Annotated in this window: 101 protein-coding genes (2 of these 101 only partly in view); 46 read left to right on the forward strand and 55 right to left on the reverse strand. The window is 70.6% G+C overall.

The features are described from left to right. The 6 genes from yidC to AC0KTA_RS18755 all read left to right on the forward strand — a co-directional run. Positions 1 to 1,157, forward strand: the 3' portion of a protein-coding gene (gene yidC / locus AC0KTA_RS18730; protein ID WP_481056259.1) for a membrane protein insertase YidC. Its footprint begins 169 nt before the window's first position; the window shows 1,157 of its 1,326 coding nt (coding positions 170-1,326); its start codon lies off the left edge, out of view; its stop codon occupies positions 1,155 to 1,157. Positions 1,158 to 1,171: 14 nt separating this feature from the next. After that, a complete protein-coding gene (locus tag AC0KTA_RS18735) occupies positions 1,172 to 1,687 on the forward strand; it encodes a Jag family protein (RefSeq protein ID WP_189731184.1) in 516 nt (171 codons plus the stop codon). Positions 1,688 to 1,784: 97 nt separating this feature from the next. Continuing rightward, complete coding sequence (rsmG, locus tag AC0KTA_RS18740; protein ID WP_481056260.1) at positions 1,785 to 2,501, forward strand: 16S rRNA (guanine(527)-N(7))-methyltransferase RsmG; 717 nt, start codon at positions 1,785 to 1,787, stop codon at positions 2,499 to 2,501. A gap of 296 nt (positions 2,502 to 2,797) precedes the next feature. Beyond that, positions 2,798 to 3,874, forward strand: a complete 1,077-nt coding sequence (locus tag AC0KTA_RS18745; RefSeq protein WP_481056471.1) for a ParA family protein — start codon at positions 2,798 to 2,800, stop codon at positions 3,872 to 3,874. Continuing rightward, a complete protein-coding gene (locus tag AC0KTA_RS18750) occupies positions 3,871 to 4,992 on the forward strand; it encodes a ParB/RepB/Spo0J family partition protein (protein ID WP_481056261.1) in 1,122 nt (373 codons plus the stop codon). The genes AC0KTA_RS18745 and AC0KTA_RS18750 overlap by 4 nt, the downstream gene beginning before the upstream one ends. 374 nt (positions 4,993 to 5,366) lie before the next feature. Next, positions 5,367 to 5,984 (forward strand): GNAT family N-acetyltransferase, encoded by a 618-nt coding sequence (locus AC0KTA_RS18755; RefSeq protein ID WP_481056262.1) that lies wholly within the window; start codon positions 5,367 to 5,369, stop codon positions 5,982 to 5,984. Between the two features lie 153 nt (positions 5,985 to 6,137). Here the strand turns inward: AC0KTA_RS18755 and trxA are convergent, their stop codons facing one another. From trxA to AC0KTA_RS18790, 7 genes are all read right to left on the reverse strand, one after another. Then, positions 6,138 to 6,470, reverse strand: a complete 333-nt coding sequence (trxA, locus tag AC0KTA_RS18760; RefSeq protein WP_481056263.1) for a thioredoxin — start codon at positions 6,468 to 6,470, stop codon at positions 6,138 to 6,140. Positions 6,471 to 6,518: 48 nt separating this feature from the next. Then, entirely contained in the window at positions 6,519 to 7,484 is a 966-nt protein-coding gene (trxB, locus tag AC0KTA_RS18765) for a thioredoxin-disulfide reductase (RefSeq protein ID WP_481056264.1), read from the reverse strand. A gap of 173 nt (positions 7,485 to 7,657) precedes the next feature. After that, complete coding sequence (locus tag AC0KTA_RS18770; RefSeq protein WP_481056265.1) at positions 7,658 to 8,719, reverse strand: anti-sigma factor family protein; 1,062 nt, start codon at positions 8,717 to 8,719, stop codon at positions 7,658 to 7,660. Further along, the gene (gene sigM / locus AC0KTA_RS18775; RefSeq protein WP_481056266.1) at positions 8,716 to 9,480 is read right to left on the reverse strand and encodes an RNA polymerase sigma factor SigM; all 765 of its coding nucleotides are present in this window, start codon (positions 9,478 to 9,480) and stop codon (positions 8,716 to 8,718) included. The genes AC0KTA_RS18770 and sigM overlap by 4 nt, the downstream gene beginning before the upstream one ends. Positions 9,481 to 9,523: 43 nt before the next feature. Continuing rightward, positions 9,524 to 11,236 (reverse strand): protein kinase family protein, encoded by a 1,713-nt coding sequence (locus AC0KTA_RS18780; RefSeq protein WP_481056267.1) that lies wholly within the window; start codon positions 11,234 to 11,236, stop codon positions 9,524 to 9,526. A gap of 118 nt (positions 11,237 to 11,354) precedes the next feature. After that, positions 11,355 to 14,192 carry a murein biosynthesis integral membrane protein MurJ gene (gene murJ / locus AC0KTA_RS18785; protein WP_481056268.1) on the reverse strand — a complete coding sequence of 946 codons (2,838 nt, stop codon included), beginning with the start codon at positions 14,190 to 14,192 and terminating at the stop codon, positions 11,355 to 11,357. Positions 14,193 to 14,239: 47 nt separating this feature from the next. Next, the gene (locus AC0KTA_RS18790; RefSeq protein WP_481056269.1) at positions 14,240 to 16,705 is read right to left on the reverse strand and encodes a DUF6049 family protein; all 2,466 of its coding nucleotides are present in this window, start codon (positions 16,703 to 16,705) and stop codon (positions 14,240 to 14,242) included. A gap of 226 nt (positions 16,706 to 16,931) precedes the next feature. Between AC0KTA_RS18790 and AC0KTA_RS18795 the strand changes: the two genes are divergently transcribed. Further along, complete coding sequence (locus AC0KTA_RS18795; protein ID WP_481056270.1) at positions 16,932 to 18,407, forward strand: CCA tRNA nucleotidyltransferase; 1,476 nt, start codon at positions 16,932 to 16,934, stop codon at positions 18,405 to 18,407. Positions 18,408 to 18,533: 126 nt separating this feature from the next. On the opposite strand, the gene AC0KTA_RS18800 is transcribed toward AC0KTA_RS18795, so the two are convergent. From AC0KTA_RS18800 to AC0KTA_RS18815, 4 genes are all read right to left on the reverse strand, one after another. Continuing rightward, complete coding sequence (locus AC0KTA_RS18800) at positions 18,534 to 19,031, reverse strand: LppU/SCO3897 family protein (RefSeq protein ID WP_481056271.1); 498 nt, start codon at positions 19,029 to 19,031, stop codon at positions 18,534 to 18,536. A gap of 131 nt (positions 19,032 to 19,162) precedes the next feature. Continuing rightward, on the reverse strand, positions 19,163 to 20,419 hold the full coding sequence (locus AC0KTA_RS18805) for an MFS transporter (RefSeq protein ID WP_481049394.1): 1,257 nt from the start codon (positions 20,417 to 20,419) through the stop codon (positions 19,163 to 19,165). 124 nt (positions 20,420 to 20,543) lie between these two features. Next, positions 20,544 to 21,626: an inositol-3-phosphate synthase gene (locus tag AC0KTA_RS18810; RefSeq protein WP_481049395.1), complete on the reverse strand. Its 1,083-nt coding sequence runs from the start codon at positions 21,624 to 21,626 to the stop codon at positions 20,544 to 20,546. A 59-nt stretch (positions 21,627 to 21,685) separates the two neighbouring features. Beyond that, the gene (locus tag AC0KTA_RS18815) at positions 21,686 to 22,372 is read right to left on the reverse strand and encodes a PadR family transcriptional regulator (RefSeq protein ID WP_481049396.1); all 687 of its coding nucleotides are present in this window, start codon (positions 22,370 to 22,372) and stop codon (positions 21,686 to 21,688) included. A gap of 375 nt (positions 22,373 to 22,747) precedes the next feature. Here AC0KTA_RS18815 and AC0KTA_RS18820 point away from each other — a divergent pair, with 375 nt between their 5' ends. Then, the gene (locus AC0KTA_RS18820) at positions 22,748 to 25,456 is read left to right on the forward strand and encodes a transglycosylase domain-containing protein (protein ID WP_481049397.1); all 2,709 of its coding nucleotides are present in this window, start codon (positions 22,748 to 22,750) and stop codon (positions 25,454 to 25,456) included. Between the two features lie 159 nt (positions 25,457 to 25,615). Next, on the forward strand, positions 25,616 to 27,193 hold the full coding sequence (locus tag AC0KTA_RS18825) for a glycosyltransferase family 87 protein (protein ID WP_481049398.1): 1,578 nt from the start codon (positions 25,616 to 25,618) through the stop codon (positions 27,191 to 27,193). Positions 27,194 to 27,339: 146 nt separating this feature from the next. Here the strand turns inward: AC0KTA_RS18825 and AC0KTA_RS18830 are convergent, their stop codons facing one another. The 3 genes from AC0KTA_RS18830 to AC0KTA_RS18840 form a co-directional block, all read right to left on the reverse strand. After that, positions 27,340 to 28,371 carry an alanine racemase gene (locus AC0KTA_RS18830; protein ID WP_481049399.1) on the reverse strand — a complete coding sequence of 344 codons (1,032 nt, stop codon included), beginning with the start codon at positions 28,369 to 28,371 and terminating at the stop codon, positions 27,340 to 27,342. Between the two features lie 78 nt (positions 28,372 to 28,449). Then, positions 28,450 to 29,571 carry a lipid II:glycine glycyltransferase FemX gene (locus AC0KTA_RS18835; protein ID WP_481049400.1) on the reverse strand — a complete coding sequence of 374 codons (1,122 nt, stop codon included), beginning with the start codon at positions 29,569 to 29,571 and terminating at the stop codon, positions 28,450 to 28,452. Positions 29,572 to 29,761: 190 nt separating this feature from the next. Next, positions 29,762 to 30,073: a hypothetical protein gene (locus AC0KTA_RS18840; protein ID WP_481049401.1), complete on the reverse strand. Its 312-nt coding sequence runs from the start codon at positions 30,071 to 30,073 to the stop codon at positions 29,762 to 29,764. A 265-nt stretch (positions 30,074 to 30,338) separates the two neighbouring features. On the opposite strand from AC0KTA_RS18840, the gene rpsF reads away from it, so the two are divergent. The 4 genes from rpsF to rplI all read left to right on the forward strand — a co-directional run bounded on the left by rpsF (position 30,339) and on the right by rplI (position 32,112). Continuing rightward, entirely contained in the window at positions 30,339 to 30,629 is a 291-nt protein-coding gene (gene rpsF / locus AC0KTA_RS18845) for a 30S ribosomal protein S6 (protein ID WP_016644628.1), read from the forward strand. A gap of 103 nt (positions 30,630 to 30,732) precedes the next feature. Further along, positions 30,733 to 31,338, forward strand: coding sequence for a single-stranded DNA-binding protein (locus AC0KTA_RS18850; RefSeq protein ID WP_481049402.1), 606 nt, complete (start codon positions 30,733 to 30,735; stop codon positions 31,336 to 31,338). A gap of 72 nt (positions 31,339 to 31,410) precedes the next feature. Continuing rightward, positions 31,411 to 31,647, forward strand: coding sequence for a 30S ribosomal protein S18 (gene rpsR, locus AC0KTA_RS18855; protein ID WP_003949403.1), 237 nt, complete (start codon positions 31,411 to 31,413; stop codon positions 31,645 to 31,647). 18 nt (positions 31,648 to 31,665) lie between these two features. Then, on the forward strand, positions 31,666 to 32,112 hold the full coding sequence (gene rplI / locus AC0KTA_RS18860; protein WP_481049403.1) for a 50S ribosomal protein L9: 447 nt from the start codon (positions 31,666 to 31,668) through the stop codon (positions 32,110 to 32,112). A 206-nt stretch (positions 32,113 to 32,318) separates the two neighbouring features. Here the strand turns inward: rplI and AC0KTA_RS18865 are convergent, their stop codons facing one another. After that, complete coding sequence (locus tag AC0KTA_RS18865; protein WP_481049404.1) at positions 32,319 to 33,656, reverse strand: MATE family efflux transporter; 1,338 nt, start codon at positions 33,654 to 33,656, stop codon at positions 32,319 to 32,321. Positions 33,657 to 34,116: 460 nt separating this feature from the next. Between AC0KTA_RS18865 and dnaB the strand changes: the two genes are divergently transcribed. From dnaB to AC0KTA_RS18895, 6 genes are all read left to right on the forward strand, one after another. Next, positions 34,117 to 35,592 carry a replicative DNA helicase gene (gene dnaB / locus AC0KTA_RS18870; protein WP_037663332.1) on the forward strand — a complete coding sequence of 492 codons (1,476 nt, stop codon included), beginning with the start codon at positions 34,117 to 34,119 and terminating at the stop codon, positions 35,590 to 35,592. A 181-nt stretch (positions 35,593 to 35,773) separates the two neighbouring features. After that, a complete protein-coding gene (locus AC0KTA_RS18875) occupies positions 35,774 to 36,130 on the forward strand; it encodes a hypothetical protein (RefSeq protein WP_481049405.1) in 357 nt (118 codons plus the stop codon). A gap of 159 nt (positions 36,131 to 36,289) precedes the next feature. Next, entirely contained in the window at positions 36,290 to 37,483 is a 1,194-nt protein-coding gene (locus tag AC0KTA_RS18880) for an alginate lyase family protein (RefSeq protein WP_481049406.1), read from the forward strand. A gap of 92 nt (positions 37,484 to 37,575) precedes the next feature. Then, on the forward strand, positions 37,576 to 38,115 hold the full coding sequence (locus AC0KTA_RS18885) for an RNA polymerase sigma factor (RefSeq protein WP_481056472.1): 540 nt from the start codon (positions 37,576 to 37,578) through the stop codon (positions 38,113 to 38,115). After that, positions 38,019 to 38,501 (forward strand): hypothetical protein, encoded by a 483-nt coding sequence (locus AC0KTA_RS18890; protein WP_481056736.1) that lies wholly within the window; start codon positions 38,019 to 38,021, stop codon positions 38,499 to 38,501. Before AC0KTA_RS18885 ends, AC0KTA_RS18890 begins: the two co-directional genes overlap by 97 nt. An 86-nt stretch (positions 38,502 to 38,587) precedes the next feature. Then, positions 38,588 to 38,995, forward strand: a complete 408-nt coding sequence (locus tag AC0KTA_RS18895; RefSeq protein ID WP_481049407.1) for a hypothetical protein — start codon at positions 38,588 to 38,590, stop codon at positions 38,993 to 38,995. Positions 38,996 to 39,066: 71 nt separating this feature from the next. On the opposite strand, the gene AC0KTA_RS18900 is transcribed toward AC0KTA_RS18895, so the two are convergent. Both AC0KTA_RS18900 and AC0KTA_RS18905 read right to left on the reverse strand, forming a co-directional pair. Beyond that, positions 39,067 to 40,026: an arabinan endo-1,5-alpha-L-arabinosidase gene (locus AC0KTA_RS18900; protein ID WP_481056473.1), complete on the reverse strand. Its 960-nt coding sequence runs from the start codon at positions 40,024 to 40,026 to the stop codon at positions 39,067 to 39,069. A 455-nt stretch (positions 40,027 to 40,481) separates the two neighbouring features. Beyond that, positions 40,482 to 40,877, reverse strand: coding sequence for a RidA family protein (locus AC0KTA_RS18905; RefSeq protein WP_481056474.1), 396 nt, complete (start codon positions 40,875 to 40,877; stop codon positions 40,482 to 40,484). Positions 40,878 to 41,026: 149 nt separating this feature from the next. Here AC0KTA_RS18905 and AC0KTA_RS18910 point away from each other — a divergent pair, with 149 nt between their 5' ends. Beyond that, the gene (locus tag AC0KTA_RS18910; protein ID WP_481049408.1) at positions 41,027 to 42,001 is read left to right on the forward strand and encodes a helix-turn-helix transcriptional regulator; all 975 of its coding nucleotides are present in this window, start codon (positions 41,027 to 41,029) and stop codon (positions 41,999 to 42,001) included. A 109-nt stretch (positions 42,002 to 42,110) separates the two neighbouring features. Continuing rightward, positions 42,111 to 43,484, forward strand: coding sequence for a serine hydrolase domain-containing protein (locus tag AC0KTA_RS18915; RefSeq protein WP_481049409.1), 1,374 nt, complete (start codon positions 42,111 to 42,113; stop codon positions 43,482 to 43,484). Between the two features lie 89 nt (positions 43,485 to 43,573). On the opposite strand, the gene AC0KTA_RS18920 is transcribed toward AC0KTA_RS18915, so the two are convergent. Both AC0KTA_RS18920 and AC0KTA_RS18925 read right to left on the reverse strand, forming a co-directional pair. Beyond that, positions 43,574 to 44,026 carry an N-acetyltransferase family protein gene (locus tag AC0KTA_RS18920; RefSeq protein ID WP_481049410.1) on the reverse strand — a complete coding sequence of 151 codons (453 nt, stop codon included), beginning with the start codon at positions 44,024 to 44,026 and terminating at the stop codon, positions 43,574 to 43,576. Positions 44,027 to 44,089: 63 nt separating this feature from the next. Beyond that, positions 44,090 to 44,548, reverse strand: a complete 459-nt coding sequence (locus AC0KTA_RS18925; protein ID WP_481049411.1) for a MarR family winged helix-turn-helix transcriptional regulator — start codon at positions 44,546 to 44,548, stop codon at positions 44,090 to 44,092. A 200-nt stretch (positions 44,549 to 44,748) separates the two neighbouring features. Here AC0KTA_RS18925 and AC0KTA_RS18930 point away from each other — a divergent pair, with 200 nt between their 5' ends. Further along, the gene (locus AC0KTA_RS18930; RefSeq protein WP_481049412.1) at positions 44,749 to 45,960 is read left to right on the forward strand and encodes an MFS transporter; all 1,212 of its coding nucleotides are present in this window, start codon (positions 44,749 to 44,751) and stop codon (positions 45,958 to 45,960) included. A 64-nt stretch (positions 45,961 to 46,024) separates the two neighbouring features. Beyond that, a complete protein-coding gene (locus tag AC0KTA_RS18935) occupies positions 46,025 to 46,453 on the forward strand; it encodes a GlcG/HbpS family heme-binding protein (protein ID WP_481049413.1) in 429 nt (142 codons plus the stop codon). A gap of 115 nt (positions 46,454 to 46,568) precedes the next feature. Here AC0KTA_RS18935 and AC0KTA_RS18940 read toward each other — a convergent pair whose 3' ends face one another. Continuing rightward, the gene (locus AC0KTA_RS18940; protein WP_481049414.1) at positions 46,569 to 47,447 is read right to left on the reverse strand and encodes a GNAT family N-acetyltransferase; all 879 of its coding nucleotides are present in this window, start codon (positions 47,445 to 47,447) and stop codon (positions 46,569 to 46,571) included. A 5-nt stretch (positions 47,448 to 47,452) separates the two neighbouring features. Next, positions 47,453 to 48,034, reverse strand: coding sequence for a DUF2269 domain-containing protein (locus AC0KTA_RS18945; protein ID WP_481049415.1), 582 nt, complete (start codon positions 48,032 to 48,034; stop codon positions 47,453 to 47,455). Positions 48,035 to 48,110: 76 nt separating this feature from the next. Between AC0KTA_RS18945 and AC0KTA_RS18950 the strand changes: the two genes are divergently transcribed. Further along, positions 48,111 to 48,782 carry an HAD family hydrolase gene (locus AC0KTA_RS18950; RefSeq protein WP_481049416.1) on the forward strand — a complete coding sequence of 224 codons (672 nt, stop codon included), beginning with the start codon at positions 48,111 to 48,113 and terminating at the stop codon, positions 48,780 to 48,782. A 408-nt stretch (positions 48,783 to 49,190) separates the two neighbouring features. Further along, positions 49,191 to 50,966, forward strand: a complete 1,776-nt coding sequence (locus AC0KTA_RS18955) for a globin domain-containing protein (protein ID WP_481049417.1) — start codon at positions 49,191 to 49,193, stop codon at positions 50,964 to 50,966. Between the two features lie 45 nt (positions 50,967 to 51,011). On the opposite strand, the gene AC0KTA_RS18960 is transcribed toward AC0KTA_RS18955, so the two are convergent. The 5 genes from AC0KTA_RS18960 to AC0KTA_RS18980 all read right to left on the reverse strand — a co-directional run bounded on the left by AC0KTA_RS18960 (position 51,012) and on the right by AC0KTA_RS18980 (position 54,916). Then, the gene (locus AC0KTA_RS18960; RefSeq protein ID WP_481049418.1) at positions 51,012 to 51,494 is read right to left on the reverse strand and encodes an NUDIX domain-containing protein; all 483 of its coding nucleotides are present in this window, start codon (positions 51,492 to 51,494) and stop codon (positions 51,012 to 51,014) included. Between the two features lie 59 nt (positions 51,495 to 51,553). Beyond that, complete coding sequence (locus AC0KTA_RS18965) at positions 51,554 to 52,459, reverse strand: LysR family transcriptional regulator (RefSeq protein ID WP_481049419.1); 906 nt, start codon at positions 52,457 to 52,459, stop codon at positions 51,554 to 51,556. 222 nt (positions 52,460 to 52,681) lie between these two features. Next, entirely contained in the window at positions 52,682 to 53,995 is a 1,314-nt protein-coding gene (locus AC0KTA_RS18970) for a cystathionine gamma-lyase (RefSeq protein WP_481049420.1), read from the reverse strand. After that, a complete protein-coding gene (locus AC0KTA_RS18975; protein ID WP_481049421.1) occupies positions 53,992 to 54,528 on the reverse strand; it encodes a low molecular weight protein-tyrosine-phosphatase in 537 nt (178 codons plus the stop codon). Before AC0KTA_RS18975 ends, AC0KTA_RS18970 begins: the two co-directional genes overlap by 4 nt. A gap of 7 nt (positions 54,529 to 54,535) precedes the next feature. Continuing rightward, a complete protein-coding gene (locus AC0KTA_RS18980; RefSeq protein WP_481049422.1) occupies positions 54,536 to 54,916 on the reverse strand; it encodes a phage holin family protein in 381 nt (126 codons plus the stop codon). A 71-nt stretch (positions 54,917 to 54,987) separates the two neighbouring features. Here AC0KTA_RS18980 and AC0KTA_RS18985 point away from each other — a divergent pair, with 71 nt between their 5' ends. From AC0KTA_RS18985 to AC0KTA_RS19000, 4 genes are all read left to right on the forward strand, one after another. After that, a complete protein-coding gene (locus AC0KTA_RS18985; protein ID WP_189731108.1) occupies positions 54,988 to 55,305 on the forward strand; it encodes a cupin domain-containing protein in 318 nt (105 codons plus the stop codon). A 210-nt stretch (positions 55,306 to 55,515) separates the two neighbouring features. Beyond that, positions 55,516 to 55,731 (forward strand): DUF5326 family protein, encoded by a 216-nt coding sequence (locus tag AC0KTA_RS18990; RefSeq protein ID WP_481049423.1) that lies wholly within the window; start codon positions 55,516 to 55,518, stop codon positions 55,729 to 55,731. Between the two features lie 196 nt (positions 55,732 to 55,927). Continuing rightward, positions 55,928 to 56,794 (forward strand): IclR family transcriptional regulator, encoded by an 867-nt coding sequence (locus AC0KTA_RS18995; RefSeq protein WP_481049424.1) that lies wholly within the window; start codon positions 55,928 to 55,930, stop codon positions 56,792 to 56,794. A 101-nt stretch (positions 56,795 to 56,895) separates the two neighbouring features. Next, positions 56,896 to 57,330 carry an SsgA family sporulation/cell division regulator gene (locus tag AC0KTA_RS19000; RefSeq protein WP_481049425.1) on the forward strand — a complete coding sequence of 145 codons (435 nt, stop codon included), beginning with the start codon at positions 56,896 to 56,898 and terminating at the stop codon, positions 57,328 to 57,330. A gap of 66 nt (positions 57,331 to 57,396) precedes the next feature. Here AC0KTA_RS19000 and AC0KTA_RS19005 read toward each other — a convergent pair whose 3' ends face one another. Further along, positions 57,397 to 58,788, reverse strand: a complete 1,392-nt coding sequence (locus tag AC0KTA_RS19005; RefSeq protein WP_481049426.1) for a YibE/F family protein — start codon at positions 58,786 to 58,788, stop codon at positions 57,397 to 57,399. 218 nt (positions 58,789 to 59,006) lie between these two features. On the opposite strand from AC0KTA_RS19005, the gene thiC reads away from it, so the two are divergent. Together thiC and AC0KTA_RS19015 are read left to right on the forward strand one after the other, a co-directional pair. Continuing rightward, a complete protein-coding gene (thiC, locus tag AC0KTA_RS19010; RefSeq protein ID WP_481049427.1) occupies positions 59,007 to 60,794 on the forward strand; it encodes a phosphomethylpyrimidine synthase ThiC in 1,788 nt (595 codons plus the stop codon). 120 nt (positions 60,795 to 60,914) lie between these two features. Then, positions 60,915 to 62,333: a VWA domain-containing protein gene (locus AC0KTA_RS19015; RefSeq protein ID WP_481049428.1), complete on the forward strand. Its 1,419-nt coding sequence runs from the start codon at positions 60,915 to 60,917 to the stop codon at positions 62,331 to 62,333. A 173-nt stretch (positions 62,334 to 62,506) separates the two neighbouring features. Here AC0KTA_RS19015 and AC0KTA_RS19020 read toward each other — a convergent pair whose 3' ends face one another. The 3 genes from AC0KTA_RS19020 to AC0KTA_RS19030 form a co-directional block, all read right to left on the reverse strand. Next, a complete protein-coding gene (locus AC0KTA_RS19020; protein ID WP_481049429.1) occupies positions 62,507 to 63,394 on the reverse strand; it encodes a hypothetical protein in 888 nt (295 codons plus the stop codon). A 193-nt stretch (positions 63,395 to 63,587) separates the two neighbouring features. Continuing rightward, positions 63,588 to 64,673, reverse strand: coding sequence for a metallophosphoesterase family protein (locus AC0KTA_RS19025; RefSeq protein WP_481056475.1), 1,086 nt, complete (start codon positions 64,671 to 64,673; stop codon positions 63,588 to 63,590). Between the two features lie 640 nt (positions 64,674 to 65,313). Continuing rightward, positions 65,314 to 66,435 (reverse strand): LacI family DNA-binding transcriptional regulator, encoded by a 1,122-nt coding sequence (locus AC0KTA_RS19030; RefSeq protein WP_481049430.1) that lies wholly within the window; start codon positions 66,433 to 66,435, stop codon positions 65,314 to 65,316. 485 nt (positions 66,436 to 66,920) lie between these two features. Between AC0KTA_RS19030 and hisC the strand changes: the two genes are divergently transcribed. Beyond that, a complete protein-coding gene (hisC, locus tag AC0KTA_RS19035) occupies positions 66,921 to 68,000 on the forward strand; it encodes a histidinol-phosphate transaminase (protein ID WP_481049431.1) in 1,080 nt (359 codons plus the stop codon). 115 nt (positions 68,001 to 68,115) lie between these two features. On the opposite strand, the gene AC0KTA_RS19040 is transcribed toward hisC, so the two are convergent. After that, a complete protein-coding gene (locus AC0KTA_RS19040; protein WP_481049432.1) occupies positions 68,116 to 68,529 on the reverse strand; it encodes a cyclophilin-like fold protein in 414 nt (137 codons plus the stop codon). Positions 68,530 to 68,856: 327 nt separating this feature from the next. On the opposite strand from AC0KTA_RS19040, the gene AC0KTA_RS19045 reads away from it, so the two are divergent. From AC0KTA_RS19045 to AC0KTA_RS19065, 5 genes are all read left to right on the forward strand, one after another. After that, positions 68,857 to 70,401: a cytochrome ubiquinol oxidase subunit I gene (locus AC0KTA_RS19045; RefSeq protein ID WP_481049433.1), complete on the forward strand. Its 1,545-nt coding sequence runs from the start codon at positions 68,857 to 68,859 to the stop codon at positions 70,399 to 70,401. A gap of 15 nt (positions 70,402 to 70,416) precedes the next feature. Continuing rightward, positions 70,417 to 71,436 carry a cytochrome d ubiquinol oxidase subunit II gene (gene cydB / locus AC0KTA_RS19050; RefSeq protein WP_481049434.1) on the forward strand — a complete coding sequence of 340 codons (1,020 nt, stop codon included), beginning with the start codon at positions 70,417 to 70,419 and terminating at the stop codon, positions 71,434 to 71,436. A 45-nt stretch (positions 71,437 to 71,481) separates the two neighbouring features. Continuing rightward, positions 71,482 to 75,105 carry a thiol reductant ABC exporter subunit CydD gene (gene cydD, locus AC0KTA_RS19055; RefSeq protein WP_481049435.1) on the forward strand — a complete coding sequence of 1,208 codons (3,624 nt, stop codon included), beginning with the start codon at positions 71,482 to 71,484 and terminating at the stop codon, positions 75,103 to 75,105. 171 nt (positions 75,106 to 75,276) lie between these two features. Beyond that, positions 75,277 to 77,097, forward strand: a complete 1,821-nt coding sequence (locus tag AC0KTA_RS19060; RefSeq protein ID WP_481049436.1) for a GAF domain-containing sensor histidine kinase — start codon at positions 75,277 to 75,279, stop codon at positions 77,095 to 77,097. 131 nt (positions 77,098 to 77,228) lie between these two features. After that, complete coding sequence (locus AC0KTA_RS19065; RefSeq protein WP_481049437.1) at positions 77,229 to 78,296, forward strand: M23 family metallopeptidase; 1,068 nt, start codon at positions 77,229 to 77,231, stop codon at positions 78,294 to 78,296. Positions 78,297 to 78,687: 391 nt separating this feature from the next. Here the strand turns inward: AC0KTA_RS19065 and AC0KTA_RS19070 are convergent, their stop codons facing one another. The 8 genes from AC0KTA_RS19070 to AC0KTA_RS19105 all read right to left on the reverse strand — a co-directional run bounded on the left by AC0KTA_RS19070 (position 78,688) and on the right by AC0KTA_RS19105 (position 86,850). Beyond that, entirely contained in the window at positions 78,688 to 79,554 is an 867-nt protein-coding gene (locus tag AC0KTA_RS19070) for an HAD hydrolase family protein (protein ID WP_481049438.1), read from the reverse strand. Positions 79,555 to 79,730: 176 nt separating this feature from the next. Next, complete coding sequence (locus tag AC0KTA_RS19075; RefSeq protein ID WP_481049439.1) at positions 79,731 to 80,633, reverse strand: LLM class flavin-dependent oxidoreductase; 903 nt, start codon at positions 80,631 to 80,633, stop codon at positions 79,731 to 79,733. 61 nt (positions 80,634 to 80,694) lie between these two features. Then, positions 80,695 to 81,141: a hypothetical protein gene (locus AC0KTA_RS19080; RefSeq protein WP_481049440.1), complete on the reverse strand. Its 447-nt coding sequence runs from the start codon at positions 81,139 to 81,141 to the stop codon at positions 80,695 to 80,697. A gap of 84 nt (positions 81,142 to 81,225) precedes the next feature. Further along, on the reverse strand, positions 81,226 to 81,774 hold the full coding sequence (locus tag AC0KTA_RS19085) for an RNA 2'-phosphotransferase (RefSeq protein WP_481056476.1): 549 nt from the start codon (positions 81,772 to 81,774) through the stop codon (positions 81,226 to 81,228). A gap of 168 nt (positions 81,775 to 81,942) precedes the next feature. Then, positions 81,943 to 82,914 carry a MerR family transcriptional regulator gene (locus AC0KTA_RS19090; RefSeq protein WP_481056477.1) on the reverse strand — a complete coding sequence of 324 codons (972 nt, stop codon included), beginning with the start codon at positions 82,912 to 82,914 and terminating at the stop codon, positions 81,943 to 81,945. A gap of 317 nt (positions 82,915 to 83,231) precedes the next feature. Beyond that, positions 83,232 to 84,116, reverse strand: a complete 885-nt coding sequence (locus AC0KTA_RS19095; RefSeq protein WP_481056478.1) for a metal-dependent hydrolase — start codon at positions 84,114 to 84,116, stop codon at positions 83,232 to 83,234. Between the two features lie 104 nt (positions 84,117 to 84,220). Further along, positions 84,221 to 86,002, reverse strand: a complete 1,782-nt coding sequence (locus AC0KTA_RS19100) for an SDR family oxidoreductase (RefSeq protein ID WP_481049441.1) — start codon at positions 86,000 to 86,002, stop codon at positions 84,221 to 84,223. Further along, positions 85,999 to 86,850 carry a M24 family metallopeptidase gene (locus AC0KTA_RS19105; RefSeq protein WP_481049442.1) on the reverse strand — a complete coding sequence of 284 codons (852 nt, stop codon included), beginning with the start codon at positions 86,848 to 86,850 and terminating at the stop codon, positions 85,999 to 86,001. The genes AC0KTA_RS19100 and AC0KTA_RS19105 overlap by 4 nt, the downstream gene beginning before the upstream one ends. A 305-nt stretch (positions 86,851 to 87,155) precedes the next feature. Here AC0KTA_RS19105 and AC0KTA_RS19110 point away from each other — a divergent pair, with 305 nt between their 5' ends. The 5 genes from AC0KTA_RS19110 to AC0KTA_RS19130 all read left to right on the forward strand — a co-directional run bounded on the left by AC0KTA_RS19110 (position 87,156) and on the right by AC0KTA_RS19130 (position 91,122). After that, positions 87,156 to 88,223: an ABC transporter ATP-binding protein gene (locus tag AC0KTA_RS19110; RefSeq protein WP_481056479.1), complete on the forward strand. Its 1,068-nt coding sequence runs from the start codon at positions 87,156 to 87,158 to the stop codon at positions 88,221 to 88,223. Continuing rightward, a complete protein-coding gene (locus AC0KTA_RS19115) occupies positions 88,213 to 89,094 on the forward strand; it encodes an ABC transporter permease (RefSeq protein ID WP_481049443.1) in 882 nt (293 codons plus the stop codon). The genes AC0KTA_RS19110 and AC0KTA_RS19115 overlap by 11 nt, the downstream gene beginning before the upstream one ends. Before the next feature lie 2 nt (positions 89,095 to 89,096). Beyond that, complete coding sequence (locus AC0KTA_RS19120; protein ID WP_481049444.1) at positions 89,097 to 90,008, forward strand: ABC transporter ATP-binding protein; 912 nt, start codon at positions 89,097 to 89,099, stop codon at positions 90,006 to 90,008. 11 nt (positions 90,009 to 90,019) lie between these two features. After that, positions 90,020 to 90,742 carry an ABC transporter permease gene (locus AC0KTA_RS19125; protein WP_481049445.1) on the forward strand — a complete coding sequence of 241 codons (723 nt, stop codon included), beginning with the start codon at positions 90,020 to 90,022 and terminating at the stop codon, positions 90,740 to 90,742. Positions 90,743 to 90,822: 80 nt separating this feature from the next. Beyond that, positions 90,823 to 91,122 (forward strand): SGM_3592 family protein, encoded by a 300-nt coding sequence (locus tag AC0KTA_RS19130; protein ID WP_481049446.1) that lies wholly within the window; start codon positions 90,823 to 90,825, stop codon positions 91,120 to 91,122. A 428-nt stretch (positions 91,123 to 91,550) separates the two neighbouring features. Here the strand turns inward: AC0KTA_RS19130 and AC0KTA_RS19135 are convergent, their stop codons facing one another. The 9 genes from AC0KTA_RS19135 to AC0KTA_RS19175 all read right to left on the reverse strand — a co-directional run bounded on the left by AC0KTA_RS19135 (position 91,551) and on the right by AC0KTA_RS19175 (position 102,072). Then, a complete protein-coding gene (locus tag AC0KTA_RS19135) occupies positions 91,551 to 92,408 on the reverse strand; it encodes an HAD family hydrolase (RefSeq protein ID WP_481049447.1) in 858 nt (285 codons plus the stop codon). Continuing rightward, positions 92,405 to 93,694 carry a serine--tRNA ligase gene (gene serS / locus AC0KTA_RS19140; protein ID WP_481049448.1) on the reverse strand — a complete coding sequence of 430 codons (1,290 nt, stop codon included), beginning with the start codon at positions 93,692 to 93,694 and terminating at the stop codon, positions 92,405 to 92,407. The genes AC0KTA_RS19135 and serS overlap by 4 nt, the downstream gene beginning before the upstream one ends. Before the next feature lie 698 nt (positions 93,695 to 94,392). Next, positions 94,393 to 95,328, reverse strand: a complete 936-nt coding sequence (pheA, locus tag AC0KTA_RS19145; RefSeq protein ID WP_481049449.1) for a prephenate dehydratase — start codon at positions 95,326 to 95,328, stop codon at positions 94,393 to 94,395. Between the two features lie 191 nt (positions 95,329 to 95,519). Beyond that, positions 95,520 to 96,779 carry an iron uptake transporter deferrochelatase/peroxidase subunit gene (efeB, locus tag AC0KTA_RS19150; RefSeq protein WP_481049450.1) on the reverse strand — a complete coding sequence of 420 codons (1,260 nt, stop codon included), beginning with the start codon at positions 96,777 to 96,779 and terminating at the stop codon, positions 95,520 to 95,522. Positions 96,780 to 96,784: 5 nt separating this feature from the next. Further along, on the reverse strand, positions 96,785 to 98,902 hold the full coding sequence (locus tag AC0KTA_RS19155; RefSeq protein ID WP_481049451.1) for a copper resistance CopC/CopD family protein: 2,118 nt from the start codon (positions 98,900 to 98,902) through the stop codon (positions 96,785 to 96,787). A 16-nt stretch (positions 98,903 to 98,918) separates the two neighbouring features. After that, positions 98,919 to 99,470 (reverse strand): copper chaperone PCu(A)C, encoded by a 552-nt coding sequence (locus tag AC0KTA_RS19160; protein ID WP_481056480.1) that lies wholly within the window; start codon positions 99,468 to 99,470, stop codon positions 98,919 to 98,921. 56 nt (positions 99,471 to 99,526) lie between these two features. Then, entirely contained in the window at positions 99,527 to 100,222 is a 696-nt protein-coding gene (locus AC0KTA_RS19165; RefSeq protein ID WP_481049452.1) for an SCO family protein, read from the reverse strand. Between the two features lie 72 nt (positions 100,223 to 100,294). Then, entirely contained in the window at positions 100,295 to 101,035 is a 741-nt protein-coding gene (locus tag AC0KTA_RS19170) for a YcnI family copper-binding membrane protein (protein WP_481049453.1), read from the reverse strand. A gap of 182 nt (positions 101,036 to 101,217) precedes the next feature. After that, the gene (locus AC0KTA_RS19175) at positions 101,218 to 102,072 is read right to left on the reverse strand and encodes a hypothetical protein (RefSeq protein ID WP_481049454.1); all 855 of its coding nucleotides are present in this window, start codon (positions 102,070 to 102,072) and stop codon (positions 101,218 to 101,220) included. Positions 102,073 to 102,311: 239 nt separating this feature from the next. On the opposite strand from AC0KTA_RS19175, the gene AC0KTA_RS19180 reads away from it, so the two are divergent. Next, positions 102,312 to 102,836: an ATP-binding protein gene (locus tag AC0KTA_RS19180; protein WP_481049455.1), complete on the forward strand. Its 525-nt coding sequence runs from the start codon at positions 102,312 to 102,314 to the stop codon at positions 102,834 to 102,836. A gap of 43 nt (positions 102,837 to 102,879) precedes the next feature. Here AC0KTA_RS19180 and AC0KTA_RS19185 read toward each other — a convergent pair whose 3' ends face one another. Continuing rightward, on the reverse strand, positions 102,880 to 103,248 hold the full coding sequence (locus AC0KTA_RS19185) for a hypothetical protein (RefSeq protein WP_481049456.1): 369 nt from the start codon (positions 103,246 to 103,248) through the stop codon (positions 102,880 to 102,882). 264 nt (positions 103,249 to 103,512) lie between these two features. Here AC0KTA_RS19185 and AC0KTA_RS19190 point away from each other — a divergent pair, with 264 nt between their 5' ends. Further along, positions 103,513 to 103,803: a winged helix-turn-helix transcriptional regulator gene (locus tag AC0KTA_RS19190; protein WP_481056481.1), complete on the forward strand. Its 291-nt coding sequence runs from the start codon at positions 103,513 to 103,515 to the stop codon at positions 103,801 to 103,803. Positions 103,804 to 103,828: 25 nt separating this feature from the next. Here AC0KTA_RS19190 and pdxR read toward each other — a convergent pair whose 3' ends face one another. The 3 genes from pdxR to AC0KTA_RS19205 form a co-directional block, all read right to left on the reverse strand. Continuing rightward, positions 103,829 to 105,283 carry a MocR-like pyridoxine biosynthesis transcription factor PdxR gene (gene pdxR / locus AC0KTA_RS19195; protein WP_481049457.1) on the reverse strand — a complete coding sequence of 485 codons (1,455 nt, stop codon included), beginning with the start codon at positions 105,281 to 105,283 and terminating at the stop codon, positions 103,829 to 103,831. Positions 105,284 to 105,355: 72 nt separating this feature from the next. Beyond that, positions 105,356 to 106,825 carry an aminopeptidase P family protein gene (locus tag AC0KTA_RS19200; RefSeq protein ID WP_481049458.1) on the reverse strand — a complete coding sequence of 490 codons (1,470 nt, stop codon included), beginning with the start codon at positions 106,823 to 106,825 and terminating at the stop codon, positions 105,356 to 105,358. Positions 106,826 to 106,933: 108 nt separating this feature from the next. After that, positions 106,934 to 108,427: a PP2C family protein-serine/threonine phosphatase gene (locus AC0KTA_RS19205; RefSeq protein ID WP_481049459.1), complete on the reverse strand. Its 1,494-nt coding sequence runs from the start codon at positions 108,425 to 108,427 to the stop codon at positions 106,934 to 106,936. 638 nt (positions 108,428 to 109,065) lie between these two features. Between AC0KTA_RS19205 and AC0KTA_RS19210 the strand changes: the two genes are divergently transcribed. Next, a complete protein-coding gene (locus AC0KTA_RS19210) occupies positions 109,066 to 109,857 on the forward strand; it encodes a bifunctional DNA primase/polymerase (protein WP_481049460.1) in 792 nt (263 codons plus the stop codon). A gap of 55 nt (positions 109,858 to 109,912) precedes the next feature. Then, positions 109,913 to 110,518 (forward strand): hypothetical protein, encoded by a 606-nt coding sequence (locus tag AC0KTA_RS19215; RefSeq protein ID WP_481049461.1) that lies wholly within the window; start codon positions 109,913 to 109,915, stop codon positions 110,516 to 110,518. Between the two features lie 319 nt (positions 110,519 to 110,837). On the opposite strand, the gene AC0KTA_RS19220 is transcribed toward AC0KTA_RS19215, so the two are convergent. The 3 genes from AC0KTA_RS19220 to AC0KTA_RS19230 all read right to left on the reverse strand — a co-directional run. After that, positions 110,838 to 111,821: a DUF5926 family protein gene (locus AC0KTA_RS19220; protein ID WP_481049462.1), complete on the reverse strand. Its 984-nt coding sequence runs from the start codon at positions 111,819 to 111,821 to the stop codon at positions 110,838 to 110,840. A 97-nt stretch (positions 111,822 to 111,918) separates the two neighbouring features. After that, complete coding sequence (locus AC0KTA_RS19225) at positions 111,919 to 112,551, reverse strand: ATP-binding protein (RefSeq protein WP_481049463.1); 633 nt, start codon at positions 112,549 to 112,551, stop codon at positions 111,919 to 111,921. Positions 112,552 to 112,604: 53 nt separating this feature from the next. Next, positions 112,605 to 113,411 carry the 3' portion of a glycerophosphodiester phosphodiesterase gene (locus AC0KTA_RS19230; RefSeq protein ID WP_481049464.1) on the reverse strand. The gene runs 39 nt beyond the window's last position, so 807 of the gene's 846 nt are visible here — the last part of the coding sequence; its start codon lies off the right edge, out of view — the gene reads right to left on this strand; it ends in the stop codon at positions 112,605 to 112,607.

The following is a 113,411-nucleotide window of genomic DNA, read 5'->3' on the forward strand; positions in this document are numbered from 1 at the left end:
TCGTGAAGCAGATCAAGGCGACCCGGGCCATGCAGACGCTGCAGCCCGAGATGAAGAAGATCCAGGAGCGCTACAAGAGCGACAAGCAGCGCCAGTCCGAAGAGATGATGAAGCTGTACAAGGAGACGGGCACCAACCCGCTCTCCTCGTGCCTTCCCATCCTGGCGCAGTCGCCGTTCTTCTTCGCGCTGTACCACGTGCTCAACGGCATCGCGTCCAACAAGAAGGTCGGCGTCATCGACCAGCAGCTGCTCGACAGCGCTCGTGACGCCCACATTTTCGGTGCCCCGCTCGCGGTGAAGTTCACGGACAGCGCCGACAAGGTCGCCTCGCTGGGCGCCACGCTGACGGACGTGCGCGTCGTGACCGCGCTCATGATCATCCTCATGTCGGCGTCGCAGTTCTTCACGCAGCGCCAGCTGATGACGAAGAACGTCGACACGACCGTGAAGACGCCGTTCATGCAGCAGCAGAAGATGCTGATGTACGTCTTCCCCGTCATGTTCGCCGTCTTCGGCATCAACTTCCCCGTCGGTGTCCTCGTCTACTGGCTGACCACCAACGTGTGGACCATGGGCCAGCAGATGTACGTGATCCGGCAGAACCCGACCCCCGGCTCCAAGGCCCAGGCCGCGTTCCTGGAGCGCCTGCTGAAGCACGCCACGCACGCCCAGAAGACCCGCAACCGCCGCGAGACCAACGTGGTCAAGGCCATCGTCGCCAAGGGCCGCGACCGCAACGAGTACGAGCGCAAGTTCATCAACGGCCTGCACAAGGCCGGCCTCGCGGCCCAGGCCGACGGCACGATCGTGGTCAGCGAGACCGCGGCCACCACCACCGAGGACGGCGAACCGGCCGCCGGTGGCGCGCCCAAGCGGCAGCAGCCCAAGCGGCAGAGCAAGTCCAAGCGCCAGTCCGGCTCCGCCACGGCGCCCGCCAAGACGGACGCCGACGCGAAGACGTCGCTGACCAAGTCCGAGGACGGTCCCGCGGACAAGTCCCCGGGCAAGGCCGAGCCCAAGGGCGCCGCGAAGAAGGACACCGAGAACAAGGGCAAGTCCGGAGCCTCCGGCGGCCAGCCCGGCCAGGGCACCCGCAGCAAAGCCAAGTCCGGACGCAAGGGCCAGCAGCGGCCCAAGCACCCGTCGAAGAAGTAGAAGGAGTCCATCCCGTGACGGAAGGCACCACCACCTCTGCCGCTGCTGAGGCCGGCGACACCCTGACCCGCCTCGAGCAGGAGGGCGAGATCGCGGCGGACTACCTCGAGGGTCTGCTGGACATCGCCGACCTCGACGGCGACATCGACATGGACGTCGAGGCCGACCGCGCCGCGGTGTCGATCATCAGCGACGCGGGCAGCCGCGATCTGCAGAAGCTGGTCGGCCGCGACGGCGAGGTCCTGGAGGCGCTCCAGGAGCTCACCCGCCTCGCGGTGCACCGCGAAACCGGCGACCGCAGCCGCCTGATGCTGGACATCGGGGGCTACCGCGCGAAGAAGCGTGAGGAGCTGTCCGAGCTCGGCGCCAAGGCCGCGGCCGACGCGAAGAGCTCCGGCGAGCCGGTCAAGCTCAAGCCGATGACGCCCTTCGAGCGCAAGGTCGTGCATGATGCGGTGAAGGCCGCCGGCTTGCGCAGCGAGTCCGAGGGCGAGGAGCCGCAGCGCTTCGTCGTGGTACTCCCCGCCTGATCACACGCGTTTTCCCGGCCCCGTCTGTTCGCAGACGGGGCCGGTCTTTGTCAGCCTGATAGTCAGCGACCCAGTGCGGTACGGAAGGACGGTCCCCGTGACGGAGGCAGCGGAGCTCCCCCCGGCGCCGGAGCAGGCGCGGACAGTGTTCGGTGAGCGGTTCCCGGATGCTGTCCGGTACGCGGAGCTGCTGGCCGAGACGGGAGTGCAGCGCGGCCTGATCGGCCCCCGTGAGGTGCCCCGCCTGTGGGAGCGGCACCTGCTGAACTGCGCGGTGCTGTCCGAGGTGGTGCCCGAGGGCGTGACGGTGTGCGACGTCGGCTCCGGCGCCGGACTGCCCGGCATCCCGCTCGCCCTCGTCCGCGACGACCTGAAGATCACGCTCCTCGAGCCGCTGCTGCGGCGTACGAACTTCCTGACCGAGGTCGTCGAGCTGCTCGGGCTCGACCATGTCACGGTCGTCCGTGGCCGCGCCGAGGAAGTCCTGGGCAAGCTGCCGCCCGTCCATGTCGTGACGGCACGGGCCGTGGCCCCGCTGGACCGGCTCGCGGGCTGGGGCGTGCCGCTCCTGCGTCCGTACGGAGAGATGCTGGCCCTCAAGGGCGACACCGCCGAGGAAGAGGTCAAGGCGGCGCGAGCGGCCCTGAACAAGCTCGGCGCGGAGTCCGTCTCCGTCGTGCACGTGGGCGAGGGCGTGGTGGACCCCCTGTCCACCGTGGTGCGGGTCGAGGTCGGCGAGAGCCCGGGCGGCGTGCGGTTCGCGGCCAAGCGAGCCAAGGCCGCCCGCACGGGACGGACTCGACGCCGTCGCTGATCGGCGCAGAAGGGTCGAGTTGACCCGTCGCTGATCCGTCCTGACGACGAGCCGTACTCCACAAAAGCTGTCAAACGTACGCATACCGGGGTGTCGCACCAGCGGCACCCCGGTCGCCGTGCATCGTGTTTCACGTGAAACGTCGCTCACTGCTGCATGGCATCATCAGTCGCGGCCGCGCTGCGGAACCTCGCGAACGTCGGCCGCTCGGCTCCCTCGACAAGGGCACGGAGTTGTCCACAGAGGGGGATTCGTCCACAGAAGACCGGGCCTCGCTGGTTCACGACCCCGAAAGCATGGGAGGCTCTGTTCATTGCGAGCCTGAAGTCGAGGAGAGTGAATCCTTGCGGTCCGACGCCAACATCGCGGGACCGATGACCGATCCGGTCCCCGGTCCCCGTACCGAGTCGGCGGGGGAGGATGTTTCACGTGAAACACCGAGCCCGATGGACGACACCCCCATCGGTCGCGCCGCCCAGTTGGCGGTGGAAGCCCTTGGCCGTGCCGGCGAAGGGCTGCCGCGACCGGAACAGACCCGAGTCATGGTGGTCGCCAACCAGAAGGGCGGAGTGGGCAAGACGACGACAACCGTCAACCTTGCCGCCTCGCTCGCTCTGCACGGCGCGCGCGTCCTGGTGGTCGATCTCGATCCGCAGGGCAACGCCTCCACGGCCCTCGGCATCGACCATCACGCCGAAGTCCCTTCCATCTACGACGTGTTGGTCGAGAGCAAGCCTCTCTCCGAGGTCGTCCAGCCGGTCCCGGATGTCGAAGGCCTCTTCTGCGCCCCGGCGACCATCGACCTCGCCGGCGCGGAGATCGAGCTGGTCTCCCTGGTGGCGCGGGAGAGCCGGCTGCAGCGGGCGATCCAAGCGTATGAACAGCCTTTGGACTACATCCTCATCGACTGCCCGCCGTCGCTGGGGCTGCTGACGGTCAACGCCCTGGTGGCCGGTGCGGAGGTACTGATCCCGATCCAGTGCGAGTACTACGCACTGGAGGGCCTCGGGCAGCTCCTGCGCAACGTCGACCTGGTCCGGGGACACCTCAACCCGCTCCTGCACGTGTCGACCATCCTGCTCACCATGTACGACGGCCGGACAAGGCTGGCGTCACAGGTGGCGGACGAGGTGCGCAACCACTTCGGCGACGAGGTGCTGCGCACGAGCATCCCGCGCTCGGTGCGCATCTCGGAGGCGCCGAGCTACGGCCAGACCGTGCTGACCTATGATCCGGGCTCCAGCGGTGCCCTGTCGTACTTCGAGGCGGCACGGGAGATTGCGCTCCGCGGTGTCGGCGTGCGCTACGACGTGCAGCACGCCCACGTGGGCAACCAGAACGAACAGCAGAACCTGACGGAGGGGATCCAGTGAGCGAGCGACGGAGAGGGCTGGGCCGTGGGCTCGGCGCTCTGATCCCTGCGGCTCCTACGGAGAAGTCGGCTGCCCAGGCCGCGGGCGGAGCCTCCACCTCGCCCTCGTCCGTGCCGCTGCTCACCGCGGAGCGGGGCGTGGCGGCCGCAAAGGTGGCCTCGCTTCCGCAGAGCCCCGTTTCACATGAAACGGAGGAGCCGGTAAACGGCGTCGCCGTGGAGGGACCGACGAGTCCGGCCGGCGCGCACTTCGCGGAGCTCCCCCTCGACTCCATCACGCCCAACCCGCGTCAGCCGCGCGAGGTGTTCGACGAGGACGCCCTCGCGGAGCTGGTGACCTCCATCAAGGAGGTCGGTCTCCTCCAGCCCGTCGTCGTACGGCAGTTGGGGCCCGCGCGCTACGAGCTCATCATGGGCGAGCGGCGCTGGCGTGCCTGCCGTGAGGCCGGCCTGGAGCGCATCCCGGCGATCGTGCGGGCCACGGAGGACGACAAGCTCCTCCTGGACGCGCTCCTGGAGAACCTGCACCGCGCCCAGCTGAACCCGCTGGAAGAAGCCGCGGCGTACGACCAGTTGCTCAAGGACTTCAACTGCACGCACGACCAGTTGGCTGACCGCATCGGGCGTTCGCGTCCCCAGGTCTCCAACACGCTGCGGCTGCTGAAGCTCTCGGCGACGGTGCAGAGGAGGGTCGCCGCCGGTGTCCTCTCCGCGGGCCACGCCCGTGCGCTGCTGTCCGTGGAGGACGCGGAGGAGCAGGACCGGCTCGCCCACCGCATCGTGGCCGAGGGCCTCTCGGTGCGTGCCGTGGAGGAGATCGTGACCCTCATGGGTTCACGGCCGCAGAGCAAGCCGAAGGCCAAGGGCCCCCGCGCCGGCACGATCGTCTCCCCGGCGCTGACCGGTCTCGCCACGCGTCTCTCCGACCGGTTCGAGACCCGAGTGCGGGTCGACCTGGGCCAGAAGAAGGGCAAGATCGTCGTCGACTTCGCCTCGCTGGAGGACCTGGAGCGCATCCTCGCCACGCTGGCCCCGGAGGAAGGCCCCGTCCTCAGGAACGGGCTCGCCGAAGCGGAGGCCGAGGCCGAGGGTGGCACGACGGAGGATGAGCGGGACTGAGGCCCGAGTTCTACGGGAGCGACCTCCCGAGTTCTACGGGACTGAACCCCGGAGCTCTGCGGGGCTGATTCCCGCGAGAGCCCCAGTGAGAGCAGGCCGTGTCCGGTGTATGCCGGAACACGGCCTGCTCTTTCCTTTCTTACGGTATCGATGCAATCGCATCGTGGATACGATGCGATCAGGTACGGCGCATCCACCTGACAGCACCTCTTAGGGGAGGCGGGGGCCATGCGATCGGTGAGCCGCACAGGACTGGTGACCGCGGGGCTCGGCCTCGGAGCGGTCGGCGGGTTCGTCGGCAGCCTGCTCAGGGAACGGAGCGCACTGACAGCCGCCCGTGGCGCCGCGGGCGAAGAAAGTGAGGAACCGCCTTCATGGGGCGACGGCTCGTACCGCTCACGCTGGACAACCTTCCGGACCTTCCCAAGCGTTGCCGCACGTGTGTCTTCTGGGAGCTGGACCCGGTCAGCGGCCAAGCCGCGGTAAAGGCCGGCACCCCGGAGCTGGAGAAGGAAGCGTGGATCTCCGCGGTCCTGCTGGAGTGGGGATCCTGCGGACGCGTGGTCTACGTCGACGATGTGCCGGTGGGCTTCGTTCTCTACGCCCCGCCCGCGTACGTACCGCGCTCCACCGCCTTCCCCACCAGTCCCGTCTCACCGGACGCCGTCCAGCTCATGACCGCCTGGATCATGCCGGGCTATCAGGGGCAGGGCCTGGGCCGCGTCATCGTGCAGACCGTCGCGAAGGACCTGCTGCGCCGAGGCTTCAAGGCCATCGAGGCGTTCGGCGATGCCCGCTGGGAGCAGCCCGCCTGCGTCCTGCCGGCCGACCATCTGCTGGCGGTGGGATTCAAGACGGTCCGCCCGCACCCCGCCTATCCCCGGCTGCGGCTGGAGCTGCGGACGACGCTCTCCTGGAAGGAGGACGTCGAGCTGGCCCTCGACCGGCTCCTGGGCGCGGTCCAGAAGGAACCGGCGCTGCGACCGCTGTAATCAGGCGCGGTAGCCACCGCTGAGAGCGCCGCGGAGAATGCTCCGGACAAGCGCGCGGGGAAGCTCCGGACAAGCGAATGGGCCAACCCCACGGGGTTGGCCCATTCGTGTTTCACGTGAAACATCGCTCGCCGCCACAGCGGCGTGCGTCGACTACTCGGTGATGAAGTCCGCGAGGTCGCGCTCGAGGGCGGCCTTCGGCTTGGCACCGACGATGGTCTTGGCGACCTCACCGTTCTGGTACACGTTCAGCGTCGGGATCGACATGACGCCGTACTTGGCGGCAGTGGTGGGGTTCTGGTCGATGTTGAGCTTGACGATCTGGATCTTGTCACCGTGCTCGGCGGCGATGGCCTCGAGGGACGGCGCGATCTGGCGGCACGGGCCGCACCATTCGGCCCAGAAGTCGACCAGTACGGGCTTGTCGCTCTTGAGGACGTCCTGCTCGAAGGAGTCGTCAGTAACGTGCTTCACGGTTCCGGCCACGAGGGGCTCCTAACTTGGTGGTGCGGTGAGGCTGGTGGGGTCGGTGGTTCAGACGGCGGCGGCAGCGGCAGCGGTCTCGCTGTCCACGGCGGCCGAGAGGAAACGCTCGGCGTCGAGAGCGGCGGAGCAGCCCGTGCCCGCCGCCGTGATCGCCTGGCGGTACGTGTGGTCGACGACGTCACCGGCAGCGAAGACGCCCGGCACGTTCGTGCGCGTCGACGGCGCGTCGACCTTCAGGTAGCCCTCGTCGTCCAGCACCAACTGGCCCTTGAAGAGCTCGGTGCGCGGGTCGTGGCCGATCGCGATGAACAGGCCCGTCACCGGCAGCTCCGAGGTCTCACCCGTCTTGATGTTGCGCAGGGTGAGGCCGGAGAGCTTCTGGTCGCCATGGATCTCGGCGACCTCGCTGTCCCAGATGAACTTGATCTTCGGGTCGGCGAAGGCGCGCTCCTGCATGGCCTTGGAGGCGCGCAGGCTGTCGCGACGGTGGACCACGGTCACGGACTTGGCGAACCGGGAGAGGAAGGTGGCCTCCTCCATCGCCGTGTCACCGCCGCCGATCACCGCGATGTCCTGGTCCTTGAAGAAGAATCCGTCGCACGTCGCGCACCAGGAGACGCCGCGTCCGGAGAGGGCGTCTTCCCGCGGCAGGCCCAGCTTGCGGTGCTGCGAGCCCGTCGTGACGATGACCGTCTTCGCGCGGTGCACCGTGCCCGCCGTGTCCGTGACCGTCTTGATCTCGCCGGTGAGGTCGACGGCGACCACGTCGTCGGGGACGAGCTCGGCGCCGAAGCGCTCGGCCTGGGCGCGCATGTTGTCCATGAGATCGGGACCCATGATGCCGTCGCGGAAGCCCGGGAAGTTCTCCACATCGGTGGTGTTCATCAGCGCGCCGCCCGCGGTGACGGCTCCCTCGAACACCAGGGGCTTCAGCGAGGCGCGCGCGGTGTAGAGCGCCGCCGTGTAGCCGGCGGGCCCGGAGCCGATGATGATCACGTTACGGACGTCGGTCACGGCTTGATTCCTCGTCTCTGGGGACTGCTGCGTACTGCCGGTGGGTGCCTGTCTCAGGACTCTCACCCCACCCAACGGATCCTACGGGGCGAGCATTCCCAACGTGTCCGAGCACACGGAAGCAGGGCGTGCCCAGGTGCGGGAGACGAGGGGGCTCGAGAGGGCTCAGGACCTCATGGCCGGACGTAGGACTCGGTGAGAAGCACCTTGCCGGTGGCGTCGGGCGCCGCGGAGGCGTGCACGCACGCGGCGTCCACGATGTACGCGGAGACCTTCGCGCTGTCGGAGTCGTGCGGCACGACCACCAGGTAAGCGGTCTTCCCCTCGTAGGTGCCCTTGTCGGCGGCCAGCGGTGTACGACCGCCGAGGCCCTTCTCGACGCAGGCGGGCACCTCGACGTAGTTCTCGCGCATCTTGGAGTTCTTCGAGGGTCCTTCCTCCGGGCTGGACCGCACGTCGTAGGACGGCTGTGAGGCCCCACCGTCCGTTCCGGCGGCCGCTTGCTCCCCGGCGAGAAGGTCGGAGACCTGGGTTCCGAGTTTGCCCTTGGAGAACGTGTCCTTCTCCGCTGACGCGGAGTTAGGCTCCTTCGAGTCATTGCTCCACGGCTGGATGAGCAACGTGCCCAGGCCGAAGGCGGCCGCGGTGAAGACGGCGCCGAGTACGGCCGTACGCCGACGGCTGCCGCGCAGTCGGCTGCTGCGGCCAGGGCCGGTGGCCGCTCGCGGGTGTCCGGCGGGGCCACGGGTGTCGGGGCCGTGTGTGGCCGCTGCTGGTGAGGCCCCCGTCGCGGAGGTCGCGGAGGTCGCAGGGGTCGGCTTGGTCGATCCCGGGGTCGATGTTTCACGTGAAACATGCGCGGCGGGGTCGGTCACGGTTTCACGGCTGGAGGCAGCAGTGGCGTTGGCTGCGTCATCGGCTGCGGATTCACTTGCGGCTGTGACGAGGTCTGAGGATTCGGCCTCGGCGACTGCGGCCGTGGCGTCGAGCAGCGCCTCGGCCGCCAGGGCCGCGTCGATGCGCTCCGCGACATCGGTGGGCATCCGCGGCGGCCCCGGCAGCGTGCCGAGCATGCCGCGGATCTCTTCGAGGGACTCATAGACGTCGGTACAGAGAGGGCAGTCGTCCAGGTGCCGGCGCACATCGAGCGTGCGGGACGGGGAGAGCAGGCCCTCGGTGAGGTCGGAGATCTCGGCGACGTCCGGGTGCCCAGCCGAGTCTGTCGTCGTGGTCACGCTCGCCCACCTCCGCCCTTCACTGCCGCTGAGTCGCTGGGTCCCGCATCCGGAGGAGGCCCCGCGTCCTGTGGTTCCGCTGCCGGTGGGACGGTTGTCCCCTGCGTCCGGTTCCGTCCCGGAGCAGAGTTTCTGGTGTCGTCCCCGCCACTTCCACTGCCGCCGCCGCCCTCGCGTCGGGGCGGCGCCTCCGTCCGCAGGTGCGTCAGGAGGGGCAGGAGTCTGGCTCTGCCGCGCGCGCAGCGGCTCTTCACCGTCCCGGTCGGGATGTCGAGCACGCGGGCCGCCTCGGCCACGGGATAGCCCTGCATGTCCACCAGGACGAGGCAGGCCCGCTGGTCGGGCGGCAGGGTGCCGAGCGCCGCCAGGAGCTCCCGGTGCAGATCCCCGCGCTCGACGGGCGCCGCGGCGGACTCGTGCGGCTCGAGGAGCTGCTCCAGGCGTTCGGTGTCGTCGACGGGAGAGGTCTTCCGGGACGCGACCTTGCGCGCCCGGTCGAGGCAGGCGTTCACGGTGATGCGGTGCAGCCAGGTCGTCACGGCGGACTGGCCGCGGAAAGTGTGGGCGGCGCGGTAGGCGGACACGAGGGCGTCCTGGACGGCGTCCGCCGCCTCCTCGCGGTCCCCCAGCGTGCGCAGCGCCACCGCCCACAGCCGGTCGCGGTGGCGGCGGACGATCTCACCGAAGGCGTCCTTGTCGCCGTCGACATGGCGGGCCAGAAGGTCCTGATCGCTCAGCTCACCGAGCTCGGTGCTGTCCACCGTGGAACCCCCTCCCCTCGCCCCTCAGCGTCCGCCGGACCGGTCAGCCCTTGAACTTCACGTCCGTGATGCCCTGCTTGTAGCCCGCGCTGTAGTAGCCGTCCGTGCCGGACTCCGGCACGTGTGTCATCCAGAGAAGCACGTACTGCGTCTTGACCGGCTTGCCGGCCTTGATCTTCAAGCTGGCGCTCGTGGTCGTGGCGTCACCGATCTTCTTCATCGAGTCGACCGGTCCGGACGGCGACATCGAGTCGGCGGCGTACAGCGCGACCGTCGTGTCGGCGCCCGGGTACCTGAGGCCTATCGACGCGACCGAGACGTTCTTCGCGGAGCCGAGGTCGTAGACGATGCCGACGCCTTGGCGGTACGGGGCCAGTCGCGGCCCGTCCACGTACGACCTGGTGCGCCAGAGCGTGGAGGTGTCGCCGTCGTACGTCTTCGGGACGTTCTCCGGGTCCTGCGCCTTCCCGCCGATCAGGGACTCCTGGGCACCCTGGATGGCGATCGGCTTCGGCGGCTTCGGCTGGTTCTTGTCGTCGCCGTCCGTCGTCTTCGACGTACCCGAGTCACCATTCTTGTTCTGGTCCATCAGCGCGTCCGCGAGCTGCCAGCTGCCCAGACCGAGCGCGGCGATGAGGAGCGCGGAGACCGCCCATTTGAGGGCCCTGCCGGTGCGGCTCTGCAGCGGGGGCGGCGGCGCCGGGACGGGCTGCGTGGCCCCGGGGGGCTGCGAGCCGCGGCCGTAGTTGCCCTGCTGGTAGGTCGTGCGCTGGTACTCCGGCGGCGCCGTGAAGGCGGGCTCCGGCGGGCGGATGCGGGGCAGCTCGGCGATGGCCTTCACCAGGTCGTCCGGCGTGGTGCACGCGGGCTCCTGGCGGGACGCCGTGGCGCCGTCGTTGACGAGCGCGCGCATGGCGAGCTCGGACAGGCCGCGGTGCACGCCGGCCCGGACCTGGTCCGGCGGGAGCAGGCCGACGCCCTTGGGCAGCCCGGACAGGCCGTAGGCGTCGTTGTCGTACGGCCAGCGCTTGGTCAGCGAGGCGTACAGGAGGGCGCCGATCGCTTCGGTGTCGGCGCGCTGCGGGGTCTCGGAGCTGATGCCGCGCAGCGCGGCGTTCACGGCGAGGCCGCGGATGCGGTACTGGCCCGACGAGGTGCGCAGGACGGCGCTCGGGGTGAGCCGCAGATGCGCGAGGCCCTCGCGGTGGGCGGCGGCCATGGCCTGACTGACCTGGCTGACGAGCTGGTAGGCGTCGTGGGCCTCGAGCGGCCCCGCCGCGAGCAGCGCGGTCAGCTCCGTGGCGTCCGGAAGCCACTCGTGCACGACGTAGACGAGGTCGTTCTCCTCGACCGCGTCCAGGACCTGGACGAAGCGGGGGTCGCCGAGCAGCGCCGCGGAGCGGGCCGCGGCGAGCACCGAGCGGGCACGGGGGTGGTCGGCGGGCAGCAGGTGCACACCCACTGCCCGGCGGAGTTTCTCGTCCACCGCACGCCAGCTACTGAAACCGTCCAGACGGGTGACGCACTCCTCGAGGCGATAGCGTCTGGCGAGTTTGTGGCCGCTGTGCAGTTCCGGGGGCGTCGTCGCCCCGGGCGGACTGGTGGGCTCATTCGTCTTGGCTGTGCCGTCGTCCGCCGTGTCCCGCTCCCGGGTCTGGGCCACCCCGTCGGCCGTGGACTGCTCCGCCTGCGCGGTCAGCGGCTTGTCGCCGCTGTTGTCTGCCACGTCGACGGCAGCCGTGCTCCGTTCCGCCACCGTCGTTCCTGCCTCCCCATCCGTTGCGCTTCGTCAGACGCCAAAGCCAATTGTGCCCACAGTCCGGCGCTATGCACGACACGCGGTGGCCGACGATGGTTGTGCGGACTCCTTCACATCAGCGCCCCAGCCGCCCGCGCACCATACCGACCAGCGAGTTCAGCTCCTGGATCCGCATGCGCCGTGCGGCCACGAAGAAGACCCCGAAGAGCACCGCGCAGCCGACGACCAGCGCCGCCAGCGAGCCGATGACCCCCTGACCGAGTGCCTTCGTGATCGCGTACCCGGTCCCGGCGCCGAGAATCGCCCCCGGCACGGACGCGAGCGCGAGGCGGGCGTACGTACGGATCACGTTCGCGCCGTCCAGGTCGCCCCCCAGCCGCTTGCGCAGCCGGTTCCAGGCGACGCCCACGCCGATCGCGTAGGCGGCGCCGTACGAGAGGGCCATGCCCGCCACGGCCCAGCGGGCGGGCAGCACCAGGTAGCAGACCCCGGAGGCGGCGGCGTTGAAGGCGGCCACGATGACCGTGTTGTAGAAGGGGGTGCGGGTGTCCTCGTACGCGTAGAAGGCGCGCAGGACGACGTACTGCACCGAGTACGGGATCAGGCCGAGGCCGAAGGCCATCAGCATGTAGCCCATGCGCGTCGCGCCGTTGACGCCGGACGAGCCGAAGATCATCGTGCACATCGGGATGCCGAGCGCGAGGAAGCTGAAGGCGATCGGCACGATCGCGACGGCCGAGGTGCGCAGGCCCTGGGAGATGTCGTCGCGGACGGCCCCGGTGTCGCCCTCGTGGGCCGAGCGGGACAGCCTTGGCAGCAGGGCGGCCATCAGGGAGACCGTGATGATGGCCTGCGGGAGCATCCAGATGAGCTGGGCGTTGGAGTAGGCGGCGAAGCCGGTGCCGTCCATGCCGGAGTGCTTGACCGCCGCGGTGCCGAGCTGGATCACGACGATCGCGCCCGCCTGGTTGGCGAGGACGAAGAGCATCGTCCACTTGGCCAGCTTGGCGGCCTTGCCGAGGCCCTGGCCCTTCCAGTCGAAGCGCAGGCGCAGTTTGAAGCCGGTCTCGCGCAGGTACGGGATCATCGCGAGCGACTGGACGACGAGCCCGAGCAGGACGCCGACGCCGAGCAGGCGCACGCCGTCGTCGGGGATCGAGGTGACGCGCATCCCCGACTTCTCGGAGGTGCCGTACACCCACAGGAACATGCCGAGCGTCGCGATGATGACGATGTTGTTGAGGACGGGGGTCCACATCATCGCGCCGAACTTCCCGCGCGCGTTGAGGATCTGCCCCATCACGACGTGGACGCCCATGAAGAAGATCGAGGGCAGGAAGTAGCGGACGAAGGTGATGGCGACTTCGTTCGCGGCCGGGTCGCTGGCCACCGGCGTGGAGAGCGCGTGGACCAGCAGTGGCGCCGCGAACCAGCCGAGCACGGTGAGCGCGCCCAGCACCACCATGACCAGCGTCAGGAGCCGGTTGGCGTACGCCTGGCCGCCGTCCGCGTCGTTCTTCTGGGCGCGCACGAGCTGCGGCACGAAGACCGAGTTGAGCCCGCCGCCGACAGTGAGGATGTAGATCATCGTCGGCAGTTGGTAGGCCACCTGGAAGGTGTCGCCGAGGAGGCCGATGCCGAGGGCCGAGACGATCATCGCCGAGCGGACGAAGCCGGTGAGGCGGGACACCATCGTGCCCGCGGCCATCACCGCGCTCGACTTCAGCAGGCCGGACGCGCGGCCGCCGGACTTCCCCGCGGGCGTCGCCGGGGCGGGCGTGGGGGGCTTGGCGGGCGCCGGGACGGCCGGGGCCGCCTCCGGCTGCGCGGGCGGGCGCGCACCGCCGTACTGCGGGTCCTGGTAGTAGCCGCCCTGGTTCGGGTCCGGGTACTGGTTCGGGTCCTGGTAGTAGCCGCCGGCCTGCTGCGCGGCGTACGGGGTGCCCTGCTGCGCGTACTGGGCGTTCTGCTGGTCGCCGTAGGCGGCTTCGCTCTGCGGGTACGCGTACGGCGTGCCGTGCTGCTGGTCGGGGTACGCGGCGCCGGGCTGCTGCTGGGCGGCGTATCCGGCGCCGGGCTGCTGGCCGTGCTGACCGTGGCCGTGCTGGTCGGCGTACCCGGCACCCGGGTGCTGCGGGTCCGAGTAGGTCGCCTGGCCGGGCTGCTGCTGGTAGGGGTACGCGCCGCCGCCTTGCTGGTCCTGGTATCCGCTGCCCTGCTGGTCCTGATACCCGCCACGCTGCTGGTCCTGGTACCCGGCGGCGGGCTGTCCCTGGTAGCCGGCGGCCTGCTGGCCCTGGTAGCCGGCGGCCTGCTGGCCCTGGTGCCCGGCGCCCTGGGCGGGCTGCTGACCCTGATACCCCGAGGGCTGCTGCCCCTGGTATCCACCGTCCTGGCCCTCGTACCCGGACGCCTGCTGCGCGCGCGGGTCGCCGGCCCGGGGGTCGCCGTAGCCGCCCGCACGCGGGTCCTGGTAGCCGCTGCCCTGCTGGTCCCGGAAGAGGTGCGCGAAGGCGTCCGGCTGGTGCCGCTCCTCGCCGGCCTGGGTGACGAGGTCGTCCACGCCCACGTACTGCGTCGTGCGCGGGTCATCGCCGTACGGGAGGTGCCGGGTCGGGCCCTCCGGCTCCGGGGGCGGGGTCTGGGCCCAGACTCGGGGGTCCGGCTGGTACTGCGACGAAGGCGGCTGGGCGTAGAGCTGCTGCGGGTCCGGATAGCTGCCGGGGGGCGGCGGGGGGTGCGCCGCGCGGTCGTAGAGCGCCTCGGCCACCGGGTCCTGGGCCGAGAGGTCCTGAGCCCGGTAGGGGTCCTGGGCGTACGCGTCCTGGAGGTAGGCGTCCGGCGCGTGCTGCGGCGGCACCTGACCGTCCTCAGGCGTGCCGGGAGGCGGGCCTCCGGCCGCGCCGGAGCTGCCCGTGCCCTCGCCGCGCTCACCGTCGTACGGCGCGTTCATGGTTTACCCCACCTCATGGTCCCCGGGCCCACCGGCCACGACATCGCTCAACGGTCCACTCTCTCACCCGGGTGCGACGGCTCGGTGCTTTCGGGAGCGGTGTCCGGTGTCGGGTCACTCGGCTGCTCGGGATCGTCCGCGCCGGGGTCGGTGTCGGGAGCGGGGCCGGGGGTGGCGTCGGAGTCCCCGTCGGGGCCGCCGTCCGGGCCTGCCTCCGCCCGCTGCCGTGCCGCGCGCTTGCGCTGGGTGTACATGCGGAACCCGGCGAGGACGAGGAGCAGGACGCCGCCGCCGATGACCAGCATCACCGTGGCGGTGAACTCGGTGACGTTGACGTCGAAGCGGACGGGGGCGCCGTAGGGCTGTCCGTCCTCGGTGTAGAGCTGGGCTGAGACCGTGACCGGGCCGTTGGCGTTGGCCGTGGTGGTGAACTTCACCGACTGGGTGTGACCGCCGCCCGTGATCTTGACCGGCTGTTCCTCGTAGAGCCCGTCGCCGACCTTCAGGCGGGTGGGGTTGGTCGACGTCAGGCGCAGGACGAGGTGGTCGACGCCCTGGACGAGGTTGTTCTGCACCGTGACCGGGATGGTCGCGCTGCGGCCCGAAAGTTTCACGTCGGACTTGTTGATCAGCTTCACCTGTTCGGTGAGGCTGGTCAGATATCCCTGCACGCCCTTGCGGAAGGTCCCTGCCTCCCTCGGGCGGCCGCGCCACGACGTGGACATCTCGCGGTCCATCGCGCGGCCGAAGGGGGTGATGACGCGCTCCGGCGCGGAGAGGATCTCCTGGAAGCGGTCGAGCTTGCCCTGGGTGTCCTGGACCTCCTTGAACGCCGAGCGGGGCAGCTCCTGCTTGCGCAGGGACGCCGGGTAGGCGCCTGCCGACGGGACCTGGGTGGTGGCGGCCGGGTCCGGCTTGGCCTTCGCGGCGGACGCCAGGTCCTGCGGCTGCGACCAGCGCTTGTCGTCGAGGGCGGCCAGCGCCCTGGCCATCGACTGGGCCTGGCTGGCGGACGGCATGCGCTGCGGCGCGACCACGATGCTGCGCTGCTTGGCGGGATCCTGCAGCGTGATCATGAGGCTCTGGGCCAGGAACTCCTGGACGGCGAGCGTGGAGTCCTCGGCCCCCGTCATGTCGCCGCGGAAGGCGGTGGACAGGCGGGCGTCGGCGACCACGGCGGTCGTGCCGCCGCCGATGGGACGCGCCGCGCTGGGCGTGTACGGCAGCCCGTTCGTCTCGCGCAGGCTGTCGCTGCGGGCGATCACCGAGTGGGCGCCCGCCGAGGTGGCGACGTCGACGACCGACGGGTCGATCGCCCCCTCCGCGGGCCAGGCGAAGTCCGAGGTCGGCTTGACCGTGAGGATGTCGTGCACCGCCTTGGCGCCGACATCGGTGGCTTCCTTGAGGTGGCCGAGCGAGCCGGTGACGGACTTGCCGGTGTGGGCGAGCGAGGCGAGGTCGGGGTCAGCGAAGGGCAGGGCGACGACCTTCTTGCCCTTCACGGCCTTCTGGAGCTGGTTGAGCCACTGCTTCGCGACGGCCTGGTGCCTGCCCGCGACGGGCGTGCCGTCGGGGCCCTCGACGTCGTAGCTCGTCGTCATCGCCTCGACCGAGACCAGCAGGTCCGGATCCATGACCCAGGTGACGTCGAGCTGGCTGCCGAGCGTCAGGAGCTGCTGCAGGCGGCCGCCCGGCTGGAGCTCCTTGGCCAGGCTCTCGTCCTTGAAGAGCGGCGTCTGCTGCTCGTCCGAGCGCGTCCTCGCGGTGAGGTGCGTGGACGAGATGAGCGGCCACAGGTAGGTCGTCTTGGTCTTCGTCTCGGCGGCCCCGTCCTGCCACGGCAGGAAGGTCCGCTCGATGCCGAGCACCTGAGGGAAGGGCTGGGCCGCGGTCTGGCCGGTGAGCGTGACGCCGAGCTGATAGACCCCGTCGATACCGAGGTTCAGGGCGCTCACGGGCACGGAGATGCTGAAGTCGTGCCGGACGCCCGGAGCGAGCCGGGAGATCTTCTGGGCGTACTTTGCGCCGACCTCGTTTCCGTCGGCTCCCGGCTGGTACGTGGTGCGCTTCGCGGCGCTGTCGATCTCCGTGCGGCCGCCGAGGGGGACGGGGCCCACGCGCAGTCCCACCGTGGCGTCGGTGACCGTCTGGCTGCCGTCGTTGGTGACCGTGCCCGAGACGGTGACGGTGTCGCCCTCGCGCGGCGCGCTGGGCGTCAGTGAGTTCAGGGAGACGTTCACGGTGCGGGAGCCGGTGGGAGCTGCCTTCGGGCGCGAGGCGGCCGTCCGAGCGCTCGTGGCGCCGGTGTCCGTCCGCGAGGCACTCGACGTGTCCGCCGTCACCGCTGATGTGTTCGCCGTCACCTCTGGGGAGGCTGCGTACGCGGACGAGCTCGCGGGCACGTGCAGCAGACCGGCCAGCAGGGGCGCCCCGGCCAGCAGTGTCGCTGTGCGCCGGAGCCACCGGCGGGCAGGTGAGGGGCTGGTCCCCGGGAAGTCTGCCGCCTCGGCCACGCGTTGCCCGTCCTCGTCGTCGTCAGGTGTGTCGGTGGTTGTCGTTCGCTGCGTCCACGCATGGTAACGAGGTGCGCGGGGGCTAAGTGCCGCGGACCGCTCCACAAGATCGCAACAACTGGTCGCCGCGGGCACGAGGACCGTGGTGAGGGCCGTGAACGGCCCTGACGCGCGCAGCGGAAATCCGTGCGGTCGCCCGCGGCCGGGGCACGTACCCTTTTCTGTTGTGCCGAACGCCAACGAAGACAATCCCCGCGCCCTGAGCCAGGCGCAGCACCGCGCCGTGAGCGAGCTGCTGCGTGTCTCCCCTGTCGCGGACGACCTCGCCCGTCGATTCCAGGAGGCCGGGTTCTCGCTCGCCCTGGTCGGCGGCTCGGTCCGGGACGCGCTCCTGGGCCGGCTCGGCAACGACCTGGACTTCACGACGGACGCCCGCCCCGAGGACGTACTGAAGATCGTCCGACCGTGGGCGGACGCGGTGTGGGAGGTCGGGATCGCCTTCGGCACGGTGGGCTGCCAGAAGAACGCCCGCGTGGGCGGCGCCGAGCAGTGCTTCCAGGTCGAGGTGACGACATATCGATCGGAGGCGTACGACAGGACCTCGCGCAAGCCCGAGGTGTCCTACGGCGACTCGATCGAGGAGGACCTGGTCCGCCGCGACTTCACCGTGAACGCGATGGCCGTGGCGCTCCCGGAGAAGGAGTTCATCGACCCGCACGGCGGCCTCGACGACCTCGCGGAGCGTGTCCTGCGGACGCCCGGCACCCCCGAGGAGTCCTTCTCGGACGATCCGCTGCGGATGATGCGTGCCGCGCGTTTCGCCGCGCAGCTCGACTTCCAGGTGGCACCGGAGGTCGTCGCCGCGATGAAGGCGATGGCCGGGCGCATCGAGATCGTCTCCGCCGAGCGCGTCCGGGACGAGCTCAACAAGCTGATCCTGTCCCCGAACCCGGCCAAGGGCCTCGCGCTGCTCGTCGACACGGGCCTGGCCGACTACGTCCTGCCCGAGCTCCCGGCACTGCGGCTGGAGCGCGACGAGCACCACCGGCACAAGGACGTCTACGACCACACCCTGATCGTCCTCGAGCAGGCGATGGCCCTGGAGACGGACGGCCCGGACCTGACGCTGCGGCTCGCCGCGCTGCTGCACGACATCGGCAAGCCGAAGACGCGCCGCTTCGAGAAGGACGGGCGGGTCTCCTTCCACCACCACGAAGTGGTCGGCGCGAAGATGACCAAGAAGCGCATGACGGCCCTTAAGTACTCGAATGACCTCATCAAGGACGTCTCGCGCCTGGTCGAGCTGCACCTGCGCTTCCACGGGTACGGCACGGGCGAGTGGACGGATTCGGCGGTACGCCGCTATGTACGCGACGCCGGCCCCCTGCTCGACCGCCTGCACAAGCTGACCCGCTCCGACTGCACGACCCGCAACAAGCGCAAGGCTGCCGCGCTCTCACGCGCGTACGACGGCCTAGAGGAGCGCATCGCCCGCCTCCAGGAGCAGGAGGAGCTGGACTCCATCCGCCCCGACCTCGACGGCAACGAGATCATGGAGATTCTGGACGTGGGTCCGGGGCCGGTGATCGGCAAGGCGTACAAGTTCCTGCTTGAGCTGCGCCTGGAGAACGGGCCGATGGAGCGGGATGCGGCGGTGGCGGCGCTCAAGGAGTGGTGGGCCGCGGAGCAGCCGGAGGGCTGACGGGCAGGGTTCGCCTTACTGGCAACGCGATGGGGGTGTGTTTCACGTGAAACACAGCCCCCATCGACGTACGCGGAGGGGCGATGTTTCACGTGAAACATCGCCCCTCGGTGCATCCGGGCTTGCCTACTTCTTCAGCTTCTCCAAGCAGAGCGTGAAGTCGTCGCCGCTACCTGTCTCCCGGTACTGGGCGTACTTCGTCAGGTTGCAGGTTCCGCTGTCCTTCTTCTCCGCGACCTTGTACGCCGCCTTTGAGTCGCCGCAGTCCACGATCTTCAGGTCCGGGTCGGTGGAGCTTGTCGGGTTGCCGACACTCATGCAGTCACCGACCTCAGCGGCGGCCGCCTCGTCCTGGCCCGCAAACACCGCCGCACCGATCGCGACGGCGATCGCGACGGCCGCACCGATGAATATGAACTTCTTCTTGCTCTTCTTGGGCGGGGTCATCGAGTCCGGGCCGCCCTGATAGAAGGGCACGCCCGGCTGCTGCGGAGCACCCGGCTGGGGCGGGTACGGGGCGCCGGGGGCTTGGCCGTACGGCGCACCGTCCTGAGGCTGCTGGCCGTAGGGCTGCTGGCCCTGGGCGAACGGGTTCTGGCCCTGGGGCGGCGGCGGAGTGGACACGAGGATCCCCCTAGAAGAGAGCACAAGGCATGTGGGTTGGTTGCGCGATGGCGCGAAACGACCCCCGTAAGTTATCGGGCTCCCGTGCGTGGAATGAAGCCAGGAAGGGCTCTGTGGCATTGATGTGACACTTATTGGTCGTCAAACCTGGCCATAGCTACAGCAATCGCCGCGTAGATCAAGGCCACCGTGACAACCAACGAGACCGATTTGCCGTCAGGGGGCAGCATCAGGGCCGCCACCCCTGCCGCGCCGACAAAGGCGACATTGAACAACACGTCGTACAGAGAGAAGATTCGGCCGCGGAAGCCGTCGTCCACGGCCGCCTGGACGACCGTGTCCGTGGCGATCTTCGCGCCCTGGGTGACCAGCCCCAGGACGAAGGCGGCGATGAGCATCGGCGCCGGCGCGAACGGCAGCCCCAGCGCGGGTTCGAGGACGGCCGCGGCCCCCGCGCAGACGATGAGCCAGCCGTGCGGCCCGAATCGCCCGGCCGCCCATGGCGTCACCACGGCGGCCGCGAAGAACCCGGCGCCGGAGATCCCCACGGCGACCCCGAGCAGGGCGAGCCCGTCGTCCTCCGTCGACGCCCATGCGTACCGGCACAGCATCAGGACCATGACCGTTAGCGCGCCGAAGCAGAACCGCATCAACGTCATCGAGATCAGCGCGTGCGCGGCCGGGCGGCGCTCGGAGAGATGCCGTACGCCCGCGAGGAGACCGCGTGCGGTCCCCGCGAGCGCCGCTCCCAGGCGCGGCTGCACCAACTCCGGCTCGGGCCCGAGCAGTTCGCGTGACATGCGCAGGGAGGCGAGCGCCGAGCACAGGTAGAGCGCGGCCCCCAGGAGGACGACCGCCGCGTCCGAGCCCGCCGCCACGATGCGTACCACGAAGGCGAGCCCGCCGCCCGCGGTGGCCGCGAGCGTCCCGGCGGTCGGGGAGAGGGAGTTGGCGATGACCAGCCGGTCGGCGTCCACGACGCGCGGCAGCGCGGCCGAGAGCCCGGCCAGGACGAAGCGGTTGACGGCGGTGACGCACAGCGCGGAGGCGTAGAAGAGCCAGTCCGGTGTCCCGCTGAGCATCAGGACGGCCGTGACGGAGGCGAGCGCGGCCCGCAGCACATTGCCGTAGAGGAGGACCTGGCGGCGTCGCCAGCGGTCGAGCAGCACGCCCGCGAACGGACCGACGAGGGAGTACGGAAGGAGCAGCACCGCCATCGCCGAGGCGATCGCGGCGGCGGAGGTCTCCTTCTCCGGTGAGAAGACGACGTACGCGGCGAGCGCCACCTGGTAGACGCCGTCCGCGCCCTGGGACACGACCCGCACGGCGAGCAGGCGCCGGAAGTCCCGCAGCCGCAGCAGAACGCGCAGGTCACCGACGACAGCCATGGGGCACAGCCTCACATACGAGCAGGGTCCCCGGGCGCGTACGACCCGGGGACCCTCAACTGCCGAACGAAGCGGCCGACTCAACGACCGACTCAGCCGTCGGCTTGGCGGCCGAGCGGGCGAATCAGCGCTCGACCTCGCCCTTGATGAACTTCTCGACGTTCTCGTAGGCCTCGTCGTCGAAGTACTGCACCGGCGGGGACTTCATGAAGTACGAGGACGCCGACAGGATCGGGCCGCCGATGCCGCGGTCCTTGGCGATCTTCGCGGCACGCAGGGCGTCGATGATGACACCCGCGGAGTTCGGGGAGTCCCAGACCTCGAGCTTGTACTCCAGGTTCAGCGGGACGTCACCGAAGGCGCGGCCCTCGAGGCGGACGTACGCCCACTTGCGGTCGTCGAGCCACTGCACGTAGTCCGACGGGCCGATGTGGACGTTCTTCTCGCCCAGCTCGCGGTCCGGGATCTGCGAGGTGACGGCCTGCGTCTTCGAGATCTTCTTGGACTCGAGGCGGTCGCGCTCCAGCATGTTCTTGAAGTCCATGTTGCCGCCGACGTTGAGCTGCATGGTGCGCTCAAGACGGACACCGCGGTCCTCGAACAGCTTCGCCATGACGCGGTGCGTGATGGTGGCGCCGACCTGGGACTTGATGTCGTCACCGACGATCGGGACGCCCGCCTCGGTGAACTTGTCCGCCCACTCCTTGGTGCCGGCGATGAAGACCGGCAGCGCGTTGACGAAGGCGACCTTGGCGTCGATGGCGCACTGCGCGTAGAACTTCGCGGCGTCCTCGGAACCGACCGGCAGGTAGCAGATGAGGACGTCGACCTGCTTGTCCTTGAGGACCTGGACGACGTCGACCGGGGCCTCGGCGGACTCCTCGATGGTCTGGCGGTAGTACTTGCCCAGGCCGTCGAGGGTGTGGCCGCGCTGGACCTGGACGCCCGTGTTCGGCACGTCGCAGATCTTGATGGTGTTGTTCTCGCTGGCGCCGATGGCGTCCGCGAGGTCGAGGCCGACCTTCTTCGCGTCGACGTCGAAGGCGGCGACGAACTCGACGTCACCGACGTGGTAGTCGCCGAACTGGACGTGCATCAGGCCCGGGACCTTGGTGTCCGGGTCGGCATCCTTGTAGTACTCGACGCCCTGGACCAGCGAGGCGGCGCAGTTGCCCACGCCGACAATGGCTACGCGAACCGAACCCATTCCGGTTGCTCCCTGTGTGATCTCGGTATTCCGGATGAGACCCCGCGGAATGCGGGGCCTCACTTGGTGGTGTCGTCGGACGCATCCGGCGGCGGGGTGCTGCCCCGCCGCCGGGGCAGGACGCCCGACTCCCCAGATGTGCTGTTCTGCTGAGCGGAGCTTTCGGGGGCGGACCGTTGCTGGTCACGACCCACGCGCTCGCTCTCGATGAGCTCGTTCAGCCAGCGCACTTCGCGCTCCACGGACTCCATCCCGTGCCGCTGCAGCTCAAGCGTGTAGTCGTCGAGGCGCTCCCGGGTGCGGGCCAGGGAGGCGCGCATCTTCTCGAGGCGCTCCTCCAGGCGGCTGCGGCGGCCCTCGAGCACCCGCATCCGCACGTCCCGCGAGGTCTGCCCGAAGAAGGCGAAGCGGGCGGCGAAGTGCTCGTCCTCGTACGCATCGGGGCCGGTCTGCGAGAGCAGTTCCTCGAAGTGTTCCTTACCTTCCGCCGTCAACCGATAGACGATCTTGGCGCGGCGTCCCGCCAGGGGAGCCGCCACGGTCTCTCCGGTGGCGGTGCCCGACTCCTCGATCAACCAGCCGTTCGCGACCAGCGTCTTGAGGCACGGGTAGAGCGACCCGTAGCTGAAGGCGCGGAACACACCCAGTGAGGTGTTGAGCCGCTTGCGCAGCTCGTAGCCGTGCATCGGGGACTCGCGGAGCAGACCGAGCACGGCGAACTCGAGGATGCCGGAGCGTCTGCTCATCGCCGCCTCCTGTCCGTCCTGGTCTGCCGCGTACGGCTCTTTATACCGAGCTGATGTATCGGCTCGATACATCTCGACGATAGAACGACGTTGCTCCTGCGACAAGAGGGGGCGCGGTGAACGGGATCACATCACCGATTCGTAGGAAGTAACTTGCCTGTTTTGGGGTGAACTTCAGCCCTAAGAGGGTTTTGACGGTGCGTAGTCTGTGCGCCATGCATACCGCCGGGAACCAAGTGACGCGAGGTGGCGTCGTCGTCCCCGGTGCAGTGCGGATGAGTGCCGGAACGGACGCATCCGTACATCGGGGGGACCGGAAACCAGCCGCCGTTTCCAGGCGCGGAGATCCGCGCCTGCCCGAGGAGTAGTCGTTCGATGAGCGAGCACCGTCGCAAACCGCCGCAGCCGCAGGGCGGCGGACGCGCCGCGGCCAGGCGTGGCGCATCCGGCGCGCCGTCGGGCCGTCGCGCAGCACCGCGTGGCGCCGCCGGATCGCCGCCGGCGCCTCCGTCGCACGCGCCCGGCGCTGCCGAGGGCGCGGAGCGATCCTACGGCGGCCGCGCCGAGGCCCGGCGCGCCGCCCGCAACGGCTCCGTCGGGGCCGGCGGTGGTGGCCGCCGCCGGGCGATGGAGAGCGGCGCACGAGGACGCGGCAGAGGGCGTGGCCCCGAGCCCGCCAAGAAGCGCTTCATCGACTACCCGCGGGCGGGCAAGCACGGGCCGAAGCGGTGGATCCCGTCGTGGCGCCTCGTCACCGGCCTGTTCATCGGGTTCCTCGGCAGCCTGATGGCGGTCGCGGGCATCGCGTACGCCCTGGTCGAGGTGCCGAAGGTCGCCGAGGCGGCCAAGGCCCAGAACAACGTCTACTACTGGGCCGACGGCTCGCAGATGGTCGCGACCGGTGGTGAGACCAACCGCCAGATCATCAAGTACGCGGACATCCCGAAGGCCATGCGCAACGCCGTCATCTCGGCGGAGAACAAGTCCTTCAACAAGGACAAGGGCGTCGACCCCATGGGCATCGCCCGCGCCGTGGTCAACATGGCGAAGGGCGGTCAGACCCAGGGCGGCTCGACGATCACGCAGCAGTACGTGAAGAACGCCCGCCTCGACGACCAGTCGCAGACCTTCACCCGTAAGTTCAAGGAACTGTTCATCTCCATAAAGGTCGGCCGGGAGGTGAGCAAGGAAGAGATCATGGCGGGCTACCTGAACACCGCCTACTACGGCCGCAACGCCTACGGCATACAGGCCGCCGCGCGTGCCTACTTCGGCAAGGACGCGGAGAGCCTGAACCCGAGCGAGTGCGCCCTCCTTGCGACCGTCCTCAAGGGCGCCACGTACTACGACCCGGCCGGCTACCCCGAGATCGACCCCGAGGCCAACCCGAAGGCCAACCGGGAGCGGGCCGAGAAGCGCTGGAGGTGGATCCTCGACGAGGAGGTCAAGGACGGCCGCCTGAGCGCCGAGACCCGCGCCAAGTACACCGCGTTCCCGAAGCTGCAGAGCCCGCGCTCGAACGTCAAGCTGAGCGGCCAGATCGGCTACCTGGTCTCGCTCGCCAAGGCGTACGTCATCAACAACACGAACGTCACCGCCAGCCAGCTCGAACAGGGCGGCTACGAGATCCACACGACCTTCGACAAGAAGAAGGTCACGCAGCTCGAAGACGCGGTGAAGAAGGTCCGCAAGGCCAAGATCAAGCCCGATGTGCGACCGGACAAGGACACGCACGTCCAGTTCGGCGGTGCCTCCGTCAACCCGAAGACCGGCGCGATCGAGGCCATCTACGGCGGTGAGGACGCGACGAAGCACTTCACCAACAACGCGGACACCACCGGCGCCCAGGTCGGCTCGACGTACAAGCCCTTCGTGCTGGCGGCGGCCTTCAAGAACGGCATCCGCTCCAAGACCGGCGGAGAGGTGCAGTCCGACGCCGAGCGCACCGTGATCAACCCGAAGAGCCTGTACAGCGGCAAGAACAAGCTCAAGATCAAGAACTACAACGACACGGTCTGGCAGGACAAGGACGGCAAGGAGTGGCTGCAGACCAACGACGGCAACCAGTCGTACAACCCGCCGACCTACAGGATCGACCTGCGTGAGGCGATGCGGGAGTCGGTCAACTCGGCCTACGTCCAGCTCGGCATGGATGTCGGGCTCGACAAGGTGAAGCAGGCGGCGATGGACGCCGGTCTCAAGGACGACAAGTCCATGGCGGGCGCCACCTACCCGTCCTTCTCCCTCGGCACCTCGTCGCCGAGCGCGATCCGCATGGCCGGTGCGTACGCCACGTTCGCCGCGAGCGGCAAGCAGCGTGAGCCGTTCTCGGTCAAGGAGGTCGAGAAGGGGGGCGAGCCGGTCTACCGCAAGGAGATCACGACCAAGAGCGCCTTCTCCCCCGAGGTCGCGGACAACGTCACCGACGTCCTGCGGACCGTCGTCGACAAGGGCACCGGCACCTCGGCGCAGCTCCCCGGCCGCCAGGTGGCGGGCAAGACCGGTACGACCGACGGCAACAAGTCCGCCTGGTTCGTCGGGTACACCCCGCAGCTGTCGACGGCGATCAGCATGTACCGGCTGGACGACGACGAGAACAACAGCAAGCGCGAGTTCCTGGAGATGTTCGGCACGGGCGGCGAGAAGAAGATCCACGGCGCCTCGTTCCCCGCGCAGATCTGGCAGGACTACATGGCGGAGGCGCTCAAGGGGAAGCGCGCTGTGCCCTTCCAGCAGCCGGGGCCGATCGGTGAGGTCGTCGGGGACGCTCCGCCGCCCTCCCCGACGCCGACCGAGGAGCCCGAGCCGAGCAACACCCCGTCGCCGACCCCGTCCGAGACCGAGTCGTCCGCGCCACCGTCGCCGTCGGAGACCCCGGACCCGACCGAGACGTGCAACGTCTGGGACCCGAGGTGCGAAGACAACGGTGGCGCGGCGGACGGCGGCGCCGAGGACGGTGGTGCCAACGGTGATCCCGGTGGCGAGTCACCACCGCCCACCGGAGAGCCGAACGGCGGCAATGGCAACGGCGGCAGCAACGGCAATGACAACGGCGGAGCGATCTTCGGCGGTCCGACCGGCTGAGCCTGGCTCCGTTCCGACCGGCTGAGCCTGGCTCCGCTTGACGTTTCACGTGAAACGGCGTGTTTCACGTGAAACAAGGCCGCCGCACCCGGTGAGGGGGCGGCGGCCTTGTCGCGTTCTCGGGCACGTTCGCGGGAGTTCTCAGACACGTACGGCAGGATGTGCGCCATGCCCAGCGCAGAGAAGATGCCCCCCACACGCGCGCATCAGTCAGCAACCGAAGAGGCGCCGCAGCCTGTGCTCCCCACCAAGCAGGACGAGGTCGCCGCGGCCGGCAGTGAACTGTTCGGCGGGCCGATCGGCCGCAGAGCCCTGCTGGCGACGACCCGACTGACTCCCGTCCGTGTCATCGCACTGGTCACCATCGGGATGTTCGCGCTTGGCATGGTGCAGAAGGCGCCCTGCTACAACGGCGCCTGGTTCGTCGGCGCGAGCTCGCAGTACACGCACGCCTGCTACTCCGACATCCCGCACCTCTACCAGGGGCGCGGCTTCGCCGACGGGCTCGTGCCGTACTTCGACAGGCTGCCCGACGACGTCGGCATGGAGTACCTCGAGTATCCGGTGCTGACCGGTCTGTTCATGCAGGTGGCCGCGTGGCTGACGCCGGACGGCGGGAGCATTCAACACCAGGAGAAGTTCTACTGGATGGTCAATGCCGGGATGCTGATGGTCTGCGCCGTCGTCATCGCCGTCTGCGTGGCCCGGATCCACCGCCGCCGCCCCTGGGACGCCCTGCTCGTCGCCCTGGCCCCCGCCTTCGCGCTGACGGCCACCATCAACTGGGACCTGTTCGCCGTGGCTCTCACAGCCCTGGCGATGCTGATGTGGTCGCGCGAGAGGCCGCTCGCCGCGGGCATCCTCATCGGTCTCGCGGCCGCCGCGAAGCTCTATCCGGCGCTGCTGCTGGGGCCGCTGCTCGTGCTGTGCTGGCGCGCGGGCCGCTGGCGAGCCTTCTGGGCGACCGCCGCGAGCGCCCTGGGCGCCTGGCTGGCGGTGAACCTGCCGGTGATGATCAGCCACGACGCGACGGGCTTCCACATCCGGGAGGGCTGGGCGAAGTTCTATACGTTCAGCCAGGAACGCGGCGTCGACTTCGGCTCGTTCTGGCTGATCCTTTCCCAGCGCATGGACGACCCGCTGTCCACGGACACGGTGAACAACCTCGCGACCGCCCTGATGGTGCTCTGCTGCCTGGGAGTGGCCGCGCTCGCGCTGACCGCGCCGCGCCGCCCGCGGTTCGCGCAGTTGGCCTTCCTGGTGATCGCCGCCTTTGTCCTCACCAACAAGGTCTACTCGCCGCAGTACGTGCTGTGGCTGATTCCGCTCGCCGCGCTGGCCCGGCCGCGCTGGCGGGACTTCCTCATCTGGCAGGCCTGCGAGGTCGCGTACTTCCTGGGGATCTGGATGTACCTCGCGTTCACGACGAGCGGGGACGCGCACAAGGGGCTGCCCACCGAGGGCTACCAACTGGCCATCGCCGTCCACCTGTTGGGGACGCTGTACCTGTGCGCCGTGGTCGTACGCGACATCTTCATGCCGGAGCGGGACGTGGTGCGACGGGCCGGGGAGGACGATCCCTCCGGCGGGGTCCTGGACGGCGCGTCGGACGTGTTCGTGCTCGGCCCGGCGGCGCATCCACCGCGGCGGGCCGTGCACGACGGGTCGGGTACGTACGTGACGTGGGGAACGGCGAGCGATCGGTTCACTCTGAGCGAACAGCCCCGGGCCCGCTGAGACGGGGAGCAAGCCGAAGGGCCGGTGACGCGCGTGTGGCGCGTACCGGCCCTTCGGCTTACGAGGGCGCTGTGGCCCTCGGTCGTACGCTGTGGCTCTCGGTCGTACGACTGCGTACGGCTTCCCTCAGCGGTCCACGATTTCGCTCAGCGGTCCAGGATCCGGTCGAACTGCGTGGTCGTGTGCCGCAGATGGGCCACCAGCTCCTCGCCCACCTTCGGCTCCGGCGCGTCCGACGGGACGAAGAGCAGCGATACCTGCATGTGCGGCGGTTCGGCGAACCAGCGCTGCTTGCCGCCCCACACGAACGGCGACAGGTTGCGGTTGACGGTCGCGAGGCCCGCGCGGGCCACGCCCTTCGCCCGCGGCATCATGCCGTGCAGCGCCTTCGGCGCCTCCAGGCCGACCCCGTGCGAGGTGCCGCCCGCGACGACGACCAGCCAGCCGTCGGACGCGGTCTTCTGCTGCCGGTAGCCGAAGCGCTCCCCCTTCGCGACCTGCGTGACGTCCAGGATGGCGCCCCGGTACTCGGTCGCGTCGTGGTCGCCCAGCCAGAGCTGCGTACCGATCCGCGCGCGGAAGCGGGTCTGCGGGAACTGCTGCTGGAGGCGGACGAGTTCGCCGGCCTTCAGGTGGCTGACGAACATCGTGTGCAGGGGCAGGCGGGCCGCGCGCAGCCGGTCCATCCAGCCGATGACCTCCTCGACGGCGTCCGAGCCGTCGGTGCGGTCCAGGGGCAGGTGGATCGCGAAGCCTTCGAGGCGTACGTCCTCGATCGCGGCGTGCAGATGCGGCAGGTCCTGCTCGCTGATGCCGTGCCGCTTCATCGAGGACATGACCTCGATGACGACGCGGGCGCCCACGAGACCGTGCACGCCGTCGAGCGACGACACGGAGCGGATGACGCGGTCGGGCAGCGGCACGGGCTCTTCGCCTCGCCGGAACGGAGTCAGGACCAGCAGATCACCGCTGAACCAGTCCTTGATCCGGGCGGCTTCGTAGGTCGTGCCGACGGCGAGCACGTCGGAGCCGAATCGCGTGGCCTCCTCCGCGAGCCGCTCGTGACCGAAGCCGTAGCCGTTGCCCTTGCAGACCGGGACGATGCCCGGGAACTGCTCCAGCATGTGCTTCTGATGTGCCCGCCAGCGCGCGGTGTCGACATAGAGCGTGAGCGCCATGGCTGGATCCCGGAACCTTTCTGGTGTCTGCGGTGTGACAGAGGTGTGGAAGGAGATGCGGACGGAAGCTGTGGCGGATCAGCGGCGCGACATGTAGATGTCGAGGGCCTTGTGCAGCAGCTTGTTCAGCGGGAAGTCCCACTCACCGACGTATTCCACGGCCTCGCCGCCGGTGCCGACCTTGAACTGGATCAGGCCGAAGAGGTGGTCCGTCTCGTCGAGCGAGTCGGAGATGCCCCGCAGGTCGTAGACGGACGCGCCCAGCGCGTAGGCGTCGCGCAGCATCCGCCACTGCATGGCGTTCGAGGGCCGGACCTCACGCCCGATGTTGTCGGACGCGCCGTAGGAGTACCAGACGTGGCCGCCGACGACGAGCATCGTCGCCGCCGAGAGGTTCACGCCGTTGTGCCGCGCGAAGTACAGCCGCATGCGGTTGGGGTCCTCGGAGTTGAGGGCCCGCCACTGCTGCTCGAAGTAACTCAGCGGCCGCGGCCGGAACTTGTCGCGGATCGCCGTGATCTCGTACAGCCGCTGCCACTCGGGCAGGTCCTGGTAACCACCCTGGACGACCTCGACACCGGCCTTCTCGGCTTTCTTGATGTTGCGGCGCCAGAGCTGGTTGAAGTTCTTGAGTACGTCGTCCAGCGCGCGGTTGGCCAGCGGCACCTGGAACACATAGCGGGGCTGGACGTCGCCGAAGCCCGCGCCGCCGTCCTCGCCCTGCTGCCAGCCCATGCGGCGCAGCTTGTCCGAGACCTCGAAGGCGCGCGGCTCGATGGTCGTGGCCTCGATGTCGCGCAGCCGCTTCACGTCCGGGTTCTGGATGCCGGCCTTGATCGCGGGTGCGTTCCAGCGGCGGATGACGACCGGCGGGCCCATCTTCACGGAGAAGGCGCCCTGCTTCTTCAGGTGCGCCAGCATCGGCTGGAGCCACTCGTCCAGGTTCGGGGCGTACCAGTTGATGACCGGGCCCTCGGGCAGATACGCGAGATAGCGCTTGACCTTCGGCAACTGGCGGTAGAGCACCAGGCCCACGCCCACCAACTGGCCGGTCCTGTCGTCGAACCAGCCCAGGTTCTCCGAGCGCCATTCGCTCTTCACGTCTGCCCATGCGGGGACCTGGCAATGACTCGCCGACGGCAAGGTCTGGATGTACGCCAGATGTTGCTCTCGGCTGATGGTCCTCAGGGTCAGGCTCATTCGCGGCGCTCCTCGGGCTGGTGTGTCCCCATGGGTACAGGGGCTCCGGCTCTCGCGCCGAAGCCTACTGCGCCCTGCGAGCGCCCCGTCTGGGCGTATCGGACCTTCGCCCCCGGCCGGGCTTCGACCAGGGGCGGTGCGGGTCCGTCAGCGGCAGGTCCGCCTAGGTGTCACCAGAGTCCGCCGAGTGTCACCAAAGTCCACCGAAGAGCCCGCCGTGGGCCATGCCCAGGAAGAAGCCCACGCCCGCGGCACCGAGCCCGACGATCAGGAAGAAGCGCTCGCGGGTCGTCACCGAGATGAACTGGCCGTACGCCCCCGTGAAGATCCCGACGAGACCGGTCCAGGAACTGAGCAGGTGCAGGTTGTGGAACATCGCCGTCACGAAGGCGATGGCTCCGAGCACCAGCGTCACGCCGAGCAGCGTGTCCTGGAGCGGATGGGGTTTGCCGTCGCTGGCGAAGAGCGAGCCGGCGGTGTCGCGTCGCATTGCCTGTGCCATGGAGGCACCTCCTGCGGAAGGCGGCGCATCGTAGCGCCATACACACCCGATGTGTACAGATTCTGCCCGCCCCCCGCCGGATTTCAACCGGAAGCCTCGGTGCGGGTACTCTGTACCGTCTGCACCGGTGTCTGCCCAGGCCACAGCAAGAGCCCCCGCTCGCGGGAGCCGATTGTCAGTGGCGGCCGATACCGTTGCGTACGCATCACGACCCTCCTGCCACGGAACGACCGTGGCCGCTGAGTCCAAAGGAGGTGGGTTCCACATGCGTCACTACGAGGTGATGGTCATCCTCGACCCCGATCTCGAGGAGCGCGCTGTCTCCCCGCTGATCGAGAACTTCCTCTCCGTCGTCCGTGAGGGCAACGGAAAGGTCGAGAAGGTCGACACCTGGGGCCGTCGTCGTCTCTCGTACGAGATCAAGAAGAAGCCCGAGGGCATCTACTCGGTCATCGACCTGCAGGCCGAGCCTGCGGTCGTCAAGGAGCTCGACCGCCAGATGAACCTGAACGAGTCGGTCCTCCGGACCAAGGTCCTCCGCCCCGAGATGCACTGAGCCTTCCGGCTCAGACCCGTTGAGCCTGGTGCTCGACGGCACTCGGGATCCGAGTAGCAGCAGCAAAAGCAGCCAGCAGCAAACCCGCCGAGAGGTTCCCCCAATGGCAGGCGAGACCGTCATCACGGTCGTCGGCAATCTTGTCGACGACCCCGAGCTGCGCTTCACCCCGTCCGGTGCGGCGGTCGCGAAGTTCCGTGTCGCGTCCACTCCCCGCACCTTCGACCGGCAGACCAATGAGTGGAAGGACGGCGAAAGCCTGTTCCTGACCTGCTCGGTCTGGCGTCAGGCGGCGGAGAACGTCGCTGAGTCGCTTCAGCGAGGCATGCGCGTCGTCGTGCAGGGCCGGCTGAAGCAGCGGTCCTACGAGGACCGTGAGGGCATCAAGCGCACGGTCTACGAGCTGGACGTCGAGGAAGTCGGCGCCAGCCTGAAGAACGCCACGGCCAAGGTCACCAAGACCACCGGTCGCGGCGGCCAGGGCGGATACGGCGGCGGCGGTGGCGGCGGCCAGCAGGGCGGCGGCTGGGGCGGTGGCCCCGGTGGCGGTCAGCAGCAGGGCGGCGGCGGTGCTCCCGCCGACGACCCCTGGGCGACCGGTGCGCCGGCCGGCGGCGGCCAGCAGGGCGGCGGCGGTGGCGGCTGGGGCGGAAGCTCCGGCGGCTCCGGCGGCTCCGGCGGCGGCTACTCGGACGAGCCCCCCTTCTAAGCCTCGGGCCGAAGGCCTCAGGGCGAGAAGGCGGGTCGTACCCACACTTCTTGATCACACAGGAGAAACACCATGGCGAAGCCGCCTGTGCGCAAGCCTAAGAAGAAGGTCTGCGCTTTCTGCAAGGACAAGGTCACGTACGTGGACTACAAGGACACGAACATGCTGCGGAAGTTCATTTCCGACCGCGGCAAGATCCGTGCCCGCCGCGTGACCGGCAACTGCACGCAGCACCAGCGTGACGTCGCCACGGCCGTGAAGAACAGCCGTGAGATGGCGCTGCTGCCCTACACGTCCACCGCGCGATAAGGGAAGGGTGACCGACATATGAAGATCATCCTCACCCACGAGGTCTCCGGCCTCGGCGCCGCCGGCGAGGTCGTAGACGTCAAGGACGGCTACGCCCGCAACTACCTGATCCCGCGGAAGTTCGCTATCCGCTGGACCAAGGGTGGCGAGAAGGACGTCGAGCAGATCCGTCGTGCTCGCAAGATCCACGAGATCGCGACCATCGAGCAGGCCAACGAGATCAAGGCCCGGCTCGAGGGCGTCAAGGTCCGCCTGGCCGTCCGCTCCGGCGACGCCGGTCGTCTCTTCGGCTCCGTCACCCCGGCCGACATCGCTTCGGCGATCGAGGCTGCCGGTGGCCCGAAGGTCGACAAGCGTCGTGTCGAGCTCGGCGCGCCGATCAAGACGCTGGGCGCCCACACGACGTCCGTGCGTCTGCACCCCGAGGTGGCCGCGAAGGTCGACGTCGAGGTCGTCTCTGCCTGAGCGTTGCGCTCGCAGGACTGAGTGAAGGGGCCGCACCTGTGGGTGCGGCCCCTTTGCTGTGTGGTCGGGCAATCGGCCTCGGTGTCTCGGTCGATGTGCCGTGTTTCACGTGAAACATGGCGTGTGGGCAGCAGCTCGGTCGTGGCGTCCGAAACGTGAGCGAGTGCCGCCCGTGACGCCGTCAGCGGACGGTGCCTGTGACGCCGTCAGCGGGTGGCGCCCGTGACGACCCAGCGCCCGGAGCGGGAACGCAGCCACAGGGTCAGCGCGCGCACGGTCATCATGAGGGTCATCGCGGCCCAGAGGGCGGTCAGGCCGCCGCCGAGGGTGGGGACGAGGAGCGCCGCGGGCGCGAACACCGCGAGCGTGGCCAGCATGGCCCAGGCGAGATACCGCCCGTCCCCCGCGCCCATCAGGACGCCGTCGAGGACGTAGACGATGCCGCAGATGGGCTGGGCGAGGGCTATCACCATGAGCGCGGGCAGTGCCGTGTCCTGGACGGCGGCGTCGCCAGAGAACAGCGGGACGAACACGGGCCGGGCCGCGACGACCAGCAGGCCCAGGGCGGCGCCCGAGACGAAGCCCCACTGGACCATGCGGCGGCAGACGTCGCGGGCGCCTTGAGGATCGTCGGCGCCCAAGTACCGGGCGATGATGGCTTGCCCGGCTATCGCGATGGCGTCGAGGGCGAAGGAGAGCAGGGTCCACAGCGACAGGACGATCTGGTGGGCGGCCACCTCGGCGTCGCCCAGGCGGGCGGCCACGGCTGTGGCGATCAGCGCGATCGCCCTGAGCGCGAGCGTGCGGGCCAGGAGCGGGACACCGGCCTGGGCACAGGCCCTGATACCGGCGGCGTCGGGGCGCAGGGAGGCGCCGTGGCGTCTGGCGCCGCGGACGACGACGTACAGGTAGACGGCGGCCATGCCGCACTGGGCGAGCACGGTGCCCCAGGCGGATCCGGCGATGCCGAGGCCCGCTCCGTACACGAGGAGAAGGTTCAGTGCGCCGTTGGCGACGAAGCCGCCGACGGCGACGTACAGGGGAGTCTTGGTGTCCTGCAGGCCGCGCAGCACACCGGTCGCGGCGAGGACGACGAGCATCGCGGGGATGCCCAGGATGGATATTCGCAGGTAGGTGACCGCGTACGGGGCCGCCGACTCGGAGGCGCCGAAGAGGTCCACGAGCGCGGGCGCGGTGGGCAGGGCGACGGCGATGACGGCGGCGCCGAGGAGCAGGGCGAGCCAGATGCCGTCCATGCCCTGGCGGATGGCGGCCTGGAGATCTCCCGCGCCGACGCGGCGGGCGACCGCGGCTGTGGTGGCGTACGCGAGGAAGACGAAGATGCTGACGGCCGTCGTCAGGAGAGCCGAGGCGATGCCGAGGCCGGCGAGTTGTGCGGTGCCGAGGTGGCCGACGATGGCGCTGTCGGCCATGAGGAAGAGGGGCTCGGCCACGAGTGCGCCGAAGGCGGGAACGGCGAGTGCGACGATCTCTCGGTCGTGCCGTCGCCGGGCGGCCTTGGGCGCCGCGGGAGCCTGTGTCATGAGCACCAATCTAATCTTCCACAGGTAAGAGATGCAATTGCCTTAGGACCCTTACTTGGGTCGGGCGTGCGCATCGGCCCCGCCCTGCTTCGCCGAGATCTTGGGCCGACTGGGGAAGTTTTTCTTCTGCACAGCCGGTGGACGGGAAAGATGCAGGTCAAATGGGGTGTGGAAAGTGGGCTGAGGGCTTGTTCACAGGGCTGTCCACCGGGCCGTGCACAGGTTTGGCGGGGTTCTCCACAGCATCGCGCCCGTCATCCACACCGCCTGTGGATAACCAGATTGGCTGACGGTGGCCGCGGGCCTACCGTGGTGCGGCGCCCGCCTCTCCCTGCCACCGCGGAAACCCCGCAAATCCGACGCGTCAGAAGCGGAGTTGGGCCCCCGTATTTGTCAGTGTCGTGCCGTAAGAAAGAGGGGCACGGCGAGGTCCGCGCGGCGGACGGGAGGAGGTGGCCCGGTGAGCATTTCCGAGCCCTTGGACGACCCCTGGGCCGACAGCGGTCCGGGGGACCGTCTGCCCGTCTCCCGCCCGCGCCGCGACGGAGGCCGGGGCCGCGAGGAGCAGCACGACCGGGGCCGGGAAAGCTCCTGGGACGGCGGTGGCACGTCGTTCGAGCGGGTGCCGCCGCAGGATCTCGACGCCGAGCAGTCCGTGCTGGGCGGCATGCTGCTGTCCAAGGACGCCATCGCGGACGTCGTCGAGGTGCTCAAGGGCCACGACTTCTACCGCCCGGCGCACGAGACGATCTTCATCGCCATCCTCGATCTGTACGCGAAGGGCGAGCCGGCCGACCCCATCACCGTCGCCGCCGAGCTCACCAAGCGCGGCGAGATCACCAAGGTCGGCGGCGCCTCGTATCTGCACTCGCTCGTCCAGACGGTCCCGACGGCGGCGAACGCCGAGTACTACGCGGAGATCGTCCACGAGCGCGCGGTCCTGCGCCGCCTGGTCGAGGCCGGCACCCGCATCACGCAGATGGGATACGCGGCCGACGGCGACGTCGACGAGATCGTCAACAGCGCCCAGGCCGAGATCTACGCCGTCACCGAGCAGCGCACCAGCGAGGACTATCTGCCGCTGGGCGACATCATGGAGGGCGCGCTCGACGAGATCGAGGCGATCGGCTCGCGCAGCGGCGAGATGACGGGTGTGCCGACGGGCTTCACCGACTTCGACTCGCTCACCAACGGCCTGCACCCCGGCCAGATGGTCGTCATCGCGGCCCGTCCCGCCATGGGCAAGTCCACGCTGGCGCTCGACTTCGCGCGGGCCGCCTCCATCAAGCACAACCTCCCCAGCGTCATCTTCTCCCTGGAAATGGGGCGCAACGAGATCGCGATGCGCCTGCTCTCCGCCGAGGCACGCGTGGCGCTGCATCACATGCGTTCGGGCACGATGACGGACGAGGACTGGACGCGGCTCGCCCGCAGGATGCCCGAGGTCTCCGCGGCTCCGCTCTACATCGACGACTCCCCGAACCTGTCGATGATGGAGATCCGCGCGAAGTGCCGCCGCCTCAAGCAGCGCAGCGACATCAAGCTCGTGATCATCGACTATCTGCAGCTCATGCAGTCCGGCGGTTCGAAGCGCGCCGAGAGCCGCCAGCAGGAAGTCTCGGACATGTCGCGAAACCTGAAGCTGCTCGCCAAGGAGCTGGAGGTCCCGGTCATCGCGCTCTCGCAGCTCAACCGTGGCCCCGAGCAGCGCACGGACAAGAAGCCCCAGGTCTCCGACCTGCGTGAGTCCGGCTCCATCGAGCAGGACGCGGACATGGTGATCCTGCTGCACCGCGAGGACGCGTACGAGAAGGAGTCACCGCGCGCGGGCGAGGCGGACATCATCGTGGGCAAGCACCGAAACGGCCCGACGGCCACGATCACCGTCGCGTTCCAGGGCCACTACTCACGCTTCGTGGACATGGCGCAGACGTAGCGGTGGGGTATGTCGTACGTGCTCGGCGAGGTCTCGATGAGTCTTCGCCACGTGGACGGGCAGATCGACGAAGACCGGCCCTGGCTGGTTACCGGCGCCGATGTTTTCGAGCCTCCGTGCCGCGGCGCACGTTCCGCTGGAGGAACGGCCAGAAGCACTACTCGGGCACGTACTGTCCACTATGCGCGACCACGTCGTCTACGAGTCGCGGCTCGAGCTGACGCGCCTGCTGTACGCCGACTTCGACCGGGATGTGACGGCGGTCTTCGCCCAGCCCTCCCTCCTCTCCACCACGGTGGACGAGCGACTGCGGCGCCACGTACCGGACTTCCTCGTTCTGCGGGAGAAGGACGTGCCACTGGTCGTCGATGTGCTCGAAAGTGGCAAACCAGCATCAAGGGCCGTGAACTCTCCCGATACGGGATTGTTCCTGGCAAGCCTGATGACAGGGAGCGGAACCTCCGTACCTGTCCGTTGGCACTGCCGAAGCGACACGATCGTGGGACAGAAATGCCGTGTCCCTCGATTGAGACGGTGAGAAGAGGCCAGGCCGGCAAGGCGGAACGGGACATTCAGTACTGGCCGGGAAAAGTGTTATCGCCGCTGCCCCGATCCCGTCTCCTTCTCGTCAGCGCCGCGCGCAGCGGCGTCCCTCACCTGACGGGAGCTGTCCATGGGACTTGGCAACCGACACCGTATGAGCCGGCGTGGCCTGCTGAAGATCGGCGGCGGGCTCGCCGCCGCCGGCGCGATCGGCGGCGGGACGTGGGCCGTCACCTCCGCGGGTGCCGCCCCAGCCACCTTCGCCCACCCCGGCATGCTGCACAATGCCGGTGACCTGAACCGGGCCAAGCAACGCGTCCGCGCGGGCGACGATCCGTGGCTGTCCGGCTGGCAGCGGCTGACCGCCAACGGCCGCTCGCACGCCACCTGGCAGCCTCGCCCCCTGGAGAAGGTCCTGCGCGGCGGCGCCGGACAGAACCACGGCCAGATGGTGGCGGACATCGCGGCCGCCTACCAGAACGCGCTGCGCTGGCGGATCGCCGGCACCGAGGAGCACGCCGCCTGCGCCGCGCGCATCCTCAACGCCTGGTCCTCGACGCTGAAGACGGTCGACGGCAACGCCGACCGCTTCCTCGCGGTGGGCATCTACGGCTGGCAGTTCGCGAATGCCGCCGAGCTGATGCGCGACTACGACGACTTCGATCTCGCCCGCTTCCAGCAGATGATGACGGACGTCTTCTACCCGAAGAACAACTCGTTCCTCACCAAGCACAACGGCACCTGTGTCACCAACTACTGGGCCAACTGGGACCTCTGCAACATCGCCTCGGTCATGGCCATCGGCATCCTGTGCGACGACACCGCCAAGTACGACCAGGCTGTCGACTACTTCAAGAACGGCGAGGGCAACGGCTCCATCCGCAACGCCGTGCCCCACCTCCACGACGGCGGCCTCGGCCAGTGGCAGGAGGCAGGCCGCGACCAGGCCCACAGCCTGATGGGCGTGGGCCAGATGGGCGCGATCTGTGAGATGGCCTGGCAGCAGGGCGACGACCTCTACGGCTACGACAACAACCGCTTCATGAAGGGCGCCCAGTACGTCGCCAAGTACAACCTCGGTCAGGACGTGCCGTTCACCAAGTACACCTGGGGCATCGGCGTCAACTGCGACTACCGCGAGCACACCGTCATCTCGAACATCGCCCGCGGCCAGGTCCGCCCGGTCTGGGACATGCTGCACTACCACTACACCCGGCGCCGCGGCCTGTCGGTGCCCTACATCACCGCCATCGCCGCCAAGCAGCGCCCCGAGGGCGGCGGCGGCGACTACGGCTCCGACAGCGGCTACGACCAGCTCGGCTTCGGCACGCTTGCATATGCCAAGTAGGTGACCCGCTCTCGGACGGAGCAGGAGTGGACGTGGACGTGCGGGACTGGCGCCCGGACATCGCGGCGGCACAGGACGGTGACGGGGAGGCGATGGAGCGGCTGGTGGCTGGCTGGCTGCCGCTGGTCTACAACGTCGTCGGCCGCGCGCTGAGCGGGCATGCCGACGTCGACGACGTCGTGCAGGAGACCATGCTTCGCGCCGTCCACGGCCTGACCGCACTGCGTGACCCCGACCGCTTCCGCGCCTGGCTGGTGGCGATCGCGATGAGCCAGATACGGGAGCGGGCCCGGCGTCGGCGTCGGACGCGACCATCCCGGCGCCCGGACCTGGGGCCGAATCGGCCGGTGGCGGCGCGCGGCATCGTCCGGGTGCTGGAGCCCCGCCCGCCCGATGCGGCGGGCTGCGCGAGCTGCTCGCCGGCTGGGACGGCAGCCCCGGCTCCCTGTGGCGGAAGCGGCCGGCCCGGCACATCCGCGGCTGCCGACGCTGCGGCGCTCGGCCCGAAGGGCTGGTTGCGACGAAACGGCTGCTGGTGGGGCTCGCGCTGGTGCCGCTGCCCGCCGGGATCGCCCTCTCGCCGAGCCCCGGCCTGGGCGGCAAGACCGCCGCTGCGGCCACGGCCGCCGTAAGCGCGGGCGGCTGGTCGGCCAAGGCTCTCTCGGTGGTCGGCAAGCCGGCCGTGGCCGTGACCGCGGGGGCCGCGATCGCCGCGGCCGGCGGAGCGCTGCTCGTCCACCAGCAGCCGGCACCGCCGCTCCGCCACGCGGCCCCGGCCGCCTCCCCGCCGCCCTCCACCGTGGCACCGCCGCGGCCTCCGTCGCCGTCCGCCACCTCCCCTTCGCCCCGGTCCGCCCGCTACGGCACCGTCGTGGACACCGCCGACCGCGCACCGGACCCCGACCACCCGCCGGGCCCGCTGCCCCGCCGCGCCCAGCACGGCCTGACCAGCACCGGCGGGACCAATGCTGTCCGCACCCACCGCGGCGAGAGCGTCACTCTGCGGGGAACGGGCTAAGTACGCGTTCGCTGGCAGCTCGTCCCCGAGCGGCCCGGCGCCTGGTCCCGCCCACCTGGACGGGCCTGGAAAGCAGGCTCTTCCACGTGGCCTCGGGCGGCGGCCGCCGGATGGACGACCGCGACCGCGACCCCGACCCCGACCCCGACCCCGACAGGCCGGACGCGTCGGCGATGGGCTCCCAGGCGACCGGCTACATCGAACTCCTGGACGGCACCCAGCAAATGTGGCAGAACGAGTACTTCTGGCTCGACGGCAGCGTCACCCTCCACCAGAACGAGCGCGGCGCGGACCACAACATCGGCATCAAGCCCACCACCTGGCAGGACGCCGACCAGGACATCAGCAAGGGCCCCGACTCCCAGGCGGGCGGCCTCCTGCGCTACGGCCTGGTCCGCGACACCGGCGACGACCGCACGCCCGTACCCCAGTACCTCACCCGCGGCCGCCCCGCAGAACCGGCCACCGTGCCGCAGCGCTCCCGGGTCGGATGAGAGGACCTCGGCGCAGGGCACTCTCGCCGTCCGCCTCGTCGCCCGGGCGACGAACGAGAGCCGGCTCCAGGTCAGTAGACGGCGGGCCAGCCGCCACTCCAGTTGATCTTGTTGACGCCGAGCTTGGGAGCGCCGTTGTCGTCACCGTCGTAGTAGTGGTAGACGAGCAGGTCGCCGTCGCTGTCACTGAGTACGGACTGACCGCCGGGCCCGATGTACTTGCCGTGCGAAGAGAGCACCTCTGTGCCGCCGTTGTCGGTGAGCCGGACACCGTCCTTGTCGATGTACGGGCCGGTCGGGGAGGCCGCGCGGCCCACCTTGATCTTGTACGTCGACGACGTGCCGTCGCAGCACACGTCGTAGGACGCGAACAGGTAGTAGTAGGCACCGTGCTTGACGACCGCCGGACCCTCGACCGCCTTGGAGCCGTTCGGCCGGGCCGCGATCGAGTGGACGGTCTTGTCGGCGGCGTACTGCTTGCCGGTCGACGGCTCGAGCCGGATCATCTTGATCCCGGAGTGCCAACTGCCGAACGACAGCCACCACTTGCCGTCCTTGTCGACGAAGAGGTTCGGGTCGATGGCGTTGTACCCGCTGGTGGACGTTGTGGAGTGGACGATGCCGTGGTCGGTCCAGGTGCCCGGCCGGCCCGTCGAGGAGGTGGCGAGGCCGATGGCGGAGTGGGTGGAGCCGAAGGTCGAAACGGAGTAGTACATCAGGTACTTGCCGCCGTGGTGCGAGACGTCGGGCGCCCACACGTCCTTCTCGGGGCTGTACGTCGACCACCACGACGGCAGCGTGGTGAAGGCGGAGCCCGCGCGCTTGAAGGCGGTGCGGTCGGTCGAGGTGCGGGCCTCGATGCCGTTGTGGGTGGAGTACAGGACGTAGCCGGACGAGGTCTTGATCATGGACGGGTCGTGCACACCGATGTCACCGGTGACGACGCCCGAGCCGGGATAGGCGGCGTTCGCGCTCCCCGGAACGAGGGCGAAGGCGGCGGCCGCGGCCACGGCGGCCGCGCCGGCGGGCATCAGGTACCGCTTGCGCAGGGCGTGGCGCCGACGGCGCGAGGCGGGGGCGGAGGGAGTTTCTCTTTGCATGACCGGTAGTTACCGCCGGGCGGTGAGAGGTTGCCGCTCTGAGAGCTCCCGCTCCAGTGACCAGCTCGTTGCGTTTGGTGTTGACCGGGGCCGGCCGACGGTCGGTGAGGACCGTCTTCTTGTCCTGTCGCAGGGGGATCCCTCCGAACCGTCCGACCAGTGGTTTCCTGCCGGTGCGTGCGACGCGGGCCTACCCGGGCAGTGCCCCGTGTGGCGAAGGCGGGCGGGCGCGGCGAGGCGCGATCCATGCCCTGCAGGCGGCACGGACAAGATCGTGAGACGAAGCGCCTCTGTCCCGGAATGAGACAGAGGAGGAACACCCAGGTCATCAACTAGGAATAGGACATTCCGAATTGGAGTCTGCAGTGGCCGCGGCGGCCGTCGCGTCACGCGACGGCGGTCCCCTCGAGCTCGACCAGTTGGCCGGGGATCGCCAGCCGCGTCACGCCGAGCATCGTGGTGGTCGGTGCCACCCCGGCGGCGCCCAACCGCCCCGCCAGCACGCCGTAGTGCTGGAAAAGCAGATCGACGTCGGTCGTGTAGATGTTGAGCCGGACGAGGTTCGCGAGAGTCATGTCGGCCTCGCGGAGCACGGCCTCCAGGTTGTCGACGCTCAGCGCCAACTGCGCCGCCATGTCACCGTCATGCTGGGGCTTGCCGTCGCCGCTCATCGCGGTCTGCCCCGAGATGTACAGGGTCCGGGTGTGCCCGGAGACGACCTCACCCTGGTTGAAGCCCATCTCCGCCGACCACGTCACCGGGTTGACCGCCGTTCGTTCCATCGCCACGTCAGCTCCATTTGATTCATGGGGTTGATCCATCGGGAGTACGTACGTCCATCGGCTCGACAGCCGCCGGCTTCGACGTCGTGTCGCTGAGCCTGGCAACAAATCACGACATCCTTGGTCACGTATTTCGATAAAGTTCGCGTATGCGCGCCGACCGGTTGGTCTCGCTGGTGCTGCTGCTGCGTCAGCGTGGTCGGCTGACCGCGGACACGCTGGCCCGCGAGCTGGAGGTATCCACCCGTACCGTGCTGCGCGACATCGAGGCGCTGTCCGCGGCCGGCGTCCCGGTCTACGCCGAACGCGGCCGGCACGGCGGTTTCGCGTTGTCGCCCGGTTTCCGGACCGAGCTCACCGGGCTGAACCACGACGAGGCGCTTGCCTTGCTGACCGCCGGATCGGGGCGCGGCGAGCAGGTGTTCGGCCTCGGCTCGGCGCTCGCCTCGGCCATGCGGAAGGTGGTCGACGCGCTGCCCGAGAGCCACCGGGCCACCGCGAGCGACGCGGTCCAGCGATTTCTCGTCGACCCGGAGACCGACCTGCTCTCACGTCGGCTGGTCACCGAGGAGGTACCCGGCACCACGATGATCGAGGTCCGGCGCGCGGTGCTCGCCGGGCACAAGCTGCGCATCCACTACGCGGCCACGGGCCAGGCACCACAGTGGCGCACGGTGGACCCGATCGGCCTGGTCACCGTACGAGACCGGGGCTACTTGCTGGCCACGAAGTCCGGCGCGGACCGCACTTACCGGCTGTCGCGGGTGTTGGCCGCCGAGGAACTCCCCGAACCGGCACTGCGACCGAACCGGGTCGATCTGGACCGGATCTGGCGGGAACGCTCCACGCAGTTTCTCTCCGGCGGCGACCACATCACCGTGCTGGTACGGGTGAACCCGGCGCGGCGGGAGGAGCTGCTGGACACCGCGCTGGCCGTCCGCGCGGAAGAACCCGACGCAGACGGCTGGCTGCGGCTGGAGGTGACCTTCCAAGACTCACGACACGCCGAATGGGCGCTGTGGCAGCTCAGCACGGACGCGGAAGCCCTCGCCCCGCAGTCGTTGCGCACCTCCCTACGCAACCGCGCCGCCGCGATTGCCATCCGCTACGGAGACTCATCCTGAGACTGGCGCACGTCGGTCCGCACGGACGAACTGAGCCTCTCATGGGCCTTGAGGAACTGTGACCCTGAATTCGCTCGACGCACGGCATGCGCCCGTATGAACTGGCCTCATGAGTCTTGAAGAGCTGCTTCCCAGTACGCGCCGGTCCCTCACCCACCGCATCGCCACCGCCCAGACGGAGGGACGAGCCCCCTCGCTCGTCGCCGCCGTCGTCCGTGACGGTGAGCTGGTGTGGACCGGAGCCCGCACCTCAGTGGCAGGCCACGCGCCCGACGAGAACGTTCAGTACCGCATCGGATCGATCACCAAGACGTTCACCGCAGTCCTCGTCATGCGCTTGCGTGACGAGGGCGTGCTCGACCTCGCGGACCCGTTGGAGAAGCATCTGCCGGGCACCGGCGTGGGCGAGGTGACCATCGCGGAACTCCTCGCGCACACGGGCGGGTTGGGTGCCGAGACGCCGGGTGAGTGGTGGGAGCGCAGCTCGGCGTCGCTGCGCCCGGAACTCCGTGATGTGCTGGGCGAACAGCCCTTCAAGCACCCCGTGGGGCGGCGGCACCACTACTCCAACCCCGGCTACACGCTGCTCGGTTCGCTGATCGAGGCGGTGCGCGGTGAGCCGTGGGAGGCCGTTCTGCGCCGCGAGGTCCTGGAACCGCTCGGTCTGCGCCGTACCAGCGGACAGCCGCAGGCTCCGTACGCCGGTGGCTGGGCGGTGCACCCCTGGGCGGATGTGCTGCTGCCCGAACCCGCCGAGGATCTGGGGCTGATGGCTCCGGCCGGTCAACTGTGGTCCACTGCGGCCGACTTGGCGCGGTTCGCCGTCTTCCTGATGGAGGGCGACGACCGCGTGCTCGGCGTGGAATCGGTCCGCGAGATGAGGAGGCCGGCGGGTCCTGCGGAGGCCGGGGAGTGGGAGAAGACGTACGGGCTGGGGGTGGACCTGGTCGGCGGGAAGGGATACACGCTGGCCGGTCACACGGGCTCGCTTCCCGGGTTCGTCGCGGCGCTGTGGACGAGTGAGAAGGACGGCGTGGCGGCGGTGACGCTGGCCAACTGCACGTCCGGGCCGCCGGTGGCCGCCGTGGCCGCCGAACTCGTACAGATCGTGGCGGAGGCCGAGCCGCGCATCCCCGAGCCCTGGCGGCCCCTGCCGGAGGTCGACCAGGCCGTGCTGGAGCTGGCGGGGCCCTGGTACTGGGGGACGGGTGTGTACGTGCTGCGCCTCGCGGCCGACGGCGCGGTCGAGCTGGGGCAGCTCTCGGGCGCCGGGCGCAGTTCACGGTTCCGGCCCAACGGCGACGGGACGTGGACGGGGCTCGACGGGTACTTCGCGGGAGAGCGGCTGGAGGCCGTACGACGCGCGGACGGCTCGGTGAGCCATCTCGACCTGGCGTCGTTCGTCTTCACCCGTGAGCCGTACGACGCGGAGGCGCCGGTGCCGGGCGGAGTGGACCCGGAGGGCTGGCGGGGACTCGCGTAAGCAGAGGGGGGTGTCCTGTTTCACGTGAAACAGGACACCCCAACGCATGGTGCCTCGCAGTCGCGGTGGCAGCCTGCGAGCCCTCACGGTCAGAGCTGCATTTTGAAGCCCACATGCGAAGCCGTGAAGCCCAGGCGCTCGTAGAAGCGGTGCGCGTCCGTACGCGTGGCATCGGACGTCAGCTGCACGAGCTGGCAGCCCTGGCGCCGGGATTCGTCGACGGCCCACTCGATGAAGCGGGTGCCGAGCCCGCTGCCCCGCTCGTCCGCGTGCACGCGGACCGCCTCGATGATCGACCGAGTCGCGCCCTTCCGTGAGAGCCCCGGCACGATCGTGAGCTGGAGCGTGCCCACCACGCGGCCTTCGCGCACGGCGACGACCAGATGCTGGTTGGGGTCCGCGGCGAGCCGCTCGTACGCCGGCAGATAGGGCGTGAGGTCGTCCAGGGACTCCCGCTGGGCGCCCAGCGGGTCGTCGGCGAGCATCGCCACGATCGCGGGGATGTCATCGGCTGCGGCGGGTCGTATCTCAAGATCTCCCATGACCGCAGCCTATGCGGGCACACGACCGCAGCCCATGGGCGACCGCCGGGGCGTACGGCCCGGCTATGCGGGGGTGCGCACCGCCTCGACGGCCTTGACCAGGGGGGCGAGCTCGGGGTTCTTGGCGGCCTCGTCCAGGGCCTCGCGCAGCGCCGTGTCATTGGTGGGGCGCGCCTCGGCGAGGAGCTTGGCCCCGCTCTCGCTGACGTCCGTGTAGATCCCGCGCCGGTCGGTGGGGCACAGGTAGCGCGACAGGAGGCCGCGCTCCTCGAGGCGGGTGACCAGGCGGGTGGTGGCGCTCTGGCTGAGGACGACGGCGTCGGCGACCTGCTTCATCTGCAGATGGCCGCCGTCTCCGTCGTGCTGGCGGTTGAGGACGTCGAGCAGGCTGTACTCCCGCACGCTCAGGCCGTGCTTGGCCTGGAGTGCCCGCTCGACATGGGCCTCGATCTTCCCGTGGAGCAGGGAGAGCGCGCACCAGCCCTGGGCGAGGGCGGTGAGTGCCGGGTCTGTCGCTGTCATGACCGTTCCTCCGTCTTCCGGCGTCCCTGACGTCTTCCCGGGCCTTGAGCGGCCGCGTTCTGCCGCCTCCTGCCCTGTCTCCGAGCGGCTCCGTCCAGGATAGTCCACCGCTGCAATATCCAGCGCTTGCAAGTAGCCCGCGTATGCAACTATTGTGTACGCACATTAAGCGCACCTGCAATCGTCTGGAAGGTAACGCCATGCCTCTCGCGCTTCTGGCCCTCGCGATCGGAGCCTTCGGGATCGGGACCACCGAGTTCGTGATCATGGGATTGCTTCCCGAGGTCGCGGGTGACTTCGACGTCTCCATCCCCACCGCCGGTCTGCTCGTCACCGGTTATGCCCTCGGCGTCGTGGCCGGCGCGCCCCTGATGACCGTTCTCGGCCAGCGGATCTCCCGCAAGCGGATGCTGATGCTCCTGATGGGTCTTTTCATCGTGGGCAACCTGCTCTCCGCCGTGGCCCCGGTCTTCGGGGTCATGCTCGCCGGACGAGTGGTCGCCTCGCTCGCCCATGGCGCCTTCTTCGGCATCGGTTCGGTCGTCGCGGCCGAGCTGGTCGCCCCGGAGAAGAAGGCGGGCGCGATCGCCATGATGTTCACGGGGCTGACCGTGGCCACCGTAGTAGGTGTGCCGCTCGGCACGTTCGTCGGCCAGGCCATCGGCTGGCGCGTCACCTTCGTCATCGTCGCCTCCCTCGGCGTGATCGGCCTCGCCGGTGTCGCCAAGCTCGTGCCGGACCTGCCCAAGCCCGAGGGCGTACGCCTGCGCGACGAGGTCGGTGCCTTCCGCAACGTCCAGGTGCTCCTGGCCATGGCGATGACCGTCCTCGGCTTCGGCGGCGTCTTCGCGGCCATCACGTACATCACGCCGATGATGACGGACGTCGCGGGCTACGCGGAGTCCTCCGTGACCTGGCTCCTCGTCCTCTTCGGCCTCGGTATGGTCGGCGGCAACCTGATCGGCGGCAAGTTCGCCGACCGCGCCCTGATGCCGATGCTGTACATCTCCCTCGGCGGCCTCGCCGTCGTGCTCGCCCTGTTCACGGTCACCGCGCACGACAAGGTCGCGGCCGCCGTCTCCGTCACGCTGATCGGCGCGCTCGGCTTCGCCACCGTGCCGCCGCTGCAGAAGCGGGTCCTCGACCAGGCTTCCGCGGCGCCGACCCTCGCGTCGGCCGCCAACATCGGCGCCTTCAACCTCGGCAACGCGCTCGCGGCCTGGCTCGGCGGGATCGTGATCTCCGCCGGCTTCGGCTACACCGCCCCGAACTGGGTGGGCGCCGCGCTCGCCGCTTCCGCCCTCGGCCTGGCCGTCCTCTCGGCCGCCCTGGAGCGCCGCTCCACCGCCCCCAGCAAGATCGTCGCCGGTGCCGCGCCCACCGTCGAGATCCCGGCGCCCGCGCACCACTGACCACCTCCCTCACCCCACCTGTTCAGCACCCCACCTGTTCAGCACCACCAAGGAGCAACCCCTCATGAGCACCAGCCCCGCCACGGCCGTCACCCCGCTGACCACCGGCGACGCGGAGGTCCTCGTGACCGCCGCCCGCCGTGCCGCCGAAGCCGCGGACGTCACGGTCAGCGTCACCGTCCTCGACGCGGGCGGCCACCTGCTGGCCTTCCGGCGCGACGACCGGGCCGTGCTGATCTCCGGGGAGACCAGCACCCGCAAGGCGTTCACCGCCCTCCAGCTCAACGCCCCGACCGCTGATCTCATCGACGCGGTGCAGCCCGGCGGGCCTTTCCACACCTTGCCCACGGCGCTCGACCGGCCGCTCCTGTTCATCGCGGGCGGCGTGCCCGTCCACCGCGACGGCCGCCTCATCGGTGCGATCGGCGTCGGCGGCGGTGCTCCGGAGCAGGACCACGAGTTTGCTTCGGCGGCCGTGAAGGCCCTCGCGTAGCGAGGCAGGCACCCCCGCAGACGAGCGAAGCCCGCCCCCAAGTGCCAGAAGGCCCATGGCACTTGGGGGCGGGCTTCGACGCTTCGACCGTGGTCTCGCTGGGGTGGACGCCTGCTCAGCCCGCGGCCACTGTCAGCGGCGCGAATCGGCGGGTCCAGTCGCCGGGCAGTTCCTGAATGCCGTACGTCATCACGGCGTTGAAGGCGACTTGCTCCAGGCCGCGCTCCTTCGCCCAGGTCAGCAGTTCCTCGTGGCGTACGTCGATGTCGGTGCGCAGCGGTCGGTCGGTGCGGGCGCCGAGCGAGGCGATGAGTGCCTTCGCCGTCTCCGTGTCGCGGGCGATCAAGGGGCCGACGACGTGGGTGTCCATGTTCGGCCACGCGCCCGCGTAGCCGATGATCTCGCCGTCCGCCTCCGCGACCCTGAGCTGGTCGGTGAAGGCCGGCAGACGGGTGAGGACGTGCGTGCGGTCCAGGCCGAAGACTTCGGTGTCGAGCCTGACGAGGGTGGGCAGGTCCTCCGCGGTCGCCGTCCGGGTGGTGATGCCGGGAGTCTCGTCGGCCGAGGCTTCGGGCCGGAAACGACCGCGGATCATTTCGGCGCGGCCGGTCGTCTTGAAGCCGAGCTGCTCGTAGAGAGGGCGGCCGTTCGGCGTCGCGTGCAGGGTGAGCGGGGTGGTGCCCGCGGACTCGGTGACGTAGCGCATCAGATGGCGCCCGATGCCCTTGCGGGCATGGCGCTCGGCGACCAGCACCATGCCGATCGCCGAGAGTCCGGGGTTCTCAAGGGGTCCGTACTGGGTCACGACGCACGCGGCAATCAGGCCGGGGCGGTCGGGGTCGTCGATGCCGTAGCCCGTTCCGGCCGAGAGCAGCAGGCCCCATTTGTGTTCTTCACGGGGCCAGCCGCGGTCCTCGGACAGATCGGCGCAGGCCGCGAGATCGCGGGGAGTCAGCCTGCGGATGGGCAGTGCGGAGAGGGTAGGTGTCGACACGCCGGTCAGGCTGTCTGACGCATGACCTCGGCGTCCACCTTTTTGTGGGTAGAAGCACGTTGCTTTTGGCCAAGTTGTTTCTGGTCGGACTTGTGAGTGGCGCGCAGGCGGCGGCCGCGGCGGGTCAAGCCCCAGGGCTTGAGGACCGAGATGATCGTCATGAAGAGGTAGGCGCTCAGCGAGACGATGGGCCCGGCGATGAGGTCGGATGCGCTGGCCAGCGGTTCTCCGGCGGCCACCGTCGCGACGTTGTCGTTGATGCCCGGGCGCAGCGCGAAGGTCGACGCGACAGTGGTGGCCAGGGTCAGCCAGAACTTCGTATAGACCCAGCGGTGGCGGGCGAGCCCCCATGGGGTACCCAGCGAGAGCACGAGACCGCTCAGCAGGGTGAGGAAGGCCAGGGGGAGTACGAGCCAGTCGGTGAAGACCTTCATCGCGCGGACGGAGGCCTCGATGGTCGGGGCGGAATCGGTGGTGATCGCGGCCGCGGCGAGTGCGACGAGTCCGAGCGTGAGCCCGAGCCAGCCGGCGGCGGCTGCGACATGGACGACGAGGGTGGCCCGGCGTGCGGGGCGGCTTAGTTTCACGTGAAACACGGTGCCGGGAAGCGTGGTCCGGGGCGTCTGACAGCGGGAGTAACCCCGGGTACTAGCCTCGGCGTACATGGCACGCCTGCATCTCTTCGACTTGGACGGAACGCTGCTGTACGGCACCGCCGCGCCCGTGGAGATCTCCCGTCAGCTAGGCCTGGACCAGGAGATCGAGGAGCTGGAGCGGGACTTCGTCGCGGGGAGTATTGACTCCGGTGAATACGCGGTGCGCGTGCATGCCCTCTGGGCGGACCTCACCGACGCCCATGTGACGGCGGCCTTCGACGGGGCTCCCTGGCTGGCGGGCATACGGGACACGTGGGCCGAGATCCGCGCGAAGGGCGACTACTGCGCCGTTGTCTCGCTGTCACCGTCGTTCTTCGTGGAGCGGCTGCTGGAGTGGGGCGCCCATGCCGCGTACGGCTCGCGGTTCCCGGCTGTGCCGTTCGCCGAGCCCGTGAATCCCGCGGGCATTCTCAACGCGGCGGCCAAGGTGGAGATCGCGAACCGGCTCTGTGAAGAGTTCGGGGTGGGCCGGGCCGATTGCGTCGCGTACGGAGACTCGCTGTCCGACCTGGACCTGTTCGCCGCAATGCCCGTTTCGGTCGCGGTCAATGCGGATCCGCGGCTGGTCGGCCTGGCCACGCATGCGTATGTCGGGCGCGATTTGTGGAAGGCGTACGAATTGGTGCGCACGCCGGTATTCGAGGCAATTGATGGGGACGGACCCTTGAATTCCGAGTGAAGGAAGGGTACTTGTGCGCAGGACGGCGGCCGGTATGGTCGACTCCGGTTCAAGCCAGGGGCGGAGAGGGTTCGAGCCAGGGGCGTGGGAGGCGTAACCGAGAGGCCTAGGGGCGTGGGAGACGCGTATTCGAGGGGGCGCGGGCGCAGATCAACAAAGCTTAACGGGGCGAAGAGATCGAGAACCCGTACTTCCGGCTTTGCGCTCCGCACAGGGGGCGCGGCTGCGACGCTGCGGGTGAGGTGGCTGCGGCCAATGTCACATTCTTTCCCTACTTGTCCGTAGGCCTTGAGGCGCCAGGGTTCAATGTGGCTGTCATGGCTGCCGAGGTGAAGCGGGGAAAGCACGCAGCTTCCGGTGAGGAAGTGCACGGACCGACTGAGAGATGTTCGAGGCGAGGCACACAGCATGGACGCTCCGACCACCACGTCGGCGGGCAACGGCACTTCCGGGAGCAACGGAGGCTCTGGCGGCTGGTTCACGCCGCGCAGGCCGCCGAAGAGCCAGGAGGGGGCGGAGTCGCCTCACGCGGCGGAGCGGGCTGAGCCGGCTGCCGAGCCCGGTGCCGAACCCGGGGCCGCACCCGGCAACGGGCAGCGGGAGTCGCCGTCCGGGCGCCGGGTGTCGGCGATACGGCCACGCGCCGGGTTCGGCGCGGTGGGCGGTGCGGAGCCTGGGGCCGAGCGAATACCTGCGCCCGCGCCGGAGTCGCACGGGGCCTACGCGGCGCCTGAGCCGCGCGAGACGCAGGCGGGGGCCGAGCCGCAGGAGACCTACGCCGAAGACGTGACGTACGCGGACGAGGACGTCACGCACACGGTGGCCGAGGACGAGGTCGACCCCGAGGCCAGGCTCCTGGAGGAGCCTGTCGAACCTGCGCAGCCCTTCGAAGCCGTCCAGCCTGAAGTCGTCCACGGGGACGCCGTCGAAGCCGCCGACGCCGAAGACCACACCGACGCCGACAACGAGACCGCAGCAAAGGGTTCCGGAGCCGACATCAAGGCCAACGCTGCTGAGGCCGTGGCCGGAACTACCCCCGACGACCCCGCCGAACCCGCCCCCCATCGCCCGGACGCCTCCCCCGACGCCGTCCGAGTGCAGCGCACGATGGCCGAGATCGCACCCGTCTCCGACAAGGTCACCTCGTACTTCTACGCGCTCCTGTTCACCCGCCACCCGGACCTGCGCGGCCTGTTCCCCGCCGCCATGGACACCCAGCGCGACCGCCTGCTCAAGGCGCTGCTGACCGCCGCGGAGCACATCGACCACGCCGACGTACTCGTCACCTATCTACGCAATCTAGGCCGCGGACACCGCAAGTACGGCACCCAGGCCGAGCACTATCCGGCCGTCGGCGAGTGCCTGATCGGCGCGCTGAGCCGCTACGCGAGCGCCGTGTGGGACGACGAGACGGAGGCCGCCTGGGTCCGGGCGTACACGACGATCTCCCAGGTCATGATCGACGCGGCCGCCGAGGACGAACTGCGCGCGCCCGCCTGGTGGTACGCGGAGGTCGTCTCGCACGATCTCAGGACGCCGGACATCGCTGTCATCACCGTCCGCCCCGACCAGCCCTACCCGTTCCTGGCGGGCCAGTACACGAGCCTGGAGACACCCTGGTGGCCGCGCATCTGGCGGCACTACTCCTTCGCGGCTGCTCCCCGCTCCGACGGGCTGCTCTCCTTCCATGTGAAGGCGATCCCGGCCGGCTGGGTCTCCAACGCGCTGGTGCACCACGCCCGGCCCGGTGACGTGGTCCGGCTCGGCCCGCCGGCCGGTTCCATGACCGTGGACCACTCGACCGACAGCGGGCTGCTCTGTCTGGGCGGCGGCACGGGCATCGCGCCCATCAAGGCACTCGTCGAGGACGTCGCCGAGCACGGCAGGCGACGCCCGGTCGAGGTCTTCTACGGCGCGCGCACCGATCACGACCTGTACGACATCGACACGATGCTGCGCCTGCAGCGAACCCACCCGTGGCTGGCCGTCCGCCCCGTCGTCGACAACCGGGCCCAACTGCCCGACGCGGTGCGGGAGTACGGCCCGTGGAACGAGTACGACGCGTATCTCTCGGGTCCGCCCGGGATGATCCGCAGCGGTGTGGACGCGCTGCGGGACGTGGGCATACCGGTGGGCCGCATCCGGCACGACTCGGTGGAGGAACTCGTCGCGGCGGGCCACTAGCCCACGCGTACCCCCGCGCCCAGCGCTCAGGGGAGGGCTCGGAGCTCAGCCCAGGTCAGGCGCATGCATCGCACGCACGCCCTCGATGTTGCCGTCCAGATAGTGCCGCAGTGACAGCGGTACGAGATGGACCGAGGCGATTCCGACCCGGGTGAACGGCACCCGCACGATCTCGTACTCACCGGCCGGGTCCTCGACCTCGGGCCCGTGCCGCTGCGCCGTGTCCATGGACTCCAGGCGGCAGACGAAGAAGTGCTGCACCTTCACGCCGGTCGCGCCGCCGTCCTCGCCGATGTGCTCGACCGTGTCCACGAAGCACGGCACCACATCGGTGATCTTGGCGCCCAGTTCCTCGTGCACTTCCCGGTGGAGCGCGTCGATGACGGTCGCGTCCTCCGCCTCGACACCGCCGCCAGGAGTGACCCAGTACGGATCCACGCCGGGCTTGGTCCGCTTGATCAGGATCAGGTCGTCCCCGTCGAGGAGGACGGCACGTGCGGTGCGCTTGACCACGGGTCGGACGGTCATGGGAGAAATGTGGCCCGGACTGTTCCACGTGAAACATCGCGGGCCCGCCGGGACCGCTCTCAGGTCCAGTCGGCGGCAGCGCGCAGCAGCCACTCGTGCGCCCGCGCGATATGCGGCATGGCGAGTGTGCCGGTGCGTACGACGAGGAAGTACGTCCGCAGCGGCGGCACCGCCGGATCGAGCAGCGCCACGACGTCGCCACGCTCCAGCGCGGTGGCGCTCAGATAGCGGGGCAGCACGGCGAGCCCGGCGCCCGTGGTCACGCAGGCGAGCACCGCCCGCAGATCCGGCACGATCACGGCGCCCGACGCGGCCGGGCGGGAGTCGAAGACGGCGGCCCAGTAGCGCGAGACGAGCGGCAGCGACTCGTGCACCTCCACCACCGGCAGGTTCTCCACCGTGACGGCGCCCTTGCGGCGCAGTTTGCCGGGGCCGATCCGGGCGGCCCAGCGGGGCGCGGCGACCAGTACGTGTTCCTCGTCGCACAGGGGCGTCGCGGTGAGCAGCGCGCCGCGCGGGCGGGCCGTGGTGATGGCGAGGTCGTGGTGCCCGGCGGCGAGCCCCTCCAGGACCTCCTCGGCGTTGCCGAACGACGCGCGCAGCGCGAAGCCCTGCCCGTCGTGGCCGGTCAGCGCGGTGAGGGCCGGCAGGGCGCGTTCGGCCGTGAATTCCGGTGGCCCGGCCAGATGGAGCGTACGGACCGACGAGTCCTCGTCGAGCCCGGCCTCGGCGATCTCGACGAGCGCGTCGAGGTGCGGGGCGGCCTTGTGGGCGAGTTCGTCGCCCATGGTCGTGGGGGTCACGCCGCGGGCCTGGCGCAGGAAGAGCGGGCGGCCGAGCTGCCGCTCCAGCGTGCGGATCTGCGAGGTCACCGCGGGCTGGGACAGACCGAGGAGGGCCGCCGCACGCGTGAAGGAGCCGGCTCGGTGCACGGTCACGAATGTGCGCAACAGGGCCAGATCCATGTCGCCACCCTCTTCTCCAGTCGGCCCCCGGCGCCCGCCCAACTATAAATTTGTCGATAGGTTGCTGTCGCTACTGTGATTGGACACTGACACAGAGTCAACTAGCCTTGTTCGCGCGGTTCTTCGCGCGCGGAACCGGGGCGGTCCGAGCCACGAGGGGGGAGGCTCGGACCGTCTGTTGTACGTAGCGAGCTCCCGTACGGAGCGAGCTCCCGTACGCGGTCAGTTCGCCGTCGGCCCGCGATCCCGCAGATCCGCCGTCTCGTCCAGTGCGCGCAGCACGTCCGCGACCAGATCCTCGGCGTCCTCCGCGCCGGCGGAGAAGCGGATGAAGCCCTCCGCCACCGCGTCGCCGCCCCACCGTCCGCGCCGCTCGGCCGTGGACCGTACGCCGCCGAAGCTGGTCGCGTCGTCCACGAGCCGCAGTGCCGCGAGGAAACGCTCGGCACGCGCGCGTGAAGGCAGTTCGAACGACACCACGCACCCGAAGCGCCGCATCTGCTTCTCCGCGATCTTGTACGCGGGGTCGTCCGGCAGCCCCGGATAGCGCAGGCCGGTCACCTCGGGGCGGTCGCGCAGCGCCTCGGTGAGAGCGAGGGCGTTGGCGTTCTGCCGGTCGACGCGGAGCTGGAGCGTGGCGAGTGAGCGGTGGGCGAGCCAGGTTTCCATGGGCCCCGGAATGGCCCCGACGATCTTGCGCCAGCGCCGTACCGCGGCCGTCAGCTCGGCGTCGCGGCAGGTCACGTACCCGAGGAGCAGATCGCCGTGCCCAGTGAGCTGCTTGGTGCCGCTGGCCACGGAGAAGTCGGCGCCGAGCTCCAGGGGGCGCTGGCCGAGCGGGGTGGCGAGGGTGTTGTCGACGGCGACGAGGGCGCCGCGCGCGTGGGCGGCGTCGGCGAGGCGGCGGATGTCGCACACGTCGAGGCCCGGGTTGGACGGCGTCTCGATCCACAGGAGGCGGGCGCCGTCGAGCACGTCGAGCTGCGCGTCACCGCCGGTGGGCGCGGTACGGACCTCGATGCCGTACGCCGTGAGCTGCTCGCGCACTAGGGGCAACGCCTGATAGCCGTCGTCCGGCAGCACCACGGCGTCGCCCGCGCGCAACTGGGAGAAGAGCACGGCGGAGATCGCGGCCATTCCGGAAGCGAAGACCAGCGTTTCCACGGCCGGGGAGCTGATGTGATCCGCGTCGCCCGCCGCCGGGGAGCTGGTGGGGTCCGCGTCGCCCACTGCAAGGGAGCCGGAAGGGTCTGCGTCGCCCGCTGCCGACGGGGACTCGAGCTCCCCGATGGCGCGCTCCAGATGGGTCCAGGTCGGGTTGTCGTCGCGGCCGTACGTGTACGGGCCCGTCGGCTCGCCGGGGAGGTGGTAGTGGGCCGCGAACACCGGGCCCGGCAGCGGCGGTTCGTACTTCGCGGGCTCAGGGAGACCGGCCCGCACCGCCCGGGTGCCGTCGCCGGTCCGTGGTGCCGGGGTGGCCTCGCCGGACCGCGTGCGGTCGGTCGCGGGCTCCGGTATGCGCTCCGGGTCCGTCATGCCGCTCGTCCTTCCACCGCGTCCCGTACCGCGTCGAGCAGGCCCTCGCTCGCCGCCTCCACCATTGTCAGGCACTCCTCGAAGCCGTCGGCGCCCCCGTAGTACGGATCGGGCACGTCCGGATCGCCGTACGCCGAGGGGTCGTACGAGCGCAGCAGGCGCACCTTGTCCGCGTCCGCGGGGGTCGGCGCCAGGCGGCGCAGGGAGCGCTGGTGGCCGCGGTCCAGGGCGATGACCAGGTCGAGCCGGGCGAACCAGTCCGCCCGGAACCGGCGGGCCACGTGGTCGGTGCCGAAGCCGGCGGCCTCCAGGACGGCGACAGTGCGTGGGTCGGCGCCGTCGCCCTCGTGCCAGCCGTCGGTGCCCGCGCTGTCCACCACGACGAGCCCGTCGAGTCCCGCGTCGCGCACCCGCGCGCGGAAGACCGACTCGGCCATGGGTGAGCGGCAGATGTTGCCGGTGCACACGAAGCACACGGCGAACGGCGCCCGGGCGGACGGGGTGGACGGCGCGGACGCGGAGGCGCGGGGCATGGGTGAGTCAGTCCTTGTGGTCGGGGAGGGCGACGTTCAGCGCCCAGGACACGATCGAGATGATCAGGCCGCCCAGTACGGCGGTCCAGAACCCCTCGACATGGAAGCTGACGTCGAGTTTCTCCGCCAGCCAGGACGTGAGCAGCAGCATCAGGGCGTTGACCACCAGGGTGATCAGGCCGAGCGTCAGGATGAACAGGGGGAAGGTCAGGACCTTCACCACGGGCTTGACCAGGAAGTTCACCAGGCCGAACAGCAGCGCGACCACGAGCAGCGTGAGGGTCTTCTCGCCCGTGCTGTCGCCGGTGAGCGTGATCTTGTCAAGCACCCACACGGCGACGGCCAGGGCCACTGCGTTGGCGATCGTCTTGACTACGAAATTCTTCATGTGTCTGATCGTGGCAGACGTGAGGAAACAGTGGTCGGTCCACGACCTGGGGCAAGGGGCGTACGAGGGCGATGAAGGCATTCCGACTGGACGAGCTGGAGGCGGAGCGGGCCGCGAACGACGGCGCCTATCTGCAGTTTCTGCGGGAGCGGAACATGTCGGTCGGGCTCTACGCGCTGAACGCGGGCGAGAGCGACCCGCAGCAGCCGCACCGGCAGGATGAGGTGTACATGGTTGTCAGCGGCCGCGCGTCGATCACGGTGGGGATGGAGACGACGGAGGTCGCGCGCGGCAGTGTCGTGTACGTGCCGGCCGGGGTGCCCCACAAGTTCCACCACATCAGCGAGGACCTGCGGGTCCTTGTCGTCTTCTCGCCGCCGGAGCGGTGACGCGGCTGCGGCCGGCCCGGAGGCCGCCGACCTGGGCGCGGCTGCCTCAGGGCCGCGTCCTCGGGGTTCCCTAGGGGACGAGTCAGGGGAGTACAAGGGATCGCACGGCCCCGAACTGGCCTTTTCCGACCTAGCATCGAATGCGTGAGATGGGAAATCTGCACAGAAGCGGAGTTCCCCGAATCTGCGAGAAAGGTAAGGGCGAGGGCTATGCGAGAGATCTTCGCGGGTATGCCGTGGTGGGTGAAGTGGATCGCGGTGCCGGTCGTCGCCCTGGTCGTCTTCGGCGGTCTGATAGCGAGCGTGATCGGCTTCGTCTTCGGCCTGCTCTTCAAGCTGCTGCTCTTCGTGGCCTTGGTCGGCGGACTCGTCTATGTCGTACGGAAGTTCATATCCGGCTCGTCCTCGTCACGCAGCGACTGGTGATCGACACGCGGCGAACGCCGAAAGGGGAAGCAAGGGTTCCCTCCCCTGGGGGAAGTTTCCCGCCAGGGCGCTTGCCACCGGTGGCCAAGGGTTAGAGTCCGAAAACCGACGCGGGGGAATCCCCGCAGGCGGGCCCACTGCCCCTACCCGTGACCTCCGGGCGCGGGTGGACCCCCATGTGCTTCGGGAGTGACCCATGGCCTCGGTTGACGACGCACCCGCTGACGTCCAGCCCACCGTCCCCCCGGGCGAGGCAACTTCGGGCGACGGGCCGTCAACCGGCGCCCCGTCGGCGGGGGTTGGCCCTTCCGCTGTCGGCCCCACCCTCATCGGCTCCGTGCAGCGGGCGATGCGCCTGCTCGAGGCGGCCGCCTCGCACCCCGGCGGTGCGCCCGCGAAGCAACTGGCCCGCGAGGCGGGCTTGGCGCTCCCGACGGCGTACCACCTGCTGCGGACGCTGAACCACGAAGGCTATCTGCGCCGGGAGAAAGGGGTGTTCGTGCTCGGCGAGGCGGCCGAGCGGCTGAGTACGGGAGCGGCGGAGCAGCATCGTCGCCTCATGATCGGTGAAACTCTGGCGCACTGGCGTGATGTCATCGGCGTGCCCGTGTACTTCGCCATCTACCGGGACGGCGAGATCGAGGTCGTGTCCGTCGCCGACACCTCCGGCAATCCGGCCGTCGAGGAGTGGGCCGACTTCCGCGAGACCGGTCACGCCCACGCGATCGGCCAGTGCCTGCTCGCCCAACTCGACGACAAGGCACGGCGGGACCACCTGGACCGCCACCCGGTCCGCTCCCTGACGCCGAACACGGTGCGTGACGATCGGGCGCTGCTGCGGCGGCTGGACGCGATGGGCCGGATGACGCCGGTGGTGGAGTATCAGGAGTACGCGCTGGGGACGGTCTGCGCGGCCATTCCGATCACCGTGGGCACTACGGCGGCCACGATGGCCATCTCCGTCCCCTCCTCGCAGGCGGACCGATTGCTGCCGGCGACGCGCCGGTTGCAGGAGGAGATCGGAAAGCTAGTAGGGACACTCGCCTTCTCTATCAGCATCTGAAAACTCACTCCTTGTGATCTGGTGTGTACGTTAAGCAAGATGCCGTGAGTGTCAGGGAGTTGGTTCCTGCCACCAGAGGGCTAGTGACGGGGTAGGCGGCGATGCGAGAGTCGGTCCAGGCAGAGGTCATGATGAGTTTCCTTGTGTCGGAGGAGCTGTCGTTCCGCATCCCGGTGGAGCTGCGGTACGAGACGCGCGATCCCTATGCCGTGCGGCTGACCTTCCACCTCCCCGGCGATGTCCCGGTGACCTGGGCCTTCGGGCGGGAGCTCCTGGTGGACGGGGTGGGCAGGGCGTGCGGGGACGGGGATGTGCGCATCGCGCCGACCGACCCCGAGCAGCTGGAGGAAGCGCTGATCCGGCTTCAAGTGGGCCATGATCAGGCGTTGTTCAGGGTGGGCATTCCGCCGCTGCTCGCCTTCCTCGACCGGACGGACAAGCTGGTGCCGCTGGGACAGGAGCGGACACTGGTCGACTTCGAGACGCATCTCGACGAGGCCCTGGACCGGATCCTCGCGGAGCAGAGCGCGGGCTGACCCGGCTCGGGTTCAACGGGCCCTGGATGCTGGCGGATCAGGGCATTTCATGGCATCGGCGCGGGTTCACGTCTTGCGGCGGCGGCCCTTTCCGCCCAGGGAGGGAAGGCGGGGAGCGGGTCGGCCGGAGGGGACGGGGGATGTGGGACCCGATGGGGCCAGAGGGGCGGCTGTCGGCGCGGTGGCGGGGCCGGAGCGGTCGGCGGAGACGACCAGCGCCGCGAGCGCGGTGGTGACGGGGACGGAGGCGACGAGGCCGATGGAGCCGATGAGGGTGCGCACGATCTCCTCGGCGACGAGCTCGCTGTTGGCGACGGTGCCGACGCTGCTCTGGGCGATGGAGAAGAGCAGCAGAAGGGGCAGGGCGGCGCCCGCGTAGGCGAGGACGAGGGTGTTGACGACCGAGGCGATGTGGTCGCGGCCGATGCGGATGCCCGCGCGGTACAGGCCGCGCCAGCCCATCGTCGGGTTGGCCTGGTGGAGTTCCCAGACGGCGGAGGTCTGGGTGACGGTGACGTCGTCGAGCACGCCGAGGGAGCCGATGATGACGCCGGCGAGCAGCAGGCCGCTCATGTCGATGTCGGGATAGAGGCCGTGGATCAGGCCGGTGTTGTCGTCCGTGTTGCCGGTCAGGGCGGCCCAGCCGATGAACAGGGAGCCGAGCAGGCCGATGAGCAGGAGGGAGATCAGGGTGCCGAGCACCGCGACGGATGTGCGCGCGGTCAGGCCGTGGCACATATAGAGCGCGCAGAGCATGATGGCGCTCGCGCCGATCACGGCGACGACCAGGGGGTTCGAGCCCTGCAGGATCGCCGGGAGGATGAAGAAGGTCAGGACCAGGAAGCTCACGGCGAGGGCGACCAGGGCCATGACGCCGCGCATCCGTCCCACGACGACGACCGCCAGCGCGAAGATGCCGGCGAGCAGGGCCATGGGGAACTTGCGGTTCACGTCGGTGACCGAGTACTGCAAGCCTTCGGGGGCCTTGGGCTCATAGGCGACCACCACGCCCTGGCCCTTGTGCAGTTGGCGGGGCGAGTCCGGCTGGATGACCTCGGTGAAGGTGCGGCCCTTGTCCGGGCCGCTGGTGACCTTGATCGTGGCCCTCCCGCAGGTGCCCTCCGCGCGGGACTGCGCGGACTGGCCCTCGGGGGTGGAGGTGTCGCCGTTCGGCGGGGTCTGCGAGGCGTTCAGGTCCTTGCAGGGGAGCTTCTCCAGCTTCGCCACGGTGGCCGACTGGGTCTGCCGGTCGAAGCCGACTCCGGTGCGTTCGTGGTCCGGGGCGCCGCCGGGCCACAGCACCACGAGGCCGACGAGGACGGCGGTGGCGAAGGGGATCAGGACGGCGGCGATGACCTTGCGAAGATGCTGGGAGACGGGGGCGGCAGGGCCGTGGCTGTGCGTATGGCCGTGCGGCTCCGGGGTGGGGGGCCCGGTGGGCGGCGGTGTGGTGGTCACGGCCCGATCATCGCAAGAACGACGGGGGCCCTCTGTTCACCGCGCCCGATATGACGCTAGCGTGGAGGCACCTTTGCAATCGCGGGAGCTCGGAGCACCGGGCTGAGAGGGCGCTGACCTCCGTACGAACGGGCAGGAACCGGTTCGGACCGTACGGAAACCGCTGCGTCGACCGCCGAACCTGTTACCGGGTAATGCCGGCGTAGGGAGTAGGTCTCATGACCACATCGGACGCACGCACGCCTGCCTCCAGCACCGAGGGTGCTGAGGGCGGGAAGTCCATCGGCTGGCACAAGGCGTACGTGACGGGCCCGGAGGGCTCGCGCTCGGACCTGCGTGTGCCGGTCCGCCAGGTGCACCTCACCAACGGCAAGGCCGTGACGCTGTACGACACGTCGGGGCCGTACACCGACCCCGCCATCGACACCGACGTCCGCAGGGGCCTCGCGCCGCTCCGGGAGAACTGGATCATCGCCCGCGGCGACACCGAGGAGTACGCGGGCCGCCCGGTCCGCCCCGAGGACGACGGCATCAAGCACACCTCGCCGCGCGGGGGCCTCAGGAACCTCGACGCGGTCTTCCCCGGCCGCCCGCGCCAGCCGCGCCGGGGCCGCGCGGGCCAGGCGGTGACGCAGCTCGCGTACGCGCGGCGCGGGGAGATCACCCCGGAGATGGAGTACGTGGCCATTCGGGAGAACATGGCGCCCGAGGTCGTACGGGACGAGATCGCCGCGGGCCGGGCCGTGCTGCCCGCGAACGTGAACCACCCGGAGATCGAGCCGATGGTCATCGGCAAGAAGTTCCTGGTGAAGGTCAACGCCAACATCGGCAACTCCGCGGTCACCTCCTCCATCGAGGAGGAGGTGGACAAGATGACGTGGGCGACCCAGTGGGGCGCGGACACGGTCATGGACCTGTCCACCGGCCGCAACATCCACACGACCCGCGAGTGGGTCCTGCGCAACTCCCCCGTGCCGATCGGCACGGTGCCGCTCTACCAGGCCCTGGAGAAGGTCGACGGCAAGGCCGAGGAGCTGAGCTGGGAGATCTACAAGGACACGGTCGTCGAGCAGGCCGAGCAGGGCGTGGACTACATGACGGTGCATGCGGGCGTGCGCCTTCCGTACGTCCCGCTGACCGCGAACCGGAAGACCGGCATCGTCTCCCGCGGCGGCTCGATCATGGCGGCGTGGTGCCTCGCGCACCACAAGGAGAGCTTCCTGTACGAGCACTTCGAGGAGCTGTGCGAGATCCTCGCGGCGTACGACGTGACGTACTCGCTCGGCGACGGGCTGCGGCCCGGGTCGATCGCGGACGCCAACGACGAAGCGCAGTTCGCGGAGTTGCGCACGCTCGGGGAACTCAATCAGATCGCCAAGCGTCACCACGTACAGACGATGATCGAGGGCCCGGGCCACGTCCCGATGCACAAGATCAAGGAGAACATCGACCTCCAGCAGGAGATCTGCGAGGAGGCGCCGTTCTACACCCTCGGCCCGCTGACCACGGACATCGCGCCCGCGTACGACCACATCACCTCCGGCATCGGCGCCGCGATGATCGGCTGGTGGGGCACGGCGATGCTCTGCTACGTGACGCCGAAGGAGCACCTGGGCCTGCCCAACCGCGACGACGTGAAGACCGGCGTCATCACGTACAAGATCGCGGCGCACGCGGCGGACCTCGCCAAGGGCCACCCGGGCGCGCAGGACTGGGACGACGCGCTCTCGGACGCGCGCTTCGAGTTCCGCTGGGAGGACCAGTTCAACCTCGCCCTGGACCCGGTCACGGCACGGGAGTTCCACGACGAGACGCTGCCGGCGGAGCCCGCGAAGACGGCGCACTTCTGCTCGATGTGCGGGCCGAAGTTCTGCTCGATGAAGATCTCGCAGGACATCCGGCGTGAACATGGCACCACGCAGACGGAGATCGAGGAGGGCATGGAGCAGAAGTCCAAGGAGTTCGCGGCGGCGGGGAACCGGGTCTACTTGCCCCTGGCCGAGTGAGTCCGTCCTGTCATCCGGCTGTGCGCTGCGCTCGTTGGGCGTGCGGGCGCAGCCGGTTGCGGGAAAAGGGGACGGCCGTCGACGGTGGTCCTGTGACACCGGGCTCGGCAGACTGGCCGTATGACAGCCAGTAGTTCCCTGAGCAAGGGTGCCAACCTTCCCGTCGGCCCTCCCGCGGTACGCGCCGAGCTCGCCTGGTCCGAGGGGCCAGGCGTGCCCGCCGCCGATGCCTCGGCGTTGCTGCTCACCGCGGCCGGACGCGTGCGTGACGACGGCGACTTCGTCTTCTACAACCAGCCGCGGCACACCTCCGACACCGTGCGGCACCTGGGCAAACACAGCGCCGCCGGGGTCACGACGGACACAGTCGAAGTGGACCTGCACGCCCTGGAGCCGGCGGTCGAGCGGGTGTTGCTCTGCGCCTCGGCCGACGGCGGCACGTTCGGGCAGATGTCCGGGCTCACGCTGCGGCTGCTCGACGCGGCCACGCAGGCCGAGCTCGCCCGCTTCGACATGACGGCGACGACGGAGACGGCGTTCATAGGCGGCGAGTTGTATCTGCGCGGCGGGCAGTGGAAGTTCCGCGCGGTGGGGCAGGGGTACGCTTCCGGACTCGCCGGGCTTGCCACGGACTTCGGGATCACCGTGGACGATGCTCCTGCGGCTCCTGCGGCTCCTGCGGCTCCTGCGGCTCCTGCGGCTCCTGCACCTCCGGCCGCCCACGCCGCCCCGGCGGCCGCCGCCGCACCCACCCCGCCACCCCCCGGCCCTCGCCTCATCAAGGGCGAGGAGCAGCTCCCCGTGGACATGCGCAAGCGCCTGTCGCTGCGCAAGGAGCAGGTGGCGGTCAGTCTGCGCAAGCACGGTGCGGAGGGGGTCGCGGCGCGCGTCATCCTCGTACTCGACGCCTCCGGGTCGATGTCGTTGCTGTACTCGAAGGGCATCGTGGCCGACGTGGTGGAGCGCATGGCCGCCGTGGCCGCGCAGTTGGACGACGACGGCGAGATGCAGGCGTGGACGTTCGCCTCGCACCCGGCCCGGCTGCCCGATCTGACCATCGGCGAACTCCCCGACTGGCTGCGGTTGCATGTACGCGTCGGTGAGGTGGGCCTCTTCTACCGTCCCGGCAAGCGCAAGAAGGGCCTGCGGGACGATCAGGTCGACATGCGGTCGGTCGGCATCCAGAACGAGGAACAGAAGGTGATTGCCCAGGTCCGGGCGTACGTGCGGGAGAACCCGGCCGCGGCCCCCACACTGGTGCTGTTCTTCTCGGACGGCGGTGTCTACCGCAACGCCGAGATCGAGCGGGAGCTCCGAGAAGCGGTGGAGGAGCCGATCTTCTGGCAGTTCGTGGGCCTCGGGCAGTCCAACTACGGAGTCCTGGAACGGTTCGACACGCTGCCGGGCCGCCGCGTCGACAATGTCGGATTCTTCGCGGTGGACGACATCAGTACGGTCCCGGATCCGGAGCTGTACGACCGGCTCCTGTCGGAGTTCCCCGACTGGATGGCCGCCGCGCGCCAGGCCGGAATTCTCTGACCCGAGCGGCACCGGGGCAGTGTCGAGGCCGGGCCTTCGCGCCGCCATCCGCCGACGGCGGCGCGCCAAAGCCCGCACGCGGGGGCTTTCGGCCCGTGTTCGACCGGCCGGCCGCCGTTGCCGACCGTCCTCTCCGGCGCCGGTTGCCATTGCCACGACCGGCGTCCGGACGGCTACTCCGGTGGGTGCTCGGGCCCTCCGTAGTCCGGACTCGAGAAGTCCGGGCTGCTGTAGCTCGGGCGGGTCCCCGTGGTCGAGCCGCCGTCCGGGCTGCTGAACCCCGGCCTGTGATAGCCGAGTTGGGGCATGCGCCCGGCCGGACCGGGCGACGACGCACGGGTCGCGGACGCCGCCGTGGCGTCCGGATCCGCGAGCGCGTCGCGCAGGAACGGCAGCACGCCACGCTCCAGGAGCGCCTGGCACCAGGCTTCCCTGGCCCGCTCCAACTCCTCGTTCCGCTCATGGTGCGAGCCTGCCTGGAGGGAGGTGGAGCCGTTGCGCAGGGCGGTGAGGAGCAGGCCGACCGCGGCGACCAGGATGGCGCCCGCCGTGAGCGCGCCGAACAGCCACCCGGCGGTGAGCAGGGTGTCCGCGAAGGCGGGCTCGGGGTCGAGCATCTTCAGGATGTAGCCGACGAGCAGGAAGATCGCGGCGGCCGTCCCGGCGAGGACGGGCGCGAGCACCGCGATCACGGCGACCAGTCCGGCACCCGCGGTCTCGGTGACCTCGCCCATGGTGGTGGCGAGGCTGATACCGCCGGTTCCGGATTCGGTCGAGCTGGAACGTGATCCGCTCCCTTCACGGACCGATGAGGACGATGAAGGCCCGGGGTCGCGCAGTTCCTCACGGACCTTCACGTAGTGGTGATACTCGGCCGCGGCGGCGGCCGTGATCAGTGCGGTGGCGTTGAGAGCCATCGTGCGCAGCTGCTCGGTGTTGAGTCGCTGGCCCACCGCGGCCAGCTCCGGGTGGTTCGGTGCGGTGCGCAGCGCCTCATCGAGGACCCGCTCGTACTGGGGGCGGTCCTCATTGAGCAAGTGTGGAGCGCTGTTCATGTGCATCCCCCGATGCTCCGTAGGGCTTGGGGCTCGCATGGCTACGAGCCGTCGGGCAGAAACGGAGGGGAGCCTGCTACGGATAAGCCGATGGTAGAGCGGTGACGGCACGCGGTGACAGGGGTTAACCAGAATTGGCCCTCTGGCCAGCGAAATCCTGTTAAGGGGCACGTGCCCCGCACACGTTCGCTATGAACGTTCAGTCGTCCAGCGGAAGCCGGCAGACCAACAGCTTTCCGGCCATGGTCACGCCGCCGTCCATGGCGATGGCGAGGCCGTCGGCGTAGATGTGCGGGCCCTCGATGACCGGTCGGCCGTCATCGTCGCCGTCGTACTCGGAGCCGACTTCGCCGAGGAGGTACGGGATGGGGCTGTGGCCGTGGACGATGCGGCTGCCGCCGTAGACGTCGAGGAGTTCGCGTACGGCGGCGGCGCCGGAGTCGTCGCGGAAGGCGAAGCGTTTGGTGAACTTGCGGAACAGGTCCCAGTACTCGTCGGGGTCGTTGCGGGTGAGGGCCTCGTGGATGGTGTCGTTGACGTCCTCGATGGAGTCGCCGTAGTCGAGGTAGGCGGTCGTGTCGGAGTGCACGAGCAGGTGCCCGTCCTCCTCGACGATGGCGTCGAGCCGGGCCATCCACTGCAGGTGGTGGTCCTCCAGGCGCTCCATGTCGGTCTTCTGACCGCCGTTGAGGAGCCAGGCGGCCTGGAACGTGGCGGTGCCCGCGCCGGAGTTGACCGGAGTGTCGCCGAACTTCTTGGCGCCGATGAGCAGCAGCTCGTGGTTGCCCATGAGTGCCTTGCAGTAGCCGCCGGCGGCCGCGGCCTCGGCGGAGAGGCGCATCACCAGGTCGATGACGCCGATGCCGTCGGGCCCGCGGTCGGTGAAGTCGCCGAGGAACCACACCCGCGTGTTGCCCGCGGCCCAGCTCCCGTCCGCGTCGATCAGACCCTCGGCGGCGAGGGCGGCGACGAGCTCGTCCAGGTAGCCGTGCACGTCGCCGACGACGTACAGCGGGCCCATGCCGCCGGGGTCCGGGGCGGGCGGCGGCTCGGGCATCTCACGCACCTCGACCTGCACGGTGTCACCGCGGTTGATGACCGGCAGGTCCCGCTCGGTGGGCGTGTATCCCTCGGGGGCCTCACCGGCGGACCCGGGGTGGGGGGCGGCGGCCCGCGCCAGGGCGGGGTGGGTGAGGGCCGGGGCCGGGGCGGAGGGCTGCTGCGGTTGTACGGGAGTCTGCGGCTGTACGGGGGGCTGTTGCTGTACGGGAGCCTGCGGCTCCAGCGGCGGCTGTACGGAAGCCTGCACCGCCTCCACATGCGGCTGTACGGAAGCCTGCTGCGGCCCTACGGACGCGGGGGCGTGGGACTGCACGGGCGGAACCGAGCGCTCCACCGGGCCGCCCTGCTCCACCGGGCCGCCCTGCGCGGGCACCTGGGCGCCGAACCCGGGCGCCTGGGACACGCCCCGATCCTGCCCGGAAACGTGCGCCGGGGCGGCGGGTTCCTGCCCACGAACCTGGGCCTCGGCCTCGGCCTGGGCGTGGTCCACCCCGGCACCCTGCTCCTGCCCCTGCGCAGCATCCGCGGCGGCCTGGCCGGTCTCACGGACGCCTTCATAGACGTACGCGGGCACGCGGAAGTCGCGCAGCGTCGCCGTCCGCACCTCGGGTCCCTGACCGGCCCCCTGAGTCATCGACCCCTCCACCACCATCGCGCCGCATCTGCACCGGGATCGGACTGCCTGGTCGCAGCGGCCCGCGGTGTCGTCCGCCCATCATAGGAATGCGGCTGTCGCTGTGTGGTGCACCAGGGGTGGTGAATCGGTGCGGAGCCCCAGTTCACCGCGGTTTTCTCCCGAATTGGCCCGAGGTTTCCCACGGTTTACCCGCAGGTGGCGGGCCTCGGGCCGATCGGTGGGAAGGTCAGCCGTGACCGGGCGACCGGGGCGGGCTGACCGTCGTACGTGGCGGACGTCGCTCGGACGAGGTGCGCACGATCAGTTCGGTCGGTATCACCTGCTCGATGGGCCGACCCGCGTCGAGACCTTCGATGGCGTCGATGAGGAGCTGGACGACCGCGGTCCCGATGCGCCGGGGCTTCAGCGAGAGGGTGGTGATCGGCGGTTCGGTGGTGGCGTACACGGTGGACTCGCTGCAGCACACGAGGAGCAGGTCGTCCGGTACCCGCAGGCCGTAGCGGCGGGCCGCGGCGAGCAGGTCGGTGCCGTTGGGGTCGAACAGGCCGTAGACGGCGTCCGGCCGATCGGGCCTGGCGAGCAGCCGGTCGGCCGCGACGGCGCCCGCGCACGGGTCGTGCGCCGGGTAGGACTCGTACACCGGGTCCTGTCCCACGCGCTCGCACCAGCGCAGATAGGCGGTCGTGGAGAGATGGGTGTACGTGTCCGTGGTGGTGCCCGTGAGCAGGCCGATGCGGCGCGCTCCGGCCGCCGCCAGATGCTCCAGGATCCCCAGGACCGCGGCCTCGTGGTCGTTGTCGACCCAGGCCGTGACCGGCAGCGACCCGGCGGGACGCCCGTCGGAGACGACCGGAAGGCCCTGCCGCACCAGCTCGCTGACCACCGGGTCGTGGTCGGACGGGTCGACGACGACCGTGCCGTCGAGCGCGACGTTCGACCACACGTCGACCGGGCTGCGGCGCGAGGTGGCGGGGAGGATGACCAGGGCGTAGCCCCGGGCGAGGGCGGCCGAGGTCGCGGCTCTCGCCATCTCGGCGAAATACGCGAATTCCGTGAAGGTGAAAGGTTCATCCCCGTACGTCGTCACGGTGAGGCCGATGAGGCCCGACTTTCCGGTACGGAGGGTTCGGGCCGCGGCCGACGGGCGATAACCCAGGCGGTCGGCGACCTCGCGGACATGGCGTCGCGTGGCATCGGGCAGCCGGCCCTTGCCGTTGAGCGCGTCGGAGACAGTCGTGATGGAGACACCGGCTGCGGCGGCGACGTCTCTGATGCCCGCTCGGCTCTGCCGGTTGCCCCGGCGGGAGGTCTCCGCTCGGCTCACCTGGTGCTTCCCTGCTGCTGTCATGGCGAGCCGATAGTAGGGCTCATGGGGGTGGGTAGTGCGGACGCATATGCACCCGTTGACAGGCACGTTTCTGCATGGCGGAAAGCCCTCAATGGCCTTGGAAAACAAGGGAGTTGGGCCTCTGGGTAGGCATCGCTCCCTTGTCGTCGCGCGGAGGCCTGCCAAATGACCCAGGTCTCGAAGAGGTCTCAACTCACCTCTATGGGGGACGCGCGCCACGGAGCGAGCCACCGGCGCGTGCCGGAGCGGGGAGCGCTCCCCCCTGTTTCGGGCGCTGCCGCCCCCTGGGTGACGGCTTCCGGTGTACGTCCCCGGGCGGCGGTGCGTACGGTGGCCGTGGGCCGTGGGTGGCCGCGTCCCACGGCCGCCGCTCGCCCGGCCCGGAGCCGTCAGCCCATTCGCAGGGGCGGCCAATCCTCATAAGGTGAGAATCATTGAAGTCGGGATGATCACTGAGGATCACGAAGATCACTAGGAGGACCGCGGTGAGCGAGACGAGCCCCAGGCTGCGCGCCGAGCTGGAGGGTATCCCCACCTACAAGCCGGGCAGGCCTGCCGCCGCCGGCGGTCCGGTGGCCTACAAGCTGTCCTCGAACGAGAACCCGTACCCGCCGCTGCCCGGCGTCATGGAGACCGTGCTGGCCGCGGCCGGGAGCTTCAACCGCTACCCCGACATGGCCTGCACGGCCCTGATGAGCGAGCTGGCCGACCGCTTCGGCGTGCCCGTCTCGCACGTCGCCACCGGCACCGGCTCCGTCGGCGTCGCCCAGCAGCTGCTGCAGGCGACCGCGGGCCCGGGCGACGAGGTGATCTACGCGTGGCGCTCCTTCGAGGCGTACCCGATCATCACGCAGGTCAGCGGTGCCGCGTCGGTGCGGGTCCCGCTGACGTCGGGCGAGGTGCACGACCTGGACGCGATGGCCGCCGCCATCACCGACCGCACCCGCCTCATCTTCGTCTGCAACCCCAACAACCCCACTGGCACGGTGGTTCGCCGGGCCGAGCTGGAACGTTTCCTGGATCGGGTGCCGAGTGACGTCCTCGTGGTGCTCGACGAGGCGTACCGGGAGTTCATCCGCGACCCCGAGGTGCCGGACGGCATCGAGATCTACCGCGACCGCCCGAACGTCTGCGTGTTGCGTACGTTCTCCAAGGCCTACGGTCTGGCGGGGCTGCGGGTCGGCTTCGCGGTCGGTCATGAGCCGGTGGCCGCCGCGCTGCGCAAGACGGCGGTGCCGTTCGGTGTGAGCCAGCTGGCGCAGGACGCGGCGGTGGCCTCGCTGCGCGCCGAGGACGAACTGATGGGCCGGGTCGGCGCGTTGGTGTCCGAGCGCTCGCGCGTGGTCGACGCGCTGCGCGACCAGGGCTGGACGGTGCCGGAGACGCAGGCGAACTTCGTGTGGCTGCGGCTCGGCGACCGTACGGCCGACTTCGCCGCGGCGTGCGAGGAGGCCGGCGTGGTGGTGCGGCCGTTCGCGGGCGAGGGGGCGCGGGTCACCATCGGCGAGACCGAGGGCAACGACATCTTCCTGCAGGCGGCCGAGGCGTTCCGCAAGGAGCTTTAGGCTTCCGCGGTCGGCTGGGGGCTCGGTCGGCCTGGTCGGCGTGAGACCTGGGCCCGGGCGGCGTGAGACCTGGACCCGGTCGGCCCGGGCGGCGTGAGGCCTCGGTCGGCCTGGCCTATTCGGCGCGTTCCACGCGCACGGGATCGCCGTCGCGCACGGTGGCGAGCAGGCTCGGATCCCCGTCGATCCGGCCGAGCAGATTGCACGGACTCGCGAGGCGGCACTCGTCGCCTCGCGAGATCGGCGTGGGGCCGTACGGCAGGGCAAGGGCGTCGCCGTCCGGCCAGAATGCCACTGTCCCGGGTTCCACGACCTGCTGGGCGCCGTCCTCGCGCGGGACACTGACGCCGGCGTCGAAGTAGACCTCCTCGCCCCAGGTGGCGGCGGTCGCGGACAGCGGCAGGGCCGCGCTCAGCGCCTGGGTGGTGGGGGTGTCCCGGAGCGTCGCCGTGAGGTGCCCGGCGGGCCAGGAGATCCGTATCCGCAGGCCGGACGGCGCGGGCGGCGGCGGTGTCGGCTGTGTCTGCATGCCGCGGATTCAACAATATGTTGAAGCTTTTGAGAAGGGGTTCCGTCCGCCCGCGCGGGGTTCCGGCCCGGCTTGCCGGGATTTTCAGCAGCCCCCTTCGGGGGCGCAACCACCCCCACGCCCAGGCGGCGATCTGCCCCCCGCGCGCCCCCGGAATGCCCCGTTCCCCGGGGTAAGGGGACCCCCCTTTCGACCGTCGACAGCTCGTGCGCCATAATGCTTGTGAATGTGAACGCGTTCACAAGCGTGTCCCAGTTGCTCCAGGGATGTCTGTGACATAAGGGGCAAACTGCCCGCTATGACCACGGCACGTAAGGAGAAGTCGACGTGGACCTGGCTCTGGCGCCGGAAACACTGGCGCGATGGCAGTTCGGCATTACCACCGTCTATCACTTCCTCTTCGTCCCCCTGACGATCTCCCTGGCCGCCCTCACGGCGATCCTCGAGACGGCCTGGGTACGGACGGGCAAGGAGCACTACCTCAGAGCCACCAAGTTCTGGGGCAAGCTGTTCCTGATCAACATCGCGATGGGCGTCGTCACCGGCATCGTGCAGGAGTTCCAGTTCGGCATGAACTGGTCCGACTACTCGCGCTTCGTCGGCGACATCTTCGGCGCCCCGCTGGCCTTCGAGGCCCTGATCGCCTTCTTCTTCGAGTCGACCTTCATCGGCCTGTGGATCTTCGGCTGGGACAAGCTGCCGAAGAAGCTGCACTGCGCGACGATCTGGATGGTCTCCATCGGGACAGTCCTGTCGGCGTACTTCATCATCGCGGCGAACGCCTTCATGCAGCACCCGGTCGGCTACAAGATCGCGGAGCGGGACGGCGTGAAGCGCGCCGAGCTCACCGACTTCTCCAAGGTGCTCTTCCAGGAGACGACGCTCGTCAACTTCTTCCATGTCATAGCGGCGTCTGTCCTGGTCGGCGGTGCCTTCATGACCGGCATCGCGATCTTCCACCTGCGCAAGAAGCAGCACACCCGCACCATGCGGATGTCGCTGCGGGTCGGCCTGGTCACCGCGTTCGTCGGCACCCTGCTCACCGTGGTCAGCGCCGACACGCTCGGCAAGGTGATGTACGAGCAGCAGCCGATGAAGATGTCGGCCGCCGAGGCCCTGTGGGAATCCGAGAAGCCCGCCCCGTTCTCGCTCTTCGCGTACGGTGACGTCGCCAAGGGCCACAACAAGGTCGCCATCGAGATCCCCGGGATACTGTCCTTCCTCGCCAAGAACAACTTCAGCTCCGAGATCCCGGGCATCAACGACATCAACAAGGAGTCGCAGGAGAAGTTCGGGCCCGGCGACTACCGGCCCAACATCCCCACCGCGTACTGGTCCTACCGCTGGATGATCGGCTTCGGCGGGGTCTCGATGATCCTGTGCACCGCCGGACTCTGGCTCACCCGGCGCAAGTTCTGGCTCGCGCCGGAGCACCGCACCGGCGAGGACGACGTACCGAAGCTGATGCTCACCAAGAACAGGGAGCTCGCGCCGAAGCTCGGGTCCTGGTGGTGGCGGCTGTCGCAGTGGACGCTGATCTTCCCGCTCATCGGCACCGCCTGGGGCTGGATCTTCACCGAGACGGGCCGCCAGCCCTGGGTCGTCTACGGCGTCCTGAAGACCGAGGACGCGGTCTCCCCCGGCGTCTCGCAGGGCGAAGTGCTCACCTCGCTGATCGTCTTCACGCTCATCTACGCGATCCTCGCCGTCATCGAGGTCCGGCTGCTGCTCAAGTACGTCAGGAAGGGGCCGCCGGAGCTGACCGAGGCCGACCTCAACCCGCCCACCAAGATCGGCGGGCCGCCCGGCGGGGCGAGCGCGGACACCGACGCCGAAGCCGAGGCCGACCGGCCCATGGCCTTCTCGTACTGAAGGAGGTAGACGCACATGGAACTTCACGACGTCTGGTTCGTCCTCATCGCCGTCCTGTGGATCGGCTACTTCTTCCTCGAAGGCTTCGACTTCGGGGTGGGCGTCCTCACCAAGCTGCTCGCCCGTGACCGGACCGAGAAGCGGGTCCTGATCAACACCATCGGTCCCGTGTGGGACGGCAACGAGGTGTGGCTGCTCACCGCGGGCGGCGCGACCTTCGCGGCCTTCCCCGAGTGGTACGCGACGCTGTTCTCCGGCTTCTATCTGCCGCTGCTGATCATCCTGCTCTGCCTGATCATCCGCGGTGTCGCCTTCGAGTACCGGGCGAAGCGGCCCGAGGAGCGCTGGCAGACCAACTGGGAGCACGCGATCTTCTGGACCTCGCTGATACCGGCGCTGCTGTGGGGCGTGGCCTTCGGCAACATCGTGCGCGGCGTGAAGATCGACGCACATAAGGAGTACGTGGGCAACTTCTGGGATCTGCTCAACCCGTATTCGATCCTGGGCGGACTGGTCACCCTCACCCTCTTCACCTTCCACGGCACGGTGTTCACCGCGCTGAAGACGGTGGGCGACATCCGGATGCGGGCGCGCAAGCTGGCGCTCGCCCTCGGCCTGGTCACCGCGGTGCTCGCGCTCGGTTTCCTCGTCTGGACCCAGGCCGACAACGGCGACGGCAAGAGCCTGGTCGCGATGATCGTGGCGGTGGCAGCCCTGGTGGCGGCCGTCGTGGCGATCAAACTCGGGCGCGAGGGCTGGTCGTTCGCGTTCTCGGGTCTGACCATCGTCGCGGCCGTCGCGATGCTCTTCCTGACGCTCTTCCCGAACGTCATGCCGTCGTCGCTGAACGAGGACTGGAGCCTCACGGTCACCAACGCCTCGTCGACCCCCTACACCCTGAAGATCATGACCTGGTGCGCGGGCATCGCCACGCCGATCGTGCTGCTCTACCAGTCGTGGACCTACTGGGTGTTCCGCAAGCGGATCGGTACGCAGCACATCGCACCGGAACTTCCGGTCGACGGCGCGCACTGAGCCAACTCTCCGTACGTCCATGGTCCTTGGGAGGGTGTGTTTCACGTGAAACCGATCGACCCGCGCCTGTTCCGGTACGCCCGCGCCACGCGTTTCTTTCTGGCCGCCGTGGTGGTTCTCGGCCTGGCCGGCGCGGGGTTGGTCGTCGCCCAGGCCATGCTGATCGCCGAGATCGTGGTGGGCGGCTTCCAGCACGGCTTCGCCGTCGGCGACTTGGGGACGCCGCTGGCCCTGCTCGTGGCCGTGGCCATGGGCCGGGCGGTGGTGGCCTGGCTGACCGAACTCGCCGCGCACCGGGCGAGCGCGGCGGTCAAGTCGGAGCTGCGGGGGCGGCTGTTGGAGCGGGCGGGGGAGCTCGGCCCCGGTTGGCTGACCGGCCAGCGGACGGGGTCCCTCATCACCCTGGCCACGCGGGGCGTGGACGCGCTCGACGACTACTTCTCGCGCTATCTGCCGCAGTTGGGGCTCGCGGTGGTGGTGCCGGCGGCGGTGCTGCTGCGCGTGGTCACCGAGGACTGGGTGTCGGCGGCGATCATCGTGGGGACGCTGCCGCTCATCCCGGTCTTCATGATGCTGATCGGCTGGGCCACACAGGCCCGCATGGACCGTCAGTGGCAGCTCCTCTCCCGGCTGTCGGGGCACTTCCTCGACGTCGTCGCGGGGCTGCCGACGCTGAAGGTCTTCGGCCGCGCCAAGGCGCAGGCCGACTCGATCCGGAAGATCACGGGTGAGTACCGGCGGGCGACGATGCGGACGCTGCGCATCGCGTTCCTGTCGTCGTTCGCCCTGGAGTTGCTCGCCACGATCTCGGTGGCGCTGGTCGCCGTCACCATCGGCATGCGGCTCGTCCACGGTGACATGGAGCTGTACGACGGTCTGGTGATCCTGATCCTCGCGCCCGAGGCGTACTTGCCGCTGCGGCAGGTGGGTGCGCGGTACCACGCGGCGGCGGAGGGGCTCGCGGCCGCGGAGGAGATCTTCGCGGTGCTGGAGACCCCGGTTCCGGCCGGGGGTACGGAGGCGCTGCCCGGGGGCGGTGCGGTGGGCGTGACCGTGGAGGGGGTGACGGTCCGGTACCCCGGGCGGGCGGGCGATGCCGTTTCCGGGGTGTCGTTCGCCGTCGAGCCCGGGGAGACGGTGGCGCTGGTGGGGCCCAGCGGGTCGGGCAAGTCGACGCTTCTGAACGTGTTGTTGGGCTTCGTGCCGCCGACGGAGGGGCGGGTGCTGGTCGGCGGGGCCGAGCTGGCCGAGGTTTCCCTGGAGGGGTGGCGGGAGCGGGTCGCCTGGGTGCCGCAGCGGCCGCACTTGTTCGCCGGGACCATCGCGGAGAATGTGCGGCTTGCCCGGCCCGGGGCGGACGACGCGGCCGTCGTGGACGCGCTGCGTGCGGCGGGGGCCTGGGAGTTCGTGGCCGGGCTGCCCCGGGGCGTCGAGACCGTCCTGGGGGAGGACGGGGTCGGGCTCTCCGCCGGGCAGCGGCAGCGGGTCGCTCTGGCGCGGGCGTTTCTGGCCGACCGGCCTGTGGTGTTGCTGGACGAGCCGACGGCTGCGCTGGACGGGGAGACCGAGGCGGGGGTGGTCGAGGCCGTCCGGAGACTGGCCGTTGGGCGGACAGTGGTGTTGGTGGTGCATCGGCCTGCGTTGCTGGCTGTCGCCGACCGGGTGGTCGGGGTGGGCGTTGCACTGGAGGGTGCCGTCGGCCGGGGGCTGTGCCCACCCTTCCCCAAGCTCTCGGCTTCGCTCGAGCAGGGGATGCCCCACTCGCCCTGCGGCACGAATGCCCACAACGGAACCGGCAACGATGACGTCGACCTCGGTAGCGCGGTGGCTGCCCCCCGCGGGGACGGCGGCGTCGTCGGCGACGGCGTTGTGGCACAGGAAGAAGGGGCGGGTGGGTGGGGAGAAACCCGCCCGCAGGGCGGGGTGTTGGCTCGGGTGCGGGCTGCGGCGCGGGAGCGCAGGGGCAGGTTGGCGTTGGCGCTGCTGCTCGGCAGCCTCGCGCTGGGGAGTGCTGTGGGGCTCATGGCCACGTCCGGGTGGCTGATTTCGCGGGCGTCGGAACAGCCCCCGGTGATGTACCTGATGATCGCCGTCACGGCGACCCGCGCCTTCGGCATCGGAAGAGCCTGCTTCCGCTACGCCGAGCGCCTCGTGTCGCACGACGCGGTCCTGCGGATGCTGGCCGACACCAGGGTCGCCGTGTTCCGGCGCCTGGAACGCCTCGCCCCCGCGGGCCTGCGGAGCACCCGCCGCGGCGACCTGCTCTCCCGTCTGGTCGCCGACGTGGACGCCCTCCAGGACTACTGGCTGCGCTGGCTGCTTCCGGCCGGCGCCGCGGCCGTCGTCAGCGCCGGAGCCGTCGGCTTCACCGCCTGGCTGCTCCCGGAGGCGGGCGCCGTCCTGGCCGTCGGCCTGCTGGCCGCGGGCGTCGGCGTGCCCCTGGTGAGCGGCGCCGTGGCCCGCAGGGCGGAGCGCAAGCTGGCCCCTGCGCGCGGGGTGCTCGCCACCAGGGTGGCCGATCTGCTCACGGGTACGGCCGAGTTGACGGTCGCGGGCGCCCTGCGGCGACGTACCGACAAGGCCAAGGAGGCGGACGCCGAGCTGACCCGGATCGCCTCCCGCACGGCGAGCGCCACCGCGCTCGGCGACGGACTCACCGCGCTCGCCACCGGCCTCACCGTGGCCGCGGCGGCGCTCGTCGGCGTCCAGGGCGTGCACGACGGTCGGCTGAGCGGCGTCGCGCTGGCCGTCGTCGTCCTCACCCCGCTCGCCGCGTTCGAGGCGGTGATGGGGCTGCCGCTCGCTGTGCAGTACCGCCAGCGCGTCAGGAAGAGCGCCGAGCGGGTGTACGAGGTCCTGGACGCACCCGATCCTGTCCCGGCCCCCGCCGCACACGCGGAACCCCCGCGGACGCCCTTCCCGCTGCGCCTGGAAGCGCTGCGGGCCCGCTACGAAGGGCAGGAGCGGGACGCCCTCGCGGATGTCACCCTCACCCTGGAGCGCGGGCGCCGCGTCGCCGTCGTCGGCCCGTCCGGGTCCGGCAAGACGACGCTCGCCCACGTCCTGCTGCGCTTCCTGGGCGCGGACGCCGGGACGTACACGCTGGGCGGCACGGACGTGTCGGCGCTCGACGGCGACACCGTGCGCCGCTTCGTCGGCCTGTGCGCGCAGGACGCGCACGTCTTCGACAGCTCCCTGCGCGAGAACCTGCTGCTCGCGCGGAGGGGCGCGAGCGACGACGAGCTGTACGGGGCGCTCGCGGGCGCTCGGCTCGACGGCTGGGTGCGGTCCCTGCCCGACGGGCTCGACACGCTCGTCGGCGAGCACGGAGCACGCCTCTCCGGAGGCCAGCGGCAGCGCCTCGCGCTCGCCCGCGCCCTGCTCGCCGACTTCCCCGTCCTCGTACTCGACGAGCCCGCCGAACACCTCGACCTGCCGACCGCCGACGCCCTCACCGCCGACCTGATCGCGGCCACCGAGGGCCGTACGACGCTGCTCATCACGCACCGTCTCGCCGGACTCGACAAAGTTGACGAGGTGCTTGTCCTGGAGGAGGGACGGGTGGCGCAGCGCGGTACGTACGCGGAGCTGGTGGCCGTCGACGGGCCGCTGCGGCGGATGCGGGAACGGGAGTCGGCGGCGGATCTGCTGACCGGGGTCGGCGGCTGATGAGGGTGGCCCCGGTGCGTGCGGCGAGTGGCTGAGGCGGATGGCCCCGGTGCGCGCGGCGGGCGGTTGAGGCGGGTGGCCGCCCACGACGGCGCCGCCGCCCGCCGTGCTCACCGAGGCCCCGTGAAGGCTCGACTTTCCCTGGCAAATCGGACTAACTACGCTCGGGGCATGCCCGTCCCCCCGGCCTCCGCTCCCGTCCCGCGCCCCGAAGGCACCCCCGAGGTCGCCCCGGGCGCGGAAGCCACTTCGGGCGCCGCAGTCACTCCGGGCGCCGCAGTCACCCCGGGCACCGAAGGCATCCCGGACTCGGCGGAGGTGGCGGCCCGGGCGACCCGCAGCCTCCAGGGGCTGTCCACCGAGCTGACCGCGCGCGTACCGCAGCTCCTGGAGGCGATGCGTTCCGTCGGCACCGGGCTCGAACTGCACACCACCCTGGACCGCATCTGCGACACCGCGGCCGAGCTCACGGACGCCCGCTACGCAGCGATCGGCGTCGTCTCCGAAGACGGCGAGGGGCTCTCCGACTTCGTCTACACCGGCATCGACGAGGCCACCGCCACCCACATCGGACGCCTCCCCGACGGCCACCGCGGGCTGCTCGGCGCGCTCATCCACCAGCCGGAGACGCTGCGCCTGGCCGACCTCGCCACCGATCCGCGCTCCTGCGGCTTCCCCGCGCACCACCCGCCGATGCGCAGCTTCCTGGGGGTGCCGATCCGCGTCCAGGGGGAGATCTTCGGCAACCTGTATCTCACCGAGAAGCGCGGCGGGGGCGAGTTCAACGAGTACGACGTGCACATGGTGCGCGTGCTCGCCACGGAGGCCGGCATCGCGATCGGCAACGCGCGCCTGTACGAGGCCGCCAAGCAGCGCGAGCGGTGGATCGACGGCTCCGTGGCGGTCACCACGGCGCTGCTCTCCGGTTCCGACGCGGAGGACGCGCTCGCGGTCGTCGCCGAGCAGGCGCGTCATCTGGCCGACTCGGCGGCCGGGATCGTGCTGCTGCCCGACAAGGAGGGCGGCATGGAGATCGTCGCCGTGTCCTCGGACGAGCCCACCGGGGCGCTCGGCGTGGTGGTGCCTCCGGAGAGCCGCATCATCGCCGACCTCCTCGACGGGCACGCCGTGTTCATCGACGACGCGGCCACGGACCCGCGGATCATGACCGACCTCGCGCGGAACTACGGGCCCGCCATGATGCTGCCCCTGCAGAGCGACGGCCGGGTCCTGGGGACGCTGGTGACGCCCCGCGCGCGCGGGGCACGCCCCTTCACGGAGGCCGAGCGGACCCTCGCCACCCAGTTCGCCTCGCAAGCCGCGCTGGCGCTGATGATGGCCGAGGCGCAGCGCGACCGGGAGCGGCTCGCCGTCTACGAAGACCGCGACCGCATCGCCCGCGACCTCCACGACCTCGTCATCCAGCGGCTCTTCGCCACCGGGATGATGCTGGAGAGCGCGCAGCGGCGGTCCGTCGTGCCGGAGGTGCAGCGGGGCGTCGGCAAGGCCGTCGACGAGCTGGACGTGACGATCCAGGAGATCCGCACGGCGATCTTCGCGCTCCAGCAGGGGCCCGCCGAGGCGCCCGCGGGACTGCGCACCCGCGTCCTGCGCGAAATCAACATGGCGGCCGTGCCGCTCGGCTTCAAGCCTGCCCACCACTTCGTGGGCCCCGTCGACGCGGTCGTCGGCGAGCTCACCGGCAAGAACCTCATCGCGGCGCTGCGCGAGGCCCTGTCGAACGCCTTCCGGCACGCGCACGCCGCCCGCATCGACGTCGTCGTCGACTCCACGCTGATCCTGCCGGACGGGCAGCGGGGCGTACGCCTGACCGTCGCCGACGACGGCGTCGGCATCACGGAGGGCGGCCGCCGCAGCGGCCTGAAGAACCTCAAGCGGCGCGCGGAGTCGCTGGGCGGCGACAGTTGGTACGGCCCCGGCATCGGGGAGGACGGCGGCGGGACGACGGTCGTGTGGCAGGCGCCGTACTGAGTTCCCGTCGGCACTGAGGTTCCGGGAGCGGTCTGTTCGGGGGTACTCGCGTGCTCCGTACGGATCAACGGTTCCCCCACGCGTACGAGTTCCCCGGGCGCGCCGCGCGCGTGCGGGCCACGATCCGGGACATGCGCCCACTGTCCCGCCGCCCGCTCGTCGTGCCGGTCCTGCTGTGCGCGCTCCTCGCCCTCTCCGCCCCGCGGACCGCGGCTGCCGACAGCGGCGACGAGAGCTCCGGAGCGGGCCTGGACGGCCCCGGGGTGGGTGCCGACGTGGCGCGGCTCTACGAAGAGGCACAGACGGCCACCCTGCGGTACGAGGCCGGGCGGCGGGCGGCCGACGTGCAGCGTGCCCGCGTCGCGCGGCTCGACCGGCGGCTCGCGGAGGAGCGGCATCAGGTCGCCGTGCTGCACGAGGACCTGGGCCGGATGGCCGGCGCGCAGTACCGGACCGGCGGCGGGCTGCCGCTCACCGCGCGGCTGCTGCTCGCGGACGACCCCGACGAACTGCTGCGCGGCAGGCGCCTCCTGGGGCAGGCGGACCTCGCCGTCACCAACGCCGTGGCCCGGACCCAGCGGGCCGCGTCCAGGCTCGACACCGCCAAGCGGTCCGCCGAGCGCGCCCGGGGCGTGCTCGACCGGCGCACGGCGCAGCTCGCGAGCCTGAGGCGGGGCATCGAGGAGAAGCTGGAGTCGGCGCGGTGGGCGCTGCAGGGCGAGGCCGACCAGTCGGTCGCGGCGGGCAGGTGCCGGGGCGCCGTGCGGCTCCCGCAGCCGGAATCGTCGTCCACGCGCGCGTGGGTGCCGCCCTTGGAGACGTACGACTTGTCCGCGGGCTTCGACAGCGCGGGCGAGCGCTGGGCGGGGCGGCACACCGGGCAGGACTTCGCCGTCGACATCGGCGCCCCGGTGCGGGCGGTGGGCGCCGGGCGGGTGGTGCGGGTGGCGTGCGGCGGCGGCTTCGGCATCGAGGTCGTGGTGCGGCACGAGGACGGCTACTACACGCAGTACGCGCACCTCGCGTCGGCCGCCGTCGACCAGGGGGAGCGGGTGCGTGCCGGACAGTGGGTCGGCCAGGCGGGCACCACCGGCAACTCGACGGGCCCGCACCTGCACTTCGAAGCCCGCGTCACGCCCGACCTGGGCTCGGGCGTGGACCCGGTGAAGTGGCTGGCGGAGCGGGGGGTCGACCTCTGAGGGGTGCGGGCCGCGGGCTGAGGCGGGGCGCCGCTTCTCCGGAGGCCGCTTCTCCGGAGGGAGAGAGCCGCCACCCAGCGGCCGCGGCAGGGGCTCGGGACGGGTGGCGGGCAGCGAGGACTCGGGCCTGGCGGCGGGCGGGGGCTCGGACCTGGCGGCCCGCTGTGCGGGCTCGGCTTCCGTGCCGCGGAGGGCGGTCGGCACCAATGGCGCTCTTCGGAGGGGTGCGTTTCCCCGACGGCGCTCTTCGAGGGGTGCACTTTCCCGACGGCGCTCTCCGTAGGGGTGCGCTTTCCGGCGCCGTTCTCCGGAGGGGTGCGTTTTCCCGGCGGCGCGTTCTCCGCAGGGGTGCGCTTCCCCGGCGCCACCGGTCGAGGCGCCCCCGCCAGAACTAGCGCTGCGCCAGTATTCGTTCGATGACCACCGCCACGCCGTCCTCGTTGTTGGCGACGGTGCGGCCGGACGCGGCGGCGACGACGTCCGCGTGGGCGTTGCCCATCGCGTACGAGACACCGGCCCAGGTGAGCATCTCGACGTCGTTCGGCATGTCTCCGAAGGCGACGACTTCCTCGTGGCTGATGCCGCGCTCGGCGCAGCACAGGGCGAGCGTGCTGGCCTTGGAGACACCGGGGCCGCTGATCTCCAGGAGCGCGGTCGGGCTGGACCGGGTGATCTCCACGCGATCGCCCACGGCCACCCGGGCCAGCGTCAGGAAGGCGTCCGGCGGGATGTCGGGGTGGTGGGCGAGGACCTTGAGGACGGGCTGGTCGGCGCCGTCGGACTCGGCCGCGAGGAGTTTCTCGGCGGGCGCCACGCCGACGGCGGGGTCCAGGTGCAGCGGCGGATAGGCCGGCTCGTGGTGCACCCCGCCGGTCCGCTCGATCGCGAAGGACGTACCGGGCGCCGCCGCGCGCAGGATGCCGACGACGTCGAGGGCGGTCGCGGGCGACAGGTCCCGCACCTTCACGAAGCGGTGGCCGCCGGGCCCGCCGTGCAGGTCGACCACCGCGGCGCCGTTCCCGCAGATCGCCAGGCCGTGGCCGTGCACGTGGTCGCTGACGACGTCCATCCAGCGGGCCGGGCGCCCGGTCACGAAGAAGACCTCGATGCCGGCCGCTTCGGCGGCGGCGAGTGCGGCGACGGTGCGCTCCGAGACGGACTTGTCGTCGCGCAGCAGGGTGCCGTCCAGGTCCGTGGCGATCAGCCGGGGCGGGACGGAGGAGGCCGGGGTCCGGGGCCGAGGGGTGGTTGAGGTCACGTACGCGATTGTCCCGCATATGCGCGCACGGGTGTGTGGCGGGGCGCACATGTGAGTACGTCACACACCCGTGCGCCCCTCCCGCACCTCGGGCTACCCACGGTTGCCCTGGTCAGGGCCGCCGCGGGGGTTGCCTTCGCCGGATGAGACGCCCGTCGGACCGGGTGAGGCGGCCGTCAGAGCTGAGCGAGCGCTTCCGTGGCGATGCGCTCGAAGACCTTCTGGTCCGCCGCGAAGTCCGTGCCGGGCAGTGGCCAGTGGAGGACGATCTCGTCGAAGCCCAGCTCCGCGTGCTTGCCCGCGAAGTCGACGAAGGCGTCGAAGGAGTCCAGGGGGCGGTCCGGGCTGAAGCCGGTGAGCAGCACCTTGCCGAGCTCGCCGACGTCGCGGCCGATCTCCGCGCAGGCCGCGCCGAGCTTGCCGACCTGGCCACGGATGGCCTCGAAGGACTGCTCCGGGGTGCCCGACTCGGAGATCTTCGGGTCGCCCGTGGTCACCCACGCCTGCCCGTGCCGCGCGGCGAGCCGCAGACCGCGCGGCCCGGTGGCGGCCACGGCGAACGGCAGCCGGGGGCGCTGCACGCAGCCCGGGATGTTCCGCGCCTCGTACGCCGCGTACCGCTCGCCCTCGTACGTCACCGAGTCCTCGGTGAGCAGCCGGTCGAGCAGTGGCAGGAACTCTCCGAAGTGGTCCGCGCGTTCACGGGGTGTCCAGGGCTCCTCGTCGGCGCGGCGCAGCGTGGCGGCGTCGAAGCCGTTGCCGCCCGCGCCTATCCCCAGCGTGACGCGGCCGTTCGATATGTCGTCGAGGGTGATCAGTTCCTTGGCGAGCGTCACCGGATGCCGGAAGTTCGGCGAGGTGACGAGCGTGCCGAGACGGATCCGCTCGGTCGCGGCCGCGGCGGCCGTCAGCGTGGGCACCGCGCCGAACCAGGGGCCGTCGCGGAAGGTCCGCCAGGAGAGGTGGTCGTAGGTGTAGGCGGTGTGGAAACCGAGCTCCTCCGCGCGTTGCCAGCGCTCCTTGCCGCCTTCGTGCCAGCGGCGGACGGGCAGGATCACGGTGCTCAGACGCAGACTCATGCCATCGAGCGTACGGGGACGCGGAAACCGGCCGTCTCGCCGCCGCCCGCCCGGTCCGGGCTCAGCGGACCCTTGCGTTCAGCCACGGCGTGAGCGAGATCATGGGGATCATCTCCTTGTACGTCTCGTCCCCGGGCAGCGGCACGATCAGCCAGTAGCCCGGCGGAAAGCGGCGCCCCTTGACGTACGCGAGGCCGCCGAGGACCGACCGCACGAACGCGGGCACCGCGTCGCGCGGGATGTCGTGGCACTCGACGCCCTCGACGTCGATCAGCGCGTCGTCGTCCGGGTAGAGCCGCACGGAGATCCGCGGTGAGCCGCCGAACCGCACGAACGCCTCGTGCGGCAGCGAGCCGTCGGCGTCCGTCGTCACGCTCACGCCCGCGGCGCTGCGGCGGGAGGTCCGGTCGGCGCCGATGTCATGGCCGACAGTGATCTCCCGCTCGTACTCACGCGCTGTCGCGCGCAGCGCGCTGACGGCGGCCTCGGTGCTGTGCAGATGCTCCATGCCTCCCGATCATGCCTGGCCGGGCCGGGCCAGGCCGCCGGTCACCGGTCACCGGGATTCGGGAATGCATACCCGGCCCGGCGTTCAGCGGGATTCGGGAAAGCGCAGATAGTCCGGTGGCACGGCGTCGGTGAGCCAGACGCCGTTGGCGCTGACCTGGAACGCGTGGCCGTCGCGGTGCATCGCGCCCGCGGCCACGGACAGCACGACCGGCCGCCCGCGCCGAGCGCCCACCCGCGTCGCCGTGTCGCGGTCGGGCGAGAGGTGGACGGCGTGCCGGTTCATGGGGCGCAGTCCCTCAGCGCGGATCGCGGGCAGGTGGCGGGCGACCGTGCCGTGGTAGAGGTACGCGGGCGGGGTCGCGGCCGGCAGGTGGAGGTCCACGTCGACGGAGTGGCCCTGGCTCGCGCGGATCCGGTCGCCCTCGACCGCGAAGCGCCGCTTGTCGTTGACGGCCACCACGTGGTCGAGCTCGGCGCGGGTGAAGCGGAAGCCGTGCGCCGCGGCGGCCGCGATGAGCGTGCCGATGTCCACCCAGCCGCCGCCGTCGAGCGTGATCCCGATCCGCTCCGGCTGATGGCGCAGGTGCTTCGACAGGTATTTCGACACCTTCACGGTGCGCCGGTCGTCCATCCCGTCCGGCGGGCGTGCTTCTTGCATCTCCTCAGGGTCGCGCTCCGCCGTTCTCCGCGCACTCGATTTTTCGCCACCGACTTTTCATCGAGGAAATGCGGTCCACAGGTTTGATCCACAACCAAGTCCAGTTATCCACAGGCTCGTTGACGATTCTGTGGACAACTCTCAGTCGCTCGGCGGCATTTGGGTAACTTGTGCTTTTTCAAGGTGACTTGCTGCCATTGCGTCCAATGTCCTGCTCCGCACCTCCCGTTCGGCGGCCGCCGCGATGAACGCGGCGGCGTTCTCCCGCCCAACCAGCGCCTGAACTGCGCGCATTGTGTCCGCCGGCAGGGCCACGTGCTGCGGCTCGGCGCTCTGCCGGCCTTGCTGGAGGGGCTCCTCCGCGTCGAGGTGGCGGCGCAGATGCCGGGTCGCGAACAGCCGCATCGCGCGGGCCAGTTCGGCGTCGACCGACTTCTGCGCCAGCGGCCTCAGGCGGCGGATGAGCGCCGCAGCCTCCGCGGCGTCCGCCTCGCTCGGCGGGTGGTTTCCCAGATAGCGCGCGAAGACGTGCTCGTTGGTGAACTCCAGGAAGCGGGCGGCAATGTGCTCGACCTGCCCCCTCAACTCCCGCAGATGGCCGGAGATCGCCGACAGCGGCACGCCCGCCGCGTGCAACTCGGCCGCCACCGCCAGCTCCTGCGGGCTCGGCACCAGGAATTCGTCGTCGCGGCCCGGCAGCGGCTCGAGCACCCCGAGCGCGACCGCGTCCGCCACCGCCACGTCGTCCGGAGTGCCGCCGAACGCCGCGTCCAGCTCCGCCCGCGTGATCCGGTCGGCCTTCTCGTCCGTCCAGGGGCCGTCGACCTCCGCGACCAGGCCGAGCACACCGCCGAGGCCACGGCCCGCGTCCCAGGCCTCCAGGAGCTCCTTGATGGAGGCCAGCGTGTACCCCCGGTCGAGCAGGTCGGCGATCTGGTGCAGCCGGGCCAGATGCGCGTCCCCGTACACATTGGACCGGCCACGCCGCTCCGGCCGGGGGAGCAGGCCGCGGTCCTGATAGGCCCGGATGGTCCGCACCGTGGCCCCGCTGTGGTGGGCGAGGTCCTCTATGCGGTACTCAACCCGGGGCTCGCCGGGGGCGGGTGCGGACACCTTGGGCTCCGACCCCACGGGCTCCCGCGGCTCGGGCTCCGACGCCACGGCCTCCGACGGCTCGGGCTCCGACGCCACGGCCTCCGACGGCTCGGGCTCCGACGCCACGGGCTCCCGCAGCCCAGGTGCCGCCACCTCGGGCTCCCGCGGCCCGGGTGCCGACACCTCGGGCTCCCTCGCCCCGGGTGGTGCTGTCACGTCGGCCCCCTCCCCGCCGCCCCACTGCTCCGTCCTACGCGGCCCCGTGGCCGACCGGTGCTCCACGCTCCCGCCCTTCCCGCCCGTTCCGGCGCTCCCCTGCTAGGCGATGGCCGCTGCTAGGCGATGGCCGCGCGGGACGCCACCGCCGCCGCGGCCCGCGCCGCGGGCGACTGCGCCAGATACTCGACGGCCTTGCGCAGCGAGCCTTCCTGCGACGGATGGTACGACCGCCGCAGGTAGCGGGGTACGGCCGCGCCCAGCTCCCGCCAGGTGGGCAGCAGGCCCTTCCCGATCGCCCTGTTGTACTCCGCGAGGGAGAGCCGCAGCCGGCCCGCGAGCCGGGGGTCGTGGCGGATCAGATACGCGCTGCCCCAGATCCACAGGTAGAGCATCACGGGCGCGGTGATCCCCATGGCCGTGACCCGACGCACGTACCGGGGCGCTTCCGCGCCGCCGCAGTGCTGGTACATGTCGAAGGCGACCGAGCGGTGCTCGACCTCCTCCGCGCCGTGCCAGCGCAGCAGGTCGAGCATGACCTCGTCCGCCCCGGCCCGGTCGAGTCCCTCGGCGTGCAGCACCCAGTTGCCGAGCACCGCCGTGAACTGCTCGATGGCCGCGACGATCGCGAGCCGGAAGCGCAGCCACTCCTGCGTCGGGATCGGCGCCCCCAGTGGCGGCTGTTCGCCCAGGAGCTTCTCGAAGAGGAAGTCGACGTACTTCGTGAAGTCGGCCGTCTCCAGGCGCTGCGCCGCCAGGTGGTCGAGCACGTGCGCGTGCTGCACGCTGTGCGTGGCCTCCTGGCCCATGAAGCCCTTGACGTCCTTCAGCAGCACCGGGTCGGTGATCAGCGGCAGGCCCTCCTTGAAGACCTTCACGAACCACCGCTCCCCCGCCGGGAGCAGCAGATGCAGGACGTTGATGACGTGGGTGGCCGTGGGCTCGTCCGGTATCCAGTGCAGTGGCGTCTCGTCCCAGTCGAACGAGACCCGGCGCGGCACGATGGCGTAGTGCTCTTCGGCGTGCGCTTCGACGTGCTCTTCGGCGTCGCCCGCGGGGACGCTCCCCGCGCTCTCGGGGCGGACCGCGCTCTCAGGGTGCTCCGTGCTCACAGCGGTGGCTCCAATCGGGCTATCGCACGCAGGGCCTTGGGCGTGAAGCGGGACATGAGGTGGGCGCCGCGCGCCTCCGGGGTGACGGGCACGACGGCCTGATTGCGGACGACGGCGCGCAGCACGGCGTCGGCGACCTTCTCCGGCGGATAGTTCCGCAGGCCGTACAGGCGGGCGGACTTCTTCTGGCGGCGCTTCTCCTCGTCGGCGGAGACTCCGGCGAAGCGGGCGGTCGCCGTGATGTTCGTGTTCACGAAGCCCGGGCAGATCGCGGAGACCCCGATGCCCCGGCCCGCCAGCTCCGCGCGCAGGCACTCGCTGAGCATCAGGACGGCGGCCTTCGACGTGCTGTACGCCGGGAGGGCCTTGGAGGGCTGATAGGCCGCCGCGGACGCGGTGTTCACGATGTGCCCGCCCTGGCCGCGCTCGGCCATCTGCCTGCCGAAGAGGCGGCAGCCGTGGATCACGCCCCACAGATTGACGTCGAGGATCTTCTTCCAGTCCTCGGAGCTGGTGTCGAGGAAGGAGCCGGAGAGGCCGATGCCGGCGTTGTTCACCAGGACGTCCACCACGCCGTACTCCGTGGCGACCTTCTCGGCGAGCTTCTCCATGGCCTGCTCGTCGCTCACGTCGACCGTCTCGGCCCAGGCCGCCGGGGCGCCGACGAGCCGGGACAGCTCCGCCGTGCGCGCCGCGCCCTCCGCGTCCCGGTCGACGGCGATCACCCGCGCGCCCGCCTCGGCGAACGCGAACGCCGTGGCCCGCCCGATGCCGCTGCCCGCGCCGGTGACCAGCACGAGCTGGCCCGAGAACCGCTCGGCGTACTTCCCCGGGGCCGGGGCCGCCGCGCTCGCGAGCGCCGTCGGACCGCCGTCCTCGTGGGTCGTGACGAACTCCGTGATCCATGTGGCCAGTTGGTCCGGGCGGGTGCGCGGCACCCAGTGCTTGGCCGGGAGCTTGCGGCGGGTCAACTGCGGGGCCCACAGCTCCAGGTCGTCGTAGAGACTCTCGGAGAGGAAGATGTCGCCGGTGGGCGTGATCAGCTGCACCGGGGCGTGTGCGTAGGCGTCCTCGCGCGGCCTGCGCAGGCGGGCGCGGACGTTGTCGCGGTACAGCCAGGCGCCGTGCGCGGCGTCCGTCGGCAGCGACAGCGTGGGATAGCCGTCCGCGGGGACCTTCTCCAGGCGCTGGAGGATCTTCGGCCAGCGTTTGCCGAGCGGGCCGCGCCAGGCCAGCTCGGGCAGGACGGGGGTGTGCAGCATGTACACGTACCAGGACTTGGCGCCCTGGCCGGCCAGTTGGGCCGCGCGGCGCGGGGTGGGCCGGGTCATGCGCTTCTTGATCCAGTGCCCGAAGTGGTCCAGGGACGGGCCGGACATCGACGTGAAGGACGCGATGCGGCCCTGGGTGCGCCGGACCGTCACGAACTCCCAGGCCTGCACCGAGCCCCAGTCGTGCCCGACGAGATGCACCGGCCTGTCCGGGCTGACCGCGTCCGCGACCGCGAGGAAGTCGTCGGTCAGCTTCTCCAGCGTGAAGCCGCCGCGCAGTGGCTTGGGCGCCGTCGACCTGCCGTGCCCGCGCACGTCGTACAGCACCACGTGGAAGCGCTCCGCCAGGCGTGCGGCGACCTCGGACCACACCTCCTTGGAGTCCGGATAGCCGTGCACGAGCAGCACCGTGGGCCGCCCGGCGTCGCCCAGCTCGGCGACGCACAGCTCCACGTCGCCCGTGCGCACCCAGCGCTCACGCGCGTCCAAGAGATCCACGGTGGTCATGCGGCAGCCCTTTCCTCGGCCCAGCGCCGCACGTGCGGCAGATCGTCGTCCAGCCAGAAGGCGCTCTCGTCCGGGTCCTTGGAGTCGGTGACGACCAGGATCTCCTCGAACTTCGCGCCCGTGCCGCGGAAGCCCAGATGCGGCTCGACCGCCCACAGGCCCGGCTGCGGCGGGTGGTCGGAGAACTTGTACGGCGACCACAGGGGGGACCAGCCGTCCCGGTGGCCGTGCAGCGCGTCGCTCGCGAGGCCCTTCAGGGACTGCGTGCCGAACCCGAAGACGTGCGGGGACAGGCGGCGCTCCTTGACCCGGTCGACCTTGTGCGCGATGACGCCGAAGGGATAGGCGCGATGGCGGTTGGCATACCCCTGGCGGACCATGAGGCGGTCCACGCTCTCGTAGATGTCGCGGAGCGGGCGGCGCTCGCGGACCTCGCGCAGGATCAGCTCGCGGTGCGCCTCCAGGTCGGCGAGCAGCTTGTCGTGCACGGGGTTGAGGCCGAGGCAGCCCGAATATCCGATGTCGGCCGTATATCCCTTGAACACCGGGGCCATGTCGAGGATGAAGGGCATCCCCGGCTCCAGGCGGCGGTTGGTGGGGAAGAACTGCAGCGGTATCCGGAAGTTCACGAACGCCGTGCGGTCCCCGAACCAGGCGAAGGGCAGATGGAACCAGTCCCGCACGCCCCGCGCCCGCAGCCACTCCCGCTGCATCCGCGCCGCCTCGCGCTCCGTCACCCCCGGCTTGAGCTGGGCGGCGACCGCTTCCGCGCATTCGTACGCCAGGGTCTGCACCTGCCGGAACCCCCGCAGCTCCGCGGAGAGTTCACCCTTCACTGCTGAGGTCATGCCACCGTCCGTCCCGTGTCCGCGCCGCCGGCCCGGCCCCCGCCCGAAGCGGAGTCACCGCGCCATCGCCGTACGCGCTCGTAACTTGACACTGATGAATGTGACAATGCCTGGCGGCTGCGTCAATAGTTCTGCACGACCCTCCGGGACAGGTCCGGAAGTTCCCCGAGGGGACCGCCTCAGGAACCCCCAAGGGTCGACTTCCGGACGACCCCTACGGGCCCGTAATACTCGAGAGTGACGGCGATCGGGCCTCAGGGCTGACGCCCCGGTGTGGTCCGCGCCACTACGTTCGAACCGTGACTGTGATCGCGACCGAAAGCCTGAGCAAGCGGTACCCGAGGGTGACCGCGCTTGACCGGCTCTCCATGGATATCGGGCCCGGTGTGACCGGACTCGTCGGAGCCAACGGAGCCGGCAAGTCCACACTGATCAAGATCCTGCTGGGTCTGTCCCCCGCCACGGAGGGCCGCGCCGCCGTGCTCGGCCTCGACGTCGCCAGCAGTGGCGGCGAGATCCGCGAGCGCGTCGGCTACATGCCCGAGCACGACTGCCTGCCACCGGACGTCTCGGCCACCGAGTTCGTCGTCCACATGGCGCGCATGTCGGGCCTGCCGCCGGCCGCCGCACGCGAGCGCACCGCGGACACCCTGCGCCATGTCGGGCTCTACGAAGAGCGCTATCGCCCCATCGGCGGCTACTCGACCGGCATGAAGCAGCGCGTGAAGCTCGCCCAGGCGCTGGTGCACGACCCGCAGCTGGTCTTCCTCGACGAGCCGACCAACGGCCTCGACCCGGTCGGCCGCGACGAGATGCTGGACCTGATCCGGCGCGTGCACACCGACTTCGGGATCTCGGTCCTGGTCACCTCGCACCTCCTGGGCGAACTGGAGCGCACCTGCGACCACGTCGTCGTCATCGACGGCGGCAAGCTCCTGCGCTCCAGCTCCACCACGGACTTCACCCAGACCACGACGACCCTCGCCGTCGAGGTCACCGACAGCGACGAACACCCCGACGGCACCGGCGCGTTGCGCACGGCGCTGCAGGTCCGCGGCGTGGCCACCCAGGACGACGGCGGCGGCCTGCCCGGCGCCGGGCACACCGTGCTGCTCGAAGCGGAGAGCGAGGACACGTACGACCTCGTACGGGACGTGGTGGCCGATCTCGGCCTCGGCCTGGTCCGCATGGAACAGCGCAGGCACCACATCGCGGAGGTCTTCCGCACCAAGGACGAGAACACCGAGGACACCGAGAACCCCGAGAACGCCGCGCACGACGCACAGGGGCGGCAGGCCCCCGAGCGTGCCGCCGCCGGGGCGGCGACCGCGGCCGCCGCCGAGCAGACAGGAGGCGGCCGCGATGCCCGCTGACTCCACACAGATCCACAACATCGGCTACCGGCACTACGACGGCCCGCGCCTGGGCCGCACGTACGCCACCCGGTCGCTGTTCTCGCAGAGCCTGCGCGGCGCCTACGGCCTCGGCCGCTCGGCCAAGTCCAAGGTCCTGCCGATGATCCTCTTCGGTGTCATGTGCGCCCCGGCGCTGATCATGGTCGCGGTCGCCGTGGCCACCAAGGCCAACGACCTGCCGATCGACTACACGCGCTACGCCATAGTGCTCCAGGCCGTCATCAGCCTCTACCTGGCAGCCCAGGCGCCGCAGACCGTCTCCAGGGACCTGCGTTTCCAGACGGTGCCGCTGTACTTCTCGCGTCCCATCGAACGCGTCGACTACGTACGCGCGAAGTTCGCGGCGCTCTCCAGCGCGCTGTTCATCCTGACGGCCGTCCCGCTGATCGTGCTCTACGTAGGAGCCCTGCTCGCCAAACTCGACTTCGCCGACCAGACGAAGGGATTCGCCCAAGGGCTGGTCTCCGTAGCGCTGCTCTCGGTGCTGTTCTCCGGGATCGCGCTGGTCATCTCGGCGGTCACGCCGCGCCGCGGCTTCGGCATCGCCGCCGTCATCGCCGTCCTGACCATCTCCTACGGAGCGGTGTCCACCGTCCAGGCCATCGCGCACGAACAGGGCAGCTCCGAAGCCATCAGCTGGCTCGGCCTGTTCTCGCCGATCACGCTCATCGACGGCGTGCAGACCGCCTTCCTGGGCGCCACCTCCGCCTTCCCCGGCAAGGAAGGCCCCACGGCCGGCGCGGGCGTCGTCTACGTCCTCGTCGTCCTCGCCCTCATCGCGGGCAGCTACGCCGCCCTGCTGCGCCGCTACCGAAAGGCCGGGCTCTGAAAATGACGTCCCTCAGCATCGACCACGTATCCCGCTGGTTCGGCAACGTGGTGGCGGTCAACGACATCACGATGACGATCAGCCCCGGAGTCACCGGCCTGCTCGGCCCGAACGGCGCCGGGAAGTCCACCCTCATCAGCATGATGGGTGGTTTCCTCTCGCCCTCCACCGGCTCCGTCACCCTCGACGGCAACCCCACCTGGCGCAACGAGACCATCTACAAGCACCTGGGCATCGTCCCCGAGCGCGAGGGCATGTACGACTTCCTCACCGGCCGCGAATTCGTCGTCGCCAACGCCGAGTTGCACGGCCTGGGCAAGAAGGCCGCCCAGAAGGCGCTCGCCACGGTCGAGATGGAGTACGCGCAGGACCGCAAGATCTCGACGTACTCCAAGGGCATGAAGCAGCGCGTGAAGATGGCCTCCGCGCTGGTCCACGAGCCGTCCGTACTGCTGCTCGACGAGCCCTTCAACGGCATGGACCCGCGCCAGCGCATGCAACTCATGGAACTGCTGCGCAAGATGGGCGACGAGGGCCGCACCGTGCTGTTCTCGTCGCACATCCTCGAAGAGGTCGAACAGCTCGCCTCCCACATCGAGGTGATCGTCGCCGGCCGGCACGCCGCCAGCGGCGACTTCCGCAAGATCCGCCGCCTGATGACGGACCGGCCGCACCGCTACCTGGTGCGCTCCAGCGACGACCGCGCGCTCGCCGCCGCACTCATCGCCGACCCGTCGACCGCGGGCATCGAAGTCGACCTCAAGGAGGGCGCGTTGCGCATCCAGGCCGTCGACTTCGGGCGCTTCACCACCCTGTTGCCACGCATCGCCCGCGAACACGACATCCGGCTGATGACCGTCTCGCCCTCGGACGAGTCGCTCGAGTCGGTCTTCTCCTACCTCGTCGCGGCCTGAAGGGAGCCACCGTGTACGACCCCACTGTCGCCCGGCTCACCTACCGGGCCCTGCTCGGCCGCCGCCGGGCACTGATCCTCTTCGCCCTGCCGCTGCTGCTGATCGTGATCTCCGCGGCGGTACGCAGCTTCAGCGGCGCCGACGACCAGGTCGCCTCCGACCTGCTCGGCGGCTTCGCCCTCGCCACGATGGTGCCGATCATCGGCGTCATCGCCGGCACCGGCGCGATCGGACCCGAGATCGACGACGGCTCCGTGCTCTACCTGCTGTCCAAGCCGGTCAAACGGCCCACGATCATCGTCACCAAGCTCACCGTCGCCATCGCCGTCACCATGGCGTTCTCGGCAGTCCCGACGTTCATCGCGGGCATGATCCTGAACGGCAACGGCCAGCAGGTCGCCGTCGCCTATACCATCGCCGCCCTGGTCTCCTCCATCGCGTACGCGGCGATCTTCCTGCTGCTCGGCACCATCACACGGCACGCGGTGGTCTTCGGCCTCGTGTACGCCCTCGTCTGGGAGGCGCTCTTCGGCTCGTTGGTCTCCGGGGCGCGCACGCTCAGCGTCCAGCAGTGGTCGCTGGCCGTCGCCCACAAGGCCGCGGACGGCGGCGACCTGGTCACCTCCGACGTCGGCCTGCCCGTCGCGGTGATCCTGCTGATCGTGGTGACGGCCGGGACCACCTGGTTCGCGGGGCAGAAGCTGCGGACCCTGACACTGGCCGGCGAGGAGTAGGCCGTCTTGACGGCGCCTTCACGCTCCCGCCGGGACACTGGTGGGAGGGGGATGCTTCAGCGTGGCTGGGAGGTGCCGGTATGGCATCGGACGACGGACGGGACGAGGGGTCCGCAGGGGCTCAGGGCGCCGAGGGCGCGGGCGCCGCGGACGGGGCGGACGCGACGGACGCGACGGACGCGACGGACGGGGTCTGGGACGACGTGGTGCTCGACGACGACTTCATACGTTCCGCCGAGGCCGCGGAGCCGTCCGCCCGGGCCCGCATGCTCTCCGCCCGCTGGCGGGACCGGGCGCCGGAGCCGCAGCCCTGGCGGTCCGACGAGCCGCCCGCCGGGTGGTTCTTCAGCCGCCGCAGGAAGAGGCGGCGGCGCAAGTAGGCGGTGACGGCCGGGGCCGCGAGAAATTCGGTGGCGGCCGGCAGGCCGCGCGGGCAGAGTTGGTGATGTCACCGCGCCGGGCTCGTCCCCGGCGCCACCTTCTGGGAGAGGAGCCGACGATGTTCACGAACAGTGAGTCGCGCTCCCGGCAGGGCGATCCGGGTCAGGCTCCGGGGTAGTTACTCACTCCGTCCGAGCCGCGCCACGGGGGATCGCCCGGGGCGGCCGCTTCGAGCGCGCACAGTTTGCTGCGCGGGCCGCCCACCCAACGTTGCACTGGGCCGGGCCTGGGGGTTACGGGAACATTCCCGTGCCCTTTGGTCCGGCCTTTGTGTACGTCCACGTGACAGTTGCCGTCGGCCGGGGGCTGTGCCCACCCGTGCCGCCCTGCGGCACGATTGCCCACAGCAGTACAGGGCATGTCGGCCCTAGGCCAGCAACCCCAGCAACCGCTCAAGCACGACCGCGATCCCGTCCTCCTCGTTGGAGGTCGTCACCTCGTCCGCCACCGCCTTGAGGTCCTCATGGGCGTTGGCCATGGCTACGCCGTGGGCGCACCAGGCGAACATCGGGATGTCGTTGGGCATGTCGCCGAAGGCGATCGTGTCCGCGGCCTTCGCGCCGATGCGGCGCGCGGCGAGGGACAGTCCCGTCGCCTTCGTCAGGCCGAGCGGCAGGAGCTCCACTATGCCCTCGCCCGCCATCGTCACGCCGACGAGATCGCCCGCGACCTCCCGCGCCACGGCCGCCAGGGCGTCGTCGCCGAGCCCGGGATGCTGGACGTACACCTTGTTGAGCGGCGCGGCCCACAGGTCCGCGACGTCCGTGAACGGGATGACGGGGAGCGGGCCTTCCTGGACCACGTACCCGGGGCCCACCAGGACCTCGCCCTCCAGGCCGTCGCGGCTCGCGGCGAGCGCCAGCGGGCCGAGCTCGGCCTCGATCTTGGCGAGGGCCAGGCCCGCGAGCTGTCGGTCGAGGGTGACGGACGTCAGCAGGCGGTGCTCGCCCGCGTGGTAGACCTGCGCGCCCTGGCCGCACACGGCGAGGCCGTCGTAGCCGAGGTCGTCCAGGACGTGCCGGGTCCAGGCGACGGAGCGGCCGGTCACGATGATGTGGGCCGCGCCCGCCGCGGTGGCCGCGGTGAGCGCGGCACGGGTGCGCGTCGAGACCGTGTCGTCGGGGGACAGGAGCGTCCCGTCGAGGTCGGTCGCGACGAGCGGGTACGGGAAGGCCGGGCGGCCGCTGCCGGACGGCCCGGTTCCGAGAGGGGAAACGGTGCTCACTTGGCGGTGGGCTCCAGGATCTCTCGTCCTCCCAGATACGGACGCAGGACCTCCGGAACACGCACGGAACCGTCGGCGAGCTGGTGGTTCTCCAGGATGGCCACGATCGTGCGCGGCACCGCGCACAGCGTGCCGTTCAGCGTCGCGAGCGGCTGAACGGCCTTCTTGCCGTCGCGCTCCTCGCGCATGCGCACGGACAGGCGGCGGGCCTGGAAGCCGTCGCAGTTCGACGCGGACGTCAGCTCGCGGTACTTCCCCTGGGTGGGGATCCACGCCTCGCAGTCGAACTTCCGGGAGGCCGACGCGCCCAGGTCGGCGGAGGCGACGTCGATCACCTGGAAGGGCAGCTCAAGGCCGGTCAGCCACTGCTTCTCCCAGTCGAGGAGCCGCTTGTGCTCGTTCTCCGCGTCCTCCGGGGCGACGTACGAGAACATCTCGACCTTGTCGAACTGGTGCACCCGGAAGATGCCGCGGGTGTCCTTGCCGTACGTGCCGGCCTCGCGGCGGAAGCAGGGGGAGAACCCGGCGTACCGCAGCGGGAGCTTGTCGGCGTCGATGATCTCGTCCATGTGGTACGCCGCGAGCGGGACCTCGGAGGTGCCGACCAGGTAGAAGTCGTCCTTCTCCAGGTGGTACACGTTCTCGGCGGCCTGGCCGAGGAAGCCGGTGCCCTCCATGGCGCGCGGGCGCACCAGCGCGGGGGTCAGCATCGGCGTGAACCCGGCCTCCGTGGCCTGCGCGATCGCCGCGTTGACCAGCGCGAGCTCGAGCAGCGCGCCGACGCCCGTCAGGTAGTAGAAGCGGGATCCGGAGACCTTCGCGCCGCGCTCGACGTCGATGGCGCCGAGCGCCTCGCCGAGCTCCAGGTGGTCCTTGGGCTCGAAGCCCTCGGCGGCGAAGTCACGGATCGTGCCGTGCGTCTCCAGGACGACGAAGTCCTCCTCGCCGCCCACCGGCACGTCCTTGTGCACGAGGTTGCCGAGTTGGAGGAGGAGGCGCTTGGTCTCCTCGTCGGCCTCGTCCTGCGCGGCGTTCGCGGCCTTGACCGCGGCGGCCAGCTCACCGGCCTTCTTCAGGAGCTCGGCCTTCTCGTCGCCGGAGGCCTTGGGGATGAGCTTGCCAAGCGCCTTCTGCTCGGAGCGGAGCTCGTCGAAGCTGAGCCCGGACGACCTGCGCCGTTCGTCGGCGGAGAGCAGGGCGTCGACGAGGCCGACGTCCTCTCCACGGGCGCGCTGCGAAGCGCGAACACGGTCGGGGTCCTCACGGAGCAGGCGAAGGTCAATCACCCCTCAAGGCTACCGTCGCCCGGTTCCGGCCCACGACTTGATATTCACCGCAGGGGCGTTATGTCCGTTTTGCCGGAATAGAAATTCCTCGGGGTGGCGCGGTGATGGCGTCCGGATGACCGGAGAGTGCCGCCTCTTCGGAGGGTCAATAAAGTGGACACGATTCCCCGAAACGGGGCAGAAGTATCCGGCCGCCTTGACTCGATCCCCTTGTGGGAAACGGGACTTGGGGACTCGGTTGTCCACAGGAATGGGGTCTCCCGGAAAGTTATCCACAGGCTGTGCGAAAGATCTGTGGATGCCGGAAGAGGCCGCCCTGAATGCTCTCCTCGTCTCGGCGGATTCCTGCCCCAAACCCTCTCCGGGCCAACTTTCGAGTGGAAATGGTTAACTCCAAAGAGTTGATCAATGGAAAAGGGTGGACGAGGGGTGACGTGCGGGGCTGTGGACGCACTTGGGCGCTGAGAGCCGCTTTGTCGACGATGTCGCACTTCGTTGTCGACTTGTCCCCAGGTCGAGAAGACCACCTGTGGATAACTTCTGTGGACAACGTAAATCTGCAGGTAGTACCGCGGTTTCGGCCATGCCGAAGACGGTAGGGACGGGCAGATGAAGCGTCGGCGAACGCTCTGAAGTGCCGGTGAACGCCGGAGTGCGTCGATGAACGCCGGTGAACGCCTAAGTACGCCGGTGAAAGCTCAGAACCGGCCGTCCTGGCAGCGCGCCAGCCAGTCCGACGCCGCCATGAACTCCTCGTCGGTGGTCCCCGGCCGCTGCGGCCGGACGTCCTCGGTCGTCACGCCCGCACGCGGGTAGGACCCGAGGAAGCGCACCTTCGGGCAGATCCGCTTCAGGCCCATCAGCGCCTCACCGACGCGACGGTCGGTGATGTGGCCCTCGGCGTCGGCACTGAAGCAGTAGTTCCCGATGCCCTGCCCTGTCGGCCGCGACTCGATGCGCATCAGGTTGACCCCGCGCACCGCGAACTCCTGGAGCAGTTCGAGCAGCGCGCCCGGGTGGTCGTCGCCGAGCCAGATGACGAGGGAGGTCTTGTCCGCGCCGGTGGGTGCCGCGGGCCGGGCCGGGCGGCCCACCAGGACGAACCGGGTCTCGGCGTTGGGCGCGTCGTGGATCTCGGTGACCAGCGGCTCCAGGCCGTACGTCGCCGCCGCGAACTCGCCCGCGAACGCCGCGTCGAACCGGCCCTCCTGCACGAGCCGCGCGCCGTCCGCGTTCGACGCCGCCGACTCCCACCGGGCGTCCGGCAGGTGGGAGTCGAGCCAGTTGCGCACCTGCGGCTGGGCCACCGGGTGGCCGGTCACCGTCTTGATGTCCTTCAGCTCGGTGCCGGGGCGCACCAGGAGCGCGAAGCTGATCGGAAGGACCACCTCGCGGTAGATCATCAGTGGCTCGCCCTTGGCGAGCTCGTCGACGGTCGTGGTGACGCCGCCCTCCACCGAGTTCTCGATCGGCACCAGCGCCGCCGCGGCCTCGCCGCAGCGCACCGCGTCCAGCGTCGCCGGGACGGACACCATCGGGACGAGCTCCCGGGTGGCCGCCTCGGGCAGGGTGCGCAGGGCCGCTTCGGTGAAGGTGCCTTCGGGGCCGAGGTAGGTGTAGCGCGTCGCCGACATACCGTCACCCTAATGCGCGGCGTGAGACGCGGCTCACGCGTCTCACGGAGCGAATGCGGAACGGTATCCACCGCGGGTCACGCCGCCGCGGCGCACGGCCGGTCCGGCGCCGCCGCGTCCGCACGTCCCGCCCGCGTGGGCGCGTCCGCAAGGCCCGCCCCGCGCAAGCGCCCGCACCGCCGCGCCCCACCTCACCCCTCCAGCAACCCCTGCCCCACGTACTCCCCGGCCCCCGCGCCCCCCGGCACCGCGAACAGACCGCTCGACTCGTGCCGGATGAACTCCGAGAGCGCGTCCCCGCGGTCGAGCTTGCGCTGCACCGGCACGAAGCCCCGCAGCGGGTCCGCCTGCCAGCAGATGAAGAGGAGCCCCGCGTCCAGCTCGCCCTTGGCGTCGATGCCGTCGTGGTACGAGAACGGGCGGCGCAGCATCGCGGCGCCGCCGTTCTGGTCGGGGCGCGTGATCCGGGCGTGCGCGTTGAGGGGGACCACGAGCTTGCCGTCGGCGCCCGTCTTCTCCAGCTTCATCTCGGTGGTCTCCGTGCCGCCGGTCAGCGGCGCGCCGTCGGCCTTGCGGCGGCCGATGACCTCCTCCTGGGCCTTGGTGGCGAGTTGCTCCCAGTCGTCCAGGAGCATCCGGATGCGGCGTACGACGGCGTAGGAGCCGCCGGCCATCCAGACGGGGTCGGCGCCGTCCGGCTTGTCGGGCACGAAGATCCGCTTGTTGAAGTCGTCGTCGGACGGCTTCGGGTTGTTGGTGCCGTCGATCTGGCCCATCAGGTTGCGGGTCGTCATGGGGCGGGCGGTGGCGCCGGGCGAGCGGTTGAAGCCGTTCATCTGCCAGCGGACCTTCGCCGCCGAACCGGCCAGCTTCTGCAGCGCGCGCAGCGCGTGGAAGGCGACGAGCGGGTCGTTCGCGCCGATCTGCACCCACAGGTCGCCGTTGCTGCGGGCCTTGTCCAGGCGGTCGGAGGAGAAGTCGGGCAGCGGGTCGAGCGAGGCCGGGCGCTGCTTCTCCAGGCCGGTGCGGCCGAAGAAGCTGTGGCCGAAGCCGAAGGTGACGGTGAGCGCGGAGGGGCCCGCGTCGCGCGCGATGTCCGTGTCCGGGCCCGCGCCGTCCACCGGCTTGCCCGCCATCAGCCGCTCGGCCGCGCCCGACCAGCGGCGCAGCAGGGCCGCCGCCTCCTTGCGCCCGGTGCCCGCCGCGAGGTCGAAGGCGAGCAGGTGGCCGCGGGACTGCACGGGCGTGGTGATCCCCGGCTGATGTTTCCCGTGAAACATCACCTCGTCCGTGCCGAGGGTCGTCAGGGCCGCCCCTGAGGTGCCGGATCCGTCGGACGAGTCCGAGGACGCGACCGCGTATCCGGCGGCGCTGCCCGCCGCGCCGAGCGCGAGGCCGGTTGCGCCGGCGGTGCCGAGCAGGCGCCGTCGCGAAATGGTGTGGTCCGCCATGAGGGTCAGCCGATCTGCACGTTCTTGTCGAGGGTCACTTGGTCGATGTCGGAGGTGCGGACGGTCACCTTGACCTGCCACTTGCCGGCCATCGGGATCTGCACGCCGCTCGCGCTCCAGTGTCCGGTCGCGATGCGGTCGGGGGCGACCGGCAGCGGGCCGACGTCCTTGGACTTGAGGGTGAAGGAGACCTTCACCTCGGGGATGTCGAAGGCGCTGCCGTTGGGCCGGTTCGCGAAGACATGCAGGTCGTTGCTGCCGGTCCGGCCGGGCGTGAGCTCAAGGCGTACAGAGCCCTTGCCGTCCTGGCCGCCGGTGTCGAACGGGATCTTGATCTTGGCGGGGCCCGCGGGCCGCTGCGCGGCCACGGACGAGGCGTTCTTGGCCTCCTCCTCGGTGCGGCCGGGCTCGGTGCTGGTCAGGATCGTGGTGACGGCGAGCAGCACGACGGCGACGCCCGCCTCGGCGAACACCGAGCGGCGCAGGCCGGAGCGGTGCGGGTCGGCGTCGCGGATCCGCTTCTCGCGGGCGGAGTCCATGGCGGCCTGCTGCCGGGCGAGCTGCGCGGAACGCTTGTCCTGGCCGGGGGCCTTGGCGCTGGTGCCCTTGCCGTCGGGTCCCTTGCCGTCGGGCCCTTTGCCCTCGCTGTTGCCGTCGGTGCCCTTGCCGCTGTTGCCCTTGCCGACGGTGCCCCTGCCACCAGGGCCCTTGGTGTCGGCAGCCTCGACGTCCGCCGAGACACCCGTCTTGGACGAGTGCGCCACGGCGACCGGCTTCTTCTTCTTGGTCGTACGCGGAGGAGTGGCCGTACCCGTCCGCTGCTCCACGACCGACGCGGCCGCGGCCTCCGGAGCAAGCCCCCCGGCCTCCCCCGCGATCCGCCCCGTCCAGCGCCGCGACACCGACGCGACGCCCACGAGGACGGCGACAAGACCGATCTTGACGAGCAGCAACTGCCCGTACCGCGTCTCCACGAGCGCCGTCCACGAGCCGACCTGCCGCCACGACTGGTAGAGGCCGGTCGCCGCGAGCGTCACCACACTGGCGAACGCGACGCGTGAGAACCGGCGTACGGCACCGGCGTCGATCAGCGGCGCGCGGTACAGACACAGCAGCAGCGCCGCGAGCCCGCCGAGCCAGGCCGCGACCGCCAGCAGATGGAGCACGTCGACGGGCATCGCGATGCCGGCCTGGATGCCCGTCGAGGCGTGTTCGGCGAGCGCCCAGGTCGCCGCGATGCCGATGGCGACGACGCTGCCGCCGATCGCCAGGCCGAAGGCGAGGTCCCGCTTCTCCTTGGCGTCCTCACGCCGCTCGTACGCCCCGAAGAGCACGGCGATGAACAGCGCGGCGGCCGCGAGAAGCAGCAGCCGCGAGACGAGCGCGGCGCCGGTCTTGGTCTGGAGCACGTCGCCGAGCTTCGCCAGGTCGAAGGCGTCGCCGAGCTTGCCGGACCCGGTGTACGGCGCCCGCAGCAGCAGCATCACCAGCGTGGCGCCGGTGAGCGCGAGCCACCCGCCGACCACGAGCCGCTGCAGCGGCCGCACGCCCGCCCCGCGCTGCCAGCACGCCAGCACGAAGGCGGCACCGCCGACGACGACGGCGAATCCGGCGTACGAGACGTAGCGCGCGATGCCGTAGAGGGCGCCGACGACTCCGCCGCCGACCTCCTGGTCGGCCAGCGAGACCTTGGTGTCGGAGGGCGCGCCGATGGAGAAGGTGAAGGCCCCGGAGATGGGGTGGCTGTCGGCGGAGACGACCTGGTAGGCGACGGTGAAGGTGCCGTCGGGCAGGCCCGGCTTCAGCTTCACGCCGTACGAGTTGGAGCCCAGGTCGCTGGTCTTGCCGGTGTCGACGCGCTTGCCGGCCGGGTCGAGGACCCGTACGGAGCCGTCGGACATGGCGACCTTCTCGGAGAAGCTCAGTGACACCTGCGCGGGTGCCTTGTCGACCACCGCTCCCTGCTTGGGGTCGCTCCCGGTCAGCGCGGCGTGCGCGTCGGCGGGCGCCGCGGCGGCGAGCACGGAGCCGAGGACGGCGCCGATCAGGGCGACGGCGACGAGCAGCAGGCGCCCGTATCCGGTCAGGGAGGCCGGCCCCGGGCGGGGAGCGGTGGTCCGCATCAACTCTTCAGTCCCCTCAGTGCGACGCGTGCATGCCGGTCGACTCACCGGTCGACGCGTGCTTGGACGCGTGCTTGTCGGTGGTGGAGTGGGTCTTCGCGTTGCTCGGGTTGTACGTGGCGGCCTTCACCGGCATCTCGACGGTGATCGGCTTCGACTTCTCGAAGCGGAGCGTGACCTCCACCTTGTCGCCCTGCTCCGGCTTGTGCTTGAGCTTTTCGAGCATGATGTGGTTGCCGCCGCGCGCGAAGGCGAGTTCGCCGTTCGCGGGCACGTCGAAGGACTTCCGTTCCTTCATCGTGGAGCCCACGGTGGCGTGCAGGGTGACGCTGCCCGCGAGCGGGCTGGAGGCGCCGACGAGCTTGTCCGCGCCGCCCTTGTTGGTGACCGTGAAGAAGCCGCCGGCCATGTCGGCCATCGCCGGGGCGGGGATGTAGGCGCCGCCGACCTTCAGTTCGGGCTTCTTGGCGGCGTCCCCGGAGGAGGAGCCGCCGTCCTTGCCGGTCTTGTCGGCCTTGTCGGAGTCGCTGCCGCAGCCCGCGAGGACGAGGCCCGCGGTGAGCGCCATGGCGGAGCCGGTCAGGAGACGGCGGCGGGTGGTACGGCGGCGGGTGGTGCGGTGGTTCACGGGTTCTGTCCCTTGAGGATCTTGGGGAGGTCCTTCTCGTAGTCCTTGGACGTCGCGTCCTTGCCGTTGTAGACGACATAGCCGGCGTCGGACTTGGGCGAGAAGGCGATGACCTGGGTGCCGTGCATCGACTCGATCTTGCCGTTCTTGAGCTTCTTGGACGGCTCGATGCTGATGCCGACGGTGCGGGCGCTGCCCTGGATGGTCGGGAAGTCGCCCGTCAGGCCGATGAACTCGGGGTCCTGGGCCTTGAGCCACTTGCCGAGTTCCTTCGAGGTGTCCCGCTTGGGGTCGGTGGTGACGAAGACGACCTGGAGCTTGTCGAGTTCCGCCTTCGAGACGGTCTTCTTCTGCAGCAGGCTCTTCTTGGCGACCGCGATGTTGCTCATCGTCAGCGGGCACACGTCGGGGCAGTTGGTGTAGCCGTAGTAGAGGAGCACCGGCTTGCCCTTGGTCTGCTCGCGCAGGTCGTACTTCTTGCCGTGGGTGTCGGTGAGGACCAGGTCCGGCTTCTTGAACGGCTGGTCGAGGACGGTCGCGGCCTTGTCCGGCTCGGACTCCGTCGACACGTCGGCGACCGGCTTCTTGCTGTCGCCGCCGCCCTCGCCGCACGCGGTCAGGGTGAGGGCGGCCGCGGTCAGGAGCGCGGCGGCGGTGAGCGTCTTCGTGGTCTGCTTGCTCAACTTGCGCATACGAAAATGTCCCAGATGTGAGGAGGCCGGGACGCGCCGGGGCCGGGGCCCGCGACGCGTCCCGCGGGCGGCTCAGGCGTTGCGGCGGCGGCCGGCGAGCACTCCGAAGGCGACGCCCGCGGCGCCGACGACGATGCCGACGATGCCGAGGGTGCGGGCGGTGGTGTCGCTGCTGTCGCTGTCGGAGGCGCTCTCTTCCTTGCCGCCGGACTTCCCGTCGGCCTTGGCCTCCGCCTTGTCGTCGGCGGCGGCGCCGCCGTGGTGGTCCTCGGAGGCGGCGGTCAGCGCGAGGGCGGGCGCCGGGAACTCCGGCTCCTCCTGGCCCTTCTGCTGCGGCTCGATCCAGCGCACGACTTCCTTGTTGCTGTACGTCTGGAGGGCTTTGAAGACCATCTGGTCGGCGTCCTCGGGGAGCTGGCCGAGGGACAGCGGGAACTTCTGGAAGGTGCCGGGCTCGATGCCCTTGCCGTCGGCGGTCCAGACGACCTTGGAGACGGCCTCGTCGATCTTCTCGCCGTGAATCTCGAGCGGCTTCTTCAGCTTGGTCTTGGTGACCTTCGCCTTCCAGCCGGGCACGGGCTGCGTCATCACCGACGCGAGCGGCTGGTCGGCGGGGAAGGTGACCTCGAGCTTGGTCGTCGAGGCGTCGTCGCGCTCGTTGGGGACCTTGAAGTTGACGGTCGCGTAGCCGCCCTTGGCGGCCTCGCCCTCGGGGCTCACGCTGACGTGCGCGAAGGCCGGGACGGCGGAGAGCAGCAGGACGGCGGAGGCGGCGGTGCCGGCGACGACGGACGCGCGGGTCAGGGACTTCATGGCGGAATGCTCCAGTTTCGGCAGGCGGGCTCGGCAGTCGTGCCCGTGGTGAACGGTGAATACGGCCGTACGCACTGTGGTGTTCGACAAGGGGACGCGGTGCGGCGGGCCGTGCGGCCACGCGCGCGTGCGTGCGGGCGTGCCACGCGGCACCCGCCCCCTTGGAACAGGAGCGGTCCGCGTCAGGCGGCGAGCGCGAGGGAGGCGGGCGCGGGCGGGCCGCGCCGGATCACCGTGTCCTCGAGCGCGGCGGCCCTCAGCCGCGGCGGTACGAGGGTGTGGGCGGCGCGCACCGGGCCCGCCGAGGGTGCGCCGGGGAGCCCGGCGCGCAGCACTCGTACCAGCGCGAGGGCCGCACGCAGCGAACGTACGAGTGCGGCCTCGGCGACTCCGTACGCCCCCTGGGCCGAGAGCCGCACAAGACGGGCCAGCGCGAGGTCGCCGCGGCGCAGCAGCCAGCCCGCGGCGAGCGCCGCGAGGACGTGCGCGAGCAGCATCGGCAGGGACGGCAGCAGTGACGCCGCCGGGTCCATGCCCGGCATCGGGCCGCTCGCGGCGTGCGCGGCGGCCTCCCCGCCGGTGTGGGCGTGGGCCGCGTGGGCGCCGCCCGAGGGTTCGAGACCGGCGCCTCGAAGGATCTGCCGGGCCTGTACGGGAGTGAGGGTCGCCGCGCTCGCGCCGCACGCGATGCGTGCCGCGCGCTCGACGAGCGAGGCGGCGTCCGAGCCGCCCGCGGCGGCCGACGCCATGGCCGTGCCGTGCTGCTGGCCGAGGCCGAACAGCGCGTGCAGGGCGAGCTGACCGGCGGCGAGTGCCCCCGCGATCCCCGCCAGCGACCGCTCGCGCCCGGCGAGGGGCACGGCGACGGCGAGGACGGCGAGGAAGGCCACGGCCAGGGTCCACAACGGGACGGTGGCACACGAGGCGAGTACATGGCCCCCCGCGGACAGCACGACGCAGACCGCGGCGAACATCGCGGCCCGCAGCAGCCGGAGGTCGGCTCCGGTGCGCGCCTGGCGCTCGTGGGGGGCAGTCATGGCGGGGCCATCATCGCACCAGCCCTACCCGTCTCCCACGGCAGGTCCGCAAGGTTCCGCCATGGCAGGTCCGCGCGGTTACGCCTGGTTCCGCCCCTCCGCGAGGGGTACCCGTCTACACCGGCCGGGGGCGCGGCCGCGTCCGCCGTATGGGCGGCATCACGTCAAGTGGGCGCTTAGTCGCAGGCATGCGCGGCAATACGTATCGGTATGTCGAGCCGCAGCCAGGAGGCTGGAGCATGAGCATCTGGTGGTCACTCCATTTGCGGCGCGAAGCTGCGAGCGTTCCGCTCGCCCGGCGCCTGCTGATCGGCACGATGGAGAGCGCGGGGGTGCACCCCGACGTCTCCTACGACCTGTCGCTCGCGCTGACCGAGGCCTGCGCCAACGCCGTGGAGCACGGCGGGGCGGCCGCTCCCGGTGCACCCGGCGGCGCGTATCGGGTCACCGCGTATCTGGACGGCGAGAAGTGCCGCATCGAGGTCGCCGACTCGGGCCCGGGGTTCCCCCAGGGCCGCGTCGTCATGTCGACCCGCCGCCGGGGGCGGCGCCGCACCCGCCGTATGGCTCCCGCGGTGGCGGCCGCCCCGGCGCCCGCGCCGTCCGCGGTGCCCTCCGAACCCGCCGAGAGCGGCCGGGGCCTGTGCCTCATCCGGGAGCTCGCCGACCATGTGGACTTCGGCAACAAGCCTGGGCGCGGCGGCGCGGTGATCAGTTTCGACAAGGTCCTCAAGTGGCGGGAAGACGCCCCGCTCGCCGTTTGATCGCGGCCTTCGGCCTTGCTCGTCCTCAAGCTCCCCCAAGCTCTTAAGGAGCAGGGAGGTACCCCCTCGACGGGCTCAAAACTTCCTCCACGTAGACGTCGAGTGCAGGGCGCGGTGCTCGGCCGAGCAGGGTGCGGAGTTGGTTGTTCTCGATGGCCGTGCCGTCGAGGAAGCCGCCCGCTATTGCCGAGTACGTGCTCATGAGCATCGGAACCTGGAAGGGGAGGGCCTGACCCGCCGTGGTGATCGCCTCGCGGGTCGCGGTGAGGGTGCCGGGTTCGTAGTGGCCGCCGACGGCGTCGGCCAGGTCCGCGCCGCCCAGGGCCTGTTCGCCGACGAGTTCGTAGGTGCGGCCCGCGTGCGGTGCCGGGTCCGTGGCCACGCGGACGGTGGCGCCGGTGATCATGAGCATGGGAACGTTCCCCCGTCGTTCTGGGTTCGATAGGAGCGGGCGGCGGTGGTCGCCGGGCCCACAACCATCGTGATCACTCGTGGACGGTCACGTAAGGAGGCACTTCGATGTCAGCAGGGCACACGGCGATAACCACCCCCGGCGAAACGGTCGCGGGCGAGCCGGTGATCAGCTGCGAGACGCCGCAGGACGAGTGCGGGGTCAGGGACGTCCTGGACCGGCTCGGCGACGGTCTACGTAGTCGTCGAACTCGCCTCCGGAGTCCTGCGGTTCAAGGAGCTCCAGCGCCGCATCCACGGCGGCATCTCGCAGCGCATGCTGACCCTGACGGTGCGGCGCCTGGAGCGTGACGGTCTGGTGAGGCGCACGGTGTACCCGACGATCCCGCCGCAGGTCGAGTACGAACTGACGGATCTCGGCCACAGCCTCACGTACCTGGTGAAGTCCCTGGCGGACTGGTCGATCGCCCACCGCCCGGACATCGCGGCGGCGCGGGAGGCGTACGACGAGCGCGCGGCCCGGGCGGAGCCGGGCACCGTCGGCACCCCGCGCTGACGCCGCCCCGGCGGCGGCGTACGTCTTACAACTCCGCCTCCCCCGAAGGCGGCAGCACCCGGCACAGTGCCTCCACCGCCGCCGCGTACGCGTGCTCGGGTGGGGTCGCGTAGCCGACCACCAGGCCGTCGGGCTCGTGCGTGGACGCGGCCGGGTGCCGGAAGTCCGCCAGGCCGTCGAGGCCGACTCCCTGCCACGCGGCGGCCTTCACCGCGGACGCCTCCGTGCCGGGCGGCAGCCGGAGCACGGCGTGCAGGCCGGCCGAGATGCCGGTGACGGTGATGTGCGGGGCGCGTTCGGCGAGGGCGGCGACGAGGTGGTCGCGGCGGCGGTAGCGCTGGCGCATGCGGCGGACGTGCCGGTCGTAGTGTCCGGAGTCGATGAGGTCGGCGAGGGTGAGCTGGTCGGGGACGCTCGCCCAGGCCTCCCGCTCGCCCTTGGCGGTGACGACGGCGTCGACCAGGTGCTCCGGAAGGACCATCCAGCCGAGCCGCACGGCGGGCGACAGGCTTTTGCTCACCGAGCCGACGTACACGACGCGTTCGGGGTCCAGACCCTGGAGGGCGCCGACGGGCTCACGGTCGTAGCGGAACTCCCCGTCGTAGTCGTCCTCCAGGATCAGGCCGTCGCGGGTGCGGGCCCAGTCGACGGCGGCGTTGCGGCGCGCGGGGTGCAGGGGGCCGCCGGTCGGGAACTGGTGCGCCGGGGTGAGCAGCAGCGCGCGGACCGGACCCGGCACGTCCGCCAACTCCTCGACCCGGGCGCCGTGTTCGTCCAGGGACAGCGGCACCGTACGCACCTCGGCGGCGTCCAGGATCGAGCGGTGGAAGCCGAGTCCGTACGCCTCCATGGCGACCGGCCCGCGCAGCACCCCACCGCCCGCGCCGCCCCCGGGCCCGCCGCACAGCACCCGCAGCGCGTGTGCGAAGCCGGAGCACACCACGATCCGGTCAGGATCTGTCCGGGTCCCGCGTACGCGGGAGAGGTATCCGGCGAGTGCCCGGCGCAGCTCGACGCGGCCCTGCGGATCGCCGGGACCGAAGGCCTCGTTGGGCGCGGCGGTGAGGGCCCGCCGGGCGGCGGCGAGCCAGGCGGCGCGCGGGAACGAACCGGCGTCCGGCAGGCCCTGGACGAGGTTGTACGCGGGGCGTGCGGGCGCGGTGGGGGAGCGCTTGGGGATCCGGGCACGCGGCGGGGGCGCGGCGCGCTCGGCGACGCGGGTGCCCGAGCCCTGCCGGGCGGTCAGCCAGCCCTCGGCGACGAGTTCGGCGTACGCGTCGGCGACGGTGTTGCGGGCGACGCCGAGGTCGGCGGCCAGCGAGCGGTACGGGGGCAGCCGGGTGCCGGGGGCAAGCCGCCCGTCCTGGACGGCGGCCCGCAGCGCGCGGATCAGGGCGGCCCGGCGACTGCCCCCGCCGGAGAGCTCCAGGTGCAGGTCACTGCCGATGCGCTCCGCCGGATTGACCCATGATTCCGCCATGGGAACGCACTCTATCCGCGGTCTTTCGGCAAGTAGCCGCGGCTGCAGGCCAGCCCCGGCGCCCCCTCAGCGTCAGCTCCTCAGCTTCGCCATCCACAGCTCGACCTCGCCGGACCGACGAGGCAGCGCCGCCGACAGGTTCCGGTTGCCGTCCTCCGTGACGAGGATGTCGTCCTCGATGCGCACGCCGATGCCGCGGTACTCCTCCGGCACCGTCAGGTCGTCAGCCTGGAAGTACAGACCGGGCTCGACGGTCAGGCACATGCCGGGCTCAAGGGTGCCGTCGGCGTACGTCTCGCGGCGGGCGGCCGCGCAGTCGTGGACGTCCATGCCGAGCATGTGGCCGGTGCCGTGCAGCGTCCAGCGGCGCTGCAGCCCCAGCTCCAGGACGCGCTCGACCGGACCCTCGACGAGACCCCACTCGACCAGCTTCTCGGCGAGCACGCGCTGCGCGGCGTCGTGGAAGTCACGGAACTTCCCGCCCGGCTTGACCGCCGCGATACCGGCCTCCTGGGCCTCGTACACCGCGTCGTAGATCTTCTTCTGCAGCTCGTTGAAGCGGCCGTTGATCGGCAGCGTGCGGGTGACGTCCGCCGTGTAGTACGTGTGCGTCTCCACGCCCGCGTCGAGCAGGAGCAGCTCGCCGGAGCGCACGGCGCCGTCGTTGCGTACCCAGTGCAGGGTGGTCGCGTGCGGCCCCGCGGCGCAGATGGAGCCGTAGCCGATGTCGTTGCCCTCGACGCGGGCGCGCAGGAAGAAGGTGCCCTCGATGTAGCGCTCGGAGGTGGCCTCGGCCTTGTCGAGGACCTTCACCACGTCCTCGAAGCCGCGCACCGTGGAGTCCACGGCCTTCTGCAGCTCGCCGACCTCGAACGCGTCCTTGACAAGACGGGCCTCGGAGAGGAAGACGCGCAGTTCCTCGTCGCGCTCGGCGGTGACCTTGTCGGTGAGCGCCGTCTCGATCCCGGCGTCGTACCCGCGCACCACCCGGACGGGCCCGGTGGCCTCGCGCAGCGCGTCCGCCAGCTCGCGCACGTCGGAGGCGGGGATGCCGTACAGCTGCTCCGCCTCGGTGAGGGAGTGCCGGCGGCCGACCCACAGCTCGCCCTGGCCGTCGAGCCAGAACTCGCCGTTCTCCCGGTTGGAGCGCGGCAGGAGGTAGATCGTCGCCTTGTGGCCCTCGCCGACGGGCTCCATGACGAGGACGCCGTCCTCGGTCTGGTTGCCGGTGAGGTACGCGTACTCGACCGACGAGCGGAACGCGTACTCCGTGTCGTTCGAGCGGGTCTTCAGGTTGCCCGCGGGGATCACCAGGCGCTCGCCCGGGAAGCGCGCGGAGAGCGCGGCACGGCGCGCGGCGGTGTGCTCCGCCTGCGGCACCGGCGCCAGGTCGTGCAGCTCGGTGTCGGCCCAGCCGGACTTCATGTTCTCGGCGAGCTCGTCGGAGACACCGGGGTAGAGGCCGTTCTTGCGCTGCTTGATCGGCTCTTCTTCCGTCTCCACCAGCTCTTCCGGGGTCTCCGGGTTGAGGGCGTCCGACACGGTCTGCCTCCTGTTTGACGGCTATGTACGACACTGGGCCGCCTCCATCGTACGGTCGTACGGAAGGGGGCCCAGGGCCGGAAGGCCTGTTACAGGAACGCCACCGGCTCAGTCGAAGCGTGCCGCGAGCAGCACCACGTCCTCCTCGCTGTCGGCCGCGGCGAGACCCTCCGGCAGGACCGTGCACAGCACGTGGTCGGCGATCGCCCCGGCGTCCTCGCGGGCGGCCCTCGGTACGCTCACGGCGGCCGCGTGCAGCTTGGCGAAGGCCCGGTCCATCGGCTCGCCGGTGCGGTGAAGCAGCCCGTCCGTATAGAGAAGCAGCGTTTCTCCCGGCTCCGGGCGCAGCTCCACGCTCGGCGCCTCCCAGCAGGCGAGCATCCCGAGCGGCGCCGACAGGGACGTCTCCACGAACTCCGTGCGCCGCTCGCCGACGATCAGCGGCGGGCTGTGCCCGGCCCCGGCGAGCACGATCTTGCGCAGGGCGGGCTCGCAGTACGCGAACAGGGCGGTGGCCGAGCGCGCGGGCTCGGTCAGGCGGAGCAGCAGCTCCAGGTCCGACAGGACGGCGACCGGGTCCTCGCCCTCCATCACCGCGTACGCCCGCAGGGAGGCCCGCAGCCGCCCCATCGCGGCGACCGCGCTGGGCCCGGACCCGGTGACGGAGCCGACCGCGAGGCCGAGCGCCGCCTCGGGCAGGGGCAGCGCGTCGAACCAGTCGCCGCCGCCGCGCGGACCGGTGTGGTGCCGGGCCGCGAGCTGCACGCCGGCGACGCGCGGCAGCCGCTGGGGCAGCAGCTCCTCGCGCAGGGTCGCCTCGGTCGTGCGGGCGCGGTCCAGCTCCACCAGGCGCGCCAGGTGCTCGGTGGCGTGCTGGACGTAGAGGCCGATGAGGTGCCGTTGGCGCGCGGCCGGTTCGGCGGGCTCGTCGTACAGCCAGACCGCCGCGCCGACGCGTCCCGCCGCGTCGGTGACCAGCGGCAGCGCATAGCTCGCGGCGTATCCGAGGCGGGCGGCGACCTCGCGGTGGCGCGGGTCGAGGGTGTCGTCGGCGAAGAGGTCGGGCTGCACGATCTCGGTGACGGGGGGCCGGGGCGCGGGGGTGGTGGCGCCCGTGGCGGCCGCCGGGCCCGGGGTGTCGGCGGCGGTCGTGGCGGACGAGGCCGTCGTGGTGCCGGGCGTGCCGGTGGGCACCGCGTCAGGGAGGGACGCGGCGGGGAGGGCGGCGGCAGTGGCGTCGAGCAGTCGGCCGAACGACGTGGCGCCGCGCGGGACCGTCTCCAGGTGACCGAGGTCGGCGCGGGCGAGGCCGAGGCCGACGGTGGTGTCGGGGCCGCGGCCGTCGGCGGGCTCCAGGACGGCGAGGCCGCGGCGGGCGCCGACCAGGGCGGCTCCGGCGCGCAGGAGTTCGTCGAGGGCGCCGTCGAGTGTGCTCGTGCGGGACAGGCGTTCGGTGAGTTCGTGCAGCGTGGTGAGGTCGGAGACCCAGCCGGCGAGGCGGTCCTGGATCAGCGCTCCCGGGGCGGCCCGGGCGTATGAGGCGGTGGGGCCGGGCGGGGCAGTGTGGGCGGGCGGCGGAACTGTGGAATCGATTCCGGCCACTTTCGGAAGGTGAGGGGCGTTCATGTCTGACGGCTTTCCGGCCGGTGCGTATTGCTCAATAGCATCGCAAACCCCCTGTCATTCTGCGCCGCTAGCAATGTCTCCACATCTACACGCAGTGGAGAGGGGATGTCCAGCATTGTCCTGCGAGGATTCCTGGTGTCCAGAGGTGCGGACGTGAATTCTGCGAACTGTAAGCGATCTTGAAAACTTGGCCGGAAACTGTTGCAGTGAAGGGCATATTGCGGTCGACTGACATTGTTCGAAGGAGCGTCACAGCGGTCGTGATGGGTACGTACTCGGTGATGGCCAGGGGCAGTTGAGCGGTGCCCGGAACCTGGCGGCGGACCCGGGCGTCTTAACCCACGGCGACCGTGCCCCATCCTCCCGTGGCACGGGCGGCACGAAATACGCGGGACGGCAAACGCCAGGCGCCGCCACCCCACGCCACGTTAACGCTCGGCCCATAGGGGAGCCCCATGCCGCAGGCTGGGGTGTGATGCGCCAGCTTGTACGCACCTGTACGCACTTGCATGCACCTAGTACGCGCACCTCGTACGCACGGCGATAGAGATCCACACATGGTGTGATGTGGCCCGAAGTGTCCCTCTGCGTGTAACGGAAAGGAACGAGCGCTCATGCGCGAGATCCTCGGAAGGCGACGCAGGCTCCTGTCCTGGCGAATCGGTAGGAAGTCTGACCAGAGTCCCGCTCTGCTCGGCGCGGCCCTGACCTTCGCGACGGCATGGCACTGGCCCGTGCTGCCGGGAGTCGGCATCGAAGGCCAGGCCAGGCAGGGTTTCGCCGCACTCGCCGAGCGCCAGGGCGACACACGCGGCAAGAGGACCAAAAAGAACGGCAAGGGTGCCGACGGCGGCCGCGGCGTCTTCGCCCCGCGCGGCCGGACCGCGCGCTGCGCCTGCCCCGACCCCGAGTGCGCGTTCCCGGGCGCCCATCCGCTGGACCCGGGACTGCTCGCCGCGACCACCGACGAGCGCATGGTGCGCTGGTGGTGGACCAACCGCCCCGGCGCACCGGTGCTCCTCGCCACCGGCGGACGCGCCCCGTGCGCCGTGAGCCTGCCCGCGGTGGCAGGCGCGCGCGCCCTCTCCGCGCTCGACGAGGCCGGCATTCGCCTCGGTCCGGTCATCGCGACCCCGGCCCGCGTCTTCATCCTCGTCGCGCCGTATTCGATGGAGCAGTTGGGCGCGCTGCTGTACGCCAAGGACTGGGTGCCCGGCTCGCTGCGCTTCCACGGAGAGGGCGGGTACGTCGCCCTGCCGCCGTCCGAGACGGGTCAGGGCCAGGTGCGCTGGGAGCGGGCACCGCTGCCCGGCTCGGCCGCGCCCTGGGTGCCGGACGTCCAGGCCGTCGTGGACGCGGTGGTCGACGCGCTCACTCGTACGGGTGTGAGCGCGCCCGAGTTGTGAGGGAATAGGGCGCGGGGCGAACGGGCCGGGGGCCCTTGGTCGTTATGTTCGGGCCATGCACCCGCGCCCGGCCGTGAATCCCCGTCTGCTCGCGCTCCTGGGCGTCGTGGCCGGAGCCGTGCTGTTGCCGTTCGCCGGCGCGTCCGCGGGGCCCGTGCTCCAGGACGACGCCAAGCGCCCCGCCGCGCCTCCCCCGGAGCGCGCGGCCGAGCTCGCCGCGGCCCCCGAAGGGCGCTCCCCCGCTCCGGAAGGCCACGCCCCGGCCCCAGAAGACGGCGCCCCGGCCCCGGAAGGCCCCGGCGAACCGCCGTCCCGGCCGCAGGACACGCCCCCGCGCGAAACCACCGCCCGCTGCGGCCCCGAACTCTCCACGCCGGACGGCGTCGACGCCCAGACCTGCGTCCTGACGCAGGGCGACGACACCTGGGGCCGTACCTACTACCGCAACGCCACCGGCCGCACGCTGAAGGCCGTACTGACCGTCATGGGTCCCAAGGGGCGCACCGTGCAGATGCACTGCGCCGTGGGCGCGGAGGACGAGCCGGCGGCGTGCGAGACACCCCGGGAGCGCACGGCGGGCGCCGCGGCGCAGTACGCGGCGGTGGCGGAGTTCGCGACTGAGAGCGGCGACGCGCTACTGCTGCGTTCGGGCAGCAACTAGGCCGCGGCCCGGGGCAGTTGAGCGTGCGACTTTTTGCCGGGCATGGAAACGCCCGGTTGCTGGCGACGGGGGATGCACCAGCAACCGGGCTACCTGAACGGTAACAAGAGATCGGCGCTTGGCAAATTCGATCTCAGTTATCCGGACAGGGATTTACCTGTACTCAAGGGGAGTTGTGACGGGAGTCACGCCTTCCGATCCGACTGACTGGTGGGTCAGTGACGGCGGGCGCCGACCCGCGTCCGGCGCCTCCTCGGCCGAGGGCGACCTGACGGTCAGCTGAGGGCGGCCTGCCGGTCGGCTGAGGGTGATCTGCCGGTCAGCTGAGGGTGACCTGCCGGTTGGTGAGGCCGCCGCGCGCCCGCCGCTCCTCCGGGGTGAGCGGCTCCGTCGCCGCGAGCGCCTTCGCGAGCCGCCCGGCGAACTCGGCGGCGGGCTGCTCGACGTCCTTCGCCCCCATGACGCTCGGCAGGTCCCACACCGGCACTGTCAGGCCGTGCGCGCGGAAGGAGCCGACGAGGCGCGTGCCCTCGCCGAGGCTCGACGTACCGGCCGCGTGCAGCCGCGCGAGCGCGTCGAGCAGCTGCTCCTCGGGGTGCGGCATCACCCACCGCAGGTGGTTCTTCTCCGGGGTCTCGCACCAGTACGCGGCGTCCACTCCGGGGAGCTTGACGGTCGGGATGGCGGCGGCATTCGCGCGCTCCAGGGACGCGGACACCTCCGGCGTGGCGTTCTCGGCGTCCGGCACCCAGAACTCGAACCCGGAGTGCACGACCGGCTCGAACGCGCTCTTCTCGTCGATCAGGTCCTGCAGGCGCGGCCCCTCGGAGGGCGCGCGGCGGCCGGCGACCGGCTGGCCGGGCTCGGTGGTGAGCGCGCGCTCCAGCGTGTCGGCGAGGTCGCGGCTGATGTCGCCGGACGAGGTGTCGTTCTGCAGGCCGAGCAGCACCGAGCCGTCGTCGCGGCGCAGCGCGGGCCAGGCCATCGGCAGGACGGTCGCCAGCGTCACGGAGGGCACGCCCTCGGGCAGGCCGCTCTTCAGGGTGAGCTCGACGGTCGCGGCCGGCACCAGCTCGCGCAGGGCCACCCAGTCGCACTCGCGGGGCAGGCCCTCGAAGGGGCGCTGCACCAGCTCGGTCACCGCGTGCGCGGCGGCCCGGCCGTGACAGGCCTTGTAGCGGCGGCCCGAACCGCAGGGGCAGGGTTCCCGGGCGCCGACGACCGGGACCTCGTGGTCCTTGAGCTGCGGCTGCTTGCCCTTGCTGCCCTGGTTGCCCTTGGTCTGCGGGCGCTTCTTGGCCATCGTGGGTGTCTCCCGGTTACGGCTCGCTTGCGTACGGGCGCGAGCCTAGCCGTTCACCGGTGGGGGGACTGAGCTCCGTAGGCCTCGGTTCACGTCCTCAGTCCACGTCGTCGAAAGGGTCCGTGAACCCCAGGTCGGATATCGCTGCCGCCGACGGCGCGGCGACGCGCGTAGCGAAATCCTCGTGACGGTGCCCGGATTGCACCAGGGCCCAGACGGTCACCTCGCCGCGGGTGTCGTCGCGGACGCCCCAGGCCTCGGCGAGGGCGGTGATGATGTTGAGCCCGCGGCCGCCGTGGGCCGTGACCGAGGGAGTGGCCGGAACGGGGCGGGTCGGTCCGCCGCCGTCCGTCACCTCGACCGTGAGCCGTCCGGTCTTGTCGACGCGCCATGCGGCGCGCACGTCTCCGTCGTCGCCGCCACCGTCCCCGTTCATCCCCTCGCCCAGCGGCCTGCCGTGCCGGCAGGCGTTGCTGAGGAGTTCGGAAAGGATCAGTACGGCATCGTCGATGACCGATTCGGGCACTCCGCTGATGCGCAGCTGGTCGCGCATCCGGTGCCTTGCTTCCCCCACGCCCGCAGGACCATGGGGTACGGCCATGCTCGACGACGCGGGCACCTCCCGTGCCACCACAAACGCCACCCCCGAGACCTCCTTTGCCCCACGCCACGGTGTGGATGCCCCAATGGACTGGACCGGAAACCGGCCAACACCGGGATGGTGACGCACTCGTCACGATCGAATACGCACCGAACGCGCCGGTGCACTCCCCGTAACGAAGGTCAGCACCGGCCCAGTTGGGACAGGACCTGCTTCGGGCGGTTGGTGATGATCGCGTCGACGTCGAGGCGGACGCAGAGCTCGACGTCCGCGGGTTCGTTCACGGTCCACACGTGGACCTGGTGCCCGGCGCGCTTGAGCTTGGCGACGTACCCGGGGTGGTTGCGTACGATCCGGATGCCCGGGCCCGCGATCCGTACGCCCTGGGGGAGCCGGCCGTCGCGGTGGCGGGGCGAGACGAACTGCATCAGATAGACGGTCGGCAGCGTCGGGGACGCGGCCCGCACGCGGTGCAGCGAGCGCGCCGAGAAGCTCATGACACGGATGGGCGAAGGGCCGTCGGCGGGCGGTGCGTCGAGGCCGAAGCGCTTGAGCAGATGCAGCAGCCGGTCCTCGACCTGGCCCGCCCAGCGGGTGGGGTGTTTGGTCTCGATGGCGAGCTGGACGTGCCGCCCGGAGGCATTGTTTTCGGCCACGAGTTCCAGGAGCCGCTCCAGCGTGAGCACCGAGGTGTCCGCCGGGTCGGGCCCCATCTCCCAGTCGGGTCCCTCGCCGTCGATGCCCCCGGGGAGGGCCTCGACGCCGTTCTTCCAGGAGCCGAAGTCGAGGGCGGCCAGGTCGGCGAGCTCCAGTGCGGAGACGGCGCCGCGGCCGTTGGAGGTGCGGTTCACCCGGCGGTCGTGGACACAGACGAGATGGCCGTCCGCGGTGAGCCGTACATCGCATTCGAGGGCGTCTGCGCCGTCCTCCACCGCCTTCTTGTACGCGGCCAGGGTGTGCTCCGGGGCGTCCTCGGAGGCTCCGCGGTG

The sequence above is a fragment of the Streptomyces sp. Y309 genome (genome assembly GCF_056712025.1).

What these genes read in the sequence shown, in the direction of transcription:
- AC0KTA_RS19020 (WP_481049429.1), bottom strand. Translation starts at nt 63,394, where the DNA reads ATGCACATGAACAGCGCTCCACACTTGCTCAATGAGGACCGCCCCCAG.
- AC0KTA_RS18900 (WP_481056473.1), bottom strand. Translation starts at nt 40,026, where the DNA reads ATGCCCGCCGGCGCGGCCGCCGTGGCCGCGGCCGCCGCCTTCGCCCTC.
- AC0KTA_RS18950 (WP_481049416.1), top strand. Translation starts at nt 48,111, where the DNA reads ATGGCACGCCTGCATCTCTTCGACTTGGACGGAACGCTGCTGTACGGC.
- AC0KTA_RS18885 (WP_481056472.1), top strand. Translation starts at nt 37,576, where the DNA reads ATGGAGCGGCTGGTGGCTGGCTGGCTGCCGCTGGTCTACAACGTCGTC.
- AC0KTA_RS18915 (WP_481049409.1), top strand. Translation starts at nt 42,111, where the DNA reads ATGAGTCTTGAAGAGCTGCTTCCCAGTACGCGCCGGTCCCTCACCCAC.
- AC0KTA_RS19000 (WP_481049425.1), top strand. Translation starts at nt 56,896, where the DNA reads ATGCGAGAGTCGGTCCAGGCAGAGGTCATGATGAGTTTCCTTGTGTCG.
- AC0KTA_RS19160 (WP_481056480.1), bottom strand. Translation starts at nt 99,470, where the DNA reads ATGGCGCTCACCGCGGGCCTCGTCCTCGCGGGCTGCGGCAGCGACTCC.
- AC0KTA_RS18990 (WP_481049423.1), top strand. Translation starts at nt 55,516, where the DNA reads ATGCGAGAGATCTTCGCGGGTATGCCGTGGTGGGTGAAGTGGATCGCG.
- AC0KTA_RS18820 (WP_481049397.1), top strand. Translation starts at nt 22,748, where the DNA reads ATGAGCGAGCACCGTCGCAAACCGCCGCAGCCGCAGGGCGGCGGACGC.
- AC0KTA_RS18825 (WP_481049398.1), top strand. Translation starts at nt 25,616, where the DNA reads ATGTGCGCCATGCCCAGCGCAGAGAAGATGCCCCCCACACGCGCGCAT.
- AC0KTA_RS19105 (WP_481049442.1), bottom strand. Translation starts at nt 86,850, where the DNA reads ATGACCTCAGCAGTGAAGGGTGAACTCTCCGCGGAGCTGCGGGGGTTC.
- AC0KTA_RS18965 (WP_481049419.1), bottom strand. Translation starts at nt 52,459, where the DNA reads ATGGATCTGGCCCTGTTGCGCACATTCGTGACCGTGCACCGAGCCGGC.
- AC0KTA_RS18920 (WP_481049410.1), bottom strand. Translation starts at nt 44,026, where the DNA reads ATGGGAGATCTTGAGATACGACCCGCCGCAGCCGATGACATCCCCGCG.
- AC0KTA_RS18810 (WP_481049395.1), bottom strand. Translation starts at nt 21,626, where the DNA reads ATGGGTTCGGTTCGCGTAGCCATTGTCGGCGTGGGCAACTGCGCCGCC.
- AC0KTA_RS18960 (WP_481049418.1), bottom strand. Translation starts at nt 51,494, where the DNA reads ATGACCGTCCGACCCGTGGTCAAGCGCACCGCACGTGCCGTCCTCCTC.
- AC0KTA_RS18935 (WP_481049413.1), top strand. Translation starts at nt 46,025, where the DNA reads ATGAGCACCAGCCCCGCCACGGCCGTCACCCCGCTGACCACCGGCGAC.
- AC0KTA_RS19210 (WP_481049460.1), top strand. Translation starts at nt 109,066, where the DNA reads ATGCGCGAGATCCTCGGAAGGCGACGCAGGCTCCTGTCCTGGCGAATC.
- cydB (WP_481049434.1), top strand. Translation starts at nt 70,417, where the DNA reads ATGGAACTTCACGACGTCTGGTTCGTCCTCATCGCCGTCCTGTGGATC.
- AC0KTA_RS19220 (WP_481049462.1), bottom strand. Translation starts at nt 111,821, where the DNA reads ATGGCCAAGAAGCGCCCGCAGACCAAGGGCAACCAGGGCAGCAAGGGC.
- AC0KTA_RS19100 (WP_481049441.1), bottom strand. Translation starts at nt 86,002, where the DNA reads ATGACCACCGTGGATCTCTTGGACGCGCGTGAGCGCTGGGTGCGCACG.
- AC0KTA_RS19040 (WP_481049432.1), bottom strand. Translation starts at nt 68,529, where the DNA reads ATGCAGACACAGCCGACACCGCCGCCGCCCGCGCCGTCCGGCCTGCGG.
- AC0KTA_RS18880 (WP_481049406.1), top strand. Translation starts at nt 36,290, where the DNA reads ATGAGCCGGCGTGGCCTGCTGAAGATCGGCGGCGGGCTCGCCGCCGCC.
- rpsF (WP_016644628.1), top strand. Translation starts at nt 30,339, where the DNA reads ATGCGTCACTACGAGGTGATGGTCATCCTCGACCCCGATCTCGAGGAG.
- AC0KTA_RS19185 (WP_481049456.1), bottom strand. Translation starts at nt 103,248, where the DNA reads ATGCTCATGATCACCGGCGCCACCGTCCGCGTGGCCACGGACCCGGCA.
- AC0KTA_RS19060 (WP_481049436.1), top strand. Translation starts at nt 75,277, where the DNA reads ATGCCCGTCCCCCCGGCCTCCGCTCCCGTCCCGCGCCCCGAAGGCACC.
- AC0KTA_RS19085 (WP_481056476.1), bottom strand. Translation starts at nt 81,774, where the DNA reads ATGGACGACCGGCGCACCGTGAAGGTGTCGAAATACCTGTCGAAGCAC.
- AC0KTA_RS18840 (WP_481049401.1), bottom strand. Translation starts at nt 30,073, where the DNA reads ATGGCACAGGCAATGCGACGCGACACCGCCGGCTCGCTCTTCGCCAGC.
- AC0KTA_RS18830 (WP_481049399.1), bottom strand. Translation starts at nt 28,371, where the DNA reads ATGGCGCTCACGCTCTATGTCGACACCGCGCGCTGGCGGGCACATCAG.
- AC0KTA_RS18745 (WP_481056471.1), top strand. Translation starts at nt 2,798, where the DNA reads ATGGGAGGCTCTGTTCATTGCGAGCCTGAAGTCGAGGAGAGTGAATCC.
- AC0KTA_RS19015 (WP_481049428.1), top strand. Translation starts at nt 60,915, where the DNA reads ATGACAGCCAGTAGTTCCCTGAGCAAGGGTGCCAACCTTCCCGTCGGC.
- AC0KTA_RS18985 (WP_189731108.1), top strand. Translation starts at nt 54,988, where the DNA reads ATGAAGGCATTCCGACTGGACGAGCTGGAGGCGGAGCGGGCCGCGAAC.
- AC0KTA_RS18835 (WP_481049400.1), bottom strand. Translation starts at nt 29,571, where the DNA reads ATGAGCCTGACCCTGAGGACCATCAGCCGAGAGCAACATCTGGCGTAC.
- AC0KTA_RS19165 (WP_481049452.1), bottom strand. Translation starts at nt 100,222, where the DNA reads ATGCGCAAGTTGAGCAAGCAGACCACGAAGACGCTCACCGCCGCCGCG.
- AC0KTA_RS18815 (WP_481049396.1), bottom strand. Translation starts at nt 22,372, where the DNA reads ATGAGCAGACGCTCCGGCATCCTCGAGTTCGCCGTGCTCGGTCTGCTC.
- efeB (WP_481049450.1), bottom strand. Translation starts at nt 96,779, where the DNA reads ATGGCGGACCACACCATTTCGCGACGGCGCCTGCTCGGCACCGCCGGC.
- AC0KTA_RS18865 (WP_481049404.1), bottom strand. Translation starts at nt 33,656, where the DNA reads ATGACACAGGCTCCCGCGGCGCCCAAGGCCGCCCGGCGACGGCACGAC.
- pheA (WP_481049449.1), bottom strand. Translation starts at nt 95,328, where the DNA reads ATGTCGGCGACGCGCTACACCTACCTCGGCCCCGAAGGCACCTTCACC.
- AC0KTA_RS18755 (WP_481056262.1), top strand. Translation starts at nt 5,367, where the DNA reads ATGGGGCGACGGCTCGTACCGCTCACGCTGGACAACCTTCCGGACCTT.
- AC0KTA_RS18910 (WP_481049408.1), top strand. Translation starts at nt 41,027, where the DNA reads ATGCGCGCCGACCGGTTGGTCTCGCTGGTGCTGCTGCTGCGTCAGCGT.
- AC0KTA_RS19065 (WP_481049437.1), top strand. Translation starts at nt 77,229, where the DNA reads ATGCGCCCACTGTCCCGCCGCCCGCTCGTCGTGCCGGTCCTGCTGTGC.
- rpsR (WP_003949403.1), top strand. Translation starts at nt 31,411, where the DNA reads ATGGCGAAGCCGCCTGTGCGCAAGCCTAAGAAGAAGGTCTGCGCTTTC.
- AC0KTA_RS19080 (WP_481049440.1), bottom strand. Translation starts at nt 81,141, where the DNA reads ATGGAGCATCTGCACAGCACCGAGGCCGCCGTCAGCGCGCTGCGCGCG.
- AC0KTA_RS18980 (WP_481049422.1), bottom strand. Translation starts at nt 54,916, where the DNA reads ATGAAGAATTTCGTAGTCAAGACGATCGCCAACGCAGTGGCCCTGGCC.
- AC0KTA_RS18875 (WP_481049405.1), top strand. Translation starts at nt 35,774, where the DNA reads ATGCGCGACCACGTCGTCTACGAGTCGCGGCTCGAGCTGACGCGCCTG.
- AC0KTA_RS18970 (WP_481049420.1), bottom strand. Translation starts at nt 53,995, where the DNA reads ATGACGGACCCGGAGCGCATACCGGAGCCCGCGACCGACCGCACGCGG.
- AC0KTA_RS19120 (WP_481049444.1), top strand. Translation starts at nt 89,097, where the DNA reads ATGACGTCCCTCAGCATCGACCACGTATCCCGCTGGTTCGGCAACGTG.
- AC0KTA_RS18850 (WP_481049402.1), top strand. Translation starts at nt 30,733, where the DNA reads ATGGCAGGCGAGACCGTCATCACGGTCGTCGGCAATCTTGTCGACGAC.
- AC0KTA_RS18905 (WP_481056474.1), bottom strand. Translation starts at nt 40,877, where the DNA reads ATGGAACGAACGGCGGTCAACCCGGTGACGTGGTCGGCGGAGATGGGC.
- AC0KTA_RS18805 (WP_481049394.1), bottom strand. Translation starts at nt 20,419, where the DNA reads ATGGCTGTCGTCGGTGACCTGCGCGTTCTGCTGCGGCTGCGGGACTTC.
- AC0KTA_RS18995 (WP_481049424.1), top strand. Translation starts at nt 55,928, where the DNA reads ATGGCCTCGGTTGACGACGCACCCGCTGACGTCCAGCCCACCGTCCCC.
- AC0KTA_RS18930 (WP_481049412.1), top strand. Translation starts at nt 44,749, where the DNA reads ATGCCTCTCGCGCTTCTGGCCCTCGCGATCGGAGCCTTCGGGATCGGG.
- AC0KTA_RS19130 (WP_481049446.1), top strand. Translation starts at nt 90,823, where the DNA reads ATGGCATCGGACGACGGACGGGACGAGGGGTCCGCAGGGGCTCAGGGC.
- AC0KTA_RS18975 (WP_481049421.1), bottom strand. Translation starts at nt 54,528, where the DNA reads ATGCCCCGCGCCTCCGCGTCCGCGCCGTCCACCCCGTCCGCCCGGGCG.
- AC0KTA_RS18955 (WP_481049417.1), top strand. Translation starts at nt 49,191, where the DNA reads ATGGACGCTCCGACCACCACGTCGGCGGGCAACGGCACTTCCGGGAGC.
- AC0KTA_RS19175 (WP_481049454.1), bottom strand. Translation starts at nt 102,072, where the DNA reads ATGACTGCCCCCCACGAGCGCCAGGCGCGCACCGGAGCCGACCTCCGG.
- pdxR (WP_481049457.1), bottom strand. Translation starts at nt 105,283, where the DNA reads ATGGCGGAATCATGGGTCAATCCGGCGGAGCGCATCGGCAGTGACCTG.
- murJ (WP_481056268.1), bottom strand. Translation starts at nt 14,192, where the DNA reads ATGAACGCGCCGTACGACGGTGAGCGCGGCGAGGGCACGGGCAGCTCC.
- AC0KTA_RS19075 (WP_481049439.1), bottom strand. Translation starts at nt 80,633, where the DNA reads ATGAGTCTGCGTCTGAGCACCGTGATCCTGCCCGTCCGCCGCTGGCAC.
- rplI (WP_481049403.1), top strand. Translation starts at nt 31,666, where the DNA reads ATGAAGATCATCCTCACCCACGAGGTCTCCGGCCTCGGCGCCGCCGGC.
- AC0KTA_RS19030 (WP_481049430.1), bottom strand. Translation starts at nt 66,435, where the DNA reads ATGACAGCAGCAGGGAAGCACCAGGTGAGCCGAGCGGAGACCTCCCGC.
- AC0KTA_RS19115 (WP_481049443.1), top strand. Translation starts at nt 88,213, where the DNA reads ATGCCCGCTGACTCCACACAGATCCACAACATCGGCTACCGGCACTAC.
- AC0KTA_RS19170 (WP_481049453.1), bottom strand. Translation starts at nt 101,035, where the DNA reads ATGAAGTCCCTGACCCGCGCGTCCGTCGTCGCCGGCACCGCCGCCTCC.
- AC0KTA_RS19155 (WP_481049451.1), bottom strand. Translation starts at nt 98,902, where the DNA reads ATGCGGACCACCGCTCCCCGCCCGGGGCCGGCCTCCCTGACCGGATAC.
- AC0KTA_RS19180 (WP_481049455.1), top strand. Translation starts at nt 102,312, where the DNA reads ATGAGCATCTGGTGGTCACTCCATTTGCGGCGCGAAGCTGCGAGCGTT.
- AC0KTA_RS19215 (WP_481049461.1), top strand. Translation starts at nt 109,913, where the DNA reads ATGCACCCGCGCCCGGCCGTGAATCCCCGTCTGCTCGCGCTCCTGGGC.
- AC0KTA_RS18925 (WP_481049411.1), bottom strand. Translation starts at nt 44,548, where the DNA reads ATGACAGCGACAGACCCGGCACTCACCGCCCTCGCCCAGGGCTGGTGC.
- thiC (WP_481049427.1), top strand. Translation starts at nt 59,007, where the DNA reads ATGACCACATCGGACGCACGCACGCCTGCCTCCAGCACCGAGGGTGCT.